At 69.8% G+C, this 111,258-nt stretch carries 111 protein-coding genes and 1 riboswitch (1 of these 112 cut by a window edge); of the genes, 43 read left to right on the forward strand and 68 right to left on the reverse strand.

Annotated features, from left to right (window positions below; translation table 11 throughout):
• Positions 1 to 45: 45 nt before the first annotated feature.
• The 7 genes from ACU6XJ_RS01845 to ACU6XJ_RS01875 form a co-directional block, all read right to left on the reverse strand.
• Positions 46 to 798 (reverse strand): succinate dehydrogenase/fumarate reductase iron-sulfur subunit, encoded by a 753-nt coding sequence (locus tag ACU6XJ_RS01845; RefSeq protein ID WP_476306181.1) that lies wholly within the window; start codon positions 796 to 798, stop codon positions 46 to 48.
• Positions 798 to 2,696, reverse strand: a complete 1,899-nt coding sequence (locus ACU6XJ_RS01850) for a fumarate reductase/succinate dehydrogenase flavoprotein subunit (RefSeq protein WP_476306184.1) — start codon at positions 2,694 to 2,696, stop codon at positions 798 to 800. Before ACU6XJ_RS01850 ends, ACU6XJ_RS01845 begins: the two co-directional genes overlap by 1 nt.
• Before the next feature lie 19 nt (positions 2,697 to 2,715).
• On the reverse strand, positions 2,716 to 3,516 hold the full coding sequence (locus ACU6XJ_RS01855) for a hypothetical protein (RefSeq protein ID WP_476306187.1): 801 nt from the start codon (positions 3,514 to 3,516) through the stop codon (positions 2,716 to 2,718).
• 127 nt (positions 3,517 to 3,643) lie between these two features.
• A complete protein-coding gene (locus ACU6XJ_RS01860) occupies positions 3,644 to 3,925 on the reverse strand; it encodes a hypothetical protein (RefSeq protein WP_476306190.1) in 282 nt (93 codons plus the stop codon).
• A gap of 279 nt (positions 3,926 to 4,204) precedes the next feature.
• Entirely contained in the window at positions 4,205 to 4,621 is a 417-nt protein-coding gene (locus tag ACU6XJ_RS01865; RefSeq protein WP_476306191.1) for a hypothetical protein, read from the reverse strand.
• Positions 4,611 to 5,270 carry an HAD family hydrolase gene (locus ACU6XJ_RS01870; RefSeq protein WP_476313757.1) on the reverse strand — a complete coding sequence of 220 codons (660 nt, stop codon included), beginning with the start codon at positions 5,268 to 5,270 and terminating at the stop codon, positions 4,611 to 4,613. The genes ACU6XJ_RS01865 and ACU6XJ_RS01870 overlap by 11 nt, the downstream gene beginning before the upstream one ends.
• Positions 5,271 to 5,589: 319 nt before the next feature.
• Positions 5,590 to 5,724, reverse strand: a complete 135-nt coding sequence (locus tag ACU6XJ_RS01875; RefSeq protein ID WP_476306192.1) for a hypothetical protein — start codon at positions 5,722 to 5,724, stop codon at positions 5,590 to 5,592.
• 131 nt (positions 5,725 to 5,855) lie between these two features.
• Between ACU6XJ_RS01875 and ACU6XJ_RS01880 the strand changes: the two genes are divergently transcribed.
• Both ACU6XJ_RS01880 and secD read left to right on the forward strand, forming a co-directional pair.
• Positions 5,856 to 6,251 (forward strand): hypothetical protein, encoded by a 396-nt coding sequence (locus tag ACU6XJ_RS01880; RefSeq protein ID WP_476306195.1) that lies wholly within the window; start codon positions 5,856 to 5,858, stop codon positions 6,249 to 6,251.
• Positions 6,252 to 6,307: 56 nt separating this feature from the next.
• The gene (secD, locus tag ACU6XJ_RS01885) at positions 6,308 to 8,635 is read left to right on the forward strand and encodes a protein translocase subunit SecD (protein ID WP_476306198.1); all 2,328 of its coding nucleotides are present in this window, start codon (positions 6,308 to 6,310) and stop codon (positions 8,633 to 8,635) included.
• Between the two features lie 127 nt (positions 8,636 to 8,762).
• Here the strand turns inward: secD and ACU6XJ_RS01890 are convergent, their stop codons facing one another.
• Complete coding sequence (locus tag ACU6XJ_RS01890) at positions 8,763 to 9,113, reverse strand: hypothetical protein (protein WP_476306200.1); 351 nt, start codon at positions 9,111 to 9,113, stop codon at positions 8,763 to 8,765.
• Positions 9,114 to 9,152: 39 nt separating this feature from the next.
• On the reverse strand, positions 9,153 to 9,974 hold the full coding sequence (locus ACU6XJ_RS01895; protein WP_476306203.1) for an alpha/beta fold hydrolase: 822 nt from the start codon (positions 9,972 to 9,974) through the stop codon (positions 9,153 to 9,155).
• A 99-nt stretch (positions 9,975 to 10,073) separates the two neighbouring features.
• Here ACU6XJ_RS01895 and ACU6XJ_RS01900 point away from each other — a divergent pair, with 99 nt between their 5' ends.
• A complete protein-coding gene (locus ACU6XJ_RS01900; protein WP_476306205.1) occupies positions 10,074 to 10,652 on the forward strand; it encodes a TetR/AcrR family transcriptional regulator in 579 nt (192 codons plus the stop codon).
• Positions 10,653 to 10,882: 230 nt separating this feature from the next.
• Here the strand turns inward: ACU6XJ_RS01900 and ACU6XJ_RS01905 are convergent, their stop codons facing one another.
• Entirely contained in the window at positions 10,883 to 11,359 is a 477-nt protein-coding gene (locus ACU6XJ_RS01905; protein ID WP_476313759.1) for a regulatory protein RecX, read from the reverse strand.
• A 645-nt stretch (positions 11,360 to 12,004) separates the two neighbouring features.
• On the reverse strand, positions 12,005 to 13,045 hold the full coding sequence (recA, locus tag ACU6XJ_RS01910; protein WP_476306207.1) for a recombinase RecA: 1,041 nt from the start codon (positions 13,043 to 13,045) through the stop codon (positions 12,005 to 12,007).
• Positions 13,046 to 13,344: 299 nt separating this feature from the next.
• Here recA and ACU6XJ_RS01915 point away from each other — a divergent pair, with 299 nt between their 5' ends.
• The gene (locus tag ACU6XJ_RS01915) at positions 13,345 to 14,085 is read left to right on the forward strand and encodes a DUF308 domain-containing protein (protein ID WP_476306209.1); all 741 of its coding nucleotides are present in this window, start codon (positions 13,345 to 13,347) and stop codon (positions 14,083 to 14,085) included.
• A gap of 84 nt (positions 14,086 to 14,169) precedes the next feature.
• Here ACU6XJ_RS01915 and ACU6XJ_RS01920 read toward each other — a convergent pair whose 3' ends face one another.
• The 3 genes from ACU6XJ_RS01920 to ACU6XJ_RS01930 all read right to left on the reverse strand — a co-directional run bounded on the left by ACU6XJ_RS01920 (position 14,170) and on the right by ACU6XJ_RS01930 (position 17,145).
• Entirely contained in the window at positions 14,170 to 14,364 is a 195-nt protein-coding gene (locus ACU6XJ_RS01920) for a DUF3046 domain-containing protein (RefSeq protein ID WP_476306211.1), read from the reverse strand.
• A gap of 419 nt (positions 14,365 to 14,783) precedes the next feature.
• The gene (locus ACU6XJ_RS01925) at positions 14,784 to 16,022 is read right to left on the reverse strand and encodes an MFS transporter (RefSeq protein WP_476306213.1); all 1,239 of its coding nucleotides are present in this window, start codon (positions 16,020 to 16,022) and stop codon (positions 14,784 to 14,786) included.
• Entirely contained in the window at positions 15,988 to 17,145 is a 1,158-nt protein-coding gene (locus ACU6XJ_RS01930) for an acyl-CoA dehydrogenase family protein (RefSeq protein WP_476306215.1), read from the reverse strand. Before ACU6XJ_RS01930 ends, ACU6XJ_RS01925 begins: the two co-directional genes overlap by 35 nt.
• Before the next feature lie 96 nt (positions 17,146 to 17,241).
• On the opposite strand from ACU6XJ_RS01930, the gene ACU6XJ_RS01935 reads away from it, so the two are divergent.
• Entirely contained in the window at positions 17,242 to 21,882 is a 4,641-nt protein-coding gene (locus ACU6XJ_RS01935; protein WP_476306217.1) for an ATP-dependent helicase, read from the forward strand.
• A 381-nt stretch (positions 21,883 to 22,263) separates the two neighbouring features.
• On the opposite strand, the gene ACU6XJ_RS01940 is transcribed toward ACU6XJ_RS01935, so the two are convergent.
• Positions 22,264 to 23,046 (reverse strand): maleylpyruvate isomerase family mycothiol-dependent enzyme, encoded by a 783-nt coding sequence (locus tag ACU6XJ_RS01940; protein ID WP_476306220.1) that lies wholly within the window; start codon positions 23,044 to 23,046, stop codon positions 22,264 to 22,266.
• Positions 23,047 to 23,049: 3 nt separating this feature from the next.
• Entirely contained in the window at positions 23,050 to 23,472 is a 423-nt protein-coding gene (locus tag ACU6XJ_RS01945; protein ID WP_476306221.1) for an SAV_6107 family HEPN domain-containing protein, read from the reverse strand.
• A gap of 328 nt (positions 23,473 to 23,800) precedes the next feature.
• On the opposite strand from ACU6XJ_RS01945, the gene ACU6XJ_RS01950 reads away from it, so the two are divergent.
• On the forward strand, positions 23,801 to 24,340 hold the full coding sequence (locus ACU6XJ_RS01950) for a GNAT family N-acetyltransferase (protein ID WP_476313761.1): 540 nt from the start codon (positions 23,801 to 23,803) through the stop codon (positions 24,338 to 24,340).
• 52 nt (positions 24,341 to 24,392) lie between these two features.
• Here the strand turns inward: ACU6XJ_RS01950 and ACU6XJ_RS01955 are convergent, their stop codons facing one another.
• A complete protein-coding gene (locus ACU6XJ_RS01955; protein WP_476306222.1) occupies positions 24,393 to 26,075 on the reverse strand; it encodes a DUF885 domain-containing protein in 1,683 nt (560 codons plus the stop codon).
• Positions 26,076 to 26,152: 77 nt separating this feature from the next.
• Between ACU6XJ_RS01955 and ACU6XJ_RS01960 the strand changes: the two genes are divergently transcribed.
• The 3 genes from ACU6XJ_RS01960 to ACU6XJ_RS01970 are packed head-to-tail and all read left to right on the forward strand — an operon-like array spanning position 26,153 to position 28,777.
• On the forward strand, positions 26,153 to 26,977 hold the full coding sequence (locus tag ACU6XJ_RS01960; protein WP_476306224.1) for a carotenoid biosynthesis protein: 825 nt from the start codon (positions 26,153 to 26,155) through the stop codon (positions 26,975 to 26,977).
• A 4-nt stretch (positions 26,978 to 26,981) separates the two neighbouring features.
• Positions 26,982 to 27,665, forward strand: coding sequence for a DUF3153 domain-containing protein (locus tag ACU6XJ_RS01965; RefSeq protein WP_476306226.1), 684 nt, complete (start codon positions 26,982 to 26,984; stop codon positions 27,663 to 27,665).
• Positions 27,662 to 28,777 (forward strand): glycosyltransferase family 2 protein, encoded by a 1,116-nt coding sequence (locus ACU6XJ_RS01970; RefSeq protein WP_476306227.1) that lies wholly within the window; start codon positions 27,662 to 27,664, stop codon positions 28,775 to 28,777. Before ACU6XJ_RS01965 ends, ACU6XJ_RS01970 begins: the two co-directional genes overlap by 4 nt.
• Positions 28,778 to 28,917: 140 nt before the next feature.
• Here ACU6XJ_RS01970 and ACU6XJ_RS01975 read toward each other — a convergent pair whose 3' ends face one another.
• The 4 genes from ACU6XJ_RS01975 to ACU6XJ_RS01990 form a co-directional block, all read right to left on the reverse strand.
• Positions 28,918 to 29,085 carry a hypothetical protein gene (locus ACU6XJ_RS01975; protein ID WP_476306229.1) on the reverse strand — a complete coding sequence of 56 codons (168 nt, stop codon included), beginning with the start codon at positions 29,083 to 29,085 and terminating at the stop codon, positions 28,918 to 28,920.
• Between the two features lie 69 nt (positions 29,086 to 29,154).
• Positions 29,155 to 29,706, reverse strand: coding sequence for an STAS domain-containing protein (locus ACU6XJ_RS01980; RefSeq protein WP_476306230.1), 552 nt, complete (start codon positions 29,704 to 29,706; stop codon positions 29,155 to 29,157).
• Positions 29,707 to 29,905: 199 nt separating this feature from the next.
• Entirely contained in the window at positions 29,906 to 30,499 is a 594-nt protein-coding gene (locus ACU6XJ_RS01985) for a CDP-alcohol phosphatidyltransferase family protein (RefSeq protein WP_476306231.1), read from the reverse strand.
• Positions 30,492 to 31,376, reverse strand: a complete 885-nt coding sequence (locus ACU6XJ_RS01990; protein WP_476306233.1) for a methylenetetrahydrofolate reductase — start codon at positions 31,374 to 31,376, stop codon at positions 30,492 to 30,494. The genes ACU6XJ_RS01985 and ACU6XJ_RS01990 overlap by 8 nt, the downstream gene beginning before the upstream one ends.
• Positions 31,377 to 31,482: 106 nt before the next feature.
• On the opposite strand from ACU6XJ_RS01990, the gene ACU6XJ_RS01995 reads away from it, so the two are divergent.
• The 4 genes from ACU6XJ_RS01995 to ACU6XJ_RS02010 all read left to right on the forward strand — a co-directional run bounded on the left by ACU6XJ_RS01995 (position 31,483) and on the right by ACU6XJ_RS02010 (position 36,623).
• Positions 31,483 to 32,565, forward strand: a complete 1,083-nt coding sequence (locus ACU6XJ_RS01995; RefSeq protein ID WP_476306236.1) for a polyprenyl synthetase family protein — start codon at positions 31,483 to 31,485, stop codon at positions 32,563 to 32,565.
• Between the two features lie 3 nt (positions 32,566 to 32,568).
• The gene (gene crtI / locus ACU6XJ_RS02000) at positions 32,569 to 34,038 is read left to right on the forward strand and encodes a phytoene desaturase family protein (protein ID WP_476306238.1); all 1,470 of its coding nucleotides are present in this window, start codon (positions 32,569 to 32,571) and stop codon (positions 34,036 to 34,038) included.
• Positions 34,039 to 34,269: 231 nt separating this feature from the next.
• Positions 34,270 to 35,700, forward strand: coding sequence for a polyprenol phosphomannose-dependent alpha 1,6 mannosyltransferase MptB (mptB, locus tag ACU6XJ_RS02005; protein ID WP_476306239.1), 1,431 nt, complete (start codon positions 34,270 to 34,272; stop codon positions 35,698 to 35,700).
• A complete protein-coding gene (locus tag ACU6XJ_RS02010) occupies positions 35,697 to 36,623 on the forward strand; it encodes a phytoene/squalene synthase family protein (protein WP_476306241.1) in 927 nt (308 codons plus the stop codon). Before mptB ends, ACU6XJ_RS02010 begins: the two co-directional genes overlap by 4 nt.
• Here ACU6XJ_RS02010 and ACU6XJ_RS02015 read toward each other — a convergent pair.
• Positions 36,592 to 36,957: an Rv2175c family DNA-binding protein gene (locus ACU6XJ_RS02015; protein WP_476306243.1), complete on the reverse strand. Its 366-nt coding sequence runs from the start codon at positions 36,955 to 36,957 to the stop codon at positions 36,592 to 36,594. The genes ACU6XJ_RS02010 and ACU6XJ_RS02015 overlap by 32 nt on opposite strands.
• A 90-nt stretch (positions 36,958 to 37,047) precedes the next feature.
• Between ACU6XJ_RS02015 and ACU6XJ_RS02020 the strand changes: the two genes are divergently transcribed.
• Genes ACU6XJ_RS02020 through ACU6XJ_RS02030 form a run of 3 tightly spaced genes read left to right on the forward strand, consistent with a single transcriptional unit; the run spans position 37,048 to position 40,161 of the window.
• A complete protein-coding gene (locus ACU6XJ_RS02020; RefSeq protein ID WP_476306244.1) occupies positions 37,048 to 39,009 on the forward strand; it encodes a Stk1 family PASTA domain-containing Ser/Thr kinase in 1,962 nt (653 codons plus the stop codon).
• 46 nt (positions 39,010 to 39,055) lie between these two features.
• Positions 39,056 to 39,805: an SDR family NAD(P)-dependent oxidoreductase gene (locus tag ACU6XJ_RS02025; protein ID WP_476306246.1), complete on the forward strand. Its 750-nt coding sequence runs from the start codon at positions 39,056 to 39,058 to the stop codon at positions 39,803 to 39,805.
• Entirely contained in the window at positions 39,802 to 40,161 is a 360-nt protein-coding gene (locus tag ACU6XJ_RS02030; protein ID WP_476306248.1) for a nuclear transport factor 2 family protein, read from the forward strand. The genes ACU6XJ_RS02025 and ACU6XJ_RS02030 overlap by 4 nt, the downstream gene beginning before the upstream one ends.
• A gap of 134 nt (positions 40,162 to 40,295) precedes the next feature.
• Here the strand turns inward: ACU6XJ_RS02030 and ACU6XJ_RS02035 are convergent, their stop codons facing one another.
• Entirely contained in the window at positions 40,296 to 41,102 is an 807-nt protein-coding gene (locus tag ACU6XJ_RS02035; protein ID WP_476306250.1) for a polysaccharide deacetylase family protein, read from the reverse strand.
• A 35-nt stretch (positions 41,103 to 41,137) separates the two neighbouring features.
• Positions 41,138 to 42,514: a class II 3-deoxy-7-phosphoheptulonate synthase gene (locus tag ACU6XJ_RS02040; RefSeq protein ID WP_476306251.1), complete on the reverse strand. Its 1,377-nt coding sequence runs from the start codon at positions 42,512 to 42,514 to the stop codon at positions 41,138 to 41,140.
• Between the two features lie 307 nt (positions 42,515 to 42,821).
• On the opposite strand from ACU6XJ_RS02040, the gene ACU6XJ_RS02045 reads away from it, so the two are divergent.
• From ACU6XJ_RS02045 to ACU6XJ_RS02055, 3 genes are all read left to right on the forward strand, one after another.
• Positions 42,822 to 43,091, forward strand: a complete 270-nt coding sequence (locus tag ACU6XJ_RS02045) for a GlsB/YeaQ/YmgE family stress response membrane protein (protein WP_476306252.1) — start codon at positions 42,822 to 42,824, stop codon at positions 43,089 to 43,091.
• A 537-nt stretch (positions 43,092 to 43,628) separates the two neighbouring features.
• Positions 43,629 to 44,201 (forward strand): class I SAM-dependent methyltransferase, encoded by a 573-nt coding sequence (locus tag ACU6XJ_RS02050; RefSeq protein ID WP_476306253.1) that lies wholly within the window; start codon positions 43,629 to 43,631, stop codon positions 44,199 to 44,201.
• On the forward strand, positions 44,201 to 45,682 hold the full coding sequence (locus ACU6XJ_RS02055; protein ID WP_476306254.1) for a type I 3-dehydroquinate dehydratase: 1,482 nt from the start codon (positions 44,201 to 44,203) through the stop codon (positions 45,680 to 45,682). Before ACU6XJ_RS02050 ends, ACU6XJ_RS02055 begins: the two co-directional genes overlap by 1 nt.
• Before the next feature lie 455 nt (positions 45,683 to 46,137).
• On the opposite strand, the gene ACU6XJ_RS02060 is transcribed toward ACU6XJ_RS02055, so the two are convergent.
• A complete protein-coding gene (locus ACU6XJ_RS02060) occupies positions 46,138 to 46,713 on the reverse strand; it encodes a TetR/AcrR family transcriptional regulator (RefSeq protein ID WP_476306255.1) in 576 nt (191 codons plus the stop codon).
• A 72-nt stretch (positions 46,714 to 46,785) separates the two neighbouring features.
• Here ACU6XJ_RS02060 and ACU6XJ_RS02065 point away from each other — a divergent pair, with 72 nt between their 5' ends.
• Complete coding sequence (locus ACU6XJ_RS02065) at positions 46,786 to 47,442, forward strand: class I SAM-dependent methyltransferase (RefSeq protein WP_476306257.1); 657 nt, start codon at positions 46,786 to 46,788, stop codon at positions 47,440 to 47,442.
• Here ACU6XJ_RS02065 and ACU6XJ_RS02070 read toward each other — a convergent pair.
• From ACU6XJ_RS02070 to ACU6XJ_RS02095, 6 genes are read right to left on the reverse strand one after another with little or no spacing between them, the layout of a single operon-like run.
• Positions 47,429 to 48,037: a TetR/AcrR family transcriptional regulator gene (locus ACU6XJ_RS02070; protein WP_476306259.1), complete on the reverse strand. Its 609-nt coding sequence runs from the start codon at positions 48,035 to 48,037 to the stop codon at positions 47,429 to 47,431. The two genes, ACU6XJ_RS02065 and ACU6XJ_RS02070, sit on opposite strands and share 14 nt — an antisense overlap.
• Positions 48,038 to 48,047: 10 nt before the next feature.
• Positions 48,048 to 49,217 carry an acyl-CoA dehydrogenase family protein gene (locus tag ACU6XJ_RS02075; RefSeq protein WP_476306261.1) on the reverse strand — a complete coding sequence of 390 codons (1,170 nt, stop codon included), beginning with the start codon at positions 49,215 to 49,217 and terminating at the stop codon, positions 48,048 to 48,050.
• Positions 49,214 to 51,157 carry an acetyl/propionyl/methylcrotonyl-CoA carboxylase subunit alpha gene (locus ACU6XJ_RS02080; RefSeq protein WP_476306263.1) on the reverse strand — a complete coding sequence of 648 codons (1,944 nt, stop codon included), beginning with the start codon at positions 51,155 to 51,157 and terminating at the stop codon, positions 49,214 to 49,216. The genes ACU6XJ_RS02075 and ACU6XJ_RS02080 overlap by 4 nt, the downstream gene beginning before the upstream one ends.
• 5 nt (positions 51,158 to 51,162) lie before the next feature.
• Positions 51,163 to 52,758: an acyl-CoA carboxylase subunit beta gene (locus tag ACU6XJ_RS02085; RefSeq protein WP_476306265.1), complete on the reverse strand. Its 1,596-nt coding sequence runs from the start codon at positions 52,756 to 52,758 to the stop codon at positions 51,163 to 51,165.
• A complete protein-coding gene (locus ACU6XJ_RS02090; RefSeq protein ID WP_476306268.1) occupies positions 52,755 to 54,473 on the reverse strand; it encodes an acyclic terpene utilization AtuA family protein in 1,719 nt (572 codons plus the stop codon). The genes ACU6XJ_RS02085 and ACU6XJ_RS02090 overlap by 4 nt, the downstream gene beginning before the upstream one ends.
• Entirely contained in the window at positions 54,470 to 55,261 is a 792-nt protein-coding gene (locus ACU6XJ_RS02095; RefSeq protein ID WP_476306271.1) for a TIGR03084 family metal-binding protein, read from the reverse strand. Before ACU6XJ_RS02095 ends, ACU6XJ_RS02090 begins: the two co-directional genes overlap by 4 nt.
• A 128-nt stretch (positions 55,262 to 55,389) precedes the next feature.
• On the opposite strand from ACU6XJ_RS02095, the gene ACU6XJ_RS02100 reads away from it, so the two are divergent.
• Positions 55,390 to 56,343, forward strand: a complete 954-nt coding sequence (locus tag ACU6XJ_RS02100; RefSeq protein ID WP_476306272.1) for an alpha/beta hydrolase — start codon at positions 55,390 to 55,392, stop codon at positions 56,341 to 56,343.
• Between the two features lie 5 nt (positions 56,344 to 56,348).
• Here ACU6XJ_RS02100 and ACU6XJ_RS02105 read toward each other — a convergent pair whose 3' ends face one another.
• The gene (locus ACU6XJ_RS02105) at positions 56,349 to 57,044 is read right to left on the reverse strand and encodes an IclR family transcriptional regulator (RefSeq protein ID WP_476306273.1); all 696 of its coding nucleotides are present in this window, start codon (positions 57,042 to 57,044) and stop codon (positions 56,349 to 56,351) included.
• Positions 57,045 to 57,170: 126 nt separating this feature from the next.
• Between ACU6XJ_RS02105 and ACU6XJ_RS02110 the strand changes: the two genes are divergently transcribed.
• Positions 57,171 to 57,719: an RICIN domain-containing protein gene (locus ACU6XJ_RS02110; protein ID WP_476306275.1), complete on the forward strand. Its 549-nt coding sequence runs from the start codon at positions 57,171 to 57,173 to the stop codon at positions 57,717 to 57,719.
• Between the two features lie 47 nt (positions 57,720 to 57,766).
• Here ACU6XJ_RS02110 and ACU6XJ_RS02115 read toward each other — a convergent pair whose 3' ends face one another.
• Positions 57,767 to 58,792 (reverse strand): 6-phosphofructokinase, encoded by a 1,026-nt coding sequence (locus ACU6XJ_RS02115; protein ID WP_476306277.1) that lies wholly within the window; start codon positions 58,790 to 58,792, stop codon positions 57,767 to 57,769.
• 183 nt (positions 58,793 to 58,975) lie between these two features.
• Here ACU6XJ_RS02115 and ACU6XJ_RS02120 point away from each other — a divergent pair, with 183 nt between their 5' ends.
• The 3 genes from ACU6XJ_RS02120 to ACU6XJ_RS02130 all read left to right on the forward strand — a co-directional run bounded on the left by ACU6XJ_RS02120 (position 58,976) and on the right by ACU6XJ_RS02130 (position 61,404).
• The gene (locus tag ACU6XJ_RS02120; protein WP_476306279.1) at positions 58,976 to 60,424 is read left to right on the forward strand and encodes an NAD-dependent succinate-semialdehyde dehydrogenase; all 1,449 of its coding nucleotides are present in this window, start codon (positions 58,976 to 58,978) and stop codon (positions 60,422 to 60,424) included.
• A 602-nt stretch (positions 60,425 to 61,026) separates the two neighbouring features.
• Positions 61,027 to 61,215, forward strand: a complete 189-nt coding sequence (locus ACU6XJ_RS02125; RefSeq protein ID WP_476306280.1) for a hypothetical protein — start codon at positions 61,027 to 61,029, stop codon at positions 61,213 to 61,215.
• Positions 61,216 to 61,326: 111 nt separating this feature from the next.
• Positions 61,327 to 61,404, forward strand: a complete 78-nt coding sequence (locus tag ACU6XJ_RS02130; protein ID WP_476313763.1) for a 50S ribosomal protein bL37 — start codon at positions 61,327 to 61,329, stop codon at positions 61,402 to 61,404.
• Positions 61,405 to 61,408: 4 nt separating this feature from the next.
• On the opposite strand, the gene ACU6XJ_RS02135 is transcribed toward ACU6XJ_RS02130, so the two are convergent.
• Positions 61,409 to 61,912, reverse strand: a complete 504-nt coding sequence (locus ACU6XJ_RS02135; RefSeq protein ID WP_476306281.1) for a polyadenylate-specific 3'-exoribonuclease AS — start codon at positions 61,910 to 61,912, stop codon at positions 61,409 to 61,411.
• Positions 61,913 to 62,013: 101 nt separating this feature from the next.
• Positions 62,014 to 62,754, reverse strand: coding sequence for a lysophospholipid acyltransferase family protein (locus ACU6XJ_RS02140; RefSeq protein WP_476306282.1), 741 nt, complete (start codon positions 62,752 to 62,754; stop codon positions 62,014 to 62,016).
• Positions 62,755 to 63,006: 252 nt separating this feature from the next.
• On the opposite strand from ACU6XJ_RS02140, the gene ACU6XJ_RS02145 reads away from it, so the two are divergent.
• Positions 63,007 to 63,444 carry a hypothetical protein gene (locus ACU6XJ_RS02145; RefSeq protein ID WP_476306284.1) on the forward strand — a complete coding sequence of 146 codons (438 nt, stop codon included), beginning with the start codon at positions 63,007 to 63,009 and terminating at the stop codon, positions 63,442 to 63,444.
• Here the strand turns inward: ACU6XJ_RS02145 and ACU6XJ_RS02150 are convergent.
• From ACU6XJ_RS02150 to ACU6XJ_RS02180, 7 genes are all read right to left on the reverse strand, one after another.
• A complete protein-coding gene (locus ACU6XJ_RS02150; RefSeq protein ID WP_476306285.1) occupies positions 63,441 to 63,707 on the reverse strand; it encodes a DUF1876 domain-containing protein in 267 nt (88 codons plus the stop codon). The genes ACU6XJ_RS02145 and ACU6XJ_RS02150 overlap by 4 nt on opposite strands.
• Positions 63,708 to 64,014: 307 nt before the next feature.
• Positions 64,015 to 64,965, reverse strand: coding sequence for an ROK family glucokinase (locus tag ACU6XJ_RS02155; RefSeq protein WP_476306287.1), 951 nt, complete (start codon positions 64,963 to 64,965; stop codon positions 64,015 to 64,017).
• Positions 64,962 to 65,312: a hypothetical protein gene (locus ACU6XJ_RS02160; protein ID WP_476306289.1), complete on the reverse strand. Its 351-nt coding sequence runs from the start codon at positions 65,310 to 65,312 to the stop codon at positions 64,962 to 64,964. Before ACU6XJ_RS02160 ends, ACU6XJ_RS02155 begins: the two co-directional genes overlap by 4 nt.
• Positions 65,313 to 65,441: 129 nt before the next feature.
• Complete coding sequence (locus ACU6XJ_RS02165) at positions 65,442 to 66,650, reverse strand: ArsA family ATPase (RefSeq protein WP_476306290.1); 1,209 nt, start codon at positions 66,648 to 66,650, stop codon at positions 65,442 to 65,444.
• Between the two features lie 15 nt (positions 66,651 to 66,665).
• Positions 66,666 to 67,106, reverse strand: coding sequence for an SRPBCC family protein (locus ACU6XJ_RS02170; protein ID WP_476306292.1), 441 nt, complete (start codon positions 67,104 to 67,106; stop codon positions 66,666 to 66,668).
• A 60-nt stretch (positions 67,107 to 67,166) separates the two neighbouring features.
• The gene (locus ACU6XJ_RS02175; RefSeq protein ID WP_476306293.1) at positions 67,167 to 67,955 is read right to left on the reverse strand and encodes a metallophosphoesterase family protein; all 789 of its coding nucleotides are present in this window, start codon (positions 67,953 to 67,955) and stop codon (positions 67,167 to 67,169) included.
• An 819-nt stretch (positions 67,956 to 68,774) separates the two neighbouring features.
• A complete protein-coding gene (locus ACU6XJ_RS02180; protein WP_476306295.1) occupies positions 68,775 to 69,170 on the reverse strand; it encodes a polyketide cyclase / dehydrase and lipid transport in 396 nt (131 codons plus the stop codon).
• A 106-nt stretch (positions 69,171 to 69,276) separates the two neighbouring features.
• Between ACU6XJ_RS02180 and ACU6XJ_RS02185 the strand changes: the two genes are divergently transcribed.
• Positions 69,277 to 71,085, forward strand: a complete 1,809-nt coding sequence (locus ACU6XJ_RS02185; protein ID WP_476306297.1) for an AMP-dependent synthetase/ligase — start codon at positions 69,277 to 69,279, stop codon at positions 71,083 to 71,085.
• A 125-nt stretch (positions 71,086 to 71,210) separates the two neighbouring features.
• Here the strand turns inward: ACU6XJ_RS02185 and ACU6XJ_RS02190 are convergent, their stop codons facing one another.
• The 7 genes from ACU6XJ_RS02190 to ACU6XJ_RS02220 all read right to left on the reverse strand — a co-directional run bounded on the left by ACU6XJ_RS02190 (position 71,211) and on the right by ACU6XJ_RS02220 (position 79,287).
• Positions 71,211 to 72,347 carry a glycosyltransferase family 4 protein gene (locus tag ACU6XJ_RS02190; RefSeq protein WP_476306300.1) on the reverse strand — a complete coding sequence of 379 codons (1,137 nt, stop codon included), beginning with the start codon at positions 72,345 to 72,347 and terminating at the stop codon, positions 71,211 to 71,213.
• A gap of 21 nt (positions 72,348 to 72,368) precedes the next feature.
• On the reverse strand, positions 72,369 to 73,721 hold the full coding sequence (locus ACU6XJ_RS02195; RefSeq protein ID WP_476306302.1) for a peptidase MA family metallohydrolase: 1,353 nt from the start codon (positions 73,719 to 73,721) through the stop codon (positions 72,369 to 72,371).
• Between the two features lie 128 nt (positions 73,722 to 73,849).
• Positions 73,850 to 74,173, reverse strand: a complete 324-nt coding sequence (locus tag ACU6XJ_RS02200; RefSeq protein ID WP_476306304.1) for an SH3 domain-containing protein — start codon at positions 74,171 to 74,173, stop codon at positions 73,850 to 73,852.
• Between the two features lie 193 nt (positions 74,174 to 74,366).
• Entirely contained in the window at positions 74,367 to 75,392 is a 1,026-nt protein-coding gene (locus ACU6XJ_RS02205; RefSeq protein WP_476306306.1) for a C40 family peptidase, read from the reverse strand.
• A gap of 12 nt (positions 75,393 to 75,404) precedes the next feature.
• Positions 75,405 to 75,572, reverse strand: a riboswitch (cyclic di-AMP (ydaO/yuaA leader).
• A 159-nt stretch (positions 75,573 to 75,731) separates the two neighbouring features.
• On the reverse strand, positions 75,732 to 76,004 hold the full coding sequence (locus ACU6XJ_RS02210) for a hypothetical protein (protein ID WP_476306309.1): 273 nt from the start codon (positions 76,002 to 76,004) through the stop codon (positions 75,732 to 75,734).
• Between the two features lie 73 nt (positions 76,005 to 76,077).
• A complete protein-coding gene (locus ACU6XJ_RS02215; RefSeq protein WP_476306311.1) occupies positions 76,078 to 77,820 on the reverse strand; it encodes an NlpC/P60 family protein in 1,743 nt (580 codons plus the stop codon).
• 141 nt (positions 77,821 to 77,961) lie between these two features.
• Positions 77,962 to 79,287 carry an NYN domain-containing protein gene (locus ACU6XJ_RS02220; protein WP_476313765.1) on the reverse strand — a complete coding sequence of 442 codons (1,326 nt, stop codon included), beginning with the start codon at positions 79,285 to 79,287 and terminating at the stop codon, positions 77,962 to 77,964.
• Positions 79,288 to 79,454: 167 nt separating this feature from the next.
• Here ACU6XJ_RS02220 and ACU6XJ_RS02225 point away from each other — a divergent pair, with 167 nt between their 5' ends.
• Both ACU6XJ_RS02225 and ACU6XJ_RS02230 read left to right on the forward strand, forming a co-directional pair.
• Positions 79,455 to 81,158: a DEDD exonuclease domain-containing protein gene (locus tag ACU6XJ_RS02225; protein ID WP_476306313.1), complete on the forward strand. Its 1,704-nt coding sequence runs from the start codon at positions 79,455 to 79,457 to the stop codon at positions 81,156 to 81,158.
• A 107-nt stretch (positions 81,159 to 81,265) separates the two neighbouring features.
• Positions 81,266 to 81,781 (forward strand): hypothetical protein, encoded by a 516-nt coding sequence (locus ACU6XJ_RS02230; protein WP_476306316.1) that lies wholly within the window; start codon positions 81,266 to 81,268, stop codon positions 81,779 to 81,781.
• A gap of 273 nt (positions 81,782 to 82,054) precedes the next feature.
• Here the strand turns inward: ACU6XJ_RS02230 and qcrB are convergent, their stop codons facing one another.
• Genes qcrB through ctaE form a run of 4 tightly spaced genes read right to left on the reverse strand, consistent with a single transcriptional unit; the run spans position 82,055 to position 86,326 of the window.
• Positions 82,055 to 83,734 carry a cytochrome bc1 complex cytochrome b subunit gene (gene qcrB / locus ACU6XJ_RS02235; protein ID WP_476306318.1) on the reverse strand — a complete coding sequence of 560 codons (1,680 nt, stop codon included), beginning with the start codon at positions 83,732 to 83,734 and terminating at the stop codon, positions 82,055 to 82,057.
• Positions 83,731 to 84,855 (reverse strand): cytochrome bc1 complex Rieske iron-sulfur subunit, encoded by a 1,125-nt coding sequence (gene qcrA, locus ACU6XJ_RS02240; protein WP_476306321.1) that lies wholly within the window; start codon positions 84,853 to 84,855, stop codon positions 83,731 to 83,733. The genes qcrB and qcrA overlap by 4 nt, the downstream gene beginning before the upstream one ends.
• Positions 84,852 to 85,658 carry a cytochrome bc1 complex diheme cytochrome c subunit gene (gene qcrC / locus ACU6XJ_RS02245; RefSeq protein ID WP_476306323.1) on the reverse strand — a complete coding sequence of 269 codons (807 nt, stop codon included), beginning with the start codon at positions 85,656 to 85,658 and terminating at the stop codon, positions 84,852 to 84,854. The genes qcrA and qcrC overlap by 4 nt, the downstream gene beginning before the upstream one ends.
• Positions 85,659 to 85,714: 56 nt before the next feature.
• On the reverse strand, positions 85,715 to 86,326 hold the full coding sequence (ctaE, locus tag ACU6XJ_RS02250) for an aa3-type cytochrome oxidase subunit III (protein ID WP_476306326.1): 612 nt from the start codon (positions 86,324 to 86,326) through the stop codon (positions 85,715 to 85,717).
• A 314-nt stretch (positions 86,327 to 86,640) separates the two neighbouring features.
• Between ctaE and ACU6XJ_RS02255 the strand changes: the two genes are divergently transcribed.
• The 5 genes from ACU6XJ_RS02255 to ACU6XJ_RS02275 all read left to right on the forward strand — a co-directional run bounded on the left by ACU6XJ_RS02255 (position 86,641) and on the right by ACU6XJ_RS02275 (position 89,995).
• A complete protein-coding gene (locus ACU6XJ_RS02255) occupies positions 86,641 to 87,060 on the forward strand; it encodes a hypothetical protein (protein ID WP_476306329.1) in 420 nt (139 codons plus the stop codon).
• Between the two features lie 5 nt (positions 87,061 to 87,065).
• Positions 87,066 to 88,106 (forward strand): anthranilate phosphoribosyltransferase, encoded by a 1,041-nt coding sequence (gene trpD / locus ACU6XJ_RS02260; RefSeq protein ID WP_476306330.1) that lies wholly within the window; start codon positions 87,066 to 87,068, stop codon positions 88,104 to 88,106.
• 78 nt (positions 88,107 to 88,184) lie between these two features.
• Positions 88,185 to 89,174, forward strand: a complete 990-nt coding sequence (locus tag ACU6XJ_RS02265; protein WP_476306332.1) for an SRPBCC family protein — start codon at positions 88,185 to 88,187, stop codon at positions 89,172 to 89,174.
• Positions 89,175 to 89,242: 68 nt separating this feature from the next.
• Positions 89,243 to 89,704 (forward strand): winged helix-turn-helix transcriptional regulator, encoded by a 462-nt coding sequence (locus ACU6XJ_RS02270; RefSeq protein WP_476306334.1) that lies wholly within the window; start codon positions 89,243 to 89,245, stop codon positions 89,702 to 89,704.
• Positions 89,705 to 89,713: 9 nt separating this feature from the next.
• A complete protein-coding gene (locus ACU6XJ_RS02275) occupies positions 89,714 to 89,995 on the forward strand; it encodes an Lrp/AsnC family transcriptional regulator (RefSeq protein WP_476306336.1) in 282 nt (93 codons plus the stop codon).
• A gap of 5 nt (positions 89,996 to 90,000) precedes the next feature.
• Here ACU6XJ_RS02275 and ACU6XJ_RS02280 read toward each other — a convergent pair whose 3' ends face one another.
• The 3 genes from ACU6XJ_RS02280 to ctaC form a co-directional block, all read right to left on the reverse strand.
• Positions 90,001 to 90,579, reverse strand: coding sequence for a GNAT family N-acetyltransferase (locus tag ACU6XJ_RS02280; protein WP_476306338.1), 579 nt, complete (start codon positions 90,577 to 90,579; stop codon positions 90,001 to 90,003).
• A 61-nt stretch (positions 90,580 to 90,640) separates the two neighbouring features.
• Positions 90,641 to 91,039, reverse strand: coding sequence for a cytochrome c oxidase subunit 4 (locus ACU6XJ_RS02285; RefSeq protein ID WP_476306340.1), 399 nt, complete (start codon positions 91,037 to 91,039; stop codon positions 90,641 to 90,643).
• A gap of 12 nt (positions 91,040 to 91,051) precedes the next feature.
• The gene (gene ctaC, locus ACU6XJ_RS02290; RefSeq protein ID WP_476306342.1) at positions 91,052 to 92,002 is read right to left on the reverse strand and encodes an aa3-type cytochrome oxidase subunit II; all 951 of its coding nucleotides are present in this window, start codon (positions 92,000 to 92,002) and stop codon (positions 91,052 to 91,054) included.
• Positions 92,003 to 92,236: 234 nt separating this feature from the next.
• Here ctaC and asnB point away from each other — a divergent pair, with 234 nt between their 5' ends.
• Positions 92,237 to 94,165 carry an asparagine synthase (glutamine-hydrolyzing) gene (gene asnB, locus ACU6XJ_RS02295; RefSeq protein ID WP_476306344.1) on the forward strand — a complete coding sequence of 643 codons (1,929 nt, stop codon included), beginning with the start codon at positions 92,237 to 92,239 and terminating at the stop codon, positions 94,163 to 94,165.
• A 124-nt stretch (positions 94,166 to 94,289) separates the two neighbouring features.
• Here the strand turns inward: asnB and ACU6XJ_RS02300 are convergent, their stop codons facing one another.
• A complete protein-coding gene (locus tag ACU6XJ_RS02300; RefSeq protein ID WP_476306346.1) occupies positions 94,290 to 94,889 on the reverse strand; it encodes an SMI1/KNR4 family protein in 600 nt (199 codons plus the stop codon).
• Between the two features lie 246 nt (positions 94,890 to 95,135).
• The gene (locus ACU6XJ_RS02305) at positions 95,136 to 96,071 is read right to left on the reverse strand and encodes a carbohydrate kinase family protein (RefSeq protein WP_476313766.1); all 936 of its coding nucleotides are present in this window, start codon (positions 96,069 to 96,071) and stop codon (positions 95,136 to 95,138) included.
• Between the two features lie 199 nt (positions 96,072 to 96,270).
• Between ACU6XJ_RS02305 and ACU6XJ_RS02310 the strand changes: the two genes are divergently transcribed.
• Positions 96,271 to 96,417, forward strand: coding sequence for a hypothetical protein (locus ACU6XJ_RS02310; protein ID WP_476306349.1), 147 nt, complete (start codon positions 96,271 to 96,273; stop codon positions 96,415 to 96,417).
• A gap of 9 nt (positions 96,418 to 96,426) precedes the next feature.
• On the opposite strand, the gene ACU6XJ_RS02315 is transcribed toward ACU6XJ_RS02310, so the two are convergent.
• From ACU6XJ_RS02315 to ACU6XJ_RS02325, 3 genes are all read right to left on the reverse strand, one after another.
• Positions 96,427 to 97,410, reverse strand: a complete 984-nt coding sequence (locus ACU6XJ_RS02315; protein WP_476306351.1) for a nucleoside hydrolase — start codon at positions 97,408 to 97,410, stop codon at positions 96,427 to 96,429.
• A 98-nt stretch (positions 97,411 to 97,508) separates the two neighbouring features.
• Positions 97,509 to 97,877: a HesB/IscA family protein gene (locus ACU6XJ_RS02320; protein WP_476306353.1), complete on the reverse strand. Its 369-nt coding sequence runs from the start codon at positions 97,875 to 97,877 to the stop codon at positions 97,509 to 97,511.
• A 106-nt stretch (positions 97,878 to 97,983) separates the two neighbouring features.
• On the reverse strand, positions 97,984 to 98,325 hold the full coding sequence (locus ACU6XJ_RS02325) for a hypothetical protein (RefSeq protein WP_476306355.1): 342 nt from the start codon (positions 98,323 to 98,325) through the stop codon (positions 97,984 to 97,986).
• A 47-nt stretch (positions 98,326 to 98,372) separates the two neighbouring features.
• On the opposite strand from ACU6XJ_RS02325, the gene ACU6XJ_RS02330 reads away from it, so the two are divergent.
• On the forward strand, positions 98,373 to 99,008 hold the full coding sequence (locus ACU6XJ_RS02330; protein WP_476306357.1) for a DUF3043 domain-containing protein: 636 nt from the start codon (positions 98,373 to 98,375) through the stop codon (positions 99,006 to 99,008).
• Between the two features lie 84 nt (positions 99,009 to 99,092).
• The gene (locus ACU6XJ_RS02335) at positions 99,093 to 100,079 is read left to right on the forward strand and encodes an aldo/keto reductase family protein (RefSeq protein ID WP_476306359.1); all 987 of its coding nucleotides are present in this window, start codon (positions 99,093 to 99,095) and stop codon (positions 100,077 to 100,079) included.
• A gap of 94 nt (positions 100,080 to 100,173) precedes the next feature.
• Here the strand turns inward: ACU6XJ_RS02335 and ACU6XJ_RS02340 are convergent, their stop codons facing one another.
• Both ACU6XJ_RS02340 and ACU6XJ_RS02345 read right to left on the reverse strand, forming a co-directional pair.
• Positions 100,174 to 100,563: a hypothetical protein gene (locus ACU6XJ_RS02340; protein WP_476306361.1), complete on the reverse strand. Its 390-nt coding sequence runs from the start codon at positions 100,561 to 100,563 to the stop codon at positions 100,174 to 100,176.
• Between the two features lie 162 nt (positions 100,564 to 100,725).
• Entirely contained in the window at positions 100,726 to 101,736 is a 1,011-nt protein-coding gene (locus ACU6XJ_RS02345) for a hypothetical protein (RefSeq protein WP_476306363.1), read from the reverse strand.
• A 266-nt stretch (positions 101,737 to 102,002) separates the two neighbouring features.
• Between ACU6XJ_RS02345 and ACU6XJ_RS02350 the strand changes: the two genes are divergently transcribed.
• A complete protein-coding gene (locus tag ACU6XJ_RS02350) occupies positions 102,003 to 102,938 on the forward strand; it encodes a DUF3048 domain-containing protein (protein WP_476306365.1) in 936 nt (311 codons plus the stop codon).
• 108 nt (positions 102,939 to 103,046) lie between these two features.
• Here the strand turns inward: ACU6XJ_RS02350 and ACU6XJ_RS02355 are convergent, their stop codons facing one another.
• Positions 103,047 to 104,585 (reverse strand): S8 family peptidase, encoded by a 1,539-nt coding sequence (locus ACU6XJ_RS02355; protein WP_476306368.1) that lies wholly within the window; start codon positions 104,583 to 104,585, stop codon positions 103,047 to 103,049.
• Positions 104,586 to 104,977: 392 nt separating this feature from the next.
• Between ACU6XJ_RS02355 and ACU6XJ_RS02360 the strand changes: the two genes are divergently transcribed.
• Positions 104,978 to 105,949 (forward strand): hypothetical protein, encoded by a 972-nt coding sequence (locus ACU6XJ_RS02360; RefSeq protein ID WP_476306370.1) that lies wholly within the window; start codon positions 104,978 to 104,980, stop codon positions 105,947 to 105,949.
• Positions 105,950 to 105,953: 4 nt separating this feature from the next.
• On the opposite strand, the gene ACU6XJ_RS02365 is transcribed toward ACU6XJ_RS02360, so the two are convergent.
• Positions 105,954 to 106,154 (reverse strand): hypothetical protein, encoded by a 201-nt coding sequence (locus ACU6XJ_RS02365; RefSeq protein WP_476306372.1) that lies wholly within the window; start codon positions 106,152 to 106,154, stop codon positions 105,954 to 105,956.
• A gap of 93 nt (positions 106,155 to 106,247) precedes the next feature.
• Here ACU6XJ_RS02365 and ACU6XJ_RS02370 point away from each other — a divergent pair, with 93 nt between their 5' ends.
• The 3 genes from ACU6XJ_RS02370 to cobS all read left to right on the forward strand — a co-directional run bounded on the left by ACU6XJ_RS02370 (position 106,248) and on the right by cobS (position 108,814).
• Positions 106,248 to 106,781: a bifunctional adenosylcobinamide kinase/adenosylcobinamide-phosphate guanylyltransferase gene (locus ACU6XJ_RS02370; protein WP_476306374.1), complete on the forward strand. Its 534-nt coding sequence runs from the start codon at positions 106,248 to 106,250 to the stop codon at positions 106,779 to 106,781.
• 55 nt (positions 106,782 to 106,836) lie between these two features.
• Positions 106,837 to 107,916, forward strand: a complete 1,080-nt coding sequence (cobT, locus tag ACU6XJ_RS02375; protein ID WP_476313768.1) for a nicotinate-nucleotide--dimethylbenzimidazole phosphoribosyltransferase — start codon at positions 106,837 to 106,839, stop codon at positions 107,914 to 107,916.
• Positions 107,917 to 108,085: 169 nt separating this feature from the next.
• Positions 108,086 to 108,814 (forward strand): adenosylcobinamide-GDP ribazoletransferase, encoded by a 729-nt coding sequence (gene cobS, locus ACU6XJ_RS02380; protein ID WP_476313770.1) that lies wholly within the window; start codon positions 108,086 to 108,088, stop codon positions 108,812 to 108,814.
• Positions 108,815 to 108,855: 41 nt separating this feature from the next.
• On the opposite strand, the gene ACU6XJ_RS02385 is transcribed toward cobS, so the two are convergent.
• From ACU6XJ_RS02385 to ACU6XJ_RS02395, 3 genes are all read right to left on the reverse strand, one after another.
• Positions 108,856 to 110,085 (reverse strand): lipase family protein, encoded by a 1,230-nt coding sequence (locus ACU6XJ_RS02385; RefSeq protein WP_476306377.1) that lies wholly within the window; start codon positions 110,083 to 110,085, stop codon positions 108,856 to 108,858.
• Between the two features lie 121 nt (positions 110,086 to 110,206).
• Positions 110,207 to 110,974 carry an ABC transporter permease gene (locus tag ACU6XJ_RS02390; RefSeq protein ID WP_476306379.1) on the reverse strand — a complete coding sequence of 256 codons (768 nt, stop codon included), beginning with the start codon at positions 110,972 to 110,974 and terminating at the stop codon, positions 110,207 to 110,209.
• A gap of 1 nt (position 110,975) precedes the next feature.
• Positions 110,976 to 111,258, reverse strand: the final stretch of a protein-coding gene (locus tag ACU6XJ_RS02395; protein WP_476306382.1) for a branched-chain amino acid aminotransferase. It continues 821 nt past the right edge of the window; 283 of the gene's 1,104 nt are visible here — the last part of the coding sequence; the start codon falls outside the window, past its right edge; it ends in the stop codon at positions 110,976 to 110,978.

Consider the following 111,258-nt stretch of genomic DNA (forward strand, 5'->3'; position numbering starts at 1 on the left):
GAGGGGCCCGAAGCCATGGCTTCGGGCCCCTCGGCACGGTCAGAGCTACTTCTTCTTGCGGCGGAACAGGCTGCCGACGGAGAACAGCGGGTCGTACTTGCGGTCCGCCACGCGCTCCTTCATCGGGATCAACGCGTTCTCGGTGATCGTGATGTGCTCGGGACACACGTCGGTGCAGCAGCGGGTGATGTTGCACAGGCCGAGGCCGTGCTCCTCCTGCGCCTCCCGCACCCGGTCCTTCGCGTCCAGCGGATGCATCTCCAATTCCGCCACCCGCATCAGGTACCGCGGGCCCGCGAAGTTCTCCTTGTTCTCCTCGTGATCACGCACCACGTGACAGGTGTTCTGACACAGGAAGCACTCGATGCACTTGCGGAACTCCTGCGAGCGCTGCACGTCCACCTGCTGCATCCGGTACTCGCCGGGCTCCACGCCTTCCGGCGGCGCGAACGACGGGATCTCGCGGGCCTTGGTGTAGTTGAAGGAGACGTCGGTGACCAGGTCGCGGATCACCGGGAAGGTTCGCATCGGCGTCACCGTGATCGTCTCATCCTCGGTGAACGTCGACATCCGCGTCATGCACAGCAGCCGCGGCTTGCCGTTGATCTCCGCCGAACACGAACCGCACTTGCCCGCCTTGCAGTTCCACCGCACCGCGAGGTCCGGCGTCTGGGTCGCCTGGAGCCGGTGGATCACATCCAGCACGACCTCGCCCTCGTTCACCTCGACGGTGAAGTCCTCCAGCGCGCCTTCACCCGCATCACCACGCCACACCCGGAAATGTGCCTTGTAACCCATCAGACCTGCCCCACATCGCCCGCGGCGGAGTGACCGCTCAACTCGTCGTCCTCGAAGTACTTGCGCAGCTCCTCGACCTCGAAGAGCCCCAGCAGGTCCTCCCGCACCGGGATCTGGTCCTGCTGCCGGAGTCGAACCTCATCGCCCTCGCCGGTGCACACCAACAGCTTCCGCCGCCAGGACGCGTCCATGCCGGGGTGGTCGTCCCGGGTGTGTCCGCCGCGGCTCTCGGTGCGCTCCAGCGCCGCCTTCGCCACGCACTCGCTGACCAGCAGCATGTTGTGCAGGTCCAGCGCCAGGTGCCAGCCGGGGTTGAACTGCCGGTGGCCCTCCACCTGCACCAGCTTGGCGCGCTGCTTGAGATCGTCCAGCTTCTTCAGCGCCAGCTCGATCTCCTCGCCCTTGCGGATGATGCCGACCAGGTCGTTCATCACCTGCTGCAACTCGATGTGCAGGCCGTAGGGGTTCTCGCCGGTGCCCGCGAACGGCGCCACCGCCCGCTCGGCGGCCTGGTCGACCAGCACCGTGGCGGGCTTGGTCTTGCCGGGCAGCTTCTTGACGTACTCGGCGGCGCCCGCACCGGCCCGGCGGCCGAAGACCAGCAGGTCGGACAGCGAGTTGCCGCCCAGCCGGTTGGAGCCGTGCATGCCGCCCGCCACCTCACCGCAGGCGAACAGGCCGGGAACCCGCGAGGCGGCGGTGTCCGGCTCGACCTCGATGCCGCCCATCACGTAGTGACAGGTCGGCCCGACCTCCATCGGCTCCTTGGTGATGTCCACATCGGCGAGTTCCTTGAACTGGTGGTGCATCGACGGCAGCCTTCGGGTGATCTCCTCGGCGGGCAGCCTGCTCGACACGTCGAGGAACACGCCGCCATGCGGTGACCCGCGGCCCGCCTTGACCTCGGAGTTGATCGCCCGCGCCACCTCATCGCGGGGCAGCAGCTCGGGGGGTCGGCGGTTGTTGTCGGGGTCGGCGTACCAGCGGTCCGCCTCCTCCTCGTTGTCGGCGTACTTGTCCTTGAACACCTCGGGGATGTAGTCGAACATGAAGCGCTTGTTCTCGGAGTTGCGCAGCACGCCGCCGTCACCGCGGACCGACTCGGTGACCAGGATGCCCTTCACGCTGGGCGGCCAGACCATGCCGGTCGGGTGGAACTGGACGAACTCCATGTTGATCAGCGCCGCGCCCGCGCGCATCGCCAGCGAGTGGCCGTCGCCGGTGTACTCCCAGGAGTTGCTGGTCACCTTGAACGACTTGCCGATGCCGCCGGTCGCCAGGATCACCGCGGGCGCCTCGAACAACACGAACCGGCCCGACTCGCGCCAGTACCCGAAGGCGCCGGTGATCTTCTCGTCCTCGACGATGAGCTCGGTCACCGTGCACTCGTGGAAGACCTTGATCCGGGACTCGTAGTCGCCCGAGGCGGCGAAGTCCTCCTGCTGCAGCGACACGATCTTCTGCTGCAGGGTGCGGATCAGCTCCAGGCCGGTCCGGTCACCGACGTGCGCCAGCCGCGGGTACTCGTGCCCGCCGAAGTTGCGCTGGCTGATCTTGCCGTCCTTGGTGCGGTCGAAGAGCGCCCCGTAGGTCTCCAGCTCCCAGACCCGCTGCGGCGCCTCCTTGGCGTGCAGTTCGGCCATCCGCCAGTTGTTGAGGAACTTGCCGCCGCGCATGGTGTCGCGGAAGTGGACCTGCCAGTTGTCGCCCTCGTTGACGTTGCCCATCGCGGCGGCGATGCCGCCCTCCGCCATCACCGTGTGTGCCTTGCCGAACAGCGACTTGCACACGATCGCGGTGCGCAGTCCCTGCTGGCGGGCCTCGATCGCCGCCCGCAGTCCCGCACCACCGGCACCGATGACGACGACGTCGTATTCGTGCCGTTCGATTTCCGTCATCTTGTCAAAGCTCCGTGGTTCAGTTGAAGAAACGCAGGTCGGTGATGGTGCCGGTGGCCACCAGCATCACGTATAGGTCGGCAAGGCCGACCGAGGCGAGCGACAGCCAGGCCAGCAGCATGTGGCGGCGGTTCAGCTTGCCGATCTGGGTCCACAGCCAATACCGCACCGGGTGCTTGGAGAAGTGCGTCAGCCTGCCGCCGACGATGTGCCTGCAGGAGTGGCAGGACAGCGTGTACGCCCAGATCAACACGACGTTGACGAGCAGGATCAGCGTGCCGAGGCCGATGCCGAAGCCGCCGTCCTTGCCGTGGAAGGCGATCACCGCGTCGTAGGTCAGCACCAGCGCGACCGGGATCGCGGCGTAGAAGAAGTACCGGTGGATGTTCTGGATGATCAGCGGGAACCGGGTCTCACCGGTGTACTTGCCGTGCGGCTCGGCCACGGCGCAGGCGGGCGGGGAAAGCCAGAACGCCCGGTAGTAGGCCTTGCGGTAGTAGTAGCAGGTCAGCCGGAAGCCCAGCACGAACGGCAGCACGAACAGCGGCGGCGTGACCAGCCAGCCGAGGTCGGGGAACCACTGCCCGAAGTGGCTGGAGCCCTCCACGCACACCTCGGAGAGGCATGGCGAGTAGAACGGCGCGAGGTAGTGGTACTGCGGCACCCAGTAGCCGGTGTTCATGAAGGTGCGGATGACGCCGTAGATGATGAAGGTCATCAGCCCCGCGAACGTCAGTAGCGGCGGCAGCCACCATCGGTCGGTTCGCAGCGTCCGCGCGGGAATCCGCGCCCTTCCTGGGGCCGTGGTGGTGTCGGTCATTCTCTCCTCTGTCTGTTTTCTCGCACCGGCGGAGTTCCATTCGCGGCCAGTCCGGGGCGTCGCTGTTCAGTTCGGGGAATGCCTTGCGGCACAAAGGAGTCGGTTCGGTTCGGGCAGGTGGTGGTGGTCAGCGCGCGTGACGCTGGTAGCCGCCGACACCCTCGTCGTCGGCTCCGTGCCAGAGCTTGGGGTCGTAGGGCTCGTCGGAGACCATGACCATCTCCGCGGTCCGAGGGGCCGGGGTGATCGAGGCATCGCCGAGTTCGGTGACGTCGATGTCCAGGCGTTCCACGTCGTTGGCGATCCGCCGCACCGACGGCAGGTCGCCGTACTGCTCGCGCAGCGCGGCAACGCATTGCCGCAGCTCGCCAAGGGCACGCCGCATCGCCGCCAGATCAGAAGTCGACATCCGCTACCTCCGCAAGTGCCTTGACCAGGGGATGGCTGTGTTTCGGCTCACGCAACACCGCGCCGTCGACTCTGCACCCTGTGCAGGCACTATGACAAGTGCCACACGCCGACATACCGGTTAAGCATCGGCAGGTTCGCAACCGGACTTGATCAAATCAGCCCGATCGGATGCATTGCGTGCCTGCGCATTCCAACCAGGCGAAAAGCGCCCCTCAGCACCCAAAACACCTGCCCCACAGAACCCCTCGTGCGGGGACGGTCGCGCAGCGTGAGGTGATCAAGCCCACGGCGCGGGCTGATAGCCCTTCGCGGCGAGCCAGTCGACGGCGCGCTGCTGTTTGCGTTGCTCGCGGAAATTGAGCCAGCCGAGCAGCACCTCGCCGGAGGCGTCCTCGACGACCTGCCGGAAGCGGTAGGTGTTCTCCTCCAGCGCGTCCTCCAGCTTGGCGCGGAGGTCGCGGTCGCGAACGGTGGCGGTGAAGGCCGCCATGTCCTGGCCTGCCTTGGCCGGCAGCCGCTCGAGTTCCAGCCACCGCTGGCCTGGCTCCTGCCCGACGAGGTCGCGGTCGTCCTCGGTGTAGAGCTGGCCGGTGTGCAGGTCCAGCAGCGAACAGGCGTACTGCGGGCTGCCCTCCAGGGACTCGGCGAGCATCTCGATGTCGACGGGTACGGCGCGAAGCGACTCAGGCGGCACGGGAGGAGCTTATGAGGCGCAGCGCCTCAGTCACCGAGTCGACCACCGGTCGGCCCGTCTTTTCCAGCGCGGCACGGCTGCCCATGCCGCTGGTGAGCAGGATGCACCCGGTGCCCGCGTGCTCGGCGGCGTCGGAGTCGTCGACGACGTCGCCGATCAACACGACCTCGCCGGGGTCCAGTGCCTGCTCGGCCAGGTGTGCCCGCAGGTGCTCGGCCTTGGAACCGCCACCGGTCTCCAGCCGCAGACCGTCCACCCTGGTGAAGTACTCGACCAGTCCGAGGCTGCCGACCAGGGTGGTCAGTTCCTGGTGGAACCACATGGACAGCAGCGACTGGGTGCGGCCAGCCGACCGCCAGTCCCGCAGCGCCTCCTCCACCCCGTGCGCGAGCCCACAGGTGTCGAGCAGCCCGTGGTAGGCGTCGTGATAGGTGCGGTCCAACTCGGCCCATTCCGCCGGGCTGAGCTGCCGGGCCAGCAGCCGCTCGTAGCAGGCGACGATGGGCCTGCTGAAGATCGTCCGCCACTCGTCGAGGGTGATCGCGGGCCGGTCGAATCCGGCGCAAACGCGGTTCACGGCTTCGAGCACTGCGTGGTTGTCGCTGAGGAGAGTTCCGTTCCAGTCCCAGACGATGTGCTGCGCGTTGATGTCCGTTCCCCTTCGCCCGTACGGTCTCCCACCTGGACTCTAAGCGATGAGCCACGCCGGTCAGAAGTGATTTTGGCCCGGCCGCGGTGTCGCTTCCCATTGCTCTTCGCACCAGCCACTGGTCCGCGGCAGGGATACGCTTGCGCCGAGGCGGACTGGTGACCAGGACCGCTAACGAATGGGTGCTGGTTGCACGCAGAGGACCGGGCACTTCGTGGCCCGACGACCTGACTGCTGACCAGCCGCGCGGATCTCGTGCGGGGCATGGCGTGATCTCCAACGGCCCGGCGGCGCTCGAGTATCCACCGGCACCGACCAGTCACGCGGGCAGGTCCATGGCGATCGTGTGGCCCCGCATACCGCCTACGCCGCCGCCCGCGGCGAAACCGCCATCCTCCGACTCGGCGTTGATTCCTGACGCCCATGGCTTGAGTCCTCGCCGCTGGCCGTTCACCGCCGAGGCACCCGGGCAATACGGCCGGGTCCGTTGGCGCTGACGGCCGTCGTCAGCGCAGGTCGTTGGTAGCCTCATCATCGGAAGGGCGGAGGTGGACCATGCGGACAGCCTGCGCCGCTCGTCGCCCCGTGGACCCTCCCGCCGGGTCCCAACGGCATCCAGCGCTGTTCGCGCTGGTCGGTGCGCTCTTCGCGCTATTCTCACTGATCACCCCCGGCCACACCGCCGATCTCGGCCGGTTCGGCACCACGGCGATCCGTGCCGCGGGCAGCGCGGGTTCCGCCCCGGTCTCGGCCACCCGCCGCGTGCAGGCGCCTAGTGTCGACAACCAGCGCACTGTCCAGTTCGGGGAACGCACCGAATCCGCCGGCCTGCACGAGGGTCTCGCCCTCTCGCCCGAACCTGCCGCGGCGCACTCGGCCCGCGTTGCCTTCGTCCACCTCCAGCACGTCCCGGCTGATCTGCCCGCACAGCGGGTCTGGTCACCCGCGGCAGGAAGGGCTCCGCCCGCTTTCGCGGTCTGACGAGCCCACTTTCCCGCCGTACCGGTCGCCGACCGGGTTTCCTGGAGGTTCCTCCGTTGTCCCGTACCGTCTTGTGGCGGGCGCTGTTCGCGTTCGCCATCATCGCCGCCTCGCTGTTCGCCGCGTTGTCCGCGCCCGCCCGCCTCGGCCTCGATCTTCAGGGCGGCACCCAGATCGTGTTGGAGGCCAAGGACTCCCCCACCGCCAAGGCCACCCCGGAAGCCGCCGACCGCGCCTTGGAGGTGCTGCGCCGCCGCGTCGACGCCCTCGGCGTCGCGGAACCGCAACTGGTCCGCTCCGGTGACCGCCGCATCATCGTCGAGCTTCCCGGCCTGCAAGACCCCCGCCAAGCAGCCGAGGTCATCGGCCGCACCGCGCAGTTGGAGTTCCGCCCCGTGACGGGGGTCGCCACCCCGCCCGCCGACGGCAAAACCCCGCCGCCCGGCCCGGACGGCAGCCGGTTGCTGCCCGACGAACAGGGCCAGTGGCTGCGGCTCGGCCCGTCGGCGCTGACCGGCGATGGCGTGTCCGACGCCGCCGCCGGTCCCGCTCAAGGCGTGGGCCAACAGGTGAGCGTCTCGTTCAAGGGCGACGGCCAGCGGGCCTGGGAGCGGATGACCGGCGCCGCGGCCTGCGCACCCGCCGGCGACCCGACCCGCCGGGTCGCGATCGTGCTGGACGGCAAGGTCATCTCCTCCCCCGGCGTGAACCAGACCGTGTCCTGCAACGTCGGCATCCTCGGCGGCTCGACCAGCATCACCGGCTCGTTCTCCGCGCAGGAGGCCCGCGACCTCGCCGCGCTGATCAACGGCGGTTCCCTGCCGGTGCCGGTAGAGATCGTCGAGCAGCGCACCGTGGGCCCGACCCTCGGCGCCGAAGCCATCGACGCCAGCGCCAAGGCCGCCATCATCGGCGTGGCCCTGACCGCGTTGTTCATCATCGCCATCTACCGGCTGATGGGCGCGATGGCCACGATCGCGCTGGCGAGCTACGCGTTGATCTCCTACGCGGCGCTGATCGCACTCGACGCCACCCTCACCCTGCCTGGCCTGGCCGGTTTCGTACTGGCCATCGGCATGGCGGTGGACGCCAACGTGCTGGTGTTCGAACGAGCGCGGGAGGAGTACGCGATACGCAACAACCTGGGCCGCGCCGTGGAGACCGGCTTCACAAAGAGCTGGAGCGCGATCCTCGATTCCAACGTGACCACCCTGCTCGCCGCGGGTCTGCTGTTCTTCCTGGCGTCCGGCCCGGTCCGCGGATTCGGCGTCACCCTGTCCATCGGTGTGCTCGCCTCGATGATCTCCGCGATGGTGATCAGCCGCCTGCTGGTCGCCTGGGCGGTGCAGCGCCGCTTCGTCCGCAACCGCCCGGCCCTGACCGGCCTGTCCGGCACCGGCGGGGTCCGCGCCTGGCTCACCAAGCGCAACCCCGACCTCATGGGCCGCCGCGGTCTGTGGCTGGTTCTCTCCGGTTCAGTGGTGGCCCTCGCGCTCGCCGGCATGGTGGTGCAGGGCCTCAACGTCGGTGTGGAGTTCACTGGCGGCAGGCTGCTGGAGTTCTCCACGGCGCAGCAACTCGACGCCTCCGCCGCCCGGACCGCGGTGTCCGATGCGGGTTTCCCGCGTGCCGTGGTGCAGGCCTCCGGCGACAACGTCTCGGTGCGGACCGGCGAACTGTCCAACGATGAGGCCCAGCGCATCGCCGACGCGCTGGCCCGCGTCGGCGACGGCGCAGAGAAGCAGCGGGACGAGCTGATCGGCCCCAGCCTCGGCGCCGAACTCCGCAACAACGCCCTGATCGCCTTCGGCGTCGCTCTCCTGGCCCAGCTGGCCTACCTGGCGTTCCGCTTCCGCTGGACCTTCGCCACCGCGGCGGTGCTGTCGATGTTCAACGCGGTCCTCGTCGTGACCGGGGTGTTCGCCTGGCTGGGCAGGCCCATCGACGGCGTTTTCCTGGCCGCGATCCTCACCGTGATCGGCTACTCGGTGAACGACACCGTCGTCGTCTTCGACCGCATCCGGGAAACCCTGCGCACCCGAAAGCGCTCCTTCGCCGAACTCGCCAACCGCGCGATCCTGCAAACCATCCCGCGCACGGTGAACACCGGTTTGGGCGCGCTGTTCATCCTCACCGCCTTGGCCGTACTCGGCGCCGACTCCCTGTCGGACTTCGCCTTCGCCCTGGTGGCGGGCGTCATCGTCGGCACCCTCTCCACGGTCTTCACCGCCACCCCACTGGCGATCATCCTCGAAGCCCGCCGGTCGGGTCGGGGCACCTCGCTCCCGCAGGCAGCCCGCCGAAGGACGAGCAAGTCCGAACCGCGTCAGCCGCGCGGCAAGGCACGCACCCATGCAGGAGTGGCCGGGAACTCGCCTGCTTAAGTGGCGGCGCCGATGGAAGCCGCCTGTCGTGTGCACGGCAGGCGGCTTCCGCCGGGCGGACCGACGCCTCCCAAGACGATCCGCAAGTCATCCATGGACAAGTAGTTGGATCAAACGGGTCGCTTGATCACAAGGGACAGGTGCTCTCGGCGTCAGCGCGGCCGTCGGCGGTGAGCAGGAGGCACTCCCCGTATTCGTCGCGGCCGGGAACGGCCACGACGGCGGCCTTGCTCTCACTGGAAGACAACGGGTTTGCCGCATGAACCGGCGCCTTCCGCAACCGGTTGGGATACCAGGCAACCTGCTCGAATGAACCGGTCCGGTGTCGGTTTCCAGCCGTTGACCGGGGATCGAACGGCACCAGCATGGATGCGTCGAAGTCGGGTGGCCCCGACAGTTCGCACGCTTCCGTGCCGGACATGGCGGTGGGAATCCAGGTGATCCACATGGCTGATCGGGTTCCTTCCGTGACGGTCACGGCGATGCGCCTTCGCCCGTGTTCCGGCCAACGCGGTCATCAGTGCTGTGCCCAGTGGCGGCGCAGATGGTCGGCAAGCTCGGTGGGGCGTTCGTCGGGGAAGAAGAGCTTCGCCCCGTTGAGCTCGATCACCTCGGTGACTCCGGGAATCGTGTCGCGCAGCCAGTACGCCCAGTCCAGCGTGAAAACGTCGTCGCTGGTGCCCCACACGACCAGGGTGGGCACGTCGAGTTCGCGTAGTCCTGCCTCCGCCGCCAACAGGTCCTCGGCCGTCAGCGAGATGAGGAACCGTTCGAATTCCCTGGCCCGCTCCGGCGTGCCGAACACCGGATCGAGGTAGGCGCGAATCGTGGCATCGCTGATGTCCTCGGGGTGTTCATATGTGCTGTTGAATACCGTGGCCCGTGCCGTCGCGGGGTCGGTCAGCGCGGCGGCGGTCGGCGCGAGTTCGCCGCGTTGCGCCGCCCGCACCGTGGGCTTGAACGCCTCAGGCGGCAGGTTGTCGTGCGTATCGCAGTTGGTGAGCGTGAAGGTGCGCAGTCGCTCGGGATGGCGAGCGGCGAAGACCTGGGCGATCGCGCCTCCGGTGTCGTGGGCCACCAGGTCGATTCCGGTGAGTCCGAGAGCGTCGCAGAAGTCCTCGATCGCTTCGGCGAGAGCGGGCAGGGTGTAGTCGCCCCGGGGTGGGGTGGCGCCGTGCAAAGGCAGATCGATGGCGATCCGGCGGTCGCCGACCTCGGCGATGACATTGCGCCACAGATGACTACTGGTGCCCACACCATGGACGAACAGCGCAGTCCTCCCCTCGCCCTCCTCGACGTACGCCATGTCACCGGACCGGGTGGTGACGGTTCGCTGCATTCTGAACCCCCTTGATTCCATACCGACTGTCGGTTTCTATATTCTAGACCGACAGTCGGTATGTCAAACTTCCAGCGGGATCAGGTATAGGTATGGACCATGAACAAGAAGGCCGAGCGCGGCCAGGCCACCCGCGAGCAGCTGGTTTCGATCGCCACCGGGTTGTTCGCCGAACACGGCTACGAGAACACCTCCATCGAGGCCGTTCTCACCGAGGCCGGGGTCAGCCGCGGCTCGCTCTACCACCATTTCGCGGGTAAGGAAGCCCTGTTCGAAGCCGTGATGGAGGCGGTGGAGATCCGGGTCGCCATTGACTTGGCGAAGGCTGTCGGTACCGTGACCGACCCTCTGGAGGCACTGCGGATCGGCTGCGTGACCTGGATCGAGCTTGCAGGCGACCCCGTCGTCCAGCAGATCGTGCTCATCGACGCGCCCTCCGTACTCGGCTGGCAGCGCTGGCGTGAAATCGAGGAGCAGCACGCGCTGGGGATGGTCAAGGCCGCGTTGAACCGCGTCGGGCGTCTTCCGGACCAGCTCGTGGATACCTTCGCGCACATGCTGCTGGCCTCACTGAACGAGCTCGCGATCCGCATCGCCCGGTCCACCGACCCCGATGCGGCCATGCGCGACGGCCAAGCCGCCGTCGAGGAACTACTCCACCGACTACTCGGTTCCTAGGCGGCACTTTGAGGCCGCAACGAGCACAACGGCCAGTCGCCGGACAGCGGGTGGGAACTACTCGCGGATACCCGTGGTGATCCGAGAAGGAACGCTTTGTGATGGCGCTGGGATCCAGAGCGACATGTTTGGTGATGGTCGGCTTCAGGGCTGGGATGGTTCGGAATGGCCGGAGCGCGGCCCCGGAATGAACCCTTGCCAAGTGGTCCTCGTGCGGCTCGGGCGCGGTGCTATTCGGGGAGCGGATCGTCCAGGGCGGCGGCTTCCTGGCCTGCTTGTCTGAGCTCGTCGCGGACCACGCGGTAGGACAGGCCTTCCGAGTAGCCCTTGCGGGCCAGCATGCCAACCAAGCGGCGAATCAGCTTCAGTTCGTCGGTTTCGGTGGTGCCGCGCAGGCGTTTGCGCACCAGGTCGCGGGCACGTTCCTCCTCTGCTTCCTCATCCACCGCGGCGACCGCTTCGGCCACCACTCCGTCGGCTACGCCTTTGCGGCGCAGTTCCACTCGCAACGCGCGGCGACCCATGCCCTGGTAGGTGTGCCGGGAGCGCACATACAGTTCGGCGAAGGCGGCGTCGTCGATCAGGCCCACCTCACCGAGGCGACCGAGTACTCGGTCGGCGATGTCCTCGGCGATCCCCTTGCGGAGCAGCCCTTGGTGCAGTTCCGCGCGAGTGCGCGGCCGCGCCGTGAGCATCCGCAGGCAGATCTCCTTGGCCTGTGCTTCCGGATCGGCAGGCGGTTCCGATGGCCGGTCCCGCCGACCGGCACGCCTTCCGTCCTGTGTGGACCTTCTTCTGCTTGGCGCTCGTTCGTCCGGAGAGGAGTGATCGGCCTGAGGTTGCGGGCCGGGTCGCCGCGTCGCCTGGGCTGCCTGCGGCACACCATCGGCCGCCGTGGGCGCCGGTGGTGCGCTGTCCTGCGGGTTTGCGGTCTGCGAGCGTCGGCGACCGCTGCGAGTGTCTGCTACCGAACGTCCATCGCCTGTCGTGTGGTCGCGTTTCGGCCGGGACCGGCTCCTGGTTGGAGTCGGTCGGGTGTCGTGGCCCGGAGCTGCCGCCGAAGGGTCGTGCCCGGGTGCCCAGCGGGTTGTTTCCGATTGCGGCTGTTCGTCCGGTGGGGGCCACGGGGCTTCGTCCGCTGTGTACTGGTCGCCGTCCGAACCGCGGTTGCCCGTCTCAGTCGGGGTCCAATGTTCGGGTGAGGGCGCCGACCACTGGTCCAGGTCCGGGGCCGGGTGCTCCGCGGGCCTGTGGTGTGGTGGGCGGGTACCGGCCGGTCCGGTCACGAGGAGTTGCTTGAGCTCCTCGAGACTAACCAGCCGACCCTCCGATGCCATGTCCGTGAACCGGTGCTAGAAGTCGACCGGGGCGGGCGCCGAGTCGTCGGCGTCCAGGACGACGCCGATGCCGAGCTTCTCCTTGATGCGCTTCTCGATCTCGTTGGCCACGTCGGGGTTCTCCCTCAGGAACTTGCGGGCGTTCTCCTTGCCCTGGCCGAGTTGGTCGCCCTCGTAGGTGTACCAAGCACCGGACTTGCGCACGATGCCCTGCTCGACGCCCATATCGATGAGCGAACCCTCGCGGCTGATGCCCTGGCCGTAGAGGATGTCGAACTCGGCCTGCTTGAACGGCGGCGCCACCTTGTTCTTGACGACCTTCACCCTGGTGCGGTTGCCCACGGCATCGCCGCTGTCCTTCAGCGTCTCGATACGGCGCACGTCCAGGCGGACCGAGGCGTAGAACTTCAGCGCCTTGCCACCGGTCGTCGTCTCCGGAGAGCCGAACATGACGCCGACCTTCTCCCGCAGCTGGTTGATGAAGACCGCGGTGGTGCCGGATGTGCTCAGCGCACCGGTGATCTTCCGCAGCGCCTGGCTCATCAGTCGGGCCTGGAGGCCGACGTGGCTGTCACCCATCTCGCCCTCGATTTCGGCGCGCGGCACCAGTGCCGCCACCGAGTCGATGACGATGATGTCCAGCGCGCCGGAGCGGATCAGCATGTCGGCGATCTCCAGCGCCTGCTCACCGGTGTCCGGCTGGGACACCAGCAGGTTGTCGGTGTCGACGCCGAGTGCCTTGGCGTACTCCGGGTCGAGCGCGTGCTCGGCGTCGATGAACGCCGCGACACCACCCGCGCGCTGGGCGTTGGCGACCGCGTGCAGGGCGACCGTCGTCTTACCCGAGGATTCCGGGCCGTAGATCTCCACGACACGGCCACGCGGGAGGCCACCGATGCCCAACGCGACGTCCAGCGCGATGGAACCGGTCGGGATGATCGCGATCGGCGGTCGGTTCTCCTCGCCGAGGCGCATCACCGATCCCTTGCCGAAGTTCTTGTCGATCTGCGCCAGGGCCAGTTCTAGGGCCTTGTCCTTGTCAGGCGCTGGAGGCATTTTCGGGTCACCCCTTGGGAAGACGAGCGGTTGGTGGGTCGTGTCCGACGCTACGCGGTGGGTCCGACAAGTTCGGCACCGCGTTGGCGATCTGTGGACAACTGACCTCGTTGTGGACGACATGCTAGACGAACAGATGTTCGACCTTGCGGCGACACGCCCATCACCAGCGGTTGCGTGTTCTTGATCGATTCTGAGGTCGGTGGCAAATGCGGTGCATCCTGCGCCGAAAGGCTGATGGGCGGACACTGGACACACCGACTTCAACGCGCGCGACGCAAGGCGAAGGAGGTTGCGCGATGAAGATGGATCGCTACCTGGCGGGCCACCCGCTGAACCGGGTTTACCGGTTTGGAGCGGCCTTGTTCGGCGCGGCGCTGGCCGTGTTCGGCATGCTGAGCCTGGCGAACAGCAACAGCATGCTGACCACCGAGGGCACCAGGCTCTGGGGCCTGAACACCAACGGTGCTCTAGGCGCGATCTCGGTGGTCGTCGGGCTCGTCCTGGTCATGGCCGCCGTGATGGGCGGAGCGCTGGCCTCCACGGTGACCGCGGGTATCGGCGCCTTGTTCGTCCTGTCGGGCATCGTGAACCTGGCGCTGCTGAACACCGAGCTCAACCTGCTCGCGTTCCGCTTCCCGAACGTCCTGTTCAGCTTCATCGCCGGGATCCTGCTGCTCACGGTCGGCTTGTTCGGGCGGGTCACCGGCGGTCTCGCCGACGACAACCCCTACGTCCGCGCCCGCCGCAACGAAAGCCCGGAGGCCGACCACTCCAGGGAACTGGAGGAGGAGCGGACACGGCTGGCCGAGATCGACGAGTTGGCCGAGGCCGAACTCGCCATGGCCGAGGGCCACCCGACGTTCCAACAGGAGAAGATGGTGCGAAAGGACGCCGCGCACCGGGCCGAAGAGGAGCGACGGGCGGCTTACCGGCGGGATCCAGATCGCAGGATCAGGGAACTCCGGGCCAAACGGGCCGAGGTCCCCGATCAGCGCAACGGCGCGCACCGCCACGTCCCGCCCACCGTCCCGAACTGACGTCGGCAGGCGCGTGAGCACCAAGCGGTCGCTCTCGACTTCGGAGCCACGGCCGAGCGGCCGGGCTGGGCGCTTCGGTGCGGGTCAGCGCCGATCGAAAGGAACGCTGAGGTCTTCGCAGATGGCCAACCACGTCTCCTTCGGCAGGTAACCCGCCTCCAGGGCTTGGTCGATCGTGCGTCCGCCGAGGGCGGCGAGAACATGGTCCCTGGCCAGCATCTCGGCCCGAACCTGCCCGAACTCCTCGGCCATCAACCGGCGAAAGACAGTAATACGCATCGCCGCCGAGCCTACGGCAGCGCCGTTTTCCGGATACAGAGTCGGAGGACGTCCTGCGGTCGGAGGCCGCGGCCGGCTACCATGCGGACGTGTTCGAAGCCGACTCCATGGGTCTGTCCTCCACTCTCGGCCAGCTTGCGATCGCCGCGACGCTGGTCGCCGCGATCGTCGTCGGCGTCCGCTGGTTCATCCAGAACCGGCGCCGCTGACCGCTCTGCTGCTTTCGGGCTGTCCGGGAACGCGACCGGCAACAGGTCGATGGCCTGACCCATCGTGCAGGCAGCGCACGTCGATTCGCGCAACGTGGATGCGGGCAGGCCGGCCGTCAGGCGGCCGATGACCGGCGGCGATGTCCGCCGCCGCGTCGTGCACGGGAGGCAGGGCGGCGGCAAGCCGGTGCCCGGCGGACTTCGACGTGCTCAGGGGCGGCGTGGTTGGGTGGCCCAGATGGCGATGACCAGCAGCGGCAGGGCGGAGGCTGCGACCAGCACCCCCAGCGCCTGATAGCTGAAGACGGCCACCACACCGCCCGCGGTCAGGCCCGCGACCAGGCCGCCGACGTTCATCAGCACATCGCTCAGGCCCTGGGCAGCCGGGCGGTCCTGCGCCGCCACCGACCCGGTGAGCAGCGCGGATCCCGCCACCAGGCAGGCGGACCAGCCGAGACCGAGCAGCAGCAGGCCCACCGCAAGCTGCGGAGTGGCGTGCGGTGCCGCGGTGCCCGCGACCGCGGCGGCGGCCACCAGCGTCGCCGCGCCGATGCCCAACACGCGGATGGCGCCGAGACGGTCGCTCATCCAGCCGAACAGTGGGCTGACCGCGTACATGCCAAGCACATGGGTGCTGATCACCAAGCCGATGACGGTCAGCGAGGCTCCGCCGTGTCCCATGTGGACGGGTGTCATCGCCATCAGGCCGACCATGCAGAAGTGGCCGACCACGATGCCCACCAGCCCCAGCTTGCCCGCCGTCGGCACCGTGAAGGAACGGGGCCGCGGCGGGGAGCCGCCGCCTTGCCGTGGCAGGGGGTCCGGTCGCAGCGCGGCGAACACCGTCAGGGCGGCGACCGCGAACAACGCGGTGGCCAGCAGGAAAGGTCCCACATCGGCGGGCAGACCGAAGGCCGCCGCGGCCGCGCCTGCCGGGCCGTCCAGATTGGGGCCGAGCACGGCGCCGACCGTGGTCGCCCAGACCACTGTGGACAGATCGCGGGCGCGCCGGTCCGGTGCGGCGAGATCCGTTGCGGCATACCGGGCGGCGAGCACGGCGGCGGAGGCACCGCCGGTCAGCACTATGCCCGCGAGCAGCCCCGGCCACCACCGCCCGTGCACGGCGAGTGCCGCTGCCGACGACCCGATCACCGCGACCAGGTAGCCGCCTGCCAGGGCGGTGCGCCTGCCCCAGCGCGCGGCGAGAAGGGCGATCGGGACGGCCAGCAGGCCCGCCCCCGCCGCCGAGCCGACCCCGCTCAAGCCGCCGATCGCGGCGGAGCCGGAGAGCTTGGCGCCGATCAGGCTGCTCACCGCCACCAGTACCGTGACCCCGGCGCCGCCGAAGACCTGGGTCGCGCACAGCACCCGCAGAACCCGACGCTGCACCGCGCGCGGCGCGGCGAGGACATCGTCAGCCGCGTGGATCGAGCCCCATCGAACGGCCAATGATCTCCTTCATGATCTCGTTGGTACCGGCGTAGATCGGCTGCACCCGGCCATCAAGGTAGTACTTGGTGATGGCGTATTCACTCATGAAGCCGTAGCCCCCGTGCAACTGCAGACAGCGGTCCGCGGCCCTGCGCTGGAGGTCGCTGGCCCACCACTTGGCCATCGAGGCGTCGGTGGCGGACAACTCGCCCTTGTTCAGGTCCGAGATGCAGCGGTCGACGAAGATCTGGGTGACCCAGTACTCGGTCTCCAACTCGGCCAGTTCGAACCGGGTGTTCTGGAAGCTGCCGATGGAACGCCCGAAGGCGTTGCGGTTCTTCACGTAGTCCAGCGTCAGGTCGATGACCGAACGGACGGCGGCCGCCGAGGCCACCGCGACGGAGAGCCGTTCCTGCGGCAGCATCCCCATCAGGTGGTAGAAACCGCGGTTCTCCTCGCCGATGAGGTTCTCGGCGGGCACCCGCACGTTGTCGAAGAACAACTCGGCGGTGTCCTGTGCCTTGAGCCCGATCTTGTCCAGGTTGCGGCCCCGGCTGAAACCCTCCATGCCTCGCTCGACGGCGAGCAGGCTGATGCCCTTGCTGCCGCGGGCCTCCGGGTCGGTCTTGGCCACCACGATCACCAGGTCCGAGTTGATGCCGTTGGTGATGAAGGTCTTGGAGCCGTTGAGGATGTAGTCGCCGCCGTCCTTGCGGGCATACGTCTTGATGCCCTGCAGGTCCGATCCGGCGGCGGGTTCGCTCATCGCGATGGCGGTGATCAGCTCACCGGAGCAGAACCCGGGCAGCCAGCGCCGACGCTGCTCCTCGGTGGTCAACTCGCGCAGATAGGGGCCGACCACGTCGGAGTGCAGGCCGAAACCGAGGCCGGTGACGCCCGCGTGGATGATCTCCTCGCGGCAGACCGCGTTGAAGCGGAAATCGGCCTGGCCGCCGCCCCCGTACTCCTCGGGCATATCGGTGCCCAACATGCCCAGCGCACCGGCGGCGGTCCAGATCTCCCGCGGCACGATGCCTGCTTTTTCCCACTCGTCATGGTGCGGAGCCACCTGCTCGCCGAGGAAGCCGCGGACGACCTCGCGGAACGCATCATGATCGGACTCGAATAGGTCACGGCGCATGGCCGAAATGCTGCCACAATAATGTTACTAAGCGGTAGCTCATTCGCTCGGAGGGCTTGGCGCGAAAATGTCGGACCTGACCAGCATGATGGCAACGTGACCAGCTCTCCCGACTCCGCGCTCACGGCGTTCTCGCCCGCGACCAGAGCGTGGTTCACCGGCGCCTTCCAGGCGCCCACCGCGGCCCAGGAAGGCGCCTGGTCCGCCATCGCCGCGCGGAGGAACACGCTGGTCATCGCCCCGACCGGCTCGGGAAAGACGCTGGCGGCGTTCCTCTGGGCACTGGACCGGCTGGCCACCGACCCGCCGCCGGAAGAGCCCCGCAAACGCTGCCGCGTGCTGTATGTGTCGCCACTCAAGGCGCTTGCTGTGGACGTCGAACGCAACCTGCGGGCCCCACTGACGGGCATCCGGCAAGCCACCCACCGCCTCGACCTGCCCGAGCCGTCCATCGAGGTCGGCATGCGCACCGGCGACACCCCCGCCGAGCAGCGCAGGGCCTTCGGCCGCACCCCGCCGGATGTGCTGGTCACCACCCCGGAGTCGCTGTTCCTGCTGCTCACCTCCGCCGCGCGGGACTCGCTGCGCGGAGTGCACACGGTGATCCTGGACGAGGTGCACGCAGTCGCGGGCACCAAACGCGGTGCCCACCTGGCGCTGTCGCTGGAGCGCCTCGACGCCCTGCTGGCGGCACCGGCCCAGCGCATCGGCCTGTCCGCGACGGTGCGGCCGGTGGAGGAGATTTCCGCGTTCCTGGCGGGCGGCCGAGAGGTCGAGGTGGTCAAGCCTGCCACCCCGAAGACCGTCGAGGTGCGGGTCGAGGTGCCGGTGCCGGACCTGTCGGCGCTGGGCGAGCCGACCCAGCCCGTCACCGACGGCGAACTGGAACTGCGGGCAAGCAGCGACCGGCGGCCCTCCATCTGGCCCGCCGTCGAGCAGCGGGTGCTGGAGCTGGTCCGGCAGCACCGCTCCACGATCGTGTTCGCCAACTCGCGGCGCCTGGCCGAACGGCTGACGGCCCGCCTGAACGAGATCGTCGCCGAACAGGACGAGTTGAACCTCGGCGAGCTGGCCACCAAGTTCCCCGCGGAGGCAATCGGCGAGTCCGGAGTGGCGACCGGGGCACCCCCGCTGGTGGCCAAGGCGCACCACGGCTCGATGTCCCGCGAGCAGCGGACGCTGGTGGAGGAGCAGCTCAAGACCGGGCAGCTGCCCTGCGTGGTGGCCACCTCCTCACTGGAGCTGGGCATCGACATGGGCGCGGTCGACCTCGTCGTGCAGGTGGAGGCGCCGCCCAGCGTGGCCTCCGGCCTGCAACGCATCGGCCGGGCCGGGCACCAGGTAGGCGCGGTGTCCCGCGGTGTGGTCTTCCCCAAGTTCCGCGGCGACCTGCTGGCCTGCGCGGTGGTCGCCGAGCGGATGGCAGCGGGCGCGATCGAGTCGATCCGCTATCCCCGCAATCCGCTGGACGTGCTGGCGCAGCAGATCGTGGCCATGGTCGCCATGGAGCCCTGGACGGTCACCGAGCTGGCCGCGCTGGTCCGGCGGGCCGCGCCGTTCGCGGGCCTGCCCGAATCGGCCTTGCACGCCACCCTGGACATGCTGGCGGGCCGCTATCCGAGCGAGGAGTTCGGCGAGCTGCGGCCCAGGATCATCTGGGACCGCATCACCGGTGAACTGCGCGGCAGGCCGAGCGCGCAACGCCTGGCCGTGACCTCCGGCGGCACGATCCCCGACCGCGGCCTGTTCACCGTGATGACGCCCGGCGGCGAGGACGGCTCCCGCGGCTCCCGCGTCGGCGAACTCGACGAGGAGATGGTCTACGAGTCCAGGGTCGGCGACACCTTCCTGCTCGGCACCTCGACCTGGCGGGTGCAGGACATCACCCACGACCGCGTGATCGCGGTGCCCGCCCCCGGCCAACCCGCCAGGATGCCGTTCTGGAAGGGCGACTCGCCGGGCCGCCCGCTGGAGCTGGGCCGGGCCATCGGCGCGTTCGTCCGCGAACTGGCCGCCGCCGACGGTGACACCGCGCGGAAACGGCTGGCCGAAACGGGTCTCGACCAGTGGGCCGTTGACAACCTGATGTCCTATGTGGAGGAGCAGCGGGAGGCGACCCGGCACCTGCCCGATGACCGCACGGTGCTGGTCGAGCGGTTCCGCGACGAACTCGGCGACTGGCGGCTGGTCGTGCACTCGCCGTTCGGCGCGCAGGTCAACGGCCCGTGGGCGCTGGCCATCGCGGCCAGGATGCGGGAACGCCGCGGGGTGGAGGTCAGCGCGGCCAGCGCCGACGACGGCATCGTGTTGCGGCTGCCCGACGCCGTGGACGAGCGCGGCGAGGAGGTTGTGCCGACCGCGGAGGACGTGCTGCTCGACGCCGACGAGGTGGAGAGCATCGTGGTCTCGGAACTGGCGAACTCGGCGTTGTTCGCCGCCCGGTTCCGGGAATGCGCCGCCCGCGCGCTGCTGCTGCCCCGCCGCGACCCGCGGCGGCGCTCCCCGCTGTGGCAGCAGCGTCAACGCGCGGCGCAGTTGCTGACGGTCGCCGCGCAGTACGAACAGTTCCCGATTGTGCTGGAGGCGATGCGGGAGTGCCTGCAGGACGTCTACGACATCCCCGGTCTGCGGGAGATCATGTCCTCGGTGGCAGCCCGCAAGACCAGGGTCGTCGAGGTCCAGACGAGCACGCCCTCACCGTTCGCCCGCAGCCTGTTGTTCGGCTACGTCGGCATGTTCCTCTACGAAGGCGACGCGCCGCTGGCCGAACGCCGCGCCGCGGCCCTGTCCCTGGACACCGCGCTGCTGGCCGAACTGCTCGGCTCGGAGGCCGTCCGGGAACTGCTCGACCCGGCCGCACTGGCCGACCTGGAAGCCACGCTCCAGCGGCTCACGCCCGACCGCGCGGCGCGCTCGGCGGAGGACGCCGCCGACTTCCTGCGTTTCCTCGGCGACCTCGGCGTGGACGAGGCGCGGCAACGCGGAATCCAGCCGGAGTGGTTGGAGGAGCTCGTCACCGCCCGCCGCGTCATCAAGGTTCGCATCGCGGGCGACGAGCGGTACCTGGCGATCGAGGATGCGGGGCGGGTGCGGGACGCGCTTGGCGCGGCGCTGCCGGTGGGTGTGCCGGAGGTGTTCACCGAACCGGTCGCCGATCCGGTCGGTGACCTGCTCGGCCGATACGCCAGGACACACGGGCCGTTCACCGCGGCCACCGCCGCACACCGCTTCGGTCTGGGTGTCGCCGTGGTGACCGGCGTGCTGGACAGGATGGCCGCGGCCGGGCGACTGATCCGCGGCGAGCTGAGGCCCATCCCGGAGGGCGGCGACACCGCCGAGGGCGGTTCGCACCTGGAGTACTGCGACGCCGAGGTGTTGCGGCGGCTGCGGCGGGCGTCGCTGGCCAAGCTGCGTTCCGAGGTGGAACCGGTGGAGCCCGCGGCGCTCGGCCGGTTCCTACCCGCTTGGCACGGCGTCTCCCGGCGTCTGCGCACCGCGCCGACCGCCGACGACGTGCTGTCCGCCGTGGAGCAGTTGGCGGGCGCACCGCTGCCTGCCAGCGCTTTGGAGTCGCTGATCCTCCCGGCGCGGCTGCCCGGCTACTCCCCCGCCCTGCTGGACGAGCTGACCAGCACCGGCGAGGTCACCTGGACCGGCTGCGGCACACTGGCGGGCGGCGACGGCTGGCTCGCCTTGGCCCCGTCGGACGTCGCGGACCTGCTGCTTCCCGACGTCGCCGCCGACCCGCCCGACTCGCCGCTGCATCAGGCCGTGCTGTCCGCTTTGGACGGTGGGGCGTTGTTCTTCCGCCAGCTTGCCGACCGCGCGGGCGGCACGCTGATCGCGGCGGGTGAGCCCGCGCCCGACGATGCCGCCGTGACCGCGGCCCTGTGGGACCTGGTGTGGGCGGGTCTGGTCGGCAACGACACCCTCGCCCCGGTGCGGGCGTTGGTGTCCGGCAAGGGCGCGGCCCACAAGCCACGGCGGGCCGCTCCCCGCGGCCGCTACGCGAGTCTGCGTGCCCGCCCGGCGCGGCAGGCGATGCCGTCCAGGACCGGTCCGCCGACGGTGGCGGGACGCTGGTCGCTGACGGTGGCGCGGGAGGCGGACCCCACCCGGCGCGCCCACGCCAGGGCCGAGGCGTTCCTGGAACGCCACGGGGTGCTGACCAGGGGCGCGCTGGACACCGAGCAGGTCACCGGCGGCTTCTCGGCGGTGTATCGGGTGTTGCGCGCGATGGAGGAATCCGGGCGCATCGTGCGCGGCTACGTCGTCGAAGGCCTGGGCGCCGCCCAGTTCGCGGTCCGGGGCGCCGTGGACCGGCTGCGCGCGCTGTCCCGCGCGGCGCTGGTCGATCCCCACGCCGAGGCCGTCACCACGGTGCTGGCGGCCGCCGACCCAGCTCAGCCCTACGGCGCCGCCCTGCCCTGGCCCGCCCCGATCGGCGACGTCAAGCACCGCCCCGGCCGCAAGGCGGGCGCCTTGGTTGTCCTGGTCGACGGTGTCCCCGTCTTCTACGTGGAACGCGGCGGTCGTTCGCTGTTGTCCTTCACCGAAGACGAACAGCCCCTGCGCGCCGCGGCAGGCGCCCTCGCCCAGGCCGTCCGCGATGGCTGGCTGGGGCAACTCGCGGTGCAGCGAGCCGATGGCGGCGCCGCCCTGCACTCGCCGCTCACCGAGATCCTCACCACCGCCGGTTTCCGCCCCACCCCCAAGGGCCTGCGCCTGCGCGCGTGAGATTCCGGCGTCGCCGGATCCGCGGGGGTCGATGGCCTCGCGGGCGAGAAGCCGCGTGGCACCGCCGTCAGCGTCGGCTCCGGGCTGGCGGTCCCGCATCATCCACAGCGCGCCTCTGGTGCCCAGCGCGCGTCGCCTGTACGGGCTGGGTCGCCACGTCGATATCGATCTCGGCGGCAGGCCGCCTGCGGCTGCGCGGCTGCGGTTTCGACGTCGGCGGGTCCGCGGGCGTCCTCGTCGGTGCCCCTTCGGCGGGAAGCCGGGTGGCACCGCCATAGATGTTGATCTCGGCGGCTGGCGGCATGCGCGCACGTCTCAGGTTCCGACCCCTCGGGCATCGATTGCGCAGTGGCGCAGAGGAGGCTTTGGTCGCTGAACGCCTCACTTGGTGGCGAGGCGGAGCAGCGCCCACAGCTGCGCTACCGCGTCGAGGCTGCCGCTGGCGTTGACGGCGTGGGTGGGGACGCGGCCCCATAGCCACAGGTAGACCTGCTGGGGGTCGCCGGTGACCACGGCTTCGGCGGTGGCCAGGCCCGCGTCCGACGCCAGGCGGGTGACGACGGCGGGCGGGCCTGCCTCCTTGCTGTCGCTGCCCGCGATCTTGGCCAGCCAGTGGTGGCCGCCGGTGCTGATGCCGACCACCGCACGCCTGGTTCCCTTCACGCCCAGGGTGTGCAGCCGGTAGCCCAGCCACAACTGCAGGACCTCGTCGACGCCGTCGACGGCGAACTCCGGCGTGACCGGCGCGACCTCCAGACCGATCGCGGACTGGACGTCGATGCGGTGCACCGTCGTCTCGTGCGCCATCCTGCGGCGCCAGAAGCCGAAGGTGCGGTCCTCCGGCCACCACGTTCCGCAGTCCGTGTCCGGTTCGGCTGCGGCCAAAGTGACGATCAATCCCTCCAATCCGCTGAGCAGGTAGCTGGTCAGGTCGCCGTCGGCGGGGCTGCGCAGCCAGTCCTCCGGTCGCTCGCCTTCACGCATCCACTCGGTGGCCACCCGGTAGACGCTGCCCAGGTGACGGACCGTCTCCCCGACGGTCAGCCCGGGACAGGACGGGACCGGTAACTCGTACCGGGCGGGATGGACCGCCTCGGCGAGCAGTTCGGCCTCGAACCCGACCGCCTCCAGCAGCTGTGCGTACTCGGTCAGTGCCTTCCCCATCGTCTAGCCCTTCAGCAGCCGCTCGACGATGGACACGAAATGGCCCGCCTGACGGACCAGGTCGTCGCCGTCCCGCGTCGAGATCAGCCGCGTGACCCCCGCCTGCGCGGCGGCACGCCGCGTCGAGCAGGAGGCGAAGAAACTCGCCCACTCCCGCAGCGGCGGGCACACCGAGGTCAGCAGCACCCACACGCTGGTGGGCCTGCCGCTCCGGCGCGGCTCCGCCTTGGCCGCCAGCACCGCGGCCGCCGCCCGCATCGCGGCGAGGTAGGCACCGCAGAAACGGTCGACGGGCGACGAGGCGTACTCGGCCTGGCGCAGGCAGCGCTTGGCCTGCTCCAGCAATCCCAACGCGGCCACCGGCGGCATCGGGCGTGGCGGGTCGAACGTCGGAAAGCGAAGTTGAATCGGCAGCGTGGCGGTCATGACCAGCCTCCTGGTTATCGGTGTCGTGCGCGTTGCGTCGACGACGCCGCCGAGGGGAAGCCGGCGGGGCCCGGCAGCGGGGCGCTTCCCCCGCCCCACCACCGGGCTCGTGTCCGAAACAGTCGTCCGAACAATGTGATCGAACAGCTGTTCGAACAACTTCAGGTTAGCGTGCCGTGGGGTCGAGTTCAAGGCGGTTTCGAATGCATGTTCGATGATCTCGAACCCATCGGCCGGATGCCGCCATGCTTGCCCGCCATGGTCTTATGAACCGGTGAGCTCAGCGCACCAGTCCTCAGATCGGTACGAACCGGCGGATCCGGGACGGCTGATCGTCAACCTCACCGCGGAGCAGCTGCGGCATCGACTGGACGAGGCGCTGAACCTGTACGTCACCGCGATGCGCTACCCCCGGAACACCGCGCAGCAGCGCGCCCCGATGTGGCTGGCGCACATGCTGCGCGACGGCTGGCGCTGCATGGCCGCCATCGACCCGCACGGAACACTGGTCGGCATCGCCTACGGCTACCGCGGCGCCACCGGACAGTGGTGGCACGAGCAGGTCAAACGCGGTCTGGCGATCACGCTGGGGCAGCCCGCGGTGCGGCGCTGGATGGACGACTACTTCGAGCTGACCGAACTGCACGTCCACCCGAAGGCCCAGGGCGCCGGTCTGGGCGAGCAGCTGCTGCGGGGCCTGCTGGACGGCGTGCCCAACCGCAACGTCCTGCTCTCCACCCCGGAGGGCACCAGCCGCGCCTGGCGGCTCTACCGCCGCACCGGCTTCACCGACGTGCTGCGCCACTACCAGTTCACCGGCGACCCCCGCCCGTTCGCGGTGCTGGGACGCCATCTCCCCGTCTCCTGAACACAGCTGTGGCGCCGACCGAAGCCGACGCCACAGTGCGGGAACGGGTTTTCTACAGCCTGGCCAGGTGGGTTTGCAGCGCTTCGAGACCCATCGTGCCCATGCGCAGCGCGTCGGTGTGGAAACGCTGGAGGTCGAAGTCAGCACCGTGCCGCCGGGTGGCCTCGTCCCGCGCCCGCAACCACAGCCGCTCGCCCAGCTTGTAGGAGGGCGCCTGCCCCGGCCAGCCGAGGTAGCGGTCGATCTCGTCGCGGACGTGGTCCTCCTGGGTGATCGTCCTGGTCAGCATGAACTCCAGCCCCAGCTCCGGAGTCCACCGCTCCCCCTCGTGGAACCCGGTGCCGCGCGGGATCTCCAACTCCAGGTGCATGCCGATGTCGACCACCACGCGGGCAGCGCGGAACAGCTGCGCGTCCAGCATGCCCAGCAGCTCGCCGTCGTCCTCCAGGTAGCCCAGCTCGCGCATGAGGCGCTCGGCGTAGAGCGCCCAGCCCTCACCGTGACCGGAGACGAAGCACAGCAGGCGCTGGAACTTGTTCAGCCGCTGCGACTGGTGCACCGCTGTGGCGATCTGCAGGTGATGCCCCGGCACACCCTCGTGGTAGACGGTGGTGACCTCGCGCCAGGTGGAGAAAAGCTCCTTGTCGGCCAGCACCGACCACCACATCTGGCCCGGCCGGGAGAAGTCCTCCGCGGGCGGGGTGTAGTAGGCGCCGACCCCGCCGCCGGGCGGCGCGACCTTGCACTCCAACGCCATCAGCTCGTCGGGGATGTCGAAGTGCGTGCCGCGCAGTTCCAGCAGCGCCTTGTCCGACAGCTGCTGCATCCACTCTTCGAACGCCTTCCGGCCGCGCACGTGGTAGCGGGGGTCGGCGTCGAGGGCCTTGGCGACCTCCGACAGCGGCGCGTCGGGCTTGATCCGCGCACCCACGCGCTTGATCTCGGCCTCCAGCGACAGGTACTCCTGCCAGCCCCAGTCGTAGGCCTCACGCAGGTCGAGCTTGGCACCCAGGAAGTACCGCGACCACAGCTGGTACCGCTCGGCACCGACGGCGTCCTTCTCCGGCGCCTTCGGGGCGAGTTCCTCGCGCAGGAACCGGGCGAAGTCGGCGTAGGCGCCCGCGGCCGCGGCGGCGCCTGCGGCCAGTTCGGCCCGCAGCGTCTCCGACGCGCCCTCGGCGCCCGCGATCAGCCGCTCGAAGAACGGCGAGTCACCGCTCTGTCCCGACCAGACCTCGCATTGCTTGGCGACCTTGGCGACCTGCCGGATCGCGGCCACGTTGCCCCGGCTCGCGGCGTGCCGCAACGAGCTTTCCAGCGCCGCGACCGCAGCGGGCATCGCGGCGAGCCTGCCCGCGATGTGCGCCCAGTGCTCCGGCGTCTCGGTCGGCATCAGATCGAAAATCTGGCGCAGTTCCTGAATGGGCGAGGCGATGACGTTGAGGGCGGCGGCATCCAGGCCTGCCTCGTGGATTTCGAGGTCGAGTCCCACCCGTTCGAGGAACACGTCCTTGCCGATCTGCTCGGTGTCGTCGGCGGCCGGTGTGGACTCCAGGTCCCGCACCGCCTTCGCCGACAGTTCCGCGCGGCTCTGGTGCCATTCCGGCGAATAGCCGGTCAGCTCGGTCTCCTGACCAGGTACGCCGAGGTAGGTGGCCAGATTGGGATCGTGAGCCACAAGATCGTCGACGAAGGTGTCACAGATCGCGTGAACCCCTGTGCTCGTGGATGCCATGGACGGCAGGCTAACGGGTCGGGGGGACAATGCCATCCTGATTTGACTCCTTCACAGCTTTTCCTAAGCGAGCGAAAGTGACCCCCGCCTATACCGTTCCCACGCTGCTCCGACCGGCTTACTGCGCCGCCGCGGCGGGTGTGCTGGGCCAGGTCGCGTTCCCGCTGGCGTCGGGCTCAGCGCGGGATGTGCTGACGGTCGGCACGGTGCTGCTGCTGGCGGCGGCCTGCCTGCTGCACGCGGCCGCGACCGGCGGCCCGGGATGGGCGGCGGCGGTGTTGGCGGTGACCTCGGTCGGCGGCGTCGCCGTCGAACTGCTGGGCACCGCCAGCGGATTCCCCTTCGGTGACTACGTCTACGGCGACCGGCTCGGACCGAGTGTGGGCGGGGTGCCGCTGCTGATCGGCGCGGCCTGGACGATGGGCGCCTATCCGGCCTGGTGCGCGGCCCGCCGGGTGGCGGGCCGAACCGCGGCGGTGCCGCTGGCGGCGACGGGGCTGGCGGGCTGGGACCTGTACCTGGACCCGCTCATGGTTGCCGAAGGCCACTGGCGCTGGCAGGCGGCGACACCGGCGCTGCCGGGTCTGCCGGGCATCCCCCTCGGCAACTACCTCGGCTGGCTCGGCGTCGCGCTGGTCATGTGCTGCTGTCTGGCATTGCTGGACCGGCGCCGCGACGGGCGTCCCGTCATGCCGATCGCGCTGTACTGCTGGAGTTGGCTGGGCAATGCCTGCGCCCAACTGGTTTTTCTCGGCATGCCGTTCTCCGCGGGCTACGGCTTCGCGGGTATGGGAGTACTCGGTTCGGCGGTGTTGTGGCGGATCATCACTCGCCCGGACGGGGTGAAGAGCGCAGATGCGAAATGTCGCTCCCGCGCACCCGGCACCGACCTGGCACGATGATCGGGTGCACCCTACGGTTCCCTCTCGTCGGCGGTGGCGGACGCTGCTGCTCGTCGCCCTCCTGCTGTTCACCGGACTCTCGCTGACCGGATGCCTGCGGGTGCGCGCGGCCATGGCGGTGTCGGAGGACGACCGCGTCTCCGGCGACGTCGTGATCTCCATGCGCGCCACCCGCGACGACGACCCCGGTCCGCGGCTTCAGGTTCCGCCGGAGCTGAAGAGCCGGGTGCGGGTCGAGCCGTACAAGGAGGACAAGCAGGTCGGCTCGCGGCTGATCTTCAACGGGCTGAACTTCGAGGAACTGCGGCAGTTGTCCAACAGCACCGGCAACACCCAGACCCGCTACAAGCTGTTGCTGCGGCGCAGCGGCGAACTCGTGGTGGTCGAGGGCTCGGTCGACCTGACCGGCATGCCCGCGGACCGCACCGACGTGAAGATCAAGATCAGCTTTCCCGGCGAGATCACCTCGACCAACGGCTCGGACGACGGTGGCACCGTCAGCTGGGAACCCAAACCCGGTCAGGTGACCGAACTGGCCGCCACCGCCGAATACGCAGGCACAGCCGGACGATCTTGGGTAGGGTGGCTGTTGTTGGTCTTCGCCATGGCGGGTGGAGTAGCTGTCCTCGTCGGTGTACTGGCGCTGTCCGCACATAAACGCAGTCGTCGCGCAGGCGCAGCAGAGTGAAACTCCCGGTACTCATCGGTAGCGCGCTGGCGACCGCGGGAACGATCAACGCACTGGTGAATAGGCAGTTCTTGCGACGCCCTCTGACGAATCCGCCGATCTGCCGGGACCGGGTGGCGGTCCTTGTTCCGGCACGTGACGAGGCAACGCGTATCGCATCCCTTCTCCATGACCTGCGAGCTCAGATCCACGTACCCGAGATGGAGGTGATCATTTACGACGACGACTCAACCGACAACACCTTTACCGTGGCGCGCGAGGCGATCGGCGCTGATCGCCGGTTCCGCCTGGTACGCGGCGACGGCCGACTTGTCCGGGGTTGGTTGGGCAAACCCGCCGCCTGCCAGGCCATGGCCGACCTGGTGCCGAACGCCGAGGTGCTGGTGTTCCTCGACGCCGACGTCCGGCTGTCGCGGCACGCCATCGCCGCCGCCGTGGAACTGCTGCACCGCAGCGGACTGGACCTGGTGAGCCCCTGGCCTCGCCAACTGGCCTGCTCGGTGGCCGAACGGCTGGTTCAGCCGCTGCAACAGTGGTCGTGGATGACCACGTTGCCGCTGCGGCTGGCCGAACGGTCCCCGCGGCCTGCGTTGGCCGCGGCCAACGGTCAGTTCCTGGTGCTGCGGGGCGCGGCTTACCGCGCGATGGGCGGTCACGCTGTGGTGGCCGAGGCGGTGCTGGAGGACTTGGCGCTGCTCTGGGCACTCAAGCGCAACGGCGGTCGCGGTGGGCCGGTGGACGGGTCGAGCCTGGCCCGCTGCCGGATGTACGAGGACGCACATGCGCTGCGGGCCGGGCACGGCAAGGGCCTCTGGGCGGCCTTCGGCTCACCCATGGGTGCCGCCGCGGTGTTCGCCGTGCTCGCGCTGACCTATCTGCTGCCGCCCGCCGCGGCGCTGCTCGGTCGCGGCAGGCTGCGGGCGGTAGGCATCGCGGGTTACCTGGCCGCGGTTGCCTCACGCTGGGTCTCGGCCTCGGTCGGCGGCGAGCGGACATGCCCCGACGCGTTCGCGCATCCGCTGTCGGTGCTCGCCTTCGGCGCGCTGCTGGTCGAGTCGCAGGTGAACCACCGACGCGGAGCGCTGACCTGGAAGGGTCGGCCCATCCGCTGACGGCGGCCACGCACCGACCGAGCAGCCTGTACGCGGTGGATCGCCGGGCTATCGCAGAGTGCCAAGCCTCGTCTCACGCATCGCCAGCTGCCCATCGGTCCGCCGCGACGCTCCCTTTCGTGACACCGGAGTCGGATACCTCAGGTCAGCCGGGTGTGGCGAGGCACGGGCGCGTGCGCCACCAAGCTGAAGACCTGCGTGTCGTCCGGCCAGGAGTCGCCGCTGACGACGAGGGTGCGGAAGTCGGTGCGGCAACAGTGAGTCTCACCGGCTGGGCCGGACCAGGCCAGCCTGGCCAGAACCAGCACACCCCGCACATGCCCCGGACGAAACTGCGGCCTTCAGCGGCAGGGCCGACTGCCGGCCCTTCACATCGGTCAGCGGGGCGTGGGTGCCACTCGGTGCAGGTGGCGCCCGGTCTGGGTGGCAGAGCGCTGTCGGGCGGGCAGTCGCGTTGACGCACCCACGGCGGGGCTGTTCCGGGACGCGATCACGTCGCCAAGCAGAGCCGTCTCGTCGTCGAGCAGCGCGTCGGGCACGTCGTCGAAGATCTGCAGATTCAGGTCGGTGGAGGAGCTTGCGATCACGCAGTCGACCGAGGACATGGCACGCACGAGTCGGACGTTGCCAGGGCCCGCCACCTGCCAGGCGACTTCCATGGCCAACGCGAGTCCGCGCTCGGACAACGCGGTCAGCCCACGCAGGTCCAGTACCAGGGATGGACGGCGGGGGCTGTGCTGCCGCAGCAGCAAGGTGAGCAGCTTGGGCACGGTGATCAGGTCGAGTTCACCGTCGGCGGCGATGATCACGGTGTTCCCGTGCCGCGATGTGGTCAGGTGCAGGGGTTCGGTGTCGAGCAGTTCCAGGTCATCGGGATCGGGGCAAAGAGTTTCCCTCTTCACCACCAGTGACAGCACCTGTGCGCACATCGTGCTCCTCGTAAGCTATTTGAAATTTTTTACAGTTTGACCGGGACAAACAGGACATGAGTCGTGATCTCCGGTGCGCGTCGTCAAACCTAAGCACAGCAACGCATATCGACAATACTCATCGGAAAACATATCCATACGGCGGCATAGCCCCACTAGAGACTGGCAGCCCTTTTGAATCTTGACTAAAAATGAGTACTCACCGACTGCGGAGCAATTGCGCGCAGGCGAGCAGAAGTAACGTAATTCCGACCGCGCCGGTCACCGGACCCATCCACTCGGCGTGCCTGGGCGCGATCACCGGGGCGAGCACCCCGATGCAGGTCAGCACGCATCGGCTAGGCCGCTCCCAAACGGTGAGGCGCCCGAAACCGCCGATCACCGCGCGCCATCCCTCGATCGCCACGCTGCCCACCGCGAGCACCGCGCACATCCACCACGGAACCCCGGCCAGCCCGAGTGCGGCGAACCAAGCGAGTTCGGCGATCCGGTCGGCGATCGAGTCGACCACGCGGCCGTACGCGCTCACCCGCCCGGTCGCGACCGCGACCGCACCGTCCAGACCGTCGGCGACCGCGGAGGCGATCACCAACAACACGGCGGGGACTCCGCCCGCGACGGGAGCCAGGAGCGCGAGCACGACGCCCGCTGCGGTGATGGCATCCGGCGCCACGCGCAGCCGAACGAGCGGTCGAGCCAACACCGAGATCAGCCGCAGCCATCCACGCAGCAGCGGGACCGAACCGGGGTCGATGCCGTGATGCTGCTCCCGCCAGCCCGAATGCTCAGGCACGCACCGGTGCCAGGTTGAGCCTGGTGACGACCTCACGCGTGGCCTTGGCCCGGTTCATCGTGTAGAAGTGCAGATTGGTCACGCCCTCGGCGATCAGGCGTTCGCACAGCTCAGTGGCGATGTCGATGCCCTCAGCGCGGAACGCTTTGGTGTCCTGCGCCAGCGGATCCAGCCGGTCGCGAATTGCCGCAGGCGCCTCGGCCCCGGACAGTTCGATCGTCTTGGCCAGCGTGCGCGGCGAGACCAGCGGCATGATGCCGGGCAGGATCGGCGCGTCGCAGCCGCGGGCGGCGACCCGATCCCGCAAACGGAGGAAGTCCTCGGCGGTGAAGAACAGCTGGCCGATGGCGAAGTCGGCGCCCGCCTGGAACTTCCGCACCAGGTGCCGCGTGTCGATGTCCAGGTCCGTCGAGCGGGGGTGGCCATAGGGGAAAGCGGCCACGCCGATACAGAAGTCGCCCAGCTCGCGGACCAGGTGCACGAGTTCCTCGGCGTAGGTGATGCCCTCGGGGTGCGGAATCCATTCGCCCATGGGATCGCCGGGAGGATCACCGCGGAGCGCGAGAATGTTGGAAATGCCGAGTGCGGCATACCAGCCGATCATGTTGCGCAGCTCGGAAATCGTGTGGTTGACGCCGGTCAAATGCGCCATCGCCACCAGGGTGGTTTCCTGCGCTATCCGGCCGGTCGTGCGGATGGTGAGGTCCCGGGTGGAGCCACCCGCGCCATAGGTGACCGAGACGAATGCCGGGTCCATGCGCTCCAAGTCGCGCACGGCACGCCAGAGCACCTGCTCATCCGCCGCGTCACGGGGAGACAGGAACTCCACTGAGAACACCGGCCGGTCGGTACTCAGGCGTTCCACCACCGAAACCATGAGTACAGGGTAGCGAGGGGTGATCTCGGCACGGTCCACTGTGAGGTTACGCATAACCGAACGACCCGGCTGCGCGCACCTCGAGCACAAAGCGCAGGATAAAAGGGTGAATCTCACGCCTGATGCCGATCTGCCCGGCCATGTGCACGGCGCGCTCCATCGCTTTCTCGACGAGCGCAGGACCGAGTTGGCCGAGCTGGACACCGACGTCGTCGCGGCGGCCGAGACGCTGTTCGGGTTCGTGCTGAACGGCGGGAAACGGATCCGCCCGACGTTCGCCTGGTGGGGCTGGCGGGGCGCGGGCGGCGATCCGACGAGCCCGGAAGCCCAGGGCGTGGTCACCGCGATCAGCGCTCTGGAGTTGCTGCAGGCCGCGGCGCTGATCCACGACGACCTGATGGACGACTCCCTGCTGCGCCGCGGCGAACCGACGGTGCATGTGCAGTTCGGACGGCTGCACGCCCGCGAAGGTTGGCTGGGCACTCCCGAACACTTCGGCCTCGCGGGCGCCATCCTGTTCGGCGACCTGGCGCTGACGTGGTCGGACGACATGTTCCACGTCAGCGGCCTGCCCGCGGAGACCCTGCGTAGGGCCGCCCCGGCCTGGCGGGCGATGCGCACCGAGGTACTGGCGGGCCAGTACATCGACGTGCTCACCCAGGCCCGCGGCGACGAGAGCCAGGACGCGGCGCTGCGCATCAACCGGTTCAAGACCGCCGGCTACACGGTGCGCCGTCCGCTGCTGCTCGGCGGCCTGCTCGCCGGCGCCGCCCCGGAGGTGCTGGCGGCCTACGAGCTCTTCGGCGCCGACATCGGCATGGCCTTCCAACTGCGAGACGACCTGCTCGGCGTGTTCGGCGACCCCAAGATCACCGGCAAGCCCGCGGGTGACGACCTCCGGGAGGGCAAGCGCACCCTGCTGGTCTCCCTGGGCCTCGAACTCGCCGCCGACAACCCGACCGCGGCGCAAGCTCTGCGCGACGCGATCGGCAACAGGGAACTGTCCGAAGCCGAGGTGGACGGCGTCCGGGACCTGCTGGTCTCCCTCGGCGCCGTCGACGCGGTGGAAGGCCGAATCGACCAACTCACCGAATCGGCGCTCTCGGCGCTGACCACCACCGCGATCTCCCCCGACGCCGCCGCCCAACTGGCCGACCTGGCCATCACGGCGACCAAGCGCAACCACTGACCCGTGACCGCACTGCGGGGCGCAGCGAAGACCGTGGCGGGGCCGACCGACCACGTGGTGATCGTGGGAGCGGGGCTGGCCGGGCTGTCGGCGGCGCTGTACCTGCTCGGTGCGGGGCGCGAAGTCATCGTGATCGAGCGGGCGGAGCACCCCGGCGGCAGGGCGGGCAGGCTGGATCTGGACGGCTACCGCATCGACACCGGGCCGACCGTGCTGACCATGCCCGATCTCGTCGAGCACGCCATGGCCGCGGTCGGGGAACGGTTGGCCGACCATCTCGACCTCGTCCCGCTGCACCCGGCGTACCACGCGCGGTTCGCCGACGGCTCGGCGCTGCGGGTGCACACCGACGCCGGTGCGATGGCCGAGGAGATCCGGGGGTTCGCCGGGCCGAAGGACGCCGCGGGGTACCGCGAGCTTCGGGAGTGGCTGACCGGGCTGTACCGGGCGCAGATCGGGCGGTTCATCGGCGGGAACTTCGACTCGCCGCTGGACCTGCTGGGACGCGACCTCGCGCGGCTGGCGGCGCTCGGCGGGTTCGGCAGGCTGGCGCCCTCCGTTGGCAGGTTCATCGCCGACGAACGGCTCCGCAGGGTGTTCACGTTCCAGTCGCTGTACGCGGGCGTCGCACCGCACAAGGCCCTGGCCGCCTACGCGGTGATCGCCTACATGGACACCGTCGCGGGCGTGTACTTCCCGCGCGGCGGGATGCGCACGCTGCCGGAGGCACTCGCCGCCGCGGCCGCCAAGCACGGGGCGAAGCTGCACTACGGGCGCTCGGTCGAACGGCTGGAGCGCACCGGCGGGCGCATCACCGGAGTGATCACCCACGACGGCGGGCGAATCGGCTGCGACGCCGTGGTCCTCACGCCCGACCTGCCGGTGAGCTACCGGCTGCTGGGACGCACCCCGCGCAGGCCGCTGCCGCTGCGCTGGTCGCCCTCCGCCGTGGTGCTGCACCTGAGCGGGGACACCCGGCTGCCGCACCACCTGATCTCCTTCGGCGGCGCCTGGAAACGCACCTTCCGCGAAATCATCGACGAGGGCACGCTCATGAGCGACCCGTCGTTGCTGGTCACCACCCCGACGGTTACCGACGCGAGCCTGGCGCCCGACGGCAAGCAACTGCACTACGTGTTGGCGCCCTGCCCGAACCTGCGCACCGCGCCCATTGACTGGGCACGCGTCGGCCCGCGGTACGCCGAAGAGCTGCTCACGCGATTGGACCTGAGGGCCGACGTGCAGCGGATCGTCACGCCCGCCGACTGGGCCGCCGAGGGGCACGCCGCGGGGACGCCGTTCTCGGCGGCGCACACCTTCGCCCAGACCGGACCGTTCCGGCCGGGCAACCTGCCGGGTGGGAACGTGGTGCTCGCGGGGTGCGGGACGGTGCCGGGGGTGGGGATTCCGCCCGCGCTGATCTCCGGACGGCTGGCCGCCGAACGAATCGCCGGGCGGCGCCCGATCGAGTGATCATCGGCGACACGGGTGCGCGAGTGTTTGCGCTGTTCGTGGCGTCGAACCAAGAATTTTCAAACATCACACCTCTGAAGCCACAGGCGGACACGCGGCGGTAACAACGTCTGTGCCACCATTGACATCGCGATGTCGACTACCTCGTCCGCCCCTCCGAGAAGCGCCGGGACTGACCCGGTGCTCTCTTCGCGCACCCTGCCCACGGCTGTTCCGACCCGTCGTGCGCGGGTGTCGGCGAGCACGTTGGCGCTGGGTGTGGTCGCCTCGGTGCTGTTGGCCTTCGGGGCTGTCGGCGCGGGCGGCATCCTGGTGCGCGATCCGCTGCTGTCGGGCAGCCCGCTGACCTGGGTTCGGTTCGGGCACGGTCAGGACCTGGCCACCTTCGTGATCTACGCGGGTGTGGCGTTGATGATCCTGGCGTGGGTGCGGCTGGGCCGGGAGGTCCGGCTGGATCAGGTGCGCGCCCGCGGCGTGCTCACCGCGATCGCGGCGTGGACGCTGCCGCTGCTGTTCGCGCCGCCGCTGTTCAGCCGCGACGTCTACAGCTACCTCGCACAGGGCAACCTGGCGCTGCACGACCTCGACCCCTACCAGGTCGGCCCCTCCGCCGCGCCGGGTCCGCTCTCGGACAACGTCAGCTGGGTCTGGCAGAACACGCCCGCCCCCTACGGACCGGTGTTCGTGCTGGTCGCCAAGGCCACCGTGTGGCTGACCGGGGACAGCCTCATCGGCGGCGTGATCGTGATGCGGCTGGCCATGCTGGTCGGCCTCGCGCTGCTCTGCTGGTCGTTGCCGGTGCTGTGCCGCCACCTCGGCGGGCGGCTGTCGGTGGCGCTGTGGCTGGTCGCCGCGAACCCGCTGATGCTGGTGCACCTGACCGGCGGCCCGCACAACGACCTGCTGATGATCGGCCTGATGGCCACCGGCATGGCGCTGGCACTGGACCGGCGGCACGCCTGGGGCGTCGTGGCGATCACCCTGGCGGTGGCGGTGAAGGCCACCGCGATCGTGGCGCTGCCGTTCCTGGTGTGGATCTGGGCAGCCCGCAAGACCGGCTCGCCGCTGTCCCGGTTCATCCGCGCCACCATCCTCAGCGTGGGCACCGCGCTGGGCACGTTCACCGCGTGCACGCTGCTCGCCGGGGTCGACCTGGGCTGGATCGGCGCGCTGCGGGAGTCCTCGGCGATCGTGAACTGGCTGTCGGTGCCGACCGGGGTCTCGCAGATCGCGCACTGGTTCACCAACCTGTTCTTCGACGCCAACGAGGACACGTTCCTCACCATCGGCCGCGCGATCGGGGCGCTGGTGCTGCTGGTCATCGCGGTGAAGCAGTGGTGGGCGGCCCGCGATGGCGGACCCGACGCCGTGCGCCGCGCCGCGATCGTGCTGCTGGCGGTCGCCGCGTTGTCGCCGCAGACGCTGCCCTGGTACTTCAGCTGGCCGCTGGTGCTGGCCGCGGCGCTGGCGTGGAGCACGCCTGCGTTGATGGCGGCGGTATGCGGCTCGGTGTGGTTGCTGCTGGTGACCTACCCGACCGGCGCGACCGCGCTGTACGACTGGGGCTACCTGCTCATCGCGTTCGCGGTGTCTGTGCTGGCCGCGGTCTCCCTGGTCAAGGTGGATCCGCTGGGGCTGCGCCGAACCCGCACCGCCGAGTGAGCGGCGGTCCCGACGAGCGCCTGCGCGCCTCCTACCGCCACTGCCGCGCGCTGCACGCCCGGCACGGCCGGACCTACTACCTGGCCACCCGTCTGCTGCGGCCTGCCCAGCGGGCAGCAGTGCACGCCCTGTACGGCTTCGCCCGCTGGGTGGACGACCTGGTGGACGAGTCGCCCGACCCGTCGGCGCGCGGTACGCAGCTTGACGAGGTGACCCGCCTGGTGAGGCCCGCCTTGGCGGGGCCGGTCGACCACCCGGTGCTGGCCGCGCTGGGCGACACGGCGCGCCGGTACGAGATCGACCCGCGGTACTTCACCGACTTCCTGACGGCCATGCGGATGGACCTGGAGGTCTCCGAGTACGCCGACCTGGACGCGCTGCACGACTACATGCACGGCTCCGCGGCCGTGATCGGCCTCCAGCTCCTGCCCGTGCTCGGCACCACCTGTCCGCGCGGCGAGGCGGAGCCGTACGCGGCGGCGCTGGGGGTGGCTTTCCAGTTCACCAACTTCCTCCGCGACGTCGGCGAGGACCTCGACCGCGGCCGGATCTACCTGCCCGGCGACGAGCTCGCACGGTTCGGGGTGGACCGTGAGCTGCTGGTGTGGTGCCGCCGCACCGGCCGTCAGGACGAGCGGGTGCGGCGGCTGCTGGCATGGTTGGTCGAGGTCGCGCACGGCATGTACCGGCAGGCCGAACCAGGCGTGGCGTTGCTGGCCGGGCCGAGCCGGGTCTGCGTGGCCACCGCGTTCACCCTGTACCGGGACATCCTGGACGAGATCACCCTCGCCGACCACCACGTGCTGCACCGCCGCGTGCGGGTCGGCGCGGCGCGGCGGCTCGCCGTCGCGGTGCCCGCGGCGGGCAGGGTGCTGGTGGAGAGGGTGCGCGCTAGAAGCTCATCGCCTGCGCTCGTCGCTTGATCTCCCGGGCGCGGTTGGAGCGCAGCACCTCGATGGGCGTGCCGGGAAGCGACTCGTCCATGGTGAACAGCCAGCGCAGGATCTCATCGTCGCTGTAGCCGCCGTCGCGCAGCAGCGTCACGGTGCCGGACAGGCCCTTGACGATGCCCTCCTCCGAGAGGAAGACCGCGGGTACCGCGATCATGCCGTCACGGCGCACGGCGAGAAGCTGGCCTTCACGCAACAGTTGATGGACACGGGTAATCGGCTGATCGAGCCGCTCGGCCACGTCGGGTAGCGGAAGCACCTCGACGTCGGCATCCAATACGTCCGATGCGACTGGGATGGAACTCACGTCATAAACATTGCCACAGGTAGTACGGCGATGCCGAGCAAATTGGCGCCACCTGAACGAATCAACTCACCCAGTCCGTACGATCTGGATGTGGAGCAGCGGACGGTCGGTCTGGTCGGCTCGGTACTCGAACGGCGGTACCGGGTTGACAGCCTGATCGCGCGCGGCGGCATGTCCACCGTCTACCGCGGGCTGGACATGCGGTTGGACCGGCCGGTGGCGATCAAGGTGATGGACTCCCGGCTGTCCGGACAGCCCGCCTTCGTGGACCGCTTCGTGCAGGAGGCCCGCACCGTCGCCCGGCTGCACCACCCCGGCGTGGTGGCCGTGCACGACCAGGGCGTGGACCGCAGCCCCGACGGCGACCAGGTGTTCCTGGTCATGGAGCTCATCGAGGGCGGCACGCTGCGCGATGTGCTGCGCGAGCAGGGCAGGCTCTCCCCCGCCCAGGCTTTGGCGGTGTTGGAGCCGGTGCTGTCCGCGCTGGCCGCCGCGCACCGCGCGGGCCTGGTGCACCGCGATGTGAAACCCGAGAACGTGCTGATCAGCAGCAGCGGCGCGGTGAAGGTCGCGGACTTCGGCCTGTCCAGGGCCATCGCCGACTCCAATGCCACCAGCGACCAGCTGATCCTGGGCACCGTCGCCTACCTCTCCCCCGAGCAGGTCACCACCGGTCTGGCCAATGCGCGCAGCGATGTGTACGCGGCGGGCATCGTGTTGTTCGAGATGCTCACCGGGGTGCCGCCCTACAGCGGGGACAGCCCCATGTCGGTGGCGTACCGGCATGTGAACGAGGCGGTCCCGACGCCGAGCAGCCTGGCGCCGGATGTGCCTTCGGCGCTGGACGAGATCGTCGCGGGCGCCACCCAGCGCCAGCCCGACCTGCGGCCTGCCGATGCCGCGCAGTTCCTGCTGGGTGTACAGCGGGTGCGGGCGGTGCTCGGCCTGGAACGGGCCTCGGTGCCGCTGCCAGCGGCCGCCGCGGCCGTGCCGCCCGACCCACCGCCGGTCCCGGAGCCGCCGACCAACCGCATCGCGTACTCCGTACCACCGAACCCGTCCGTGCCGCCCGGTTACGCGGGCCCGCGCGGCACGATGGCGCTGCCGCTGGCCGACCCGCCGACGGAGAACCTGCCGAAGGTGCCCGCGCACCGGTCGCCGGAGGACGAGCGGCGCCGCGCCCGCAGGGCGTTCATCACCTGGACCGCGTCCATCACCTGCCTTGGGGTGCTCATCGCGCTGCTGGCCTGGTGGATGGGTTCCACCCGCTGGGTGGAGGTGCCCGCCGTGCAGGGCATGGACCGGGCAGCGGCCACCCAGGCGCTGGAGGAGCGCGAACTGGTGGTCGAGGTCGTGAACCGGTACGACGACGGCGTTGCCGCAGGCAAGGTGATCGGCTCCGACCCCGGAGGCGGTACCAACGAACTGCGCGGGTCGACGGTGAAGCTGTTCGTCTCGATCGGCAAGCCCAAGGTGCCCAACGTGCCCGCGGGCAGCGATGTCGCCGATGCCGAAGAGGCGATCAAGGCGGCGCAGCTGACCTCGCGGCGCGGTGACGAGGTCTTCGACAACGCCGTGCCCGCGGGCAAGGTGTCCCGGCTGGAACCGGGCCCCGGCTCGACGCTGAGCATCGGCGCACCGGTCACGATCATCGTCAGCAAGGGCCGCGAGCCGATCCCGGTGCCGAACGTGATCGGCATCCCCAAGGACCAGGCGTTCGCCGCGCTCCAGCAGGCGGGCTTCCAGCCGTTCGTGATCGCCGAGGAGTTCTCCGACGACGTCGAGGGCGGCAACGTCATCCGCACCGACCCCAAGGCGGGCACCAAACCGTCCGACGGCCGCGTCGGCCTGGTGATCTCCACCTCGATCAAGATCCCCAACCTGCTCGGCCAGGACGTCCAGCAGGCCAGGGCACAGCTACAGCAACTCGGCCTGAACGTCCGCCTCAACGGCTTCGCGGGCGGCGGCCGGGGCGCCGTGATCGGCCAGTTCCCGCTGCCCGGCACCCTGGTCCGACGCGGCGAGACCGTCACCCTCACCACGTTCTTCTAAAGCGCCTTCTCGGGCTTTCCCGCCGCCGAAGCGCCATAATGATCTAGTGACAGCTCGTGCGGTATTGGTGACGGGAGCGTCCGGCGGGATCGGCGCGGCGATCGCGCACGCCTTCGCGGCGAATGGCGACCGGGTCGGGGTGCACTACGGATCTTCGCGGGAGCAGGCCGAGGCCGTGCTCGCGGCGCTGCCCGGCGAGGGCCATGTTGCGCTGCGCGCCGACGTCGGCGACCCCGAGCAGGCCTGGCAGTTGGTCGAGCAGGCGCGGGAGCGGCTCGGCGGGCTCGACGTGCTGGTCAACAACGCGGGCGTGGGCACCCCGCACCAGCCGATCCTGGAATGCTCCTACGAGCAATGGCAGGAGGGCTGGCAGCGGCTGGTGTCGGTCAACCTGCTCGGCGCGGCGAACCTGAGCTACTGCGCCGCCAACCACCTGCCGTCGGGCGGCCGGATCGTCAACGTCGGCTCGCGGGCGGCCTACCGCGGGATGCCGCGGTCGCCCGCGTATGCGGCGACCAAGGCCGGTCTGCATGCTCTCGGGCAGTCGCTGGCGGTGGCGCTGGCGCCGCGGGGCATCGGGGTGGCCGCTGTCGCGCCGGGCGTGGTGGACACCGGGATGGCGCTGCCGTACTTCCAAGACGAGGACGGCGGCGAGTCCTTCCGCGCGCAGAGCGGCTTACACCGGGTCGCCAAGGCCGAGGAGGTCGCCGCGGCCGTGCTGTACCTGGCCTCGCCGCTGGCGGAATTCACCACCGGCGCGGTGCTGGACCTGAACGGAGCGTCCTACCTGCGATGATGGATCACGCCGCCGCGCGGCGCTTCGCCGCGGAATGGGCCGCCGACTGGGCCTCCCGCGACCTGGACCGGATCATGCGGCACTACGCCGAGGACGTGGTGTGGCGCTCGCCGATGGTTGCGCGGCTGCTCGGCACGGACGGCGTCATCCGGAGCCGGGACGCGCTGCGCGCCTACTTCGCCGAGGGCCTGCGGCAGATCCCCGACCTGCACCACGAGGTGCTCGGCGTCTACGTCGGCATCGACCAGCTAGTGATCAACTTTCGGAACCAGGCGGGTGGGCTGGTCAACGAGGTGCTCACCTTCCGCGGCGGCGAGATCGTCGAGGGCGCGGGCACCTACCTCAGCGGGCGATGAGGTCGATCCGCACGCCGTCGTCGTCGCGGACACCGAACACGCTGTCGCGGCCCTTCTGCCAACCCGAGGGTGCGAGGAAGAACCGGTCGTCGGCCTGACCAGCATGCGCATCCCGAACCGTTGCGCCTCGTTGGCTATCGCGCGGCGAGGAGTTCGGAGACCTTGACGGGCTTGAGGCCCTTGGCGCGCAGGCCCTCGATGATGCGGGGCAGGGCTTTCGGGGTGAGGGGGGCGGTGCCGAGGGTGGAGTGCAGGACGATGATCGAACCGGGCTTGGCCTTGTCGACCGAGTTGCGCACCACGGTGTCGACGTCGGTGCCGAAGGCGTCGCCGCTGATCACGTCCCACTGGATGGCGGTCAGCCGCAGCGGGCCGAGGGCGGCCAACGCGTCGGGGTCGTGGCAGCCGCCGGGGAAGCGGAAGTAGGGCACCGGGTTGGGCAGCCGCTTCTGAATCGCCTCGTAGGAGCGCCGCACATCGGCCGCCATCTGGCTCCGCGGCACCGTGGCCAGGCCGTAGCAGGGTTCGGCGAAGGCGCGGTGGGAGTAGGAGTGGCTGCCCGCCTCGAAGCGCGGATCGGCGGCGATGCGCCGGGTGGTCTCCGGATACACCTCCACCCACATGCCGGTCAGGAAGAACGTGGCGGGCGTGTCCATCCGCTGTAGGACGTCCACGACCTCCTTGCCGTCATACGACGGCACCTGGCGGGTTTCCAGGCGGTGCTTCATCGCCTCGGTCATGTCCGAGTCGAAGGTCAGCGCGACCATGCCGGAACTCCGGCTGCCGTGCTCCACCACGGGCATCCGGCCCGCCGGGCCGGGCGGCGGGGTGGCGACCGGCGTGGCCGAGGGCGCCGACGTGCCTGCGACGGTGGGGGCGGTGGTCGGCGGAGCGGAGGCCGGGGCGGGTGCCTCAGCTGAACAGGCGACGGCGGCGAGCACCAGCCCCAGCGCCGCCGCCGTGCGGAGTACGGAGCTCAGGACCGGAGCATTTCCGCGACGAGGAAGGCCAGCTCCAGCGACTGCTGGGTGTTCAGCCGCGGGTCGCAGGCGGTCTCGTACCGGCCGTGCAGGTCGTTGTCGGAGATCTCCTGGGCGCCGCCGAGGCATTCGGTGACGTCCTCACCGGTCAGCTCGATGTGGATACCGCCGGGGTGGGTGCCCAGCCCGCGGTGCACCTCGAAGAAGCCCTGCACCTCGTCGACGATGCGGTCGAAGTGCCGCGTCTTGTAGCCGGTGGTCGACTCGTGGGTGTTGCCGTGCATGGGGTCGCACTGCCAGATCACCTGGTGGCCGGAGGCGGTCACCTTCTCCACGATGGGCGGCAGCACATCGCGGACCTTGGTGTTGCCCATGCGGCTGATCAGCGTGAGCCTGCCGGGGACGTTGTGCGGGTCCAGCCGCTCCACGTACTCCACGGCCAGCTCGGGCGAGGTGCCGGGGCCGATCTTGAGGCCGATCGGGTTGGCCAGCAGCTCGGCGAAGGCGATGTGCGCGCCGTCCAGCTGGCGGGTGCGCTCGCCGACCCACAGGAAGTGCGAGGACAGGTCGTAGAGCTTGCCGTCCTCCAGCCGCAGCATGGCCCGCTCGTAGTCGAGCACCAGCGCCTCGTGGCTGGCGTAGAACTCCACCGTGTGCAGGCTGGAGTCGTCCACCCCGCAGGCGGACATGAAGCGCAGGCCGCGGTCGATCTCGTTGGCCAGCGCCTCGTAACGGGCACCGGCGGGCGAGTTCAGCACGAAGTCGCGGTTCCAGTCGTGCACTCGCGTCAGGTCGGCGTGCCCGGCGCTGGTCAGCGCGCGCAGCAGGTTCATCGCCGCGCCCGCGTTGGCGTAGGCGCGGATCATCCGCGACGGGTCGTGCACGCGCGCCTCGGGTGTCGCCACCAGCGAGTTGATCATGTCGCCGCGGTAGGAGGCGAGGCCGAGAGCGTCGGTGTTGGAGGAGCGGGGCTTGGCGTACTGGCCCGCGATCCGGCCGACCTTGACCACCGGCATGCTGGCGCCGTAGGTGAGCACCACGGCCATCTGCAGCAGCGTGCGGATGTTGCCGCGGATATGCGGCTCGGTGTTGTCGGCGAAGGTCTCGGCGCAGTCGCCGCCCTGGAGCAGGAAGGCGTTGCCGCGGGCCACGTCGGCGAGGCGCTCGCGCAGCCGGTCCACCTCGGAGGGCACCGTGACCGGCGGCACGCTCTCCAGCACCGTGCGAACGTTGCGGACCTGCTCGGGGTGCGGCCAGCTCGGCTGCTGCGCCGCGGGCCGCGCGAGCGCGTCGTCCAGCTTGCCGCGCAGCTCGGCCGGGAGCGGCGGCAGTTCGGGGAGGGTGTCCACCGGGACGTCAACTGTCCAGTTCACGACGCCAAGAGTATTCGGTCCCGCCACCGGGTTTGCGGCTGGGAGGCCTCTCTCACGTCGTGAGATGCGGAACTGTCATAGCTGCCTGCCGAGCTTGACGGATGCAGTTGTGTACCGATCAAGGTCAGCGACTCGTCGCGGACTTCACCGTCGAGCCCGCGGTTGATCATTTCGCCCTGGTCATCGCAGAGTGTCGGCGGAAGGAATGAGCACCTGACCGCGGTGTCCTATCGCTACCGGGTACCAGGAACCGGCGGCGTAACACGTTCGTTGTAACGTCAACTGGCACCCAGCGTAAGGAGAACCGGTGGAGATCAGCAGCATCATCGGGGCGGTCATCATTGGCCTGGTCATCGGTGCGCTGGGGCGGCTGGTGGTGCCCGGCAAGCAGCGGATGGGCTGCATCTCGACGATGCTGGTCGGCATCCTCGCCGCGTTGCTCGGCACGTTCATCGCCAGCCGCTTGGACCTCGCCGCGACGGACGGCATCGACTGGATCGAACTGGCCATCCAGGTCGGCTTGGCGGCGCTGGGCGTCGCGGCATTGGCGGGCGGAACCCGGTCGCGGCGGCGCTGAGTCGCATCCATCGGAGCATCACGGCAAAGCGGGCACTTGCGCGGTCGGAGCACCGGCCTGGCTGCGCTGCGTGTCCGCTTTGATCCGTTTGGCTTCTGAACACACGTCCTTTAGGTAGTCCTCACCGCCGACTCTTGGCGATCAGCCGCTCAGCCAACATGCTGATTCGACGGTGACGAGATCCGCGTGGCCCGTCTCATTGCCGCTTCCGGGCGTGGGCTCGTACCAACGAATGTCGAACACCATTCACTTTTACTCAGAAGGAGTATGGCGTGGCGTCCGCGCATGCGCATGGGTTGCAGGCGATCGCCGCGACGAGTTTCCCCATTGGGAATTTCCGACTCGACAGGCGGAGGTGTGGTCTCCTGTTCGGATATTGATCCTCCCATCCACCCACGCGAGTGATCGGAAACAATCCCCACCCCTCGTCACAGAAAACCTGGCGTCATGTCGGATTTTGCTTCGCTTCGTGCTTTTTATGTGGACGACATAACTTCTGAGCCCAGCCGATTTCACATCTGGGAGCGAGGGGAGGCGGTGGGCGATTCGGTCACGCCTGCCACCTACTCCCCCGCATATCGCAAATGGATCACCGACGTGGTGCGCGAGTTGCTGGATGAGTACTCGGGGTTGCTCAGCGTGGGTTGCGGCAATGCCGCCGTCGAGGCGGAGCTGCTCGACGACTGCCGGGTGCTGGCGATGGACCTGATGCCGGAGGCGGTTGAGCTGGCGCGGCTCAAGAATGTCGCCACCGTCGTCGGGGATCTCCGCACCTGGACGCCGCCCGCCGGTCCGTGGCACGTCGTCTTCGCCGACGGCGTGCTCGGGCATCTTTACGAACCGGGCGCGCTGCCCGTGCTGGGTCGGCTGCACGCATGGCTGGCGCCGGGCGGGCACGTCGTGGTGTCCATGGACGGTCCGCGCAACGGTCGCTTCACCGAACCGCATCCCGACGCCCCCGGCTTCCAGTGGCTGTCCGCGGAGTTTCTCGCGGTGCAGTTGCGCGACCACGGTTTCCTCGACATCGCCTCGGCGTTCTTCACCTATGAGCGGCCCTGCTCCGGGGCTCAGGACCGGGTGGTGCTGACGGCACGCAAGGCAGGTGCTTGATGGCGCGGTTGCTGCTTCCCGAACCCCGCAGCTCAGAACCGGCGGCCCGGCGGGTCACCGTGTTCGGGATCGTCACCGGACCGCCCGACGGGAGCGCGTTGCAGGCGGGTGTGTCCGCGTTGGAGGTACGAGCGGACCTGATGACCGAGGCCGAGGTGGCGCGCTGGCGGCGCGAGTTCACCGGCACCCGACTGTTCTCGCTGCGCAGCGCGCCCGCGGGCGGGGCCAGCACCGAGTCGGACAGCGTGCGCCACGCCAGGCTGCTGACAGCCGCCAGCCACGGCGACCTGGTCGACCTTGAGGCGGGTCGGGACCTCGCGCTGCTCAGCCAGATTCCGCACCACCAGCGAGTGATCTCGGCGTTTCCGTCCACATCGGACCTGTCGTCGCTGCGCAGGCTCCGCAACGACCTGCTGACGCTGCCGGCGCGGCTGTGTCGGCTGGCGCCGCTGGCGGGCTCCACGGCGCAGGCGCTGGTCGCGTCGAAGCTGTTGCAGGAGGCGGGGCGGGACAACTTCACCGCGTTCGCCCGCGGGCCTGCGGGCACCTGGACGAGGGTGCTGGCGGCGCGATTCGGCGCCAGGGTCGCCTTCGGCAGGCTGCGGCGGGGTGACGGCGATCTGTGGACGCCGACCGCGGCGCAGTTGTTGGGCGACTATGACGTCAAGGCCATCGCCAGGGTGGACCGGCTGTACGGGGTCGTCGGCGGGCAGGTGCGCAATGCGCTGTCGCCGCGACTGCACAACGCGGGCTACCGCGCGTTGGGGATTTCGGCGCGGTACCTGCCGTTCACGGCGGCGGAACTGCCGATGACGCTGGTCGCGTTGAGCACCGGCTTGGCCGAGATCGGACTCCCGCTGCTGGGGCTGTCGGTTCAGGCGCCGCACAAGGATGCGGCGCTCGAGTTGGCGGGCGAAGCCAGCGCGCTGGCTCGCCGGTGCGGGGCGGCGGGCATGCTGCTGCGTCGGGGCAACGGTTGGTGGGCGGATGTGGAGGCGGCCGGTGTGGTGGCGACGCTGACCCGGCACGGGGTGACCCTCGGCGGGCGGAAGACCGCGGTGATCGGCTGCGGCGGTGCGGGCCGTGCGGCTGCGGTCGGGTTGAAGCTGGCCAAGGCCAAGGTGACGCTGGTCAACCGCGATGCGGCGAAAGGAAGGCAGGCCGCGGCGCGGCTTGGACTGCCCTTCGTTCCACTGCGGGAATTCCGGCCCGAGGAGTATTCGCTGGTGGTGAGTGCTGTTCCGGTGATGGACGAGTTGCTGTTCCGCCCGTCGCGACCGGATGGGATGGTGTTGGACCTGGTGTGTGGTGAGACGGAGACCGCGCTGGTGGCGGCAGCTCGGCATGCCGGGCTGCTGGCGCTCGACGGACGGGAGGTGCTGGCGACGGAAGGCAGCCGCCAGTTCCGTCTGATGACCGGCCACGGCCTGCCGCCGAAGATTGTGGGCGCCGCGCTGGATCGGGCGGTCTCGGTGGGGTGAAGCGCTTGCAGGATGACAAAACAATCCTCGAGTTGCCTTTGAGAACGGAGAGTGGCGTTGTCATCCCGGATGCACACTGCCGCATCGCGTGGGCGGAGCAATTGGGCAGGAGCGCCACCGAGGTCTCGCACCTCGAGAACAGCCTACGCGGCGAGACCGCAGTAACTCCCACAACTTCTTTCCGCTTGCGGAGCCAAGTTTCGAGAGCAACGAGGATCTGCGTATCCATCGCAACGAGTACTTCGGCTATACCGTGGTGCCAAGTCCCGCGCCGACCCGATCGAGAGTCCTACTCCAGGGCTGTAAACAGAGGATTTCGTTCGAGGTGGAGTTGGTCGAGCCGTTCGGCGACGAACCACTACGCCGACTACGACCTGGCCACGGTGGAGAGCGGGAATACAAGTGGAGCGGCTGGGATGAGCTCATCGAGAAACCGCAGCCGACGTGAATCTGCATCAAGTCACGAACAGTCGATCCAACTGCGCGTCCAGCAGTTGGACGGCTGTCTCCGGTGGGTAGCGGCTGGACAGGACATGGAAGGTCAGGCCGTCGGCCAACGCGAACAGCAGGGTCGCATCGGCCTCGGGATTGCTTGAGGCGCTGTCGGCCAACTGCTCCACCAGGTAGGCCACGCCTTGGCGGTGGCCGTCCGAGAGATACGCCGCCACCCGTTCGTCCAACGGGGCCTTCGCCAAGAAAGACAGGAACACCTGGGCTTCCAGGCGGCGTTCCGCATCCAGCGGCAGCGACTCCAAGAACACCGCGCGCACCCGCTCGCGTGGTGACCCGCAGTCCGCCAGCCTCCTGGCCATCCGGGCGCCGACCTGTTCGGTCATGCTGCTCAACGCGAAGTGCAGCAACTCGTCCTTGTCCTTGAAGTAGTGCTGCACCATCCCCATCGACACGCCCGCCTCTGCGGCGACGTGTCGCAGCGTGGCCTCCTCCAGCCCCCGCCCGCTGATCACCCGCCACACCGCATGCGCCAACTCGCGTCGTCGCGCCCCGTGATCCACCTGCTTCGGCAACCTCACCACTCCGTTCCAATGCACTCGCATTGCAACCCTGATACAATGCGAGTGCATTGTAATAGAGAGGGGTACAAGATGGGGCGAGGACAACGCCTGTGGAACTGGGCCAGCCGGAACAGCCGCTGGACCGAGCGATGGGACGGCGAGCTGGGCCGCATCATTCGCCGTGAGCTCGACATCCAGCCGGGACACCGCGTGCTGGAGGTGGGCTGCGGCACCGGGCCGAACTTCGCCGGGCTGCGCGATGCCGTCGGACCGGACGGTCATGTGCAGGGCATCGACATGAGCACCGGCATGGTCGAACAAGCGAGAGCCCGAATCGCGCAGCACGGCTGGGCCAACGTGGACGTCGAGCAGGCCGACGCGACGACCCTGGACTACCCGCCTGAGGCCTTCGATGTGGCGGTCGCCTGCTTCGCGATCAGCGCCACCCACGATGTACCGGCCGTGGTCGAGGGGGTCTACTCGGCGCTGCGGCCGGGCGGCAAGCTGTTCGTCATCGACATGCGGCTGGTGCCCAGCGGAGCGATCACTCCGCTGATCCACGCACTGCGCTGGCTCTACCGCCGTCTCGCGGGCTGGACCGGGGTCGACGTGCTGGAGACCATCCGGTACCGCTTCGACGCCGTCGAACTCGTGCGGCCCGACGGCGGACGCTACACGCAACTGCGGCCGTGGCCGCCGTTGACGATGCTGGTGGCGGAGAAGAAGGCGTCCGTCAGTCCTGGTTGAGGACGAGTTCCAGGGTCTTGGCCCAATGGCGGGCGATCTTCTTGCGGCGCTTGCTGTCGTCGGACAGCACGTTCGCCAGGCCGAGGCCGCGCGCCAGGTCCAGAGTGGCCTGGACGGTCTCGCGGACGCCAGGCTTGGACTCGTCGGCGCCCAACAGGTCCACCGCGGCGCGGTGGGCGGCGCGGCCGACCCAGGCCTCGACCGAGACGATGCGATTGCGCAGGGCCTCCTCTACCGAGGCCGCCACCCAGAGTTGGAGGGCGGCGCGGAAGAGGGGGCCGGTGTAGACCTCGAACAGCATGTCCACGATGGCTTCGGTGCGGGCGCCGCCGGTGGGCAGGCGGGCCACCGCGCTGGTGATCTCCGCCAGCCGCACCTCGGTCATGTGCTCGATCACCGCGGCGAACAGGTCTTCCCTGGTCGGGAAGTGGTGCTGGGCGGCGCCGCGGGACACGCCCGCCCGTTCCGCGACCAGCGACACCGTGGTCCCCGACCAGCCGAGCTCGGCAAGGCATTCCGCGGCGGCCGCCAGCAGCCGCTGCCGGGTGGCACGGCTGCGGTCCTGCTGGGGCCTGCGGAAGGCTAGCTCGGTCATGCGCGCAAGCCTACGAAACGCGCCCGTAGGACTTGGGCAGGCCGAGGCTGTACTGGGCAACGAAGTTGAGGATCATCTCCCGGCTGACCGGCGCGACCCGGCCGACGCGGGCGGCGTTGATCAGCGGCGCCAGGCCGTACTCGGCGGTCAGGCCGTTGCCGCCGAGGGACTGCACGGCCTGGTCGATGACGCGGATGCTGGCCTCGGCGGCGGCGTACTTGGCCATGTTCGCGGCCTCGCCCGCGGCCATGTCGTCGCCCGCGTCGTAGAGCGCCGCGGACTTCTGCATCATCAGCTTCGCCAGTTCCAGCTCGATCTTCACCGTGGCCAGCGGGTGCGCCAGGCCCTGGTGCGCGCCGATCGGCGTGCCCCAGACGTTGCGCTCCTTGACGTAGGCCACCGCCTTGTCGAGTGCGTAGCGGCCCATGCCGATGCCGAACGCGGCGGCCATGATCCGCTCCGGGTTCAGGCCCGCGAACAGTTGCAGCAGGCCCGCGTTCTCGTCGCCGACCAGCGCGTCGGCGGGCAGCCGCAGGTCGTCGATGAACACCTGGAACTGCCGGTCCGGCATGATCAGTTCCATGTCGATGGGCTTGTACTCCAGGCCAGGCGAGTCCAGCGGCACCACGAACAGGGCGGGCTTGAGCTTGCCCGTCTTGGCGTCCTCGGTGCGGCCGACGATCATCACGTTGTCGGCGGTGTCCAGGCCGGAGATGAACACCTTGCGGCCGTTGAGGATCCAGTCGCTGCCGTCGCGGCGCGCGGTGGTGGTGATCTTGTGCGAGTTGGAACCCGCGTCGGGTTCGGTGATGCCGAACGCCATGATCGTGGAGCCGTCGGCCAGCGGCGGCAGCCACCGCTGCTTCTGCTCTGGCGTGCCGAAGCGGGAGATCACCGAACCGCAGATGGACGGCGACACGATCATCATCAGCAGCGGGCTGCCGGTGGCGCCCAGCTCCTCGCTGACCAGCGCGAGGTCATACATGCCGCCGCCACCGCCGCCGTACTCGACGGGCAGGTTGACGCCGAGGTAGCCGAGCTTGCCCGCCTCGTGCCACAGCTCCAGCACGTCCTCTTTGGCCTTGGACTTGCGCATGAAGTACTCGTAGCCGTATTTGTTGCCGAGTTCGCGCACCGCGGCCCGCAGCGCCCGCTGTTCGTCCGTCTCGATGAAGCTCATGATTCCTCCACAGTGACTACCGCGAGCACGGTGCCCATCTCAACCTGTTGTCCTGCCTGCACATTCAGCTCGTCCACGACCCCTGCCGCGGGTGCGGCCACGGCGTGTTCCATCTTCATCGCCTCCAGCCACAGCAGCGGCTGACCGGCATCGACCTTCTCGCCGGGGGCGACGGCGACGCGGAGCACCGTGCCGGGCATGGGCGCCACCAGCGATCCCGGCGCCACCAGCGTGGCGGGGTCGGGGAAGCGCTCCACCGTTCGCAGTGTCACCGCGCCCAGCGGCGAGTCCACGCACACCAGGCCCTGGTAGCGCGCGACGTCGAACGTCCGCCGCACGCCCGAGATGTCCAGCGCGACCTGCTCGGGTGCGAGGCTGATCAACGCGACGTCCGGGTGCCCCTCGGCGGTCAGCCCGCCGCGGCCGAGCACATAGGACACCTCGTGTTCGCCGGTGGCGGAGGTGAACTGCTTGCGTTGCGGCTGTGACCGCACGTTGCGCCACCCGCTGGGGAACCCGCCCGCGTTGACGCGGTTGGCCGCCGCGGTCGCGAGTGCCGCCGCGAGTGCGCCGAGCGCCTCGGTGTCCTTGTCCGCCAGCGGTTCGGTCAGGGCGTGCCTGTCGAAGAAGCCGGTGTCGGTATCGCCCGCCAGGAACGCCGGATGACGCAGCACCCGGACCAGCAGGTCGCGGTTGGTGGTCAGACCGTGCACCTTCGCAGCACTCAGCGCGGCGGCCAGGCGGCGGGCCGCTTCGGTGCGGGTGGGCGCCCAGGAAATGACCTTGGCCAGCATCGGGTCGTAGTGCACGCCCACCGCGTCGCCGTCCACCACACCGGAGTCCAGCCGCACGCCGGGGCGGTCGAGCAGGCCGAACTCGGTGGTCACGCCGGGCACCGAGAGCCGGTGCAGGGTGCCGCTCTGCGGGCGCCAGTCGTGGGCGGGGTCCTCGGCGTAGAGGCGCACCTCGATGGAGTGGCCGCGGTGCACGGGCGGGTCGGCGGGCAGGCGTTCGCCCTCGGCGACGGCCAGTTGCAGGGCGACCAGGTCCAGGCCGGTGGTGCATTCGGTGACCGGGTGCTCGACCTGAAGGCGGGTGTTCATCTCCAGGAAGAAGAACCGGCCGCTGTCGTCGGCGAGGAACTCCACCGTGCCCGCACCGACGTAGCCGACGGCCTTGGCGGCGGCGCGGGCCGCTTCGTACAGCCGGGCGCGCATCGCGGGCAGCCGCTCCACCAGCGGTGACGGCGCCTCCTCCACGACCTTCTGGTGGCGGCGCTGGATGGAGCACTCCCGCTCCCCCACCGCCCACACCGTGCCGTGCCGGTCGGCGAGCACCTGCACCTCGATGTGGCGGCCGTTCTCCAGATACGGCTCGCAGAACACCGTCGGGTCGCCGAAGGCCGACGCCGCCTCGGCCTGCGCGGCCTCAAGCTGCGACGGCAGGTCGGCGAGGCTGCGCACGATCCGCATCCCGCGCCCGCCGCCACCGGCGGAGGCCTTCACCAGCACCGGCAGGTCGGACTCGGCTGGACTGTCCAGTTCGGACAGCACCGGCACGCCCGCTCCGCTCATGAGCTGCTTCGCGGCGATCTTGGAGCCCATCTGGTCGATGGACTCCGGGGAGGGGCCGATCCAGATCAGACCGGCCTCGGAGACGGCGCGGGCGAAACCGGCGTTCTCGGAGAGGAACCCGTAGCCGGGGTGCACCGCGTCGGCGCCCGCGTCCAGCGCTGCTTTGACCAGCAGGTCGGCCCGCAGGTACGTCTCGGCGGGCGTGTTGCCCGGCAGCCGCACCGCCGCATCGGCCTCCCGCACGTGCGGGGCGTTCGCGTCGGCGTCGGAGTACACCGCCACCGTGGAAATGCCCAGTTCCCGGCAGGTGCGGAAGACGCGGCGGGCGATCTCACCGCGGTTGGCGACCAGCACACTCGTGATCATCTGCATCACATCCGGAAGACGCCGAAGCCGTCCGCGCCCTTGACCGGGGCGGAGTGGATAGCGGACAGGCACATGCCGACCACGGTCCTGGTGTCCCGCGGGTCGATCACGCCGTCGTCGTAGAGGCGGCCGGACAGGAACATCGGCAGCGACTCGGCCTCGATCTGCTGCTCGACGGCGGCCCGCATGGCGGTGTCGCCCGCCTCGTCGTAGTCCTGGCCGCGGGCCTGGGCGGCCTGCCGGAACACGATGGACAGCACGCCTGCCAGTTGCTGCGGCCCCATCACCGCGGACTTGGCGCTGGGCCAGGCGAAGAGGAACCGCGGGTCGTAGGCCCTGCCGCACATGCCGTAGTGGCCCGCGCCGTAGGAGGCGCCCATCAGCACCGAGATATGCGGCACCTTCGAGTTGGACACCGCGTTGATCATCGCGGCGCCGTGCTTGATGATGCCGCCCTGCTCATAGTCCTTGCCGACCATGTAGCCGGTGGTGTTGTGCAGGAACAGCAGCGGCGTGTCGATCTGGTTGGCCAGCTGGATGAACTGGGTGGCCTTCTGCGACTCCTCGCTGAACAGCACCCCGCGGGCGTTGGCGAGCACGCCGATCGGATAGCCGTGCAGCCGCGCCCAGCCGGTGACGAGGCTGGAGCCGTAGCGGGGCTTGAACTCGTCGAAGTCCGAGCCGTCGACGATGCGCGCGATCACCTCACGCGGGTCGAACGGGGTCTTGAGGTCGCCGGGCACGATGCCCAGCAGGTCCTCCTCGTCGAACAGCGGCGGCACGCTCTCGGCGACCGGCCCGCCTGCCTTGCGCCAGTTCAGGCGGGCGACGATGCGACGGCCGATGCGGATGGCGTCGCGCTCGTCCACCGCGAAGTAGTCGGCGAGGCCGGAGCGGGTGGCGTGCATATCGGCGCCGCCGAGCGACTCGTCGTCGGACTCCTCGCCGGTGGCCATCTTCACCAGCGGCGGCCCGCCGAGGAACACCTTGGACTGCTCCTTGATCATCACCACGTGGTCGGACATGCCCGGCACGTAGGCCCCGCCCGCGGTGGAGTTGCCGAAGACCAGCGCGATGCTGGGGATGCCCGCGGCGGACAGGCGGGTCAGGTCGCGGAACATCCGCCCGCCGGGGATGAAGATCTCCTTCTGGCTGGGCAGGTCCGCGCCGCCGGACTCGACCAGCCCGATCACCGGGAGCCGGTTCTGCAACGCGATCTCGTTGGCGCGGAACGTCTTGCGCATGGTCCAGGGGTTGCTGGCGCCGCCGCGCACGGTGGGGTCGTTGGCCACGATCAGGCATTCGACGCCTTCGACCACGCCGATCCCGGAGATCACGCTGGCGCCGACGGTGTACTCCGAGCCCCACGCGGCCAGCGGTGAGAGCTCCAGGAACGGCGAGTCCTCGTCCAGCAGCAGCTCGATGCGCTCCCGCGCCAGCAGCTTGCCGCGCTTGTGGTGCCGCTCGGTGTACTTGGTGCCGCCGCCGGCCAGCGCCTTGGCGTGCTCGGCGTCCAGCTCGGCGAGCTTGGCCAGCATGCCGTCCCGGTTGGCCGCGAACGCCTCCTGAGAGGTGTCCACTGTGGACGTCAATGCGGTCATGGCAGCAGTACCTCCGGAATGTCCAGCTCACGTGCGCGCAGCCACTCCCCCAGCCCCTTGGCCTGGGGGTCGAACCGCGCCTGTGAGGAGACCCCTTGGCCGAGAATCCCCTCGACCACGAAGTTCAGCGCCCGCAGGTTCGGCAGCAGGTGCCGGTGCACGGTGAGTTCCGCGGTCTCGGGCAGCAGACGTTGGAACTCCTCGACGGTCAGCGTGTGCACCAGCCACCGCCACGCCTCATCGCCGCGCACCCACACGCCGACGTTGGCGTTGCCGCCCTTGTCGCCGCTGCGCGCACCCGCGACGAGCCCCAGCGGCACTCGCCGCGTCGGGCCCGCGGGCAGCGGCTCCGGCAGGTCGGGCGCTGCTTCACCGGAGTCCTCCGGGACGCGTTCGCCGTCGGGGTTCTGCGCGCTGAAGGGGATCAGCGGCTCGATCCGGGTGGGTGTGCCGTCGGGGAGTACCGCGATGTGGTCGATCTGGTCGGCGGCGACGTAGGCGGCGGTGAAGATGCCGTACGGGGTCGCCTCCCCGGGCGGGGCGGTCAGGTGGAAGCCGGGGTAGCCCGCCAACGCCAGTTCGACCGCGACGCCGGAGAAGGCGCGGCCGATCGCCTTGGGATCGGGGTCCTTGACCACGCAGCGCAGCAGCGCGCTGCCGCGCTCCTGGGTGTCGGGGTCCTGGCGGTCGTTGCGGGACAGCGTCCAGCGGATCTCCGCGGGCGGTTTGCCCAGCGCCGCTTCGAGTTGACGCTGCGTGAGCTGGGCCTTGGCGTCGATGTCCAGGCCGGTCAGCACGAACGTAACCTCGTTGCGGAAGCCGCCGAGGGTGTTCAGCCCGACCTTGACGGTGGTGGGCGCGGGCTCGCCGCGCACCCCGCTGATCCGCACCCGGTCCGGACCGTCCTGGGTCAGCTCGATGGTGTCGAACCGCGACGTCACGTCCGGCCCCTCGTAGCGGGGGCCCGCGATCTCGTACAGGAGCTGGGCGGTGACGGTGCCGACGGTGACCGCGCCGCCGGTACCGGCGTGCTTGGTGATCACGCTGCTGCCGTCCTCGGCGATCTCCGCGATGGGGAAGCCGGGGTGGGTCAGGTCGGGCAGTTCGGTGAAGAAGGAGTAGTTGCCGCCGGTGGCCTGCGTGCCGCACTCCAGCACGTGACCGGCGGCGGTGGCGCCCGCGAGCGCGTCGTAGTCCCGCGGTCCCCAGCCGTACAGCGCGGCGGCGGGGCCGACGGTGAGCGAGGCGTCGGTGACGCGGCCGGTCACCACCACATCCGCGCCCGCCCGCAGGCAGCGCGCGATGCCCCAGGCGCCAAGGTAGGCGTTGGCGGTCAGCGGTGAGCCGAGCCGCAGTTCGTCGGCCCTGGGCAGCAGGTCGTCACCGGTCACGTAGCCGACCTTGATGTTCAGGCCAAGGTCCCCGGCCAGTTCTCGCACGGCCTTGGCCAGGCCCGCGGGGTTCAGGCCGCCCGCGTTGGTGACGATCTTGACGCCCCGTTCGGTGGCCAGCGCCAGGCTCTTCTCCAGCTGCCGCAGGAACGTCTTGGCGTAGCCGCGGCTGGAGTCCTTGAGGCGGTCCCTGCCGAGGATGAGCATGGTGAGCTCGGCGAGGTAGTCGCCGGTCAGCACGTCCAGCGGCCCGCCCTCGAGCATCTCGCTCATCGCGGAGAAGCGGTCGCCGTAGAACCCGGAGGCATTCCCGATCGTGATCATGCCGATCCCCTCGGCTCGCGGCCTGCGCCCGGCGGCCCGGCGAAGGCCTGCGCGATGTCCAGCCACGCGTCGGCCTCGCTCCCGACCGCGGTGAGCGAGGTGTCGGCGCGGTGCCGCCGCTGGGTGACCAACAGGCAGAAGTCCAGTGCGTCCCCGGTGACGCGCAGGCTCGCGTCCTCGGGGCCCCAGGCCCAGATCTGGCCGTCCGGCGCGGAGAGTTCCACCCGGAACTCCTCGGCGGGCGGGGTGAGGTCACGCACGAGGTAGGCGAAGTTCCTGGTCCGCACGCCCAGCCGCGCGATGTGCCGAAGCCGCTCGGTCGGCTCCCGTTCGACGCCGAGCGCGTCGGCGACGTCCTGGCCGTGCGCCCAGGTCTCCATCAGGCGCGCGGTGATCGCCGAGGCCGGTTTCATCGGCGGCCCGAACCACAGCAGTTTGGCGTCCTGCGGGGTGCCGAGCAGCGTGTCGGCGAGTCGTTTGCGGCCGTCGCGCCAGCGGTCGAGCAGCTTCCCCGGCTGCTCGCGGGCACCGGCGGCGGCCCCGTCCTCGACGTAGGTCGCGGCGTGAGGCGCGGCCCGCTGGAGTTCGGCCTGGAAGCCGTCCGGGTCGGCGGCGGAGAGGATCAGCAGGTCATCGGTCCAGGCGAGGTGGCTGATCTGATGCGCGATCGTCCACCCCGGCGCGGGGGTGGCCGTGGCCCAGCCCTCGGCGGGTAGTTCGGCGACCAGCCGGTCCAGCGCCTCGGATTCCGCGCGCAGTTCCGCCAGCAGCCCCGCCAGGTCAACCACAACGGCCTCCTCGTCTCCGTGCCGACCCTGCCACTCCCATTCGGCGAAAGCAAGCGTGTGTGCTTGTTTTGTGTTGACCTTGCCTCCCCGGTTCGGCCTGTGGGATCGGCGTTGACAAGCAGGCATGAGTGCTTTTTTCTGAGCGCATGCACGTGGCGTCGCCCATTCCGGCCGAACCCAGCGCGGCCAGCCTGCGGTTCGCGCGGTTCCTGGCCGCGAACTTCCGGCCGGTCGGTGACCGGCTGTCCCCGCGCGGGCGGCAGTTGCGCGCTGTGCGGACCATGTCCGACAGCTTTGGGCTGGTGCGGCTGCCGCGCGAGACGAAAGCCTGGCCCGCTCGCTACGGCACGGTCCGCGGCGTGTGGATACAGGCGGGGAACGCCGCTCTCGCCAACGGCGTGCTGCTGTACCTGCACGGCGGCGGTTTCGTGTTCGGTTCACCGCGCTCGCACCGGCCACTGGCCTACCGACTCTCCCGCGCCACCGGCATGCCGGTGTTCCTCGTCGACTACCGACGCGCGCCCGAGCACCCCTTCCCCGCCGCACCCGACGACGTGCTCGCCGCCTACCGGACGCTGCTCGCCAAGGGCATCCCGGCGGACCGGATCGCCGTGGCGGGCGACTCGGCGGGCGGCCACCTCGCCGCCGGGCTCCTCGCCGACGTCTCCCGGCTCGGTCTGCCAAGGCCCAGGGCGGCGCTGCTGCTCTCGCCGTTCCTGGACCTGGACTGCACCGAGGCCCACGACCGCGACCGCGCGCGGCGCGACCCGTTCACCCCGCCCACCTACGCCGCGAAGTGCCGGGACGCCTACCTCGGCGCCACACCCACCTCCCACCCGCGGGTGGCGGTGCTCGGCGCGGACAAGACGGGCTGGCCGCCGGTGCTGATCCAGACCGGCGGCACCGAATGCCTGCTCGGCGACTCCGAGCGGATGGCCGCGTCACTGACGGCCGCGGGTGTCCACTGTGAACTCCAGGTCTGGCCGGAACAGGTGCACGTGTTCCCCGCCTTCGCCGACCGGGTGCCCGAAGGCCGCGCCGCGATCCGCTACGCCGGACGCTTCCTCGCCGACACCCGGTAGCCCCGTCAGGTGTCCAGCCAGGCCAGGTTTCCGCCGATCAGGTCCGCGGTGCGGCGGACGGCGGGGGCGATGGCGGGCAGCCGCCGCCGGTCCAGCACCGTCGCACCCAGCGCCGCGACGACCTTGCCCGCCGGGGTGCGCACCGGGGCGCCGACGACGGCGATGTCGGGCGAGCAGAGGCTTTCGAAGGCAAAGACCGCGTCGTTGGCGCGTACCTCCGCCAACTGCCGACGCCACTCCCTGGCGGTGAAGCGTTCAGGTGGCTCGGCTTCCGGCAGGTACGCCGAGAACACGCGGTCGGGCACACAGCCGCTGGGCAGCGTGACGCCCGCGCGGAGCGGCACCACATCGTCGGCCTCGCCGGACACCGCACCGACGATCAGCGTCTCCTGCCCGCTGGGCACCCCGATGGACACCTGCGCTCCCGGGTGGACCGCGGCCAGTCTGCGCATCGGCTGCCGGGACACCGACCGCAGCCTGGGCTGCCAGGCCATGCCCAAGCGGTACATCTGCGACCCCATCAGGTAGTGACCGCGTCTTCGCTCCACCGCACCAAGCCCGACAAGCTGACTCAGCAGCCGGTGCGCGGTGGCCTTGGGCAGACCGGTGGCCTCCGCAAGCTGTGTCAACCCGATCGGCTCCGTCTCCCGCGCCAACACCTCGAGCAGCAGAAACGAACTCTCCAACACGCCGCGACTCATGCTTTCCCCCTTATGCGTGGTCCGGTCAGCGGACCGGACCCTGTTCGCAAACCCCCTGTAGCGCCCATGCTCTGCCACGGCATCGCGGGAGTACATACCCGCTGCAATCTCCATGAAGGGGGAAACATGAACGGAATCGGTCTGCTGAGACGGCTCGCCCTGGGTGCCGCCACCCTTGGCCTGCTCATCGCGGGCACCGCGCCCGCCGTCGCGGCGCCCGCCCAGCCGGAGGTGCTGTACTACAACATCAAGCCGACGCACGTGGCCAACAAGTGCCTGGACGTCGAGGCGGTGTCCCAGGCCAACGGGGCACGTGCGCAGCAGTGGGACTGTCTCGGCCCCAACCAGAACAACCAGGTCTGGCGCCTGGTGGACGCGGGCGGCGGCCTGTACAACATCGTCGCCCTGCACAGCGGCAAGTGCCTCGACGTCTCGGGTGTGTCCACCGCGACCGGCGCCGCCGTCCAGCAGTGGGACTGCCTCGGCCCGAACCAGCACAACCAGCGCTGGAACGTCGTCTACTCGGGCAATGGCCGGTACCGCATCGTGGCGGCGCACAGCGGCAAGTGCCTTGACATCACCGGGGTGTCCACCGCCAACGGGGCCAAGGCCCAGCAGTGGGACTGCCTGAGTGAAGGCCAGCTCAACCAGCGTTGGACGCTGGTGACCATCTGATTGTTCGACCGGGCGGCCACCTCTCTCGGTGGCCGCCCTCGCCATGCTCAGCCGAAGAAGACCTCGGCCTCGGCGTAGCGCTCCAGCGGCACCGTCTTGAGCTCGGCGGTGGCCTCGGCCAGCTTGACCCGCACGATGTCCGTGCCGCGCAGGGCGACCATCACCCCGAAGTCGCCCTCATTCACCGCGTCCACCGCGTGCAGCCCGAACCGGGTGGCCAGCACCCGGTCGTAGGCGGTCGGCGTGCCGCCGCGCTGGGTGTGGCCGAGCACCACGGCGCGGGACTCCGCGCCGGTGCGGTGGGCGATCTCCTCGGCCAGCCAGGTACCCACACCGCCGAGGCGGACGTGGCCGAATGCGTCCTTCTCACCGGTCGCCAGCACCTCGGCGCCGCCCTCCGGCAGCGCCCCCTCGGCGACCACGATGATCGGGGCGTACTCCTTCTCGAAGCGGCGCTGCACCCACTGGCAGACCTTGTCCACGCTGAAGGGCCGCTCTGGCACCAGGATCACGTTGGCCCCGCCCGCCAGGCCCGAGTGCAACGCGATCCAGCCCGCGTGGCGGCCCATCACCTCCACTACCAGCGCCCGGTGGTGCGACTCCGCTGTGGTGCGCAGCCGGTCCACCGCCTCGGTCGCGATGTGCACGGCCGTGTCGAAGCCGAAGGTGTAGTCGGTGGCGCCGAGGTCGTTGTCGATGGTCTTGGGCACGCCGACGACGTTCACGCCGTCGTCGGTGAGCTTGTTCGCCACGCCGAGGGTGTCCTCGCCGCCGATCGCGATCAGCGCGTCAACGCCCTGTTCGGCGAGCACCTGCTTGATCCGCCCCGGCCCGCCGTCGACCTTGTACGGATTGGTGCGGGAGGACCGCAGGATCGTGCCGCCCCGGGTGAGGATGTGCTCGACCTCCGGGAGGCCGAGCGGCACGGCCTTGCCCTCCAGCGGGCCCGCCCAGCCGTTGCGGAAGCCGATGAACTCGTGCCCGTAGACTTCGACGCCCTTGCGGACCACCGCCCTGATCACCGCGTTCAGGCCCGGGCAGTCGCCGCCGCCGGTGAGCACCCCAATGCGCATCTACTCGCCCCTCAAGTCTCGGGTGTTCCAGGACACACCTAACCCTGCCATGGACTTGATCGGTCCAGCAACGGGGTTCCCCACTCCCTGATGTCAAGACGGAACAATCACCCGAGGAGACGAGAACCAAGATCCTTTCCGCGCGCCGAGTGACCGAGTCGCCGCTTGGGTACGGTCCTGGATATGAGCGCTGACGTGGTCGACCGGGCTCCCAAGGGCATCTTCATCGGCGGGCGGTGGCGGGACGGCGAAGCCACGTTCGCGGTGGAGGATCCCGGCACCGGGCGCACGCTGTGCGAGGTCGCCGACGCGGGTGAGCGGGAGGCACGCGCCGCGTTGGACGCGGCGGTGGCGGCGCAGGCGGGTTGGGCCGAGACGGCGCCCCGCGAACGCGGCGAGATCCTGCGGCGGGCGTGGCAGCTCATGACCGACAACGCCGACGACCTGGCGTTGCTGATGACGTTGGAGATGGGCAAGAGCCTCAAGGAGTCCAGGGCGGAGGTCGTCTACGCGGCGGAGTTCCTGCGCTGGTTCGCCGAGGAGGCGGTGCGCGTGGAGGGCCGCTACGCCCGCAACCCCGCGGGTTCCGGTCGGATGCTCACCATGAAGCAGCCGGTGGGCCCGTGCCTGTTGATCACGCCGTGGAACTTTCCGCTCGCCATGGGCACCCGCAAGATCGGGCCCGCGCTCGCGGCCGGCTGCACTATGGTGATCAAGCCCGCCCAGCTCACCCCGCTGTCGATGCTGCGGCTCGCCGAGATGCTGACCGAGGCCGGGGTGCCCGAGGGTGTGGTCAACGTGGTGCCGACGACCTCGGCGGGCAAGACCACGGGGCCGCTGATCGCGGACCCGCGGCTGCGGAAGCTTTCGTTCACCGGGTCCACCGAGGTCGGGCGGTCGCTGATGGAGCAGTCGGCGAAGGGCCTGCTGCGGCTGTCGATGGAGCTGGGTGGCAACGCGCCGTTCCTGGTCTTCGCCGACGCCGACGTGGACAAGGCCGTCGAGCAGGCGGTGGTGGCGAAGATGCGCAACAACGGCGAGTCCTGCGTGGCCGCCAACCGGTTCCACGTTGCCGAGGAGATCGCCGAGGAGTTCACCGCGAAGCTGGCTAGGCGGTTGGGGTCGATGAAGGTCGGCCACGGCACCGAGGACGGCGTCGAGGTGGGCCCGCTGATCAGCCGGGACCAGCTGGAGACGGTGCGCGAGCTGGTGGATGACGCGGTGGGCAAGGGCGCCAAGGCCATCGCGGGCGGGTCGGTGCGCGAGGGTGCCGGGTACTTCTTCCAGCCGACGGTACTGTCCGGGGTGAGTGCGGACGCCCGGATCCTGCGGGAGGAGGTGTTCGGGCCGGTCGCGCCGGTGACCACGTTCGCCGACGAGGACGAGGCGCTGCGGCTGGCCAACGACACCGAGTTCGGCCTGGTGGGATATGTGTTCACCGCGGACCTCAGCCGCGCGCTGCGGGTCGCCGAGCGGATCGAGACCGGCATGGTCGGTGTGAACACCGGCTTGGTGTCCAACGCGGCCGCGCCGTTCGGCGGCATCAAGTCCTCTGGCTTCGGCCGCGAAGGCGGTTCGGAGGGCATCGAGGAGTATCTCGCGCCCAAGTACGTGGCCATCGCGACGGACTGAACGGCAATTGTTTCGAACACGGAAACAATGTATTTGAATTCGCAACAAGTCTCCTTGTGGCCAAAACCCGCTGGCCAGAGCATCTTCCCGAAACGCTGAAACATGAAGATGATCACAACTACTTCATGTTTCGACTACCGAGCGTAGCTGTCATCCCGCCTGGGCCATGAGGGCCAAGTTTTCACCCTTTAGGCCTAGAACTTGATCACGGTGCGAACTTTGGGTTGCCGGAACACGACCTTGCACCCTCGATTCACCGACTTTCGAGCGACACGCGCGCAAACACTACCGCTCGGTAGTAACGCAGAGTGTGGTCTACTGACACCTGGCAAGGCTGTCACTCCTGGGCCGTACCCCACTTCATTGGACGGAGTGCAAGCACATTTCGGGTCGACCCACGGACGAAATTGCCCTGCCGTCCTACCCAATCGACAAATGAAAAGGGGAAGACGCAGTGCCAGTATCAAAGGACAGGGTCATCAGGTCGATCGCGGTCGCCGGTGGAATCGCCTGTCCTCGTTCAGCGGTTCGCCGGGCCGCGCAGACCACGGACGGGTCGGTCGATCAGCGGCGCGCGATGCTGTGGGCGAGCGTGATCGACGATGACCAGTAAGGACTGGGTGCTGTTCAGCACCTTGATCGTGATCGTGTCGCTGCTGGCCACGGCGGCGATCGTCGCCATGTTCGGCGGCAAGGAGCGCACCGCCCCCGCGATCAGGGTTCTCACCGTGACCGCAGGCCTGGTCACCGCCGCGATGTTGTTGATCGGCAAGTACTACCCGCCGGTGTAGGGAGCGTGCGGCGCCCGGTCATACCCCCAGAGATCGGGCTCCGCAAAGAAGACGTAGAACCGGAGCCGGGGATCTTGTCCACGCGGATCCCCGACCGATCTGATCGACCGCATGGGCAAGCGAGCGCGCAAGAAGCGGTCCCGTCGCAAGAACGCGGCCAACCACGGCCGCAGGCCGGGTCAGGGCTGAGGCCTCAGCGGGCGGTGCTGAACTTGGCCTGCCACACCCTGTCGATCACCTTCCACCGCGCCAGGTTGTGCCGGGCGTCGGCGATGGCGTCATGGGCGTTGCTCGGCGCGGACGGCAGCCGCGGCTTGCCCACGTCCTCCCAGCGCTGACGCAAATCCCTGGTGAACCGCGGGATCTCCATCGGCAGCGTCGGCATCGGCCCCCACAGCTGGGCCAGCGCCACATGGTCGTAGGCGGCGAACCAGGCCCACAACTCGATGTCCTGGCCCGGCACCGTCAGGAACTCCAGCAGCCGCCTGCGGATCTCGGCGCGCCCACACCAGAGTTCACTGGACGGCGGGGGAAGCTTGGGCAGCACGTGCTGCCGCACCCACAGTCCCGCCTTGTCCGGATTGAACTCGGTGGACACGGCGTAGAACTCGCGGCCCTCCTCGTCGACGACGCCGATCGAGACGAGGTCGATCGTCACGCCATCCTCGATGAACTCACAGTCGTAGAAGTACCGCACCCGTTAAGCCTAGAACCCCGTTGATCACCCAACGCGAACGGTGTTCCCGATCCCCCGGATTTGGCGTCCGAAACCCGAGCATGACACCGTCATGTCGCAGGTCAGCCTGCTTTGGTCCCGGCGAGGCGGGTGGCGTCGAGGGCCTCGGAACTGGTGGGCTGCGCGGCGATCGGGGTTTCCTTGAGCTTGGCGGCGTAGATGTCGACGTACTCCTGGCCGGACAGCTCCATGATGGCGTACATGATCTCGTCGGTGACCGAGCGCTCGATGAACCTGTCGCCGGAAAGCCCGGCGTAGCGGGAGAAGTCCAGCGGCTCGCCCACCACGATGCGGATCGGGTGCGGCCGCCACATGGTGGAGCCGATGGGGTTGGCCTTGTCGGTGCCGAACATCACCACCGGGATCACCGGAACACCGGTCTCCAGCGCCATCTTCGCCACCCCGGTCTTGCCCTTGTAGAGCCTGCCGTCCGGTGATCGGGTGCCTTCGGGGTAGATGCCCAGCAGCTTGCCCTCCCGCAACAGCCGCTCCCCGGTGTCCAGCGCGGCCTGCGCGGCGCCCGCGCTGGAGCGGTCGATGGGCACCATGCCGATGCCCGCGAAGAACAGCTTCTTCAGTCTGCCCTTGATGCCGGGACTGGTGAAATACTCCTGTTTGGCCAGGAAGGTGACCTTGCGCGGCACCTTCAGCGGCAGGAAGAACGAGTCGGCGACAGCGAGGTGATTGCCCGCCAGGATGGCGCCGCCGGTGGTGGGGATGTTCTCCAAGCCCTCGATGCGAGGCCGGAAGAACAACCTCAGCAACGGACCGATAAAGATCCACTTCATCAGCCAGAACATCATGGACGTGCCCCTCCGCCGCGCCGGTGCTGGTCAGCCTAGAGATCCGCACCCTGCCCCTACAACGATGCCAGGCTTTCCGCAGCAACGGTCACAGTTGCGACCCGCCATCGGCAGAAGGTAACTCCTCCCCTGCGGGGGTCCAGTCATGCGAACATGGCAGAACCGTCATCCGTATCCATGACACCAGCACAACCAAGACCGTCTATATGGCGTTGGTCTGGCAAGCGCAGGCCAAGCGGACAGCGAGCCGGGATGAACAATCGCGCGGGTAGGCCGGACGGCCCCGAGGACGTCGATGCGGCGTTCGCGGAGATCGTCGCGGACCTGCAGCGGGAAGGCGTCGGCCGAGACTGGTCGGAGGAGCGCCTGCTCGCCGAGGAGAGCACCGCTCCGCTGCCCGCGATGACCACGCACGAGCCCGCGGCGCGCGACCGGATCGACGATGACGACCACTACGTGCCCCCGGAACCGCCACCGCTGCCCCCGCTGCGCAAGCCGACCGTGGTCGCGCTGGTACTGCTCTGCATCGGCTTGTTCCTGATCATCGCCCCGGGCTTGATCGGCCTGGGCCACCAGGTCGCCACGCCGCTCGCGTTGATCTCGCTGAGCTGCGGCATCGGCCTGCTGATCCTGCGTGTGCGGCAGGGCCCGTCCCAGGACGACGGCTGGGACGACGGCGCGCGGCTCTAGACGCGGAGCCTCTCCACCCGCTCGTGGGTGTGTGCCTCGATGTCCATCGCCGCGGTGTGCACCAGTTGGTGCGACAGATCCGACAGCGCCCTGGCCACGGCCAGCTCGTCGCCGATCGCGGCGACGTTGTCATCGGCGGGATTGCACCGGGCGGTGCCCTCCCCCGTCAGCGCGGTCGCCGGTCCGGTGAGGCGGGCCTCGGCGCGGGTCATCCGGTCCACCTCGGTGATGGTGATCTCTACCTGCCAGGTCTTGGCCGCCATGACGCACCTCCTCGTCACCGCGACGGTAACGCCGCCACCCCGGAGCCGCTGGTTGATCAGACCCCGCCAAACAGGAAGGCCCCGACGACCAAACCCGCAGACCTTCGCCCCGCACGCCCTGGAGACACCCCCCGCCCGCCCGGGGGCTCAGCCCTTGTCGAGCCTATCGGTCCCATATCGCGGTGCAAGATCGAATAGTCGATCCGTGGATGAGTAGACCCGTTGTGGATAACTCACCGAGAAAGGCCGTTTCCGAGCGATGGCGTACTGGGAGATGTGGTAAAGCGAGTGGGCACCGGGCCGGTGGTCAGCAGTGTTCGGCCGCCACCGTCGCGGCGCCGATGATGCCTGCGTGTTCGCCCAGTTGGGAGACCCTGATGCGGGCCAGGGGTCGGTGGCCCGCGCCGGTCATGATGCGGGCGTAGTGCTCGCGGGCCTCGTCAAGGAACAGGGTCGCCGAACCGGCGACACCGCCGCCGATGACGATCAGCTCCGGGTCGTAGACGTCGGCGACCAGCGCCAACCCCTCCCCCAGCCAGCGCGCCAGTCCGGCGACGGCCTTGACCGCGAGCGGGTCGCCCTGGGCCGCGGCGGCGGCGACCCGGCGGCCGGTGACGGCCTCTGGGTCGGATACGGCGAGCCTGGCCAGGTCGCCGACGGCGTGGCCCGCGGCCAGCAGTTCCAGGGCGTCGGCGGCCAGCGCGGTGCCGCTGCAGTAGCGCTCCCAGCAGCCGCGCCGCCCGCAGGAGCAGGGTCGACCGCCCGGCACCATCCGCAGGTGTCCGAGTTCGGGCGCCACACCGTGCGCGCCGCGGAACACCTCGCCGTCGATGAGCAGCGCGCCGCCGATTCCGGTGCCCAGCGCGACCAACGCCATCACGTGCGCGCCGCGGGCCACGCCGAACCGGTACTCGGCCACGGCGGCGGCGTTGACGTCGTGTTCGAGCACCACCGGCAGCCCGAGCCGCCGGGTCATGTGCTCGACCACCGGTTCGTCGCGCCAGGCCAGGTGCGGGGCGAAGTACACCCGCTGCCGGTCGGCGGTCACGAACCCGGCGGCGGCCAGGCCCACCGAGCAGACGCCGGGATGTTCGCGGGTCAGCCTGCCGACCACGCCCTCGATCGCGGCGGCCAACGCCTCCCGGCCCGCCGGGGTGGGCGCGGATCTGGTCTCCAGCACGGTGCCGGTGGCGTCCACGACGCCCGCGCGGACGCTGGTGCCGCCGATGTCGACACCGATGGTGACGCGACGGCTCACCCTCGCTGGACCTGGATCTTCTGCACCTTGGCTTGAGGAGAGGGCCGGGCCGGGGGTTCCGGGGCGGGAGGCTGCGGCTCGGTGCTGACCGCGGCGCGCAGCGTGGCGAGCAGTCCGGTGAGCTGCTCGGCGGCTCGCACCGCGAGTTCGGGCCGATCGCCGCGCAGCAGCGCGATGCCCGCGCAGACCGGGCACCAGTCACAGGTGGCGGCGTGGCCGTCGTGGGCGGTGGCGGTGGGCACCTCCTGCAGCTTGCTCAGCAGCGGGTCGCCGCGTTCGGCGACGGCCTTCATCAGCAGCCGGAACTCGTCGGCGACCTGGCCGAATACGTCGTCGGAGTCAGTCATGGGAACCGTTCCAGTGTTCTGCGTCGGATGTTGGCCATCCCAGGTGGTGACGCTCGGAGCCGTCAGTCAACCCAACCACCCGCTGTCGCGGGCCACGTGGCCGGTGGGTCTGTCGTGCGATCCGGACCATCAGCCGCTCATCCAGAGGGCGGGGTTGGGGCGGAAGCTGACCGTCAGGCCGTCCCGGGCGGCGTTGGCGCCGGTGATCACGCAGCGGGTGAGCACCGAGGGCAGCGAGATCAGCCTGCGGCGGCCGTCGATCGTGACGGCCAGTTCGTCGCCGACCCTGGCCAGATCGAGATCGGCGTCGTCGGGCAGTGGCACGGCGATCCGCAGCCGGAACTCCGCGTCCAGGTCACGGCCCTTGCCGGTGACCTCCAGCAGACCTGCCCGCTCGCCGGTCGAGGCGTCGGGGTCGCTATCGCCGTAGAGCTGTTCCGCGACGCCGAGCAGCGCCGCCATGCCGATCGGCTCGGCGGGCAGGTGGGTCACGGTACGCAGCCCCGGGGTCAGGCCGCGCATCTCGGCGAGCACCGCGTCCTGCTCGGTGCGGCGGGCCCGCAGCCAGTTCGCCGCCGCGCCGCGGCCCGCGCCGGGATCGGGCAGCAGCCGGTTGGCAATCACGCCGTCCACCGCGATGCCCTGTAGGGCCAGCGCGGTGAGGGTGCGGCGGGTTTCGGCGGCGACCACCCGTTCCGGGGTGAACACCAGCCGCACGGTGGTGGTCGCCGGGTCGGTGAGGTGTTCCCGCAGGGTGGTGAGGCGTTCCAGCAGCCTGCCCACGGCGTCGGCGACCTGGTCGAAGCCCTGGCCGTTGCGGCTGCCCGCGATGCCCGCCAGCATGCCGCGCACCACGCGGCGGTGGGCGGGGAACAGCCGCTCCAGGTAGCCGCCGACGGCCTCGGGCAGCGCGAGCAGGCGCAGCGTCTCCGCGGTCGGCCCGCAGTCCACGACGACGGTCTCCCACAGTCCGGAGGCGGCCGCGTCGAAGACCTGGGTGAGGCAGAGCAGTTCCTCGACGCCGGGCAGGACGGTCAGCTCCTGGGCGTCCAATTCGTCGACGCCCGCGCCCGCGAGCAGCGTCGCGAGGTGGCCGCGCAGGTCCAGCCAGGCCTCATCGGCCAGTGACCGCGGGTCGGCCTGCGCCGCGAACAGCCCACCGTCCACTTCGGAGGGTTCGCGGGTGAGCGGCAGGTTCAGCGCGTCGGCGAGGGAGTGCGCGGGGTCGGTCGATACGACCAGCGTCTTACGGCCCGCTCTGGCAAGCGCGGCGGCGGTCGATGCGGCCAGCGTCGTCTTGCCGACGCCGCCCTTGCCTGTGAACAGCAGAACACGCACGGGGATCTCCGTTGCCTAAGAGGCGTTCTCCACCCGCTTCTTCAGTTCCTTCAGCGCGGTGTCCATGATCATCTTTTCGGCCTTGCGGCGGAACAGACCGATCATCGGAATAACGAGCTGGACGGCCAGCGTGTATGTGACCTTCGTCGAACCGTTCTGCGGCTCCATGAGGTAGCGGCCGTTCTGGGACTTCTGCATCTGCCCACTGACCAGCTTCCAGCTGACCGAGAGCCCGTCCGGCGCCCAGTCGTAGACGAGCACGTACTCGTCCTTGATGGCGCCCGCGTCCAGTTCGAAACGCACCTTGGAGCCGCGCCCGTCCGGGGCGTGTTCGAGCACCTCGGTGCGCTTCATCGCGTTGGCCCACTCCGGATACGCGGCGAAATCCGCGATCACCGCCATGATCTCCTTCGGGGCGGCGTCGATGACGATGGACTGCGTGGACTCGTCGGCCATAGGCCGCAGGCTACCGCGAGTAGGGCCGTATTTCTCCGGGACACCCTGGCGCCGAGATGCTCACCACCGCAACACGTAGGGCTTCGCGATGCGCTTGAAGTGACCGACATTGACGCATTCGGTGCGCCCGATCCTGGTTCGCCGCGCCAGCGGCTGGTGCACATGGCCGAACAGCGACCACCTCGGCTGGTCCCGCCGAATCGTCGCCAACAGCTCGGGCGACCCGAATTCCTGTCGGCGCGCCACCACGTCATAGGTCAGCTGCGGCAAAGCGGGCGGGATGTGCGTGCACAACACGTCGACTCGACCGAGCCCGTCGATCGCCGCGGCCAATTCCTCCCGGGTCCGCAGGTAGGGCGCCCACCCCCGGCCCCGCCGCATCGGCGCTCCCGGCGGCAGCAGCGCACCCCCGGCGAACCCCCAGCGCAGCCCACCGATCTCGGTGCCCTCCCCGTCGAGCACCGTCAGCTTCTGCCCGCCGAACTCGGGCATCAGCTCGGGCACATCCACGTTGCCCGGCGTCGCATAGGTGGGCGCGGTCAACGACCCGAACATCGTCGCGTACTGCTCGTACACCGCCTCGGACACGATCTTCTCGGCGTCCTCGAGCCCAGCCCACAGCGACTGCGCGTACCCCACCGAATCCCGCCGCCGCCCCTGCTGCCGAAGCGCCACGAAATGCGCCACCCGGTCCGCCCCGAACACCGCCCCCATGATCCCGCCCGAGTAGTCGGTGTAGTCGATGAAGTCCAGCAGGTCCCCCAGGATCACCAGCGCATCGGCCCCGTCCCCGGCCCGCGCCAGCGCTTCGGCATTCCCATGCACATCGGCCACCACATGGACTCGCACACAGCCAACCCTAATCCCCACCAACGCCGCCCACACCCGATCGACGGCGCTCCCGCTCCCCGACCGGCCCCAAACCAGGCCTTCCCACTCAAGCAACCCGGCGGCGACGACGGTCGTTGCCGAACCGCGGATGGGGGCCTGCCTCGCGGCGAGCTTCGCGCCGAGGCGCTCGCGGGCTCGAATTCACCCGGCCGATAGATCACGATTTTCGGCGGATCTCCCTGGGGCGTCATGACGCGCCCCTGGGGGCGCATCATGCCGACGCAGGTCGACATCATGCAGTCCTGGGGCGAAAAGGGAACAAGGCACCCCCGAATCGAGCCTAGTGGAATCGGGAGTGGAGGCGGAGGGGGCTGCGGAACGGGGTGTCGGGGCTCGAACCCGATCTCGGCCGCGAAGACCGGGCCGGGCCCAGGCGTCGATCACCGCGCCGAAGACAGGTTCGGCCGCAAACAGTTCGCGTCCGGCCCCAAGATCCGCCTCGGCCGGTTCCCCGCCGGACCGGTGGAATGGCGGACCGCGTCGCATCCCGCTGGGAAGCCGACTGCCCACCGAAAGGCAGGTCCACAGCTCGTCCCGCGCAAGCCCACTCTCTGCCTCCCACGACCCTGCTCCGCGGACGCGTTTCGATGCGGCCCCCACCGCACCCGATTCCACTAGGCTCGATTCGGGGGCGCCCTTTTCCCGTTTCGCCCCAGGGCGACATGATGTCGCCCCGTGTCGTCATGATGCGCCCGCGGGGGCGCATGATGACGCCTTAGGGAGATCCGGTGAAAGGCCGCGGCCCATCGGCAGGGTGAATTTCGAGCCGGGGTGGCCCTAAGCGGGAGGTTCGCCGGGGGCGCGGCCCGCTTCCAGGCGCTGCTTCAGGTCGAAGGCGAGGGCCTTGGCGGCAAGTCTGCGGCGGGTGGCTTCGCGAACGGCGTGTTTCGGCGGCAACGGCCGCGTTTCCGCCCCGGCGCCCGCGGGCGCGTCGGCGCGGAGGTAGTAATGCAGGACTGTGCCGTCGAGCACACTCTCCAGCCAGATCTCCATCGTGCCGACCAGGGCACCGCCCACCGTCCAGCGCAGGCCCTCGGCGCCGCGGTCGGCGTAGACCGACAGCCGCAAATCCGGCCACCACCGGGTCCACTGTTCGGGACTGCCCAGCTCAGCGGCTACCGCTACCGGCGGTACCGCGAGGAAGGTCTCGTCCATAACGTCCACACTGGCCATATCGGCAACACTTTCCCACGTCTCGGCACAGGTCGATTACGGGGCTATCTTGATCGGTTACCGCAGGCTATGTTCCTCACCAGTAACAATGGGTCCGGAGGTTGACGTGCGCGAGTTCAGCGTCCCGGCCACCACGACGGTGACCGAAGAGGAAAACCTCACCGACATGGTGTGGGCGAATGCGGAGCGATTTGCCAGTGCGGTGGCGTTCCGACGCAATGTGGGTGATTCCTGGGTCGAGATGACGACCAAGGACTTCGCCGCGCAGGTGCTGGCGGTGGCCAAGGGCCTGATCGCGGCGGGAGTGCAGTACGGGGACCGCGTCGGGCTGATGTCCAAGACACGGTTCGAGTGGACGCTGCTCGACTTCGCCATCTGGTCCGCGGGCGGCATCGTCGTGCCGATCTACGAGACGTCCTCCGCCGAGCAGGTGGAGTGGGTCCTGTCCGACTCCGGTGCCAAGGCCTGCGTGGTGGAGACCGACGACCACCGTGCCACGGTGGACAGCGTGGTCGGCAGCCTGCCCGAGGTCCGCAACGTGTGGCAGATCGACGGCCCGGCGGGCAACGGCGCGGCGGGCGCGATCGACGAGTTGACCGCGCTGGGCGCCCAGGTCGGCACCGAGCAGGTCCACGAGCGCCGCCAGCAGCTGCGCGCCGACGACCTCGCCACCCTGATCTACACCTCGGGCACCACCGGCCGCCCCAAGGGCTGCGAGTTGACGCACCGCAACCTGCTCGCCGAGATCCGGGCCGCGGTCGTCGCGTTCCCTCGGGTCATGCAGCCGGGCAACTCGGTGCTGATGTTCCTGCCGATGGCGCATGTGTTTGCCCGCGCGATCAGCATCAGCAGCGTGTACTCCAGGATCACGCTGGGCTTCACCGCGGACATCAAGAACCTCGTCGACGACCTTCAGGCGTTCCGGCCCAGCTTCGTGCTGGCCGTGCCGCGGGTGTTCGAGAAGGTCTACAACGGTGCGAAGCAGAAGGCGCACGCCGCGGGCAAAGGCAAGATCTTCGACGCCGCCGAGGCCACCGCGGTGGCCTACAGCGAGGCGCTCGACGCGAGCGGCCCGTCGTTCGGGCTGCGGGCCAAGCACGCGTTGTTCGACAAGTTGGTCTACAGCAAGCTGCGGGCCGCGCTCGGCGGCCGCTGCACCGCGGCGGTCTCCGGCGGCGCCCCGCTTGGTGAGCGGCTGGCGCACTTCTTCCGCGGCATCGGCGTGACGGTGCTGGAGGGCTACGGCCTCACCGAGACCAGCGCCGCGGCCACGGTGAACACCGAGGACGCGCTGAAGGTCGGTACCGTCGGGCGGCCCATCGCGGGCACCAGCATCAGGATCGGCGAGGACGGCGAAATCCTCATCGCGGGCGACGTCGTCTTCCGCGGCTACTGGCACAACGAGGCCGCGACCAAGGAGGCGTTCACCGACTCCTGGTTCCACACCGGCGACCTCGGCTCGCTGGACGACCAGGGATTCCTGCGGATCACCGGTCGCAAGAAGGAAATCATCGTCACCGCGGGCGGCAAGAACGTGGCCCCGGCGACGCTCGAGGACCGGCTGCGGGCGCACCCGCTGATCAGCCAGTGCATGGTGGTCGGCGACCAGAAGCCCTATATCAGCGTGCTGATCACCATCGACCCCGACTTCTTCCCGGCGTGGAAGGAGCAGAACGGCCTGCCCGCATCCGCGACGGTGGCCGACCTCGCCAATGACGAGGTGCTGGTCGGCGAGATCCAAGCGGCGATCGACGAGGCGAACAACGCGGTGTCCAAGGCGGAGTCCATTCGCAGGTTCCGCATCCTGCCGGTGGACTTCACCGAGGCGGGCGGCGAGTTGACGCCGAGTCTGAAGTTGCGCCGCAATGTCGTCGCGTCCTCCTACGCGGACGACATCGCGGCGCTGTATACGTAAAGAATTGGCGAGTGGCCCATCCCCGCAAGAAGCGGGGGGGCCACTCGACCCCCAGTGACTCTCAATCTGCCCGATGCTGCTGACGTTTCGCTGACATCAGTCGAGCAAGAGTCACGAGGGTTCCATCAGGAGTCGAGAAACCGGGCGAACCTGCTGGTCAGATCGTCCCAGTGCCACTGCCTGGACATCCAGCGCCTGCCGTTGGACCCAAGCAGGCGGGAGAGTTCGGGATCGGCCAGCAGGTCGCCGCACACCTCGGCGATCGACGCGAGGTTGCGGGGGGTCAGCACGAACCCGGTCTCGCCGTCGGAGACCGTCTCACTGGCCCCGCCCGCGTCCCCGGTCACCACCGGCAGCCCGGTGGCCGCGGCCTCCAGGTTGACGATGCCAAGGCCCTCCACGTCCAAGCCCCAGCCCCGGGTGCGGCAGGGCATCGCGAACACGTCGCCCGCCGCGTAGTGAGCGGGCAGTTCCTCCCACGGCACGGTGCCGGTGAACGTGACCCGGTCCGCGACACCCTCCTTCTTGGCGAGGCCGCGCAGGTAGTCCCGGTGGGGGCCGCCGCCGACGAGCAGCAGCGCCGCCTCGGGCACCTGCTGGCGGATCGCGGGCATGGCCCGGATCAGCATGTCCTGGCCCTTGCGCGGCACCAGCCGCGAGACACACAGCAGCACCGGCCGGTCGCCGAGCCCATACCGCGCCCTGATCTGCTTGCGAGCCGCGTCGTCGGGGCGGAACACCTCGGTGTCCACACCCGATGGCAGGTGTTCCAGCGCCGCCATCGGCCCGAACGCCGAGGCGAACCGCGAGCGGGTGTAGTCGCTGACATAGGTGATGACGTCCACCGACGACCCGATGCGCCGCAGCAGCCCGCGCGCGCCCGGCAGCATGGACCAGCCCACCTCGTGGCCGTGCGTGCACGCCACGACGCGCCGCGCGCCCGCCTTGCGCAGGGCGGGCGCCATCAGCGCCAGCGGCGCCGCGGCGCCGAACCACACCGCGTCGCAGCGCTCCTCACCGACGATGCGCGCCGCCTCGGCGACCACCCGCGGCGTGGGGAGCATCAGCTCACCCGGGTATCGGATCACCTTGAACGGCTGGGCCGCGTCGAACTCCGCCGCCCGTCCCGCCGACCCGTTCCAGGTCGAGGCGTACACCACCAGCCGGTCGGCGGGCAGCCGCAGCGCCAACGCGTGCAGATAGGCCTGGATTCCGCCCGGCCGGGGCGGGAAGTCGTTCGTCACCAGCAGAGTGCGCCGCACCTGTAGCAGGCTAGCCGGCGGCTACTTGAAGGTGCGCTGCAGGTAGGACTGCCATTCGGCGGTGAGGGTGGGGCGGTCCAAACCTGTGGAGTCGCGCAGCGCCTGATCGACGGTGGCGTTGTCGGCGCGGCCCGCGCCCGCGATGCGTTTGTACAGGTCGACCAGCTTCTGCTCGCCGACGCGGTCGGCCAGGAACAGCATCACCGACCAGGAACGCTGGTAGGCCAGGTCGATGCGCTTGTCACCGGAGTGGAAGTCGGTGTCGGCGGGCAGGTCGACCTGCGTGCCGTCGCGGACCTCGCGGGCGAGTTCGGGTGCGGCCTGGCTTTCGGTGATGCCGCTGCCGCGGTAGCCCACGTAGTCGGCGAAGCCCTCCAGCAGCCACATCGGGGCGCCGTCCACGGTGTAGGCGCGGGCCGCGATGTGGGTGACTTCGTGTCGCAGCACCACGCGCAGCGCGCTGGGCGAGAGCCGGTTCGCGGTGCGCGGGTTGAGCACCACGCGGGGCCCCTCGACCACGCGTTTGTCGATGTCGACCTTGTCTGCGACAGCGACCGCGGCGATGTTGTCGACCGCGAACTCGGGGCCCACGATCGAGCGGAGTTCGGCGGTGTCCTCCGGCAGCACCACCGCTACCCGCTGCGGCCAGTCCGCACCCCACACCTCGGACACGGCGCGGACGGCGCCGTCAAGCTCGCGGGCCACCCGGCCCGCCAGGCCCTGGTTGCCCGCATGGCCGACGATGAGACCGAGATCGGTTCGGATGATCTTGCACGGCGCGAAGTCCCACGGCCCGCGCCAGGTCTTGCGGCCGCGGGCCTCCAGCGCGCTGTCCGACAGGAGGTACCAGGAGTCGCCGCGGCGGGCGAAGAGGTAACCCATCTGACGCGAGGTCGGCACGGTGTCGCCGCCAGTGAGGGCGTAGCGCAGCGACACAGCGGGCGCCCACAGCTCGTCGGGGGCGTCGCTGTTGCGGATCAGCGCGGGCGGGCGGACCTCCTCCGCCGCGTCCAGCCGGTAGCTCCACTCCTGGAGCGGCACGCCGTCGAGGTTGCTGAACAGCGAGTCCTGCGCCTTGCGGAAACCGTCGTCGGCGTTGGGGTCCAGGGTGTCCAGGAACGCGTCCCGGTCCCGCCTGCCGATCGCCTCGGCGCGGCGTCGCAGCAGGTCGGTGACGGCGGCGGCCCGGCTGCTCGCCTCTTCGGCCGCGGCGGCCTGCTGTGGTGGCGCGGGCCTGCCCGCCCCGTCCACCGAACTGGTCGGGGCGTCTTCGGCCCGCCGGTCGGTCGGCGCCGACACCACTGCCACTCCGGACAGCAGCACGACGGCTATTGCGGCGACCAACCAGGCGCGGCGCGGTGCGTCCCCGGTCATAAGTACTGATCTTATGCCGTCCGGCGGTTGTGTGGGGTCGCTCCCACACTACCGGGGACGATCATCACCGACTTTCTCACCGGGGTGACAACTCCGTGCCCGCCCGCACCTGCCGCGTGTTGGTCCTGTCACACCCTCTCGATGCATTCTTCGACGATGTAGCGCGTGGCGCCGTTGTAATGGATCGGCCGCCACGCGTCGCTGCCCACATGGGCACCGCACTGGGGGCCGTACCAGTCGCCTGCGACATTCGTGCACCCGGGATTGAAGAAGCGCTGCCCGCGTTGCGCCTGACCGACGCTGGTGGAATTCGCGCTGGGGCGCGTGCGGATGTTGATCCCGCTCTCGATGGCGGCGATGGTGCAGTCGACCGCCATTGGCGCAGGCGACGCCCCGGCGGAGCCCGCGGCGACGGAGAACCCGGCCAGCAGACAGGCGGACAGCAACGGCACGGTGAAACGGCGAATTCTTGACACGGGAACCCCTCACTGGAATCAGGACTCCCATAAAAATAGCAAGATTCGAAATACGCACTTTATTGCTATTTCGAACCTCTGCAATCTGTTCCGAATTCAACAGAATGCGCTGATAAATGTCGAGGGCCGGCACCATCGGGTGCCGGCCCTCGACAAGGTGGTTGCTCGCTCAGCTGACGCGGCGGATGCCGGTCACCTTGCCCCACGGGATGGGCGTGATTCGTACGGTGTCACCGCTCTGCACCGCGTTGAGGTAGCGGCTGCCGTCCACCGCGATGCCCACGTGGTACACGGGGGAACCGAGGAACACCAGGTCGCCGGGCTGGATCGCGCTGCGCGGCACGGCTGCTCCCACGCGTGCCTGCTCGCGGCTGGAACGCGGCATGGACTTGCCGTGCTTGTTGTAGGCCCACACGACCAGACCGGAGCAGTCGAAGGTGGTCGGACCCTCGGCGGCCCAAACGTACTTGCTGCCCTGCTTGTCGAGAGCCGTGCGCAGGGCCGCGGCGGCCAGGCCGCTGCCGGGGACGTTGATGCCCTCGATGGGGAAGCCGGGACGGCCGTTGGGGTAGAGGCGGTTGAGCTGCGCCTTGACCTGGTTGATCTTGGCGTCCATGTCCTTCTTGCGGACCTGGAGCTCTTCCTTGATCTTGGCGGCGGCGTCCTTGGCCTCCTGCGCCTTGCGCTGGTTCTCGGCCGCGGTGCGCTCTGCCTCGGTGGCCTTGCCGGTCACCGCGAGCAGCGCGTCCAGCGCCTCCTTCTGATCACTGGCCACCATGTCCAAGCGGGACATGGTCTCCAGGTAGTCCGAGGCGGACTTGCTGGACAGCAGCGCCGCGATCTGGTTGGGGCCGGTTCCCTGGTACGAGGAGCTGGTCAGCTCATCGACCTTGGTGCGGAACTGCCCTTCCTGGCCACGGGCCTCCTCGAGGACCTTCTTGGCTTCCTCGACGGTCTTGGTGGCCTGCTCCAGCTCGGCTTCCTTGGCCTTCAGTTGGTCGGTCGCCGCGTGGTAGTCCTCGGTGAGCTTCTCCGCCTCGTGGTTGAGCTGGGAGAGCTGCTTCTCGGCCTCCGAGGCGTTGGCGGGAGGTTCGGGGTCGGCGGTGGCGGGGACCGGGGTCATGCTGATCGCCACTGCGACCACGGTTGCCGCCAGCGCTCCGCGCATACCGCGCTTCAGTCGTTGCGACGCCACGTCGCGTTGTGCTCCTTCGTCCTCCGGCCGCCTACCGGGTTAGCTGACGGGTTCGGGCGCCGAAGAAAGCCCTACCGCCACCAACATCGCCGGTTCGCGGCGACGCAGGGGCGGATACACCCCACTAACGTGGTTCCCCGGTTCGGCTCCCCGACAAAGCCGATTCGGCGGTGACCTACGGGCCGACCCTTACTGGGCCGGACTGCCCTCCGCAGGTGCCCGGCTAGGCTACGAAAAGTGAGGACGCTCGTCCAGTACTGCACCCATAAAAGCCGCGCAACAACTTGCGGTAGCTCGTTTGGGTGCACTTGATGTGCTGGGCGTGACCGCCGTAACCCGTCAGCTCACCTGCCTTTGTGACCGTTCGGCGCAGCAGGATGACCGCTGGGCGCAAGGCCTTGTGATCTTGCGCGTGGCATCACAATCGCAGCCGCCGGAATTGGACACCAGACGCAGCCGGGGAACCATACCGGCATCGGCCAGCGCATGGATCGCGGCCCGCTCCGGACCGTCCAGGGTCCCGCTCGAGGGGGGACCGAGCAGCACGCTCACCACGCAGTCCCGGCACGCGTCACCCCGGACGACACAGCTGTCGCAATCGATGATCTTCATCGCGAGACTCCTCAACCCGACATGCAATCGAACAACTGTTCGCACAGTAGCGGAGTCCACCGACAGAACGCGCTCAGGCCCCGGCGAACTCCCAGTGCCACGGCTCCTCGCGGCCGCGGCCGGGTTGGGCCCAGGGCGGGTTGATCCAGCCGAAGGCGGGGGCGTTCGCGGCCATCCAGCCGTACTCCCTGGTCCCGAACGACGTGATTCCGCCGCACAGGTCGACCGCCATGCCCCAGCCGTGGTTGCTGGTACCGGGCACGGCGGCCAGCGCGGGCTTGCGGGCGTAGAGGGTGACCTGCGAGTCGAAGGTCCGGTAGGAGTCGGTGATGCACAGCGCCCGCCCGAAGGCGGCGGCGAACGCGCCGGACAGCGCCTGGTACGCCGCGGCCGCGTCACAGCGCAGCCGGTGGCCCTCAACGCCGATCGTGCACAGCGCCGCCGAGGGGATCAGGCCGTTGGGGAAACCGCCCCACGCGCCCGCGGCGCCGATTCCGGCGTCGGCGGGCACCACCACTCCCCCGCACCGGCGCTCCAGGCCGGTCGAGGTGCGGGCGGGCGCGGGCTCGGGATTCCTGGCGCCCAGCGACGGGCGGGCGAAGCCGACCACCGCGTCGCCATCGGGCACATCGGTGACCACGACCGAGGCCGAGCGGGCGTCCGCGGCGAGCATGGCCTTGCCGTCGAGCAGCAGCCCGACGTGCTGCACGCCCTCGGCCGCCGGGCCGAGGAACACCACGTCACCGGGCTGCGCCGCCTCCCGCGGCACCGGGGGAAGCACGGAGAACTGTTCGGCGGCCGCGCCGGGCAGCGGCACGCCCGCGCGAGAGAACACCGCCTGGATCAGGCCGTCGCAGGAGTAGGACACCGGCCCCGAGCCGCCCTTGCCGGGCACGTAGGGCTTGCCCATCGCCTCCATCGCCGCGTCGACGGCGGCGATGGTCTCCTTGGGCAGCACCAGCAGGCGCTCGCCCGTTGGCAGCGAGGTCTGGGCCGCTCCCCCGGCGTCGGACAGGCCCAGCAGGCCTGCGGGCAGCCTGGCCACGTCCTGCAGCGCCGACCGCGGCGGCGGGTCCACCCCGGCGGCGGTGAGCTTGTCCTTGTACCCGCGCCAGTTCGCCGCGGTGCGCTCGTTGCGTTCCTGCTGGGCCTTCTGCATGGCGACCACGGCCTGGTTGGTGTTGGCCAGCACTCCCCGCAGCTCGGAGGAGACCGCGGTGGCCCGGTCGGTGGCCCGCGAGGTGCGGTTGTCCAGATCGGCGCGGCGCCCGTCGGCGGCCTGCCTGGCGCGTTCGGCCTGTTCCTCGGCGGCGACGGCGGCGCGCTGCACGGTCAGCACGGCGGTCAGCCGCTTGTTCTGCTCGTCCCGCACCGCGGAGACCAGTTCGTAGCCGCTGAGCAGGTCTTCCTTGCCGATCGATGACAGCAGCACCCGCATGCCGCTGGGCGGGCCGAGGCCGGTGTAGATCTCGGCGGCGTACCGGTCGATCTCGTGTTGGATCGCGGCAACGCCCGCGTCGGCCTCGATGCGACGGGCCCTTGCCTCGTCCAGGCGGGCGGCGGCGGAGTCCACGTCGGTGCTCGCCGTGCGGACGTCTTCGGCGAGCTTGGTCAGCTCCTGCTGGGCCGCGGCGGCGGCGCGCTGCAACTCGGCCACCTCGGCGTTGGCGAAGGCGTCACCGGGGCGCGGATCGCCCGCCGGTGCGCCGGGCCCCACCCCGGCCTCGTCCGGTGGCTGGGCGCCGACGGGTACGGCGATGAGCAGGGCGGCTGCCAGTGCGCATGCCAGGCCGCTGCGGAGGGAACCGGCCCGCAATCCTCACCTCCGGCCGGATACGAGATTGCGATTTCCAGTGGTGGAAATCGTGTGCTGTCCACTTTCCACGGACCGAACAACGCAATCCAACGGTTGTGAATGAAGTTCACCCAGATTACTGACCGGTCGGTAACAAAGAGTTCACACCCGCCCCAGCCTGGCCAGCAAGACGGCGGACGGCACCGGATGCGCGCCGCGGCGGCGGACCGAATCGGCCACCGCCCGGTCCGAGGTGACCACGACGACCGGACGGCCCTCGGGCTCGGCCGTGACCAGCGCGCGGATCACATCGTCGGCCAGCACCCCGGGGTCGCTGAACAGCACCCGCACCCCGCGTGGCGCCGCGGTGGGCACCGCGACCACCCCCGCCCCGTCGTAGACGACGGTGACCTCGGCGCGGGTCCTGGCGGCCATCACGGCAAGCTGGTGGTTGAGGCGCTCCCGCTGCTCGGACAGCGCTAGCTCGGGATAGCCGGTCTTGGTGACGTTGTAGCCGTCCACGACGAGGTGCACCGAGGGCAGCGCGAGCAGCCGGTCCAGTGCCGCCGGGTCCTCGACCCTGCCCACCGCGCCCTGTGCGGCGGTGGCTCCGCGCACCAGGTCGGCCGGTCGGGGCCCGCCGCCGCCCAGCGCGAGCTCGCGGCGCAGGCCGGTGACCGCGCCGTCCAGGGTCTCCACCAACAGCCCGAGCCGGACCTCGTCAGCCTGCCGGGCTTCCCGCGCGGACTGCCGGGCGACCTCGGCGTCGGCCAGCGCCCGCGCCGTCTTGGCCCGCTCGGCCTCGGCGCGTTCGCGGTCCCGGTCGCGTTCGGCCCGCAGCGCGGCCACCGTGCTCGCCGCCTCGGCCTTGACGCGTTCCAGCTCCTCGCGGGCCTGCTCGGCGGTGTCCTTGGCCTCGCGCAGCTTCACGCCCTGCTCCCGCAGCCGCTTGCGCAGCCGCTCCAGTTCGACGTCGCTGTCGGCGCGTGCGTTCTCCGCGGCGCCGAGCGCGGTGTCCAGGTCCCGGCGCAGCCTGGCCAGTTCACCGGCGAGGCGGTCGGCCTTGCCGACGGCGGCATCGCGTTCGGCACGCAGCGCCGATTCGGAGACCCGGCGCGCCACCAGTTCGACGTAGTGCACCGCAGAGGGTCTGCCCAGCAGCACGGCGGCGGTCGCCACCGCCACCGGGTCGGCGGAGTCGAGATCGATCGCCGACGGCCGGTGCTCGCGAGCCCACTCGACCACGGCGGTGCGGAACGGCAGCGATTCGCCGAGGCCGTTGACCAGCGGCGCGGCGCCCAGCCTGGCGCGTTTGGCAGGCGCGAACTTCGCCACCGCGCGCAGCGGGTTGGGCACGTCCACCTTCGCCAGCGAGCTCAACGCGTCGGCGGCGACCTCGGCGAGCCGGGTGCGCACCGGCTCCGGCAGTTCGGCGAAGTCCACAGCGGACTCCTCCTCGAGGCGCGACTCGTCCACCGAACCGTCCACGGTGGACGGCTCAGGCCATTGGCCTGCCGATTGCCGATCGGTCGCCGGATTTGTCTGCGCCACGCGGTCAAGGCTATCTGTCGCGCGCCCCGCGTACGCATCGGTAATCCACCGGGCACGGCCGGGCGGTCCGAAAATGTCAGGGGTGCGGCTTAGCGTCGGCGGCGATGATCACCGAACAGCTGACCTTCGACGAGTTGGGCACACCCCTGCGGGAGACCACGTTCGTCGTGTTCGACCTCGAAACGACCGGAGGCAGCGCGGCGGAGGACGCGGTCACCGAGATCGGTGCGGTGAAGGTGCGCGGCGGGCAGGTGCTCGGTGAGTTCGCCACGCTGGTCGACCCTGGGCGGGGCATCCCGCCCGAGGTGGTCGCGTTGACCGGGATCACCCAGAACATGGTCGCGGGTGCGCCGCCGCTGGAGCGGGTGCTGCCCGCGTTTCTGGAGTTCGCCGCGGGAGCGGTGCTGGTGGCGCACAACGCCGCTTTCGACCTCGGCTTCCTGCGGGCGGCGTGCGCCCGGCACGGGTACGGCTGGCCGAAGCCGACCACGCTGTGCACCGTGCGGCTGGCGCGGCGGGTGCTCAGCAAAGAGGAGGCGCCCAGCTGTCGGCTGTCGGCGCTGGCCCTGCTGTTCGGCTCGAGCACCTACCCCAACCACCGTGCGCTCTGCGACGCCAAGGCCACCGTCGACGTGCTGCACGCGCTGCTGGAGCGGGTCGGACCGATGGGTGTGCAGTCGTTGGAGGAGCTGATCGGGTTCCTGCCGGAGGTCACGCCCGCGCAGCGCCGCAAGCGCGAGTTGGCGGCGCATCTGCCGTCGCGGCCGGGGGTGTACCTGTTCCGCGGGCCGTCGGAGGAGGTGCTCTACGTCGGGACGGCCTCGGACCTGCGGCGGCGGGTGCGGCAGTACTTCACCGCGAGCGAGGGCCGCGGCAGGCTGCGGGAGATGGTGGCGCTGGCGGTGCGGGTGGATTCGGTGGAGTGTGCCCATCCGCTGGAGGCCGCCGTCCGGGAGCTTCGGCTGCTCGCGGCGCACCGGCCGCCGTACAACCGGCGGTCCAAGGCTCCGCACAAGGCGTGGTGGATCTCCCTGACCGAGGAGGCGTTCCCCCGGCTGTCGATCACGCCGCGGCCGCGGGACGGCGCGTTCGGGCCGTTCCGGTCGAAGTTGACCGCCGTGCAGGCGGTGGAGGCGTTGCAGGACGTCGTGCGCATCCGGCCCTGCACCGAGCGCATCCCGGCGCGGGCCGCGCGGGGCAGGCCGTGTGCGCTGGCGGAGATCGGGCGCTGCGACGCGCCGTGCGCGGGACGGCAGAGCGTCGAGGAGTACGCGCCCGCGGTGGTGGCGGTCGAGGAGCTGTTCCGCGGGGTCAGTGCGGACCCGCTGGACGCGCTGGCGCGGGAGTTGGACGACCTCGCCGCCGCCGAGCGCTTCGAGGAGGCGGCGGCCCGCCGGGACCGCATCGCGGCCCTGGCCCGTGCGCTGGCCCGAGCGCAGCAGCTGACGGCGCTGGCGGGCATTCCCGAGTTGGTCGCCGCGCGGCCCGACGGGGCGGGCGGCTGGGAGCTGATCGTGGTCCGGCACGGGCAGTTGGCGGGCGCGGCGGTGGCGCGCCGCGGTGTGCACCCGATGCCGGTCGTGGACCAGCTGGTGGTGGGCGGGCAGACGGTGCTCCCCGGCGCGGGTCCGCTGGCCGGTGCCCCGCATGAGGAGGTGGCGGTGATCCGGCGCTGGATGGCCCGCCCCGGCACCCGGCTGGTGCGCGCGGAGCGGCCGTGGGCCGAGCCCGCGCGCTGCGCGGCGTCGTGGCAGGACTGGATCAAGCTCGCCGAGGACGGACGGGCGGGTTATGCCGCGGCGGACTGAGGTCGTTCTCGCGGGGGAGGTCGGTCCCGCCGTGGGTTGAGGTGCCGTTCGCCAGGGTTCGGCAGCGTGTGCGTCGTCAGGTTCGGTGACGACGTTGGGGGTAGGCGATGCGCAGGACGATCATGGTGTTGGCGCTGGTGGCGGCGGTGATCGCGGTGCCGGGGGCGCAGGCGGAGGGCGATCCGCCGGTGGTCGACCCCGCCAAGTGGGCGGCCAAGGGGGACGCGCTGATCGTGTTCCCCGGCAAGGACTACGCGCGGTTCGAGATCGACGCCCGCGGTGCGGTGACCGAGGCCAAGGGGACGTTCCACTTCCGGCACATGCTGCCGGACGGCACGGTCGTGTTCCGGGCGTGGGCCGAGGTGGACTGTCTGATGGTGGGCGGGCGGAACGTCGGCGTCACCGGGAAGGTCATCCGCGTGGAGACCGACGACCAGGCGACAGCGGACCTGGTGCGCGACAAGCGGGTCGGCGTCTCGGTGCACGCCGACGGCAGGCGCAGCCACGTCGGCTACACCTGGGAGCTCAACGGCTACAAGGAGGACGTCCAGCCCTGCATGGGCACGGTCCCGTTCTTCCCCACCGACCGCGCGAAATTCACGATCAACCCCGGCACCCGCTGACCGGCCCGCTCTCCCCGGAACGACATCATGCGCTCCTGGGAGAACATCATGCGCCCCTGCGTCGTCATGATGTCGACGCAGGGCGTGAACCGGGGTGAGCATCCCCCGACTTCCAGTCTAGGGGTCTGCGAGTCGGGGGCTGGTGAGGCCGGCAAGCGGCGCGTCGGCCGCACGCAGCCCGGCGCTCACCACACCACCGGAAAGAGCCCCCGGAGTGAGGTCCGGGGGCTCTTTCCGTGCTCGCTTGGCCGGGGCCGCGCTGCGGTGGGTGGATCAGTCCTTCGGGTGGGAAGGTTTGCCGGACAGCTGCCTGCCGCTCAGCGGGCTGGTGCTGTCGTCGGTGTTGGTGCCGTGGCCGTTGTGTTGTTCGGCCCTGGCGCGTTCCAGCGCGACCGTCTCGTCGATCGGGTCGGGCTTGGTCATGCTGCCGGGGAGCGGGGCGCCCGCGCTGCCAAGCTGGTTCATCTTCTTGGGCACCGGGGCGCCCTGGTACTCCAGCGGGAGCGGGTGGCCGTGGTCGTCGACCGGGCCCAGCGGCTGGTGCACCTCGATGAACTCGCCGTGCGGCAGGCGCTTGATGATGCCGGTCTCCACGCCGTGCTCCAGGACCTCGCGGTCCGCGCGTTGCAGGCCGAGGCAGATCCGGTAGGTGATCCAGTACGCCAGCGGCGGGGCAACGACCAGCGCGACGCGGCCCATCCACGTTGTCGCGTTGAGCGAGATGTGGAACTTCAGCGCGAAGATGTCGTTGCCGCCGGAGATCAGCGTGACCATGAAGAACGTGATCGCCATCATGCCCAGCGCAGTGCGCACGGGCACGTCGCGGGGACGCTGCAACAGGTTGTGGTGCGCCTTGTCGCCGGTCAGCTTCCGCTCGATCCACGGATAGAGCGCGGCGATCGTGGTCAGCAGCGGCAGACCCATCATGAACGGGATGAACGGCGCCGGGATCATGTAGTCGCCCAGGTAGGTCTCCCAGGCGGGCCAGAGCCGGATGATGCCGTCGGTCCAGCCCATGTACCAGTCCGGCTGCGAGCCCGCGAGGACCTGCGATGGGTTGTACGGGCCGAACATCCAGATCGGGTTGATCTGGAAGATGCCGCCCATGATCGCCAGGATGCCCACCACGATCGCGGTGTAGCCGCCGCCCTTGGCCGCGAACACCGGCATGATCCGGATGCCGACGACGTTGGATTCCTTGCGGCCGACGCCGGGGAACTGGGTGTGCTTCTGGTACCAGACCAGGCCGAGGTGCAGTGCGATCAGCGCCAGGATGATGCCCGGCACCAGCAGCACGTGCGCGATGTAGAGCCTGGGGATGATCAGTTCGCCGGGGAACTCGCCGCCGAACGCGGCCCAGTGCGTCCAAGTGCCGATCAGCGGGATCGACAGGATCAGGCCGGACATGATCCGCAGGCCGGTGCCGGAGAGCAGGTCGTCGGGCAGGCCGTAACCGGCGAAGCCCTCGAAGGCGCCCAGCGCGAACAGCGTCACGCCGATCACCCAGTTGACCTCGCGGGGGCGGCGGAACGCGCCGGTGAAGAACACCCGCAGCATGTGCGCCACGATCGCGGCCATGAACAGCAGCGCCGCCCAGTGGTGCACCTGGCGGGCGAACAGGCCGCCGCGAACCTCGAAGGAGAGGTTCAACGCCGTCTCATACGCGCGAGACATGTGCACGCCGCGCATCGGCACGTAGGCGCCCTGGTACTCGACCTCCATCAGCGACGGGTCGAAGAACAGGGTCAGGTAGGTGCCGGTGAGCAGCAGCACGATGAAGCTGTACAGCGCGATCTCGCCGAGCATGAACGACCAGTGCGTCGGGAAGACCTTGTTGAACTGACGCCGCATGCCCTTGGCGAGGTGGTACCGGTCGTCGACCCAGCCCGCCGCACCGGCGGCAGCCCGCGAAGCGGCGCTGGCCGGTTTCGTTGGCGTTGTGATGGCACTCATGACTTACGCTCCCAGAACGCCGGGCCGACCGGTTCGATGAAGTCACCGGTCGCTACGAAGTATCCGTCCTCGTCAACCGTGATCGGTAGCTGGGGCAGCGCGCGGGTGGCGGGGCCGAACACCGGCTTGGCGTAGGTGAACACGTCGAACTGGGACTGGTGACACGGGCAGAGCAGGCGACCCGTCTGCTGCTCGTACAGCGAGGTCGGGCAGCCGAGGTGGGTGCACACCTTGGAGTAGGCGTAGTAGTCGCCGTAGTTGAAGCTCTCCTGGCCAGCCCGCTTGACCACGTGCTGGCCGGGGCGCAGCCGGATCAGCATGACCGGGTTGTCCGAACCGCGCAGCGACTTGATCAGCGCGTGCTCGTCGTCGCGCTCGGACTGACGGAACGGGAACACCGTTTCGAAACCACCGGCGTCGATGTCCTCCGGGCGGGCCAGCACGATGTCGTGCGGGTCGCCGGTGTCCCGGCGCAGGTAGATCTTCTCGCCGTTCTTCGGGGTCCAGCCGGACACCCACAGGTCCGACTTCTCCCGCTTGCCGAACGGGTCGCGGAGCAGGCCGCCGAGGGCGAACACGCCGACCGCGAGGCCGACGACACCGGCCCCCGCCGCCGCGGCGCCGGTGATCATCGAGCGGCGCTTGATGCCGCTGCGGTCGCCCGCGTCGGCCAGCAATGCCACCGTGGTCTGCTTGTCGACGTCGGCGGAGCCGCCGTCGTGGCGTTGCTGGACCGCGGTCTCCTGCGGCACGAAGTTCTTGGCGTAGGCGATCACGCCGATGCCGATGGCCAGTACCGCGATACCCAGCGTTGCGCCCACCAGCGGGGTGTACAGCAGGTACACGAAGTGGGCGGTCTCGTCGGTGACCGGCTGGTACTCCCACGGCCAGAACAGGTAGACCCCGATGAACGCCAGACCCGCCAGGGCGGCGAGGGCGAACCAGGCGGCGACCTTCCGCTCGGCCCTGCGCTCCGCGCGGGTGCCCTTGACCGGCCAGCGGTCGTGGTACTCGACCAGCTCGACGCCGTCGAGGTTGGTGCCGAGCTTGACGAGCTCGTCGCGGTCCATCTCCGCGAGCTCGGCCTCGCTCGGCAGCTTCGGCTCCTGCTCGCTGCTCATGCCTTCGCTCCGATCCACATCGCCACGCCCATCGCCGCGGCCAGCCCGACGATCCAGGCGATCAGGCCCTCGGGCACCGGCCCGAACCCGCCGAGCGGGTGGCCACCGGCGGCGTTGTTGCCGTTGGTGACGGCCTTGATGTAGGCGATGACGTCCTTCTTCTCCTCCGGCGAGAGCTGGCGCTCGGAGAACTTCGGCATGTTCTGCGGTCCTGACAGCATCGCCGAGTAGATGTCCAGCTCGGAGGCGTGGTCCAGCGGCGGGGCGAACTTGCCGGAGGACAGCGCGCCGCCCTGGCCGCTCGCGCCGTGGCAGTTCGCGCAGTTCAGCCGGAACAGCTCACCACCGCGGGCCGAGTCGCCGCCGATCAGCTCCTTGCCGCGCTCCTCGGGCAGCTTGGGGCCGCCGCCGCGGCTGTCGATGTAGGCGCTCAGCGCGTCGATCTGCTCCGGCGTGTACTTGGCGGGCTTGCGCAGGGCCTGCGCCTCCTGGCGGGCCATCGGCATGCGGCCGGTGGACACCTGGAAGTAGACCGCGGCCTCGCCGACCCCGATCAGGCTCGGGCCGCGGCCCTCGACGCCCTGGAGGTTGTCGCCGTGACAGGACAGACAGGTGTTGTCGAAGAGCTGCTTGCCCTCCTGCACCTTCACCGAGTCCTCCGCCGCGACGGCGGTCTGCGGCTCCGGTGCGGCCAGGCTGTACAGCACGCCGGCAGACAGCAGCGCGATACCCAGCGCCAGCGCGCCCGCGACCCGGCGCCGGAACTTGGTGCGGGCCCGCATCCGTTGGTTCATGGTGGTCATGGTGTGTGGAAACCCTTTTGGTCGAGTTCGGGGTCGAGCGTGGTGGTGTCTACCGGCTAGGGAACGAAGTAGATCACGGTGAACAGCCCGATCCACACGATGTCGACGAAGTGCCAGTAGTACGACACGACGATCGCGGCGGTGGCCTGAGCAGGCGTGAACTTGCTGAGCTTGGTGCGCACCAGCAGGTAGACGAAAGCCACCAGACCACCGATGACGTGCAGGCCGTGGAAGCCGGTCGTCAGATAGAAGACCGTGCCGTACGCGGACGCCTGGATCGTCGTGCCCTCGGCAACCAGGTTGATGTACTCACCAGCCTGACCGGCGACGAAGATCGCGCCCATGATCAGCGTGATGAGGTACCAGAGCCGAAGTCCGAACACATCGCCCTGCTCCGCCTTGAACACACCAATCTGGCAGGTGACCGAGCTCGCCACCAGAATGATCGTGAAGAACAGCGCGTAGGGGATGTTGAGGTGGGTTGGCGGCGGCGGCCAGTGATCGCTCTGGTTCTGGGCCTTCACCGTGAAGAACATGGCGAAGAGGCCTGCGAAGAACATCAGTTCGCTGGACAGCCAGACGATGGTGCCGACGCTGACCATGTTGGGCCGGTTCAGCGAGTGCACGCGTTGGCTGATGGAGGGCGCTGCCGTTGTCACGCGCAGCATTATGTCCTCATGCGCGCCCAGGTGGCCGTTCGGGGCAGGCGTGGCCCACAGCACACCATGGGGTGACGCACCCTTCCCGACGCGCCCCGATGGACATTTCGGGCGAGCGTCAGGCTTGAAAACGGGCACCGGCCGGGTGGTTCTCCCCACCTCGCCGGACTGCGCCGATCGGCGCAGTCGCCGCGGCCGCTCAGCGTGATTTTGTCGACCTCATAAGGGTGGCGGGCCCTTGTTGCTCATGCGTTGCGTGTGTTGAAACACCAGCGGGCTAGCATCTGGTGTCGCCGGAAAAGCAGTTTCGGAGGATCGCCACGATGAGCTCGCCCATGCTGAACATTCTGGTCTTCAGCCACCGGCCGGAGGTGCGTGAGGCCATTATCACAGCCGTGGGTCGCCGCCCGGCGCCCGATTTGGGGCGGGTGCGCTATATCGAGGCCGCCACCATCGCCGAGGTGCTGTACCAAGCCGACAACGAGGGCGTCGACCTGGCGATCCTCGACGGCGAGGCGCAGCCCACCGGCGGCATGGGGCTGTCCAGGCAGCTCAAGAACGAGATCGACAACTGCCCCCCGATCGTGGTCGCGGTGCGCCGCAAGGACGACCGCTGGCTGGCGACCTGGTCGCAGGCGGACGCGGTGATCGTGCACCCGCTGGACCCGCTGGCGGCCGCGGAGACGGTCGCCGAGGTGCTGCGGTCGACGACGGCGGCGCAGGTCGCCCGAGCCGCCAGGTAGCCGATATGGCCGACCGGACGTGGCCGCTGCTGCTGGGCAGGCTGATCAAGGGCACCTCGCTCGCCGCCGAGGACACGGCGTGGGCGATGGACCAGGTGATGACCGGTACGGCCACCCCGGCGCAGGCGGTGGCCTTCGCGGTCGCGCTGCGGGCCAAGGGTGAGACCGCCGAGGAAATGCTCGGCCTGGCCGAGACCATGCTGCGGCACGCCCGCCGGGTGCGGATCGACGGCCCGGCGCTGGACATCGTGGGCACCGGCGGCGACCAGTCGCATACCGTCAACATCTCCACGATGAGCACGCTGGTGGCCGCGGCCGCGGGCGCGCCCGTGGTCAAGCACGGCAACCGGGCCGCGTCCTCCCGCTGCGGCACCGCCGACGTGCTGGAGGCACTCGGCGTCGCGATCGACCTGCCCCCCGATGGCGTGGAACGCTGCGTCGCCGAACTGGGCATCGGGTTCTGCTTCGCCCCGACCTTCCACCCCGCGCTGCGGCACGTCGGGGCCGCGCGCCGGGAGATCGGCGTGCCGACCACGTTCAACTTCCTCGGTCCGCTGAGCAACCCGGCGCAGCCATCGGCCGGGCTGATCGGCTGCGCGGACCGGCGGATGGCACCGCTGATGGCCGCGGTGTTCGCCGCTCGCGGCAACAGCGTTCTGGTGGTCTGCGGGGACGACGGACTGGATGAGATCACCACCACCACGACCACCTCGGTGTGGGTGGTCTCCGACGGCTCGGTGCGCGAGTCCACTGTGGACCCCGCCGATCTGGGCGTTGCCCGGTCCGAACCGGAGGCGCTGCGGGGCGGCGAGATTCCGGTCAACGCCGAGGCGGTGCGCGACCTGCTGGCGGGCAAGCCCGGCGCGGTCCGGGACGCGGTGCTGCTGAACAGCGCCGCCGCGCTGGCGGCGTTCCACGGCTTCAGCGGCGATCTGGTGGCCGATATCCGCGCGGGCTGGGAGCGGGCCGAGCAGGCCATCGACTCCGGCGCGGGTGCCGACCTGCTGGCGCGCTGGGCCGCGCTGTCCACCTCGCTGCACGGCTGAACCCACATTGCCGTTTCGGTGATCACCCCGATAGGGTCAGTTCAACAAGCGAACTTACAACTTGGGGGTTGCTCAATCATGCTGCGGTACGAGGACGGCCCGTCCGTTTCGGTGGAGATCGAGGTGGCCGCTCCGCCCGCCTCGGTGTGGGCTCTGGTCGGCGACATCTTCATGATGCCCAGGTTCAGCCCGGAGCTGAAGGAGGTCGGTTGGGCGGAGGGCTGTAGCGCGCCCGAGGTCGGCGCCCGGTTCTGGGGCCGCAACGCCAACGAGTGGGCCGAGTGGGAAAGCACCTCCACCATCCTGGCCTACGAACCCGAGCGCACGATCTCCTGGACCCCGGTCGAGCCGGACATGGTGACCTGGGCCTACGAACTGACCCCCACGGAGGCGGGCACCCGACTGCGTCAGTGGGTGCGCGTCGGGCCCGCCAAGAGTCCCTTCTACGAGACGGTCATCGCCCCGAACCCCGAGCGCGAGTCGGAGATCCTCGAACGACGGCTGAACTCCCTGCGGGCGGCCATGATCGCCAACCTCGAGGGGTTCAAGGAACTGGCCGAAGCGGGTCCGCTGCGCTACTCCGACGGGCCGTCCATCGAGGAGGAGATCGAGGTCGCCGCGCCGGTGGAGAAGGTGTGGGCGCTGGTCAGCGATATCTCGGTGATGCCGAGGTTCAGCCCGGAACTGGTCGCGACCGAGTGGACCGAGGGATGCGCCGAGCCCCGGCTCGGCGCGCGGTTCCTCGGCCGCAACACGCGTGAGGGCTTCGGCGAGTGGGAGACCACCTCCACGATCGTCGGCTTCGAGCCGGGCAGGCTGTTCTCCTGGGCGCTGGGCGAGGTCGGCGAGCAGCACTCCACCTGGGCGTTCGAGGTGGAGCCCGCGGGTGAGCGGACCGTGCTGCGCCAGCGCTTCCGGATCGGGCCGACGCCGGGACCGTTCTACCAGCTGTACATCGCCGACCACCCCGAGCGCGAGCACGACATCCTCGCCGCCCGGCTCGGCCAGCTCCGCAAGGCGATGCGCGCCAACCTCACCGGCATCCGCGACCTGGCCGAAACGGCCTGATCAACACCCGTGAGCGGCAACCGGGGTTAACGCCTCGGTCGCCGCTCACGGGCGTTAGCCTGGGTTTTGTGAAGCGGACGGCGTTCTCGGAGTTTCCCTGCACGATCGCGCGCACCATGGACCTGCTCGGTGACTGGTGGACGCCGCTCGTGCTGCGTGAGCTCTACTACGGCCGCAGGCGCTTCGACGCGATCCAGGCGGCCCTGGGCATCGGGCGCGCGGTGCTCACCCAGCGGCTGAACCGGCTGGTGGCCGAGGAGATGCTGCGCAAGGTGCCCTACCAGGACCGGCCGGTGCGGCACGAGTACGTGCTGACGCCCAAGGGCGCCTCGTTCTTCCCCGTCATCGCGGCCATCGCCAGGTGGGGCGACGAGTGGATGCCGGGCAAGCCGCCGACGGCGATACTGACCCACACAAGCTGCGGTCACCGACTCTCCGCCGTCGTGGTGTGCGAACACTGCGAGCAGCGGTTCCGGCTCGCCGAGGTGGGGGCCGAGGAGACCGACAGCGCGGCCGACGTGCCCGACTAGGAGGATTTGGTGCTCACCGCGATCGTGTTGATCCAGGCCGAGGCAGGAAGCGTGCCGGAGATCGCCCAGGCCATCGCCGACATCGACGGCGTGGCCGAGGTGTACTCCTGCGCGGGCGATGTCGACCTGATCGCGATCCTGCGCGTCGCCGACCACGAGGCGCTGGCCGACCTGGTGCCCGCGCGGATCAGCAAGGTCGCGGGCGTGTTGAGCACGGACACCCACATCGCCTTCCGCTCCTACTCCCGCAAGGACACCGAGGCCACGTTCTCCATCGGCATGGACGGCTGAACCGTCTACTCGCCGCGCAGCCGGGCGTGCAGGTGCACGTCGTGCCAGCCGTCGGCGTGCCGCAGGCAGCGGCGCAGAGTGCCCTCGGTGACAAACCCCGCTCGGACCGCGGTGCGGCAGGAGGCCTCGTTCGCCGTCGAGTGCCGCAGGTACAGCCTGTTCAGGCCCACCTGGTCGAAGCTCCACCGGGCCAACGTCCGGGCGGCCCGCCAGGCGATGCCCGCCCCGCGTTCGGCGGGTACCACCCAGTAGGAGACCTCGGCGCTCGCCTCGCGCAGGTCGAGGGTGCGCAGGCCCACCTGGCCGAGCGGCCGGTCGCCGGGGCCCACCACGGCCCAGCCTGCGTCGGTTTCGGCCGCCCACCGCCGGGCCCAGGACGCGGTCCACTCGCGTGCCTCGTCGTCACTGTCCAGCCGCCGGATGTGCCAACGCTGGATGTGCGGGCAGTCGAACGCGGCGCGGACCGTGGGGGCGTCCTCGACGCGCCAGGGCCGTATCCACAGCTCGTCGCCGACGTCGAGACAAGGCTGTTCCAGTGTGGCGAGCGAACCGGCGGGCAGGGCGGGGTCGACAAGCAGCGGCACCCGAACATGATGACGCCCCGGTGCGCCGGATCGGCACGCCGGGGCGTCGGCAAGACCCGTGTCAGTGCTTCTGCGGACCCACGTGGTACTCGAAGACCAGGCCCGCGACCATCACCAGGATGAGGGCGACGGCGATGACGAGCAGCCACATGTAGAAGAAGGCCAGCGCGATGCCGCCGAGGGCGGCGGCGAAGGCCAGCCCGATGGGCCAGTAGCTGCCGGGGCTGAAGAAGCCCAGCTCACCGGCGCCGTCGCTGACCTCGGCCTCGGGGTCGTCCTCGGGACGCAGCTCAAGCCGCCGCGCCACGAAGCGGAAGTAGGTGCCGATGATCAGCGTCAGGCCACCGGTGAGGGTGATGCCCACGATGCCGACCGGCTCCTTGGCCCAGAACCCGTACAGGATCGCCGCCGCGAAGAAGAACGCGGTCAGCAGCTCGAAGATCCTGGCTTCGACCTTCATTGCGTTCGCTCCTTAGCGGTTGCCGCCGTTGCTCGCCTCGCGAGCAGTGCGATCGGTGTTGTAGACGAAGGTGGTCGTCGCCTGCGGCTTGCACAGGTCGCCACAGCTCTTGTCGTCCTGGCCGAGCTTCTCCAGCGCCTGCGCCGTGGTGTACGGCGCGTCGGTCACGGGGTTCTTGCTCTGCCGCAGCTTCATGAACTGGTCGAACCGCTCCGGGGACAGCACGCGGAGCTCGAAGTTCATCATCGAGTGGTACGTGCCGCACAGCTCGGCGCACCGGCCGACGAAGGCGCCCTCGCGGTCGACGGTGTTCTGGAACTGGTTGTCCTGCCCGTTGCGCTCCGGGAAGGGGAAGGTGTCCCGCTTGAAGTTCCAGGCGGGCACGAAGAAGGAGTGGATGACGTCCTTCGAGGAGATCGTGTAGCGCACGTTCTTCTCGGCGGGGATCACCAGCAGCGGGATCTCACCCGGCGAGCCGACGGTGTTGACCACCTGGCCGTTCTCGGCCTTGAACTCCGGGTAGCGGAACTCCCAGTTCCACTGGAAGGAGACCACGTCCACGTTCAGCTCGGGCTGCTTGGACTTGTCGTTGACGAAGTTCTGCGCCACCGCGGTGAAGTAGAACAGCACCACGACGATCACCAGCGGGATCACCGTGTAGACGATCTCCAGCGGCAGGTTGTACTGCGTCTGGCGGGGCAACTCGTCGCCGTCGCGGCGCTTGCGGTGGAAGACCACCGGCCACAGGATCAGCGCCCACACGAGCACACCGACGACGAGGGCGGCGACGACGGACCAGGTCCACAGGTCGCGCATCTGGTCGGCCTGCGGCGTGATGCCCTCCGGCCAACCGAAACGCAGGATCTCCTCGCCGGAGCAACCCGTGGCCACCATGCCCACCAGAGCGACCAGACCCGCGACCTTTGCAAGCCTTGCCGACCTGGTGCCTTCAGTCAGGCCCACGCTGCACGCCTCCTCGATGCCTACCAAGTTCAGATGGCCGCCCCGATCAGCTCGACAGCCCCGCGGAACAGGGCCGGACCGGCCGGTAACAGCCACGCGGGAGCCTAACCCAGTACAGGCGCTATCACCCGTGTGGGGTGAGCGGTCACGCACTCGCGTGTTTGGGCATACTGGCGCCACGGCGGGGCGGTTGGGCCCCGGCGCGAAAATCTACGCGGAAGGTGCGCAAAACCCGTGTGCGGCCTTGTTGGACTGGTAAGCCCATCCGAAACCGACGCCGCCGGTGCCCGCTCCGCGGTCGCGGACTCGCTGCGCTGCCAGCGCCACCGCGGGCCGGACGAGAGCGACACCTGGCAGGGCGGCGAGGTCGTGTTCGGCTTCAACCGCCTGTCGCTGATCGACCTGGAGCACTCGCACCAGCCGCTGGTGTGGGGCCCGCCGGAGGCGCCGACGCGGTACGCGCTGGCCTTCAACGGTGAGATCTACAACTACCTGGAACTGCGTGCCGAGCTGACCGCGTCGTTCGGGACGAAGTTCAACACCGACGGCGACGGCGAGTCCATCGTCGCGGCCTACCACCACTACGGGCCCGCCGCGGTCAACAAGCTGCGCGGCATGTTCGCCTTCCTGATCTGGGACAGCGAGAAGCGCACCGTCTTCGGCGCCCGCGACCCCTTCGGCATCAAGCCGCTGTTCTACGCCGCGGGCCCCGGCGGGGTGGCCTTCGCCAGCGAGAAGAAGAGCCTGCTCGGCTTGGCGCCCACGCTGGGCATCGAGCCCAAGCTGGACCGCAAGGCGCTTCAGCACTACCTGATCCTGCAGTACGTGCCGGAGCCGGAGTCGCTGCACGACGCGGTGCGCCGCATCGAGTCGGGCACCTCCTTCACCGTCTCCCCCGGCGGCGAGGTCGTCGCCGAGCGCTACTTCTCCCCCGTCTTCACCTCCCGCCGGGTCGCGGGCGAGGCCGACGCCGACCTGCTGCACCGCGAGATCGGCGACGCGCTGCGCGATTCGGTGGCCAAGCACATGCGCGCGGATGTGACGGTCGGCGCGTTCCTCTCCGGCGGCATCGACTCCACCGCGATCGCGGCGCTGGCCAAGGAGCACAACCCGGACCTGATCACCTTCACCACCGGCTTCGAGCGGGCGGGCTACTCCGAGGTGGACGTGGCCGCCGAGTCGGCCGCGGCGATCGGCGTCAAGCACGTGGTCCGCACGGTGTCCCCGGCGGAGATGATGGAGTCGCTGCCGCTGATCACCTGGTACCTGGACGACCCGGTGGCCGACCCGGCGCTGGTGCCGCTGTGGTTCATCGCCCGCGAGGCCCGCCAGCACGTCAAGGTGGTGCTCTCCGGCGAGGGCGCCGACGAGCTGTTCGGCGGGTACATGATCTACCGCGAGCCACTCTCGCTGGCCGCGTTCGAGAAGGTGCCGGGGGCGCTGCGCTCGGTGATGGGCAAGGTCTCCACCAAGATCCCCGACGGGGTGCGTGGCAAGGACCTGCTGCGGCGCGGCGCGCTGACGCTGGAGGAGCGCTACTACGGCAACGCGCGCATCTTCCGCGACGACCAGATCCAGGCCGTGCTGCGCGGCTACGACCCGCGCGTCACGCACATGGACATCACCGCGGGCCCGTACCGGGACTCGCAGCACTGGGACCCGGTGACCCGCATGCAGCACGTCGACCTGTTCACCTGGCTGCGGGGCGACATCCTGGTCAAGGCCGACAAGGTGACCATGGCCAACTCGCTCGAGCTTCGGGTGCCGTTCCTGGACCCGGAGGTCTTCCGGATCGCCTCGCAGGTGCCGCTGGAGCAGAAGATCACCCGCGAGACCACGAAGTACGCGCTGCGCCGGGCGCTGCGTGACATCGTGCCGCCGCATGTGCTGCACCGCCGCAAGCTGGGCTTCCCGGTGCCGATCCGGCTCTGGCTGCGTGACGAGATGCACGATTGGGCCCGTGACATCGTGGCGTCCTCGCAGACCGACGCGTTGATCGACAAGCGCGCCGTGCTGCAACTGCTGGAGGAGCACCGGTCCGGCATCCTGGACCACAGCCGCCGGATCTGGGCGCTGCTGGTGTTCATGCTGTGGCACGGAATCTTCATCGAGGAGCGCATCAAGCCGATGATCCCCAAGCCGCAGTACCCGGTGAAGCTCTGAAATTCTGCTCTTCAACGGCAATTCGCCTCCAAGAATCACTCACCGGAGGCGAATTGCCGCTTTTTTGCGTGCGGCATCAATTTCGAAAGAATGATTCAACGCGTTCGAATACGTGGTGAATCGCTCACGGAGCTTCGGCGTGGGTGCCGGTGAAGCCGCGAGCCACCGCCCAGCGCGCGACCCGCTGCATGGCGGCGTCGGTGGCCGCACGGTCCCAGGTGCTCCAATGCCCGGACAGCCCCAGCGGCTGCGGCGGGGCGAAGGACTCGCTCATATGCGCCGCGGTCGGCTGCATGGCCTCGAACGGCAGGCCGGGAATGGTCTCGCGGCCGGTCCACCAGTCCCGCAACACATCGGTGAGCGAGCCGGTCGGCTGGATCTGCGCGTCCCCGGCGCGGGACACCACCACGACGGGCCAGGCGGCGGGGTCGTCGCCGGTCCGCCAGCCGAGGTAGTGACCGTCCAAAGTGTCCGCGAAGAACAGGACGCCGCCCGGTCCTGGCCACACGGTGTGCTTGAAGCTCTGCGGATCGCCGGTCCTGGCGTGGGCGTAGGCGTCTCCGGCCAGCTTCGCGAAATCCACCAGGCCGCGGCGCGGGCGCAGCGGGTCGGCGAAGCGAAGCCAGCCGGAGCCCGGCACGTCCCGGCCATAACAGCTCATCAGCGCAACATAATCCGGCGGCAGCGGGGTGCCCAGCAGGTCGAACAGCTCCGACCACGACATGACGCCCAAACGGGGGCGCCCGGACGGCGGCACCAGGGACCGGAGGTCCTCGAGCGCGCAACAGCGTCCCGCCGGAACCGCCGGGTGGCGGCCGTGATCAGGAAAGACACCTTCTCCGATCACGGTCGCCTCCATAACTACGTCATTGGCGGCCGACATTACCCAGTCGAGGCGCGATTGTCTGCCCTACGACTGGAGTAAATCATTCAGTGTCGAAAACAGTGATGAGCCCGCGACTTCGACGTATTAAACCGGCAACAAGCTGCCGATTTCCGTCGCGGACTCCGGGCCGTAGGCCTCGGCGACGCGTTCGATGGCCACCTCGCGGTCCAGCGACCACTCTTGAGGGCCGTCGCTTTCCAGCACGTGCACCGCGATCAGCGAGCCAAGCTGGGCCGCCCGCTCCAGGTTCAGGCCACGGCTGATGGCGGCCACGAAGCCCGCCCGGAAGCCGTCGCCGACACCGGTCGGGTCCACCTTCGAGGTCTCCGGCACCGCCGCGACCTCCAGCCGCTCCACCTCGCGGCCGACGATCTCCACGCCCTTCTCACCCAACGTGGTCACCCGCACGCCGACCCTGGACAGGACCTCGCCCTCGGTCCAGCCGGTCTTGCGCAGCAGGAGCTCCCACTCGTAGTCATTGGTGAACAGGTACTTCGCCCCGTCGACCAGCTGCCGCACCTGCTCGCCGTCCATCCGCGCGATCTGCTGGGAGGGGTCGGCGGCCAGCGGGTAGCCGCGCTCGCGGGCCTCCTCGGAGTGCCGCAGCATGGCGGCCGGGTCGTCCGCGCCGACCAGCACCAGGTCGATGCCGCCCACCCGCTCGGCGATCGGGGCCAGCTCGATGTTGCGGGCCTCCGCCATCGCACCGGCGTAGAAGGAGGCGATCTGGCACATGTCGTCGTCGGTGGTGCAGACGAAGCGGGCGGTATGCGCGACCTCGGAGACGTGCACGCCATCGCAGTTCACGCCGTGGCGCTCCAGCCAGGAGCGGTAGTCGGCGAAGTCCGCGCCGACCGCGCCGACCAGCACCGGGGCGGTTCCCAGCATGCCGAGCCCGAAGGCGATGTTGGCGGCGACGCCGCCGCGCCGGACGGTGAGGTCGTCCACGAGGAAGCTCAGCGAGACCCGGTCCAGCCGCTCGGCGACAAGCTGCTCGGAGAAACGGCCCGGGAAGTGCATGAGGTGATCGGTGGCGATGCTGCCCGTAATGGCGACCGGCACGTTGAACTCCCTGCAAAGTTGGGTGTCGGTTGATGGGATGAAAACCACCCGGTCGGGTGCTTACTGGTCCGTGCCGCTGACTACTGGCCAGTAAGCCTGTCCTACCCCGCCAGGTGAGCTTACCGTCGATCGCGTGACTACTGGTGAACCGGACTCAATGGACGAATTGATCCATGACTGTGAGGACATTCCGGTCCAGTTGCAGTACCGGCTCCCGGTACTGCCGGTCGATCGGGTGACCATCCCGTGGCAGATCGACGAGGCCTGCCTCGCACAGGTGGATGACCTGGACGAATTCGTCTGAGCACGCGATCTAGGACCCCAGCGCCACCGGCTCCGGGGCCTCGATCAGCGCGGCCAGCATGCGGTCCAGGAACAGTTGCCGCTCGATACCGACGGCCAGCTTGACGGGCCGTCGTTCCTCCGATGTTGCATAGCCCGCGGCCCGCTGATCGACCAGCGTCGCGCCGCGGGTGTGGCTGCCGCGCAGCTCAACGGTGATCACCGCGTCCTCATAGCTCGCCATGGCCGGGTCCAGCAGGATCGCGGCGGCCAGCGGATCGTGCAGCCAGCAGGTACGCACACCGCCCAGGGCTCGGGAGTAGACGTCGAGGTAGTGGTCCAGCACCGCGCGGACGTAGCGGGCGCGGTCGGAGTCGTGGTTTTCCAGCCTGCCCAGCCAGGCCTCGTCGGCATTGGCGTGCGCCGTGACGTCCAGGCCGACCAGGGTCAGCTCGAAGCCCGCGGCCAGCACCAGGTCGGCGGCCTCCGGGTCGTGCCAGATGTTGGCCTCGGCGAACGGGGTGATGTTGCCAGGAGCCCGCACCGCGCCCCCCATCACGATCACCTCGCGCAGCAGTCCGGGCAGCCGCGGCTCCAGCAGCAGGGCCAGCGCCACGTTGGTGAGCGGACCCAGCGCCAGCAGGCTCAGCTCGCCGGGGTGGCGGCGGGCCAGCGCGACCAACTGCTCGGCGGCGGAGACCTCCACCGGGCGCCCCGCGGGCGGCGCCCCGGCCATGCCGCCGAGGCCGTCGTCGCCGTGCACGAACTCGGCGGTCTGCAACGGCTGGGCCAGCGGGCTGTTCGCGCCGACGGCGACCGGCACCTCCGGCCGCCCGATGCGCTCCAGCAGTCGCAGCGCGTTCTCCGCGGCCAGCGGCGCGGGCACGTTGCCGTGCACCGAGCCCACCGCGACAAGCTCGGCGAGCTCCGGGTACGCGGCGAGGTAGAAGAACGCGAGGGCGTCATCGATGCCAGGATCTGTATCCAGCACGATTCGCTTGACCGCAGGCGCCAAGTGCACTCCCCAGTTTTGGCACGGACACGTCCGGGTGAGCGTAAAAGACGGCGCCCGGGAGCGCGATGCTCCCGGGCGCCGTCAGGCCCAGATGATGCTCAGTTGAAGCTGTCGCCACACGCGCACGACCCCGTCGCCTGGGGGTTGTCGATGGTGAAGCCCTGCTTCTCGATGGTGTCCACGAAGTCGATGACCGCGCCCTGCACGTACGGGGCGCTCATCCGGTCGACGACGACCGTGAGGCCGTCGAAGTCGACCGCGGCGTCTCCGTCCAGCGAGCGCTCGTCGAAGAAGAGCTGGTAGCGCAGACCCGCACAGCCACCGGGCTGAACCGCGATGCGCAGCGACATGTCGTCGCGCCCCTCCTGGTCCAGCAGCGCCTTGGCCTTCCCTGCGGCCGCGTCGGTCAACGTGACGCCGTGGGTGGCCACGGTCACATCAGAAGACGTGGTGTCGGAAACCGTCATGACTCTCCCTCGCGGTTTGGCTCGGCCTGCCACAGCACAACACTGCCGACCGCTTGTTTTGTTCCCGGCTATGCGCCTCTTATCCATGGTGACACACCCGGTGGGGTCAGCGTCCGCCCCACTGGCCCGCCACCTCCGCCGCGAGGTCGGGCAGCCGTCCCTCATAGGCGGCCTGCACGCCGATGGCGGCGGCCTCCCGGCGGCCGACCGTGACTTCTTCGGCCAGCACCAGGCAGGGCAGACCGCGCTCCCCCGCGGCGGCTGCGAACTTCGCCACAGTCGAGTCACGCAGTGCCTGCCAGTCGAACACCGCCGTGACCACGACCACCAGCTGGGCGTCCCCGATAGCCGAGGGCTCGGCCATCACCGTGAGCTCATCGCCGGGCGCGGCCACCCGCCAGCCGTCCACTACCGGCCGCGGGTCGTCCGCGGCGATCACTACGCGCACATAGGGCACCGTAAACCAGAACAACCAGGGCGATTAGGCTTGGCCGCGTGAGGTTCCTGCGCCGTAGCACCGCCGAGAAGAACTCGACCGACAGTGATGTCGCTGACGCCGAGGTGGTGGTGCCTGCCGAGGAGAACCGGACCCAGGGCAAGGGCAGGCCGACCCCCAAGCGCCGGGAGGCCGAAAGCCGCAGGCGCGGCCCGGTGCCGCCCCCGCCGAGGACGCAGCGCGAGGCGATGCGGCGGATGCGCGGCAACAAGGAGGAGCGCCGCAAGGCGACCTCCGAGCGCCGCGAGCGGATGATGGCGGGCGACGACCGCTACCTGATGCCGCGCGACCGCGGCCCGGTGCGGGCCTACGTGCGGGACATCGTCGACTCCCGCCGCAACGTCATGGGCCTGTTCATGCCGCTGGCGGTGGTGTTGTTCGTGGTGCTGCTGGTGCCGAGCCCGGCGATCCAGCAGTACATCAGCCTGTTCTTCATGCTGATGATGATCGCCATGATCACCGAGGCGGTGCTGCTCGGCCGCCTGGTCACCCGGCGGGTGCGCAACAAGTTCCCCGAGGCGCCCGACAAGGCGCTGAGCCTGGGCTGGTACGCCTTCAGCCGCGCCACCCAGCTCCGCAAACTCCGCGTCCCCCGCCCTCGGGTGACCTACTCCGACGCCGCCAACCTGGGCTGACCCGGCCTTGCCTGCCTGTAGCTGGAGTTGGAGCCGACTCCAGATAGTTAGCGGAGCTAAATGTGTCGGGGTAGTGTCGAAGGCATGGAGTTCCGTCGCCTTGGCCGCAGTGGCCTCAATGTCAGTGAGATTTCGTACGGCAACTGGATCACCCACGCCTCCCAGGTGGAAGAGGAGCAGGCCGCGGCCTGCGTGCGGGCGGCGCTGGACGCGGGCATCACCACCTTCGACACTGCCGACATCTACGCCAACACCGCCGCGGAAGAGGTGCTCGGGCGGGCGCTGGCCGGTCAGCGCCGGGAGAGCCTGGAGATTTTCACCAAGGTGTTCTGGCCGACCGGGCCGGGCGGTCCCAACGACAAGGGACTCGGGCGCAAGCACATCACCGAGGCCGTGCACGGCTCGCTGCGCAGGCTGAAGACCGATTACATCGACCTGTACCAGGCGCACCGTTACGACCGCACGGTCCCGCTGGAGGAGACCATGTCGGCCTTCGCCGACCTGGTCCGCCAGGGCAAGGTGCTCTACATCGGCGTCTCGGAGTGGAACGCCGAGCAGATCACCAGGGGCGCCGAACTGGCCCGCGAGCTGAACGTGCCGTTCATCTCCAACCAGCCGCAGTACTCGATGCTGTGGCGGGTTATCGAGGACCAGGTCGTGCCCGCCTGCGAGCGCGAGGGCATCAGCCAGATCGTCTGGTCCCCCATCGCCCAGGGCGTGCTGACCGGCAAGTACCTGCCGGGCCAGCCGCCGCCCGCGGGCTCCCGCGCCACCGACCAGCAGGGCAGCGGCTTCATCTCCAGGCTGCTCACCGACAAGGTGCTGGAGCAGGTGCAGCAGCTCAAGCCCATCGCCGAGGACGCGGGCCTGTCCATGGCCCAGCTCGCGGTGGCCTGGGTGCTGCAGAACCCCAACGTCGCCTCCGCCATCATCGGCGCCTCCCGTCCCGAACAGGTCGCCGAGAACGTCAAGGCCGCGGGCGTGAAGCTGGACGCGGAGATCCTGGAGCGGATCGACAAGACCCTGGAGGGCGTCGTCCAGACCGACCCGCGTCTCACGCAGACGCCGTAACCGCAACCGAGTGAGTGCGGCGCGGGGTCACTGCGCCGCACTCACCACGTTGTCACGGCACCCCACCGGTCTCGTGCCGGTGCGTTTCGGCGGGTCAGCGCAGCGTGATCTCGTAGCCGTTGCCGCGGACCGTGATGCCGTTGGTGTGGAGGTCGACGGAGCCGTCGTGGCCCTCCCTGTCCTTGCCGCGCAGGGAGATGCCGTCCTTGTTGAAGCTGACACTGCCTTCGCCGCCGAGGCCACGCAGGTCGATGCGGTGGTCCGGCGCCGGTAGGCGGGCCTTGCCGGACACGGCGGCGACCTGCTTCCTACCGGTCGCGACGGGCGGCTGGACGGGAACTTCGACGTTTTCGGGGGCAATCACCTTGCCGTGCAGCGATCCCGCCGCGACGCCGGGCTGCCAGTGTGCGCCACCCATGGACAGCACCACGGCGGCCGAGCAGGTGAGCAGGGCGACCTTGCTCATCACATGGTCCAAGCGCATGTCGTACTCCTGATCCAGGCGAGAACCTCACCGAGCCAACGAGGTTGAGGGCGGGAGGTTCCGGCCAGGAGCGGTATTGGGCGGCTTTCCGCCCAATACCGCTCACCGGGCTCACAAGGGCGACCGCCACGGTTGGCCGCCCCCGCGAATCGGCTTCCGCGATCAGCTCAGCGAGCCGCCGAGGGAGCCGCCGAGGCCGCTCTTGCCGCCCTGGGCGGACAGGGCCAGCTCACCGGCGTGCACGTGCTCGCCGTAGCCGCCACCGCCGCCGAGAACCGCGTCGGCGTAGAGGTTGCCCGCCTTGTCGTAACCGGCGTCGGCCACCGCGGCACCGGCCGCGGCGAAGTCGCCGTAACCACCGGCGAGCTCACCGGCGAAGCCACCGCCGTGCTTGCCGAGGTCACCGGCACCCGCAACGGCGGCGTGACCGCCCCGCAGCGTCCCGCCGAGGGCACCGCCGCCCGCCAGGCCCTGCTTGTTCACGACGCCTTCGAAGGCACCGGCCGCGCCGTTCTCACCGCGAGCGACCTCGAACGCGCCGTCGACGAGCCCACCCTGGCGGGTGAGCTGCGCGCAGGCCTCGCCCGCGGCGGAGCCGCCGAACGCGCTGCCCGCACCGGCGAGGCCGCTGTGCAGGCCTTCCCGGCTGACGGTGTTGTGGGTGTTGCCGACGAACTCGCCCACCTTCTTGTGCGCGCCCGCGATCTCGCCGCCGAGCGAGCCGCCCTGGGCGCCCAGTGCCGCGGCACCGCCGCCGAGGAACTCGCCGCCGTGTGCCGCGCCCTTGCCCGCCAGCTCACCAGCGATGCCGTGGGCGTCGCCTGCGCCGGTGAGGACGCCTTCGACGTACTCGCCGTGCGGGCCGAAGCCGTCGAACGCACCGTCGACGGTGCCGCCGCCGGTGCCGCCACTACCGGCACCTGCGAGCGCGAAACCCGCCTGCTTGGCACCCGCGGCGAGGGCTGCCGCGCCCGCGAGGCCGTCCGAGGTGGGACCGCCCGCGAGGTTTCCTTCGAGGTACCCACCGGCGTCGTTCACCGTGCTGCCCAGATCCTGGGCGGCGTCACCGTCGATGCCAGCGCCTGCGTGGGCCATGCCCGCGCCCAGCGGCAGCACGATCGCGGCGGCCGCGCCGATCATCGCGGACCTGCGGGCCAACCGGTTGAAGGTCATGCTTGGTCCTTCCTGTTGCTTGCAATGCAGGGTTGCCAGGAGGTAACGGATTTGAGTCCGATAGCCTCCAACCGGGCCCAACGAGACGGCGGGACACCGGTTACCCCCAAAGGGTGAAAATCGGTAGGGATTGCGCCAAACGGCCTAACTACTCATAATTCACTTAACGGTCTCGTCTCCGATCACTCACTCCGGCGACAGTTCCCGTTGCCGCCACTGCGCTTTCCGGCGGCTCGGCCGGGGTCAGGTGGGACCCGGGAGGCGTCATGCGGATGGTGCGGCTGGTCATCGCAGTACTGGCGGCGGGTGTGTTGTCGCCGGGAACCGCCTGCGGCACCCCGGCGTCGCCGGTGTCGCCGCTGACCGGGCTGCCGGTCACGGAAGCGACCCCGGTGCTCGCGGTGAAGGTGGACAACGCCAGGCAGGGGCGCCCGCAGACAGGGCTGACCCAGGCCGATCTGGTCTATGTCGAACCCGTCGAGGGCGAGTCGTCCCGCTACATCCCGGTGTTCTCCACCCGGTCGCCCGAATCGGTCGGTCCGATCCGCAGTCTGCGGGAGACGGATCTGCGGCTGCTGCCGATGTTCGGTCGCCCCGCGGTGGCCTACTCGGGCAACGCCCCCGAACTGGCGTCCGCGATCGAGGGCTCGCCGGTGATCTCCGTATCCCCGGCGCACACGGGCGACGCCTATTTCCGCGACCCCGACCGGAAGGCGCCGCACAACCTGTATGCCAGGACCGCGGGACTTCGCGCCGCGGCCCCGGAGGCGAGCCCGGCCCGGGACATCGGCCTGGTCTTCTCGGACCGCCCGCCTGACGGTGGTCAAGTCACCGAGCAGCACACGCTGCGCTTCGGTGCCGAGACATTCACCTTCGCCTGGACACCGGCGGAGGACCGGTGGCAAGTAGCGGTGGACGGCACGCCCGCAACCGCGGCCGAGGGCGGCAGGCTCGGCCCGCGGACCGTGGTGGTGCAGTACGTCCCGGTGCGCGTCACCACGATCCAGGACAGCACGGGCACCCCGTCGCCGTTCGCCGAGACCGTCGGCTCCGGCGAGGCACTGGTGCTGCGTGACGGACTGGCGTACCAGGTGCGCTGGCACCGCGACTCTCCCGACCGGGGCACGGAGTTCACCGGGCCCGACGGGAAGCGGCTGCCCTTCGCCCGCGGCCAGACCTGGATTCTGCTGGCCTCGAAGTAAAAAGGTGTGGCCCGGAGCAGGGGGCCGGGCCACACCTACCGCGGTTCAGTGTCCTGAACGCGGCCCAGGACGTCTCTTGGCCGGTTCAGGACACTGAACCCACATCTCTCAGGTGGTCAGCGACCAGGACTCCAGGTATCCGACGTCCTGGCGGTAGACATCGCGGACCCGCAGCGTCCAAGTGCCGTTGGCCGCCGCCGCGGAGGCGTCGACGGTGTAACTCCTGGCGATGTCGTCACCACTGTCCGAACTGGACTTCTGTAGCGAGTGCACGGCGCCGCCCGGGGCCACCAGGTCGATGGTCACATCGCCCCGCCACGGGTGCTTGATCACCACGTCCACCTTGGTGGTGGCCGAGGCGTTGCGGTTGCAGGCGGTCACGTTGATGGTGCTGGTCACCGCCGGACCGGCGTCGGGGATGTCCACCCTGGTGTTGTTGCTGAACGGCCCGCAGCCGGTGGGCGGCGGGGTGGTGCCGCCCGCGCCGGTGTAGAGCAGCTTGTTCGGCGAGCCGGTGCCGGGGTTGGTGACCTTGCCCGAGGTGGCGGCGTTCACCAGTGCGTCCCGCACCTGCTGCGGGGTCGCGCCGGGGTTGGCAGCCAACACGAGCGCCGCCGCGCCCGCGGTGTGCGGGGAGGCCATCGAGGTGCCGCTGATGGAGCGGCTGGCGGTGTCGCCGCCGATCCACGCCGAGGTGATGCCGACGCCCGGCGCGAAGATGTCAACGCAGGTGCCGTGGTTGGAGAACGACGCCCTGGCGTCCTTATTGTCCGTGGCGCCCACCGTGATCGCCTCCGGGGTGCGCGCGGGCGAGACGTTGCAGGCGTTCTGACCCTCGTTGCCCGCGGCCAGCGCGTAGGTGATGCCCGCGGCGATGGAGTTCTTCACCGCGGTGTCCAGGCTGCTGGACGCGCCGCCGCCGAGGCTCATATTCGCCACGGCAGGCTTGGTGGCGTTCTTGGTCACCCAGTCGACGCCCGCGATGACGCCGGTGGTGCTGCCGCTGCCCTGGCAGTTGAGCACCCGGACGCCGACCAGTTTGACGCCCTTGGCCACGCCGTAGGCGGTGCCGCCGACGGTGCCCGCGACGTGCGTGCCGTGGCCGTGGCAGTCGGTGGCGTTGCCGTCGTTGTCCACCGTGTCGGTGCCGCTGACCGCGCGGCCGCCGAAGTCGCGATGGCTGTTCAGGATGCCGGTGTCGATCACGTAGGCCGTGACGTTGGCCGCGGTGGTGGCGTAGGTGTACTTGGAGTCCAGCGGCAGGTCACGTTGGTCGATGCGGTCCAGGCCCCAGGACGGCGGGTTGGGCTGCTCGTCGGCGAGCGTGACCACCCGATCCTGTTCGACGTAGTCCACCGCAGGATCAGCGGCCAGTCGGCGGGCCTGTTGCTCGGTCATCGTCGCGGAGAAACCGTGGAAAGCGTGTGAGAAAGCCGACCGCAGGGTGCCGCCGTATTTCCTCAGCAGAGTGGGGGTGAATGCCTGCGAACTGGAGACCGCGCCGGTCTTCAGCGCCACGAGGTAACTGCCCGGGATCGCATCCGCCGCCTCCGCGGCGCGAATCGGGCCTTCAGCGGGTGCGGCGGTGGCGGGTGCGCCGAGCATGACGGTGGCCGCGGCCACCAAGACGGTAAAACCAATTTTCATTTTCACGAGAACCTCGCAGCAGGGGAATGCAGACGCCCCGGAAGGGCGGCGGCAAAACGGGTTCTATCGGCCCGAGCCCTCTTCGGAACCATTACGAGCGTGACAAGAGGTAGAAAATGGTGGCAATACGACAAAGCGTGTGAAGTGCTTCCAAGTTTCATTCACCGGCCTTCACAGCCCGACGCGACAGTGATGGACCGAGGTGATGGTCCGTCAGGCGCAGCAGCTCACCTGCCTGGCGCAGCGCGGTATCAGGCTAGGTCACTGACAGATCTCGATCCCCTGGTCCGAGCGGGGAAACCCTGGCTTGGGCGGAAGAAAACCGGCAAGGTTGTCCTGTTTCACGAATTTCTCGCGCATCTGGTGTGTGTCACCGAGAGGAAGGCGGGAAAGTGATCGGGCAGGGCGAGGTCGCACCGCGGGGAATCCTGCACCCGGTTCCCTCCCAACACGCCGCGAGCCTTTCCACAGCGCTGCGCGACGGCCCCTTCCACCGAGCCCTGCACGACGCGATCCAGGCCAGCGGGCTGAGCCTGGAGAGCGTGCGCCGCAGGCTGCTCCAGCGCGGCGCCCGGATCAGCCTCACGACGTTGAGTTATTGGCGTTCCGGCCGGTCCCGCCCGGAACGCGAGTCCTCGCTGCGCGCGCTGAGCACGCTGGAGGAGGTGTTGCGCATCCCGCCGCGTTCGCTGGTGCGGCTGCTGGAGTCCGACCCGGGCCGCGGCGGCAAGCCCGATGCCGTCCAGGTGCTGAAGCTGGACGAGATGTTCAGCCGCAGCGAGCGGCTGGCCGATGTGCTCGCCGAGATGCAGTTCCCGCTGTCTGATGGTCTGACCAGGCTCAGCGTGCATGATCTGGTGCGGGTGGACGCCCACCGCTGCGAGCGCAGCGTGCGCACCCGGCAGGTGCTGCGAGCCGAGTCCTCGCGGGTGACGCGGTGCCTGACGATCTATACCTCCGAGGACACCGCCCGCCCCCTGCCGGAGTTCAACGAGGTCAGGTATTCAAGGCTGGGCCGGGTGCGCCGCGACCAGGACAACGGGTTGATGGCCTCGGAGATCATCCTGGACAGCGTCCTCGGAAACGGTGACACCACTGTTGTTGAATTCGAGCTGGGCTTCGCCCCCGGCCGCGAGTTCACCGAATACGAGCGGCTGCTGCGGGCGCACACCCGCGAGTACGTCATGCAGGTGCAATTCGACCCGGCGGCATTGCCGGTGAATTGCTACAGCTGGCGAAAGGATTACAACAACGGCCCGCGCTACCAGGTCCAGCGCCTGTGGATCAGCGCCTCGCACACTGTGCATATCGTGTGCAACAACCTGCCGCCAGGGTTGGTCGGGATCAGCTGGGAATGGGATTAGCGCGTCACTCGGCGGGCTGGAGGCTCATCGGGCCGTAGACCTCGGCCTCGCCGTGTAGCAGCGTTACGTGGGCGACGCCGTCTGCCAGGAGTTGGGGCCAGGTGTCCTCGAGCCAGGTCTCGGCGTCGAACTGATCGCCGAAGGTGTCCTCCGGGCCGGTCACGTCACGGCCAGACGCATCCTGGTAGCGCCAGCGGTATACCACTGCAGACCCCCTTTGGTCGGCGTCGTATCGATAGGCGAGCTATCACCTATGCGAACGGTAACCTCCGGCGCGGGCAGGCCCGCCGTTCAGGTGATGGGAGACACACGCATGGCCGTGTTGGTGCTGGGTGGGGCGCGTTCCGGCAAGTCCGCCCACGCGGAAGGACTCGTGTCGGCGGCCGAGGACGTGACCTATCTGGCGACCGCGCGGCGGCATCCCGGTGATGCCGAATGGGACGCGCGGATCGCCGAACACGTGGCGCGGCGGCCCCCGCACTGGCGCACCGAGGAGGCCGCCGATCCGGTGTCGTTTCTGCCCGGCGCGACCGGAACCGTGCTGCTCGACGACGTGGCGACCTGGCTGACCGGGGTGCTGGACGATGCCGGCTGCTGGGACGGCCGCCCGGTCGGCCCGGCGCGGCGGCGTTGTGACGAGCTTGTCTCGGCGGTGGCGGACTGCCCCGCCCGGCTGGTACTGGTGTCCGCGGAGGTCGGCCTGGGCGTCGTCCCCGCGACCTCGGCCGGCAGGCTGTTCCGGGACGAACTCGGCAGGCTGAACGCCGCCTTGGCCGAGGTGTGTTCCGAGGTCGTACTGCTCGTCGCGGGCATTCCGCTGCGGCTGCGCTGAAAGACGGAGGTTCGAGGTGTCCGAAGTGGACTCCGATATCGACGCTGTGGACGCTGTGGAGGTGCCTGCCTTCGGCCCGGTGACCGCTCCCGACGAGCAGGCCCACCGCCAGGCGGTGGCCCGGCACGACCAGCTCACCAAGCCCGCCGGTTCGCTGGGCAGGCTCGAGGAACTGGGCGTGTGGATCGCGGCCTGCCAGGGCACCTGCCCACCCAAGCCGTTCGCCCGGCCGCGGGTGGTGGTGTTCGCGGGCGACCACGGCGTTGCGGCGCACGGCGTTTCGGCCTACCCGAGCGAGGTCACCGCGCAGATGGTGGCCAACTTCCTCGGCGGCGGCGCGGCGGTCAACGTGCTGGCCGGGGTCGCGGGCGCGTCGGTGCGGGTGGCCGACCTCGCCGTGCTCACCGACACCACGGCCTCGGTGAGCGGGCACAAGGTGCGGCGCGGCAGCGGTTCCATCGACCGCGAGGACGCGTTGTCGGCGGCGGAGGTGATCGCCGCGGTCAACGCGGGCAGGCTGATCGCCGACGAGGAGGTCGACAGCGGCACCGATCTGCTGATCGCCGGTGACATGGGCATCGGCAACACCACGCCCGCCTCGGTGCTGATCGCCACGTTGACCGGCAGCGAGCCGGTGGCGGTGGTGGGGCGGGGCACCGGGATCGACGACGCGGGCTGGATGCGCAAGACCGCCGCGATCCGCGACGCGCTGCGCCGGGCGCGCAAGGTCAGCGCCGATCCGGTCGCGCTGCTGCGGGTCGCCGCGGGCGCCGACATCGCCGCGATGGCGGGCTTCTTGGCCCAGGCGGCGCTGCGCAAGACGCCGGTGCTGCTGGATGGGCTGATCACGGGGGCCGCGGCGATGGTCGCGGAGGAACTCGCGCCGGGCGCCCGCGAGTGGTGGGTGGCCGGGCACCGCTCGGTGGAACCCGCGCACACGCTCGTGCTCGAGCACCTGGACCTGAAGCCGCTGCTGGAGTTGGGTCTGCGGCTCGGAGAGGGCTCCGGCGCGCTGGCCGCGCTGCCGCTGCTGAACATGGCGGCCCGCGTTCTCGGCGAGATGGCGACCTTCGGCGACGCGGGCGTCAGCGGGCCCGCCACTCCCCCGCCGCCCGCGCCGTCGGAGGCTGAGTGAGCGGGGCGTGCTCGAGCCGCCGCCCTCTCGAGATGGAGCAACCCCCGATACACAGCCTAAGACTCGGGTCTGACACTTCCGGAGGCTCGGCAGTAGGCATCTTCGGATGCGCGGCGATCGCCGGTTTTAGGTGTGTGGAGACAGGCGCCTTCAGGTGCGTGGCGGCCTGATGCGGCTCGCGCTGACCTGGCTGACGGTGCTGCCGCTCAACGCGGGGGCGGTGGATGGCGCGGCCTGTCGGCGGGCCATCGCCCTGGCGCCGATGGTGGGACTGCTGCTGGGCGCCGTGGTCTCCGCCGCGTGGTTCGGGCTGACGACCGCGGGTGCCTCTCCCCTGTTGGCGGGGCTGCTCTCCATCGCCCTGCTGGCGCTGCTGACCAGGGGCATGCACCTGGACGGGCTGGCCGACACCGCCGACGGGCTGGGCTGCTACGGACCGCCCGAGCGGGCGCTGGCCGTCATGCGCGACGGCGGCGCCGGACCCTTCGGCGTGGTCGCGTTGGTGCTGGCCGTCGGCATCCAGGCCACCGCCCTGGCGGACACGCCGCACTGGGCGGTGCCGCTGCTGGCGGTGGCCACCGGGCGGGCGGCCTTCGCGCTGTGCTGTCGCCGTGGCGTTCCCGCGGCGCGGCCCGAAGGGCTGGGCGCGCTGGTCGCCGGATCGCAACCGCCGGCGGTGCCGATCGCCTGGTTCGCCGCGCTCGCCGCTGCGGGCGCGTTCGCGCTGCCGGACCGCCCCTGGCTGGGTCCGCTTGCCGTCGTGCTCGCGGCGGGCGCGGTGTGGTTGCTGTCCTGGCACACCCGCCGACGCTTCGGCGGGGTCACCGGCGATGTGCTCGGCGCGGCAAGCGAAATCGCCACCACCATCGTGCTCGTGGTGCTTTCTCTGCACGGCTGAGGTGTGCGGGCAACCCGAATCAGGCTGCCCGCACAGGGAGGTCAGAACTTTCCGCAGTTGCCCGGGGCGGGCTTGCCCGCGAACCGGTCGGCCAGCCAGGTGGCGGCTTCGCCGGAGGCCTGCGTCATTCCCATGGCGTGCGGCAGCAGGGGAAGCGCCACCGCCAGGTCGCGGAATTCGGTGGCGGCGCCCTTTCCGCACCAGTCCTTGGCCAGCTGCTTGCCCTGGGCGTAGGGCAGCACGTCGTCGATCGCAGCGTGCTGGACCAGAACCGGGGCGGCCGGCTTGAGGTTGCCGATCTTGTTCTCGGCGACGATGGCGGCGAACGGCGCCTGGGACAGGTAAGCCGAGACGGGCTTGCCCTCCTTGGTGATGGTGCTGGTCTGCTTGAACATGTACTTCATGACCCCGTCCATCGTGCAGACGTTGCGGGCCTCCAGGAACATCTTGGCGCCCTCGGGGTTGGCCAGTTCCAGCATCTTGGCCTCCGGGTAGGCCTCGTTGATGCCGATCAGCGCGAAGCCGAGGAAGCCGACGTACATGCCGCCGTCCAGCGACTTGGCCAGCACGGACTTGTCCGCGGCCGGGGCGCCGACGTAGGCGCCCTTGATGGCCAGTTCCGGGGCGTAGGTCGGCGCCAGCTCGGCCGCCGCGGCGGAGGCACCGCCGCCCTGGGAGTAGCCCGCGATCCCGACCGGGCCGCCCGCGGGGACATCGCCGCCGAGCCGCTGTGCCGCGCGCACCACGTCGAGCACCGCGTGCGCCTCGGCCGCGCGGATCACGTAGGTGTGCTCACCCGGCGTGCCGAGGCCCTGGTAGTCGGTCTGTGCCACGGCGAAGCCCTTGGCCAGCAGCGCGTCCACGAAGGTCTTCTGGAAACCGGCCGCCATATCGGCCTGGCCCTCGCCCGCCAGGGTCTTCGAGGTGGCGCACTGGTCGCCCATGCCCGCGGTGAAGGGCGCGTAGGCCACCAGCGGTCGCGGGCCGGAACCGGTCCACGCGGCGGTCGGCACGATCACCGTGCCGGTGACCGGGATCGGCTTGTTCTTGGCGTCCCGGGTCAGGTACATGATGCGGGTGGCCTTCGCGCCCGCGTAGGTGGAGGGCTGCTTCTTGATCACGTCACCGTTGTTTCCGGCGGGAAGCGGCGACGGCGGGACATAGATGCTCTCCTGGGCGCTTGCCGTGGAATTGCCCACGGCGAGAAAAACGGCCACCACCACGGCGGCGGATGCGGCGATCGCGATGCGGCGCAAGGCCGGAACACGCATATCTGCTCCTGGGTCGAGAGAATTGCGTACGACGTTTGGCACAGCCTGGAGCGGGGCTGCATGGCTGTAAAGAAAGTGTTCCGACCGCGTTTCGAAGAAGGCACCCCCGTGACAAAGCGGCTTACGTCGAATTGGCCTTCAGTGACCGTGTTTCGCGTTCCTGCTGGTCGACGAGGCCACGCGCGATGATCTCCACGGTGAGAACCACGGCCACCGCCTCGACGGCGAGCAGCGCGATGAGCACCACCAGTTGGACGGCGCCTGCCTCCAGGGGCGAGGCCCCGGCGAGCAGCATGCCGACGAACGCGCCCGGCAGCGTGACCAGGCCGACGGTGCGGGTCTGGTCCAGCGCGGGCACCAGCGCGCGACCCGCCACCGGGCGGCACACCAGGATCAACGCGTCCCGCCGGGGCAGGCCCAGCGCCAGCGCGGCATCGACCTCGCCGCGGCGGGCGGTCAGCTCGTCCAGCATGCGCTGCGCGGCCAGCGTGGTCGCGGTCATCGCCCCGCCCAGCAGGATGCCGCCGATGGGCACCAGCACCGCACCGTGCGCAGGCGCGGCTCCGGTCCCGAACAGGATGGCCAGCGCGGGCAGGGCGCCCGCGGCGATGGGCAGCGCCGTCCACAGGCCGCGGCGGCCGGTTCCGGTGCGGCCCGCGCTGGTCGCGGTGGCCACGACCAGCATCAGCAGCAGGAACGCCGCCGTCCACCACAGCGAGGCGAGGATCGCGGCGATCAGCAGCGACACCACCGCAAGCTGCGCGACCGCCCTGGCCACCGCGGTGAGCACCGCGCGGCCGTGCCCGAGCCCGCCGTAGCCCGCGGCCGCGGCGGCGATCAGCACGAGCAGGCCTGCCGCCACCAGCAGCGGCAGGCCGATGTCGAACATGTCAGGCCAGCGGGGTCAGCCAGTGGCGCGCGTCGGGGCGGGCCCCGCGCTGGATGGAGGTCAGCGCGTCGCGCAGCTTCATGGTGACCTCGCCGGTGGCGGCGTTGTTGATCAGGTATTCGCCCTCGGCGTGCTTGACCCGGCCGACCGGGGTGATCACCGCGGCGGTGCCGCAGGCGAACACCTCGGTGATCTCGCCCGAGGCCACGCCCTTCTCCAGCTCCTCGGTGGAGATGCGGCGCTCCTCGACGGAGGCGCACTGCTCCGCGGCGAGCTCGACCAGG

It is taken from the genome of Actinorectispora metalli (assembly GCF_056323685.1).

What these genes read in the sequence shown, in the direction of transcription:
- ACU6XJ_RS01845 (WP_476306181.1), bottom strand. Translation starts at nt 798, where the DNA reads ATGGGTTACAAGGCACATTTCCGGGTGTGGCGTGGTGATGCGGGTGAA.
- ACU6XJ_RS01850 (WP_476306184.1), bottom strand. Translation starts at nt 2,696, where the DNA reads ATGACGGAAATCGAACGGCACGAATACGACGTCGTCGTCATCGGTGCC.
- ACU6XJ_RS01855 (WP_476306187.1), bottom strand. Translation starts at nt 3,516, where the DNA reads ATGACCGACACCACCACGGCCCCAGGAAGGGCGCGGATTCCCGCGCGG.
- ACU6XJ_RS01860 (WP_476306190.1), bottom strand. Translation starts at nt 3,925, where the DNA reads ATGTCGACTTCTGATCTGGCGGCGATGCGGCGTGCCCTTGGCGAGCTG.
- ACU6XJ_RS01895 (WP_476306203.1), bottom strand. Translation starts at nt 9,974, where the DNA reads ATGCAGCGAACCGTCACCACCCGGTCCGGTGACATGGCGTACGTCGAG.
- ACU6XJ_RS01900 (WP_476306205.1), top strand. Translation starts at nt 10,074, where the DNA reads ATGAACAAGAAGGCCGAGCGCGGCCAGGCCACCCGCGAGCAGCTGGTT.
- recA (WP_476306207.1), bottom strand. Translation starts at nt 13,045, where the DNA reads ATGCCTCCAGCGCCTGACAAGGACAAGGCCCTAGAACTGGCCCTGGCG.
- ACU6XJ_RS01915 (WP_476306209.1), top strand. Translation starts at nt 13,345, where the DNA reads ATGAAGATGGATCGCTACCTGGCGGGCCACCCGCTGAACCGGGTTTAC.
- ACU6XJ_RS01920 (WP_476306211.1), bottom strand. Translation starts at nt 14,364, where the DNA reads ATGCGTATTACTGTCTTTCGCCGGTTGATGGCCGAGGAGTTCGGGCAG.
- ACU6XJ_RS01930 (WP_476306215.1), bottom strand. Translation starts at nt 17,145, where the DNA reads ATGCGCCGTGACCTATTCGAGTCCGATCATGATGCGTTCCGCGAGGTC.
- ACU6XJ_RS01940 (WP_476306220.1), bottom strand. Translation starts at nt 23,046, where the DNA reads ATGGGGAAGGCACTGACCGAGTACGCACAGCTGCTGGAGGCGGTCGGG.
- ACU6XJ_RS01945 (WP_476306221.1), bottom strand. Translation starts at nt 23,472, where the DNA reads ATGACCGCCACGCTGCCGATTCAACTTCGCTTTCCGACGTTCGACCCG.
- ACU6XJ_RS01955 (WP_476306222.1), bottom strand. Translation starts at nt 26,075, where the DNA reads ATGGCATCCACGAGCACAGGGGTTCACGCGATCTGTGACACCTTCGTC.
- ACU6XJ_RS01980 (WP_476306230.1), bottom strand. Translation starts at nt 29,706, where the DNA reads ATGTGCGCACAGGTGCTGTCACTGGTGGTGAAGAGGGAAACTCTTTGC.
- ACU6XJ_RS01990 (WP_476306233.1), bottom strand. Translation starts at nt 31,376, where the DNA reads ATGGTTTCGGTGGTGGAACGCCTGAGTACCGACCGGCCGGTGTTCTCA.
- ACU6XJ_RS02030 (WP_476306248.1), top strand. Translation starts at nt 39,802, where the DNA reads ATGATGGATCACGCCGCCGCGCGGCGCTTCGCCGCGGAATGGGCCGCC.
- ACU6XJ_RS02055 (WP_476306254.1), top strand. Translation starts at nt 44,201, where the DNA reads ATGGCGCGGTTGCTGCTTCCCGAACCCCGCAGCTCAGAACCGGCGGCC.
- ACU6XJ_RS02065 (WP_476306257.1), top strand. Translation starts at nt 46,786, where the DNA reads ATGGGGCGAGGACAACGCCTGTGGAACTGGGCCAGCCGGAACAGCCGC.
- ACU6XJ_RS02070 (WP_476306259.1), bottom strand. Translation starts at nt 48,037, where the DNA reads ATGACCGAGCTAGCCTTCCGCAGGCCCCAGCAGGACCGCAGCCGTGCC.
- ACU6XJ_RS02075 (WP_476306261.1), bottom strand. Translation starts at nt 49,217, where the DNA reads ATGAGCTTCATCGAGACGGACGAACAGCGGGCGCTGCGGGCCGCGGTG.
- ACU6XJ_RS02080 (WP_476306263.1), bottom strand. Translation starts at nt 51,157, where the DNA reads ATGATCACGAGTGTGCTGGTCGCCAACCGCGGTGAGATCGCCCGCCGC.
- ACU6XJ_RS02085 (WP_476306265.1), bottom strand. Translation starts at nt 52,758, where the DNA reads ATGACCGCATTGACGTCCACAGTGGACACCTCTCAGGAGGCGTTCGCG.
- ACU6XJ_RS02090 (WP_476306268.1), bottom strand. Translation starts at nt 54,473, where the DNA reads ATGATCACGATCGGGAATGCCTCCGGGTTCTACGGCGACCGCTTCTCC.
- ACU6XJ_RS02105 (WP_476306273.1), bottom strand. Translation starts at nt 57,044, where the DNA reads ATGAGTCGCGGCGTGTTGGAGAGTTCGTTTCTGCTGCTCGAGGTGTTG.
- ACU6XJ_RS02110 (WP_476306275.1), top strand. Translation starts at nt 57,171, where the DNA reads ATGAACGGAATCGGTCTGCTGAGACGGCTCGCCCTGGGTGCCGCCACC.
- ACU6XJ_RS02115 (WP_476306277.1), bottom strand. Translation starts at nt 58,792, where the DNA reads ATGCGCATTGGGGTGCTCACCGGCGGCGGCGACTGCCCGGGCCTGAAC.
- ACU6XJ_RS02120 (WP_476306279.1), top strand. Translation starts at nt 58,976, where the DNA reads ATGAGCGCTGACGTGGTCGACCGGGCTCCCAAGGGCATCTTCATCGGC.
- ACU6XJ_RS02125 (WP_476306280.1), top strand. Translation starts at nt 61,027, where the DNA reads ATGACCAGTAAGGACTGGGTGCTGTTCAGCACCTTGATCGTGATCGTG.
- ACU6XJ_RS02130 (WP_476313763.1), top strand. Translation starts at nt 61,327, where the DNA reads ATGGGCAAGCGAGCGCGCAAGAAGCGGTCCCGTCGCAAGAACGCGGCC.
- ACU6XJ_RS02140 (WP_476306282.1), bottom strand. Translation starts at nt 62,754, where the DNA reads ATGATGTTCTGGCTGATGAAGTGGATCTTTATCGGTCCGTTGCTGAGG.
- ACU6XJ_RS02145 (WP_476306284.1), top strand. Translation starts at nt 63,007, where the DNA reads ATGAACAATCGCGCGGGTAGGCCGGACGGCCCCGAGGACGTCGATGCG.
- ACU6XJ_RS02150 (WP_476306285.1), bottom strand. Translation starts at nt 63,707, where the DNA reads ATGGCGGCCAAGACCTGGCAGGTAGAGATCACCATCACCGAGGTGGAC.
- ACU6XJ_RS02160 (WP_476306289.1), bottom strand. Translation starts at nt 65,312, where the DNA reads ATGACTGACTCCGACGACGTATTCGGCCAGGTCGCCGACGAGTTCCGG.
- ACU6XJ_RS02170 (WP_476306292.1), bottom strand. Translation starts at nt 67,106, where the DNA reads ATGGCCGACGAGTCCACGCAGTCCATCGTCATCGACGCCGCCCCGAAG.
- ACU6XJ_RS02180 (WP_476306295.1), bottom strand. Translation starts at nt 69,170, where the DNA reads ATGGCCAGTGTGGACGTTATGGACGAGACCTTCCTCGCGGTACCGCCG.
- ACU6XJ_RS02195 (WP_476306302.1), bottom strand. Translation starts at nt 73,721, where the DNA reads ATGACCGGGGACGCACCGCGCCGCGCCTGGTTGGTCGCCGCAATAGCC.
- ACU6XJ_RS02210 (WP_476306309.1), bottom strand. Translation starts at nt 76,004, where the DNA reads ATGAAGATCATCGATTGCGACAGCTGTGTCGTCCGGGGTGACGCGTGC.
- ACU6XJ_RS02225 (WP_476306313.1), top strand. Translation starts at nt 79,455, where the DNA reads ATGATCACCGAACAGCTGACCTTCGACGAGTTGGGCACACCCCTGCGG.
- ACU6XJ_RS02230 (WP_476306316.1), top strand. Translation starts at nt 81,266, where the DNA reads ATGCGCAGGACGATCATGGTGTTGGCGCTGGTGGCGGCGGTGATCGCG.
- qcrB (WP_476306318.1), bottom strand. Translation starts at nt 83,734, where the DNA reads ATGAGTGCCATCACAACGCCAACGAAACCGGCCAGCGCCGCTTCGCGG.
- qcrA (WP_476306321.1), bottom strand. Translation starts at nt 84,855, where the DNA reads ATGAGCAGCGAGCAGGAGCCGAAGCTGCCGAGCGAGGCCGAGCTCGCG.
- qcrC (WP_476306323.1), bottom strand. Translation starts at nt 85,658, where the DNA reads ATGACCACCATGAACCAACGGATGCGGGCCCGCACCAAGTTCCGGCGC.
- ctaE (WP_476306326.1), bottom strand. Translation starts at nt 86,326, where the DNA reads ATGCTGCGCGTGACAACGGCAGCGCCCTCCATCAGCCAACGCGTGCAC.
- ACU6XJ_RS02255 (WP_476306329.1), top strand. Translation starts at nt 86,641, where the DNA reads ATGAGCTCGCCCATGCTGAACATTCTGGTCTTCAGCCACCGGCCGGAG.
- trpD (WP_476306330.1), top strand. Translation starts at nt 87,066, where the DNA reads ATGGCCGACCGGACGTGGCCGCTGCTGCTGGGCAGGCTGATCAAGGGC.
- ACU6XJ_RS02265 (WP_476306332.1), top strand. Translation starts at nt 88,185, where the DNA reads ATGCTGCGGTACGAGGACGGCCCGTCCGTTTCGGTGGAGATCGAGGTG.
- ACU6XJ_RS02285 (WP_476306340.1), bottom strand. Translation starts at nt 91,039, where the DNA reads ATGAAGGTCGAAGCCAGGATCTTCGAGCTGCTGACCGCGTTCTTCTTC.
- ACU6XJ_RS02300 (WP_476306346.1), bottom strand. Translation starts at nt 94,889, where the DNA reads ATGTCGTGGTCGGAGCTGTTCGACCTGCTGGGCACCCCGCTGCCGCCG.
- ACU6XJ_RS02305 (WP_476313766.1), bottom strand. Translation starts at nt 96,071, where the DNA reads ATGCACTTCCCGGGCCGTTTCTCCGAGCAGCTTGTCGCCGAGCGGCTG.
- ACU6XJ_RS02310 (WP_476306349.1), top strand. Translation starts at nt 96,271, where the DNA reads ATGGACGAATTGATCCATGACTGTGAGGACATTCCGGTCCAGTTGCAG.
- ACU6XJ_RS02320 (WP_476306353.1), bottom strand. Translation starts at nt 97,877, where the DNA reads ATGACGGTTTCCGACACCACGTCTTCTGATGTGACCGTGGCCACCCAC.
- ACU6XJ_RS02335 (WP_476306359.1), top strand. Translation starts at nt 99,093, where the DNA reads ATGGAGTTCCGTCGCCTTGGCCGCAGTGGCCTCAATGTCAGTGAGATT.
- ACU6XJ_RS02340 (WP_476306361.1), bottom strand. Translation starts at nt 100,563, where the DNA reads ATGCGCTTGGACCATGTGATGAGCAAGGTCGCCCTGCTCACCTGCTCG.
- ACU6XJ_RS02345 (WP_476306363.1), bottom strand. Translation starts at nt 101,736, where the DNA reads ATGACCTTCAACCGGTTGGCCCGCAGGTCCGCGATGATCGGCGCGGCC.
- ACU6XJ_RS02350 (WP_476306365.1), top strand. Translation starts at nt 102,003, where the DNA reads ATGCGGATGGTGCGGCTGGTCATCGCAGTACTGGCGGCGGGTGTGTTG.
- ACU6XJ_RS02355 (WP_476306368.1), bottom strand. Translation starts at nt 104,585, where the DNA reads ATGAAAATTGGTTTTACCGTCTTGGTGGCCGCGGCCACCGTCATGCTC.
- ACU6XJ_RS02370 (WP_476306374.1), top strand. Translation starts at nt 106,248, where the DNA reads ATGGGAGACACACGCATGGCCGTGTTGGTGCTGGGTGGGGCGCGTTCC.
- cobS (WP_476313770.1), top strand. Translation starts at nt 108,086, where the DNA reads ATGCGGCTCGCGCTGACCTGGCTGACGGTGCTGCCGCTCAACGCGGGG.
- ACU6XJ_RS02385 (WP_476306377.1), bottom strand. Translation starts at nt 110,085, where the DNA reads ATGCGTGTTCCGGCCTTGCGCCGCATCGCGATCGCCGCATCCGCCGCC.
- ACU6XJ_RS02390 (WP_476306379.1), bottom strand. Translation starts at nt 110,974, where the DNA reads ATGTTCGACATCGGCCTGCCGCTGCTGGTGGCGGCAGGCCTGCTCGTG.